This window comes from Anoxybacteroides tepidamans (assembly GCF_014201465.1).
Lineage (GTDB): Bacteria > Bacillota > Bacilli > Bacillales > Anoxybacillaceae > Anoxybacteroides > Anoxybacteroides tepidamans.
Genome location: NZ_JACHEP010000007.1, coordinates 1 through 115,343, shown reverse-complemented (window position 1 = coordinate 115,343; position 115,343 = coordinate 1). Strand labels below are relative to the sequence as shown.

Genomic DNA, 115,343 nt, shown 5'->3' with positions numbered 1-115,343 from the left:
GCATTTGGAAACGCCAATCAAGTGTATTTTAAAAAACAAAACGAAATGGATTCCGTAGAAGGGAAATCGAATCATACAGGTATTCGTTTTAAAGATGGTCGTCTTTTATGGAATGAGCTATCTATTCCTGTCATTATTCGCAAAAATGACATATATGCGCATATCGCTTTGCAAGATCGAATAAAGTATTGCCGCATTCTCCGTAAGCGAATTAGAGGAAAAATAAAATATTATATTCAGCTTATTCTGGAGGGGATTCCTCCTAAAAAATTCAACAAACAGACAGGAGAAATTAGACATCCTCTCGGTAAAGGTGACGTTGGCATCGACATTGGCACACAAACAATCGCTGTTTGCTCTCAAACAGATGTCAAACTACTCGTTCTTGCGCCAAGCGTAGAAAACCTCGAAAAGCAGAAACGAGTGCTTCTTCGCAAACTAGACCGCCAAAGACGAGCAAATAACCCCCATAAATACAATGAAGATGGCACCATAAAAAAAGAAGACAACAAAGAAAAATGGATTTGGAGCAAAAACTATATAAAAACAAAAAATCAACTAGCTGAACTACAACGAAAGATGGCAGACAAAAGAAAACAAGACCACCATCGACTAGCTAATTGGATGATTACGCTTGGTGATTGTTTCAAAGTAGAAACAATGAACTTTAAAGCACTTCAAAAAAGAGCCAAAGAAACAAAAGTCGATGCCAACGGAAAATACAAAAAGAAAAAACGATTTGGAAAAAGCATTGCGAATCGTGCGCCAAGTTTGTTTTTGAACATATTGAATCAAAAACTACAATACGAAAATAAACCGCTTCATTTTGTTGATACATTCAGCGTAAAAGCAAGTCAATACGACCATCAAAACAACGATTACAAAAAGAAAACACTTTCTCAACGATGGCATGAAACAAATGGGTGTAAAATACAACGTGATTTATATAGCGCATTTTTAATCATGAACGTTAAAGATAACCGAAAAGAAATAGACCAACAAAAATGTTTAGACAGATGGGATCGCTTTATCCATCTACACAATAAAGAAATGGAACGACTTCGTCTTCATCCATGTGTTGTAAGTAGCATGGGAGTTTAAATCGTGTTCAGCGTCTTGAATCGGGCGCACAGGGCGCAAAGCACTCGTGAAGTGTTTGCCCATGAAAGTCTTGCGGAACAAGGGTGAGTTCTGCACGCAGGTGTACGAGAAACCCTTTTGTACGCAAGAACCCCGCGACTTTAGTCGTTGGGAGATTCAGTGGGCGAAATATATATTGTTTGCCAATACGAACTTAGCACAATATATTGACGGCACGCCGTTGGTGAAAGGGATGACGATGCCGTTTTCGCTTGCGGTGTTGCTTGTGTATTTTGTCGCGTTTAATGCGGTGACATGGTGGACGTTCCAAAAGCGCGACGTCGCGGCTTAAACGATAAAAAGAAAAAGGCTGCCCAATTCGCTTGTTATGCGGTTATTGGCTGCCTTTTTTATTGAAAAAATAATCGCTTCGCCTCGAGAGAAAGATCCGTAAATAGAAAAGATGTAATTGTGCCATTTTCACCAAACGCTTCCCTTTTTTTAAAAAACCCGTCTTCTCGACCGAATATTTCCACCGTTTTATACACAGGATCAACAATCCAATACTCTTGTACGTCAAATTGTTCGTATAGCTTAAATTTTTCGTTTCGGTCTTTTAAAGCTGTAGACGGAGAAAGAACCTCGACAATGAGTGTTGGTGCGCCTAAACAGCCGGTTGCTGTTAAGTTGTTTCGGTTGCAAATGACAGAAATATCCGGTTGCACGACATGTTTGGCATACGTGTAGTCATCGCTTTCGGAGAGACGAACATCAAACGGAGCAATGGCGACGTAGCAATCTTTATTTTGAAAGTACGAACGAAACGCAAACGATAGTTCCATGATGGCAAATTGATGCTCCCATGTTGGTGAAGGGCTCATGTTGTAAGCTTTCCCGTCAATGAGCTCCCAACGTCCGTCCCATTGAATATAATCAGCATACGTATACAGTTTGGATGATTCTGGCTTCATCGCATATCCCTCACTTTTTTCATTATTATACCATACATCATTTCATCATTGACCATTGCATGTTTGCGATGCGTCATATGGGAACGGTCATCATTTCCGCAGCGATCATTTTAGGAGGAACGTTTGCAGCGATGTATCCATCTGGCGTATTATCGCTATTGCAAATGGCAACCATTATTTTTATATGCGCCCATCGTTTTGCTGCTATTCATTCCGGTGATGGCAAAAACAAGTGGCCATTTATGAAGGAAGAGCGGGTGTGGATGCCCGCTCTTTTGTGATATGATGTAAAAAATAGCTGTTGGAGTGAAGTGAAGTGAGAAAAATGACTATGTCTGAGTTAAATGATTGGATTTTTTCCCGCAAAGGAAGTGTAGAGCGGGATATATTAAAAGATGGAAGAGAACAACATGTGCGTTTGCGCGCACGCGACAAAGAAGAAATGCATATATTAGATGAATTATGCATAAAACGATGGAAAAAAGCTGAATAAGAAGGAAAAATTCGATATGTAAACGAACGAGTGTGGTATTATGAATTCGATTAAAGAGGCGAGAGAAAAACTTCAGTCGCTTCGAACGAAAACATCGTTTGAGAAAATTGGTTCAAGTCACAGCCATTTTAACTAAGCTGTTAGAGCCGTATCGCATACGTCCAATTATTGTTGGTGGGCTTGCGGTTGAGATATATACACGCGGCGATTATACGACCGTAGACATCGATTTAATCGTTGACGATTTTCTCGATAATAGTTATATTATTTAATAGTTAAATAGTTGAACTATATCGAAAGAGGTGATTGTTTGCATAGCAACGTGCATGAGTTAATTGAGCGGTATTTGTCTGTTTCGTTTCTTGTTAACAAAAAAGCAGTAGCGCTTGTGAAGTGCGAACTGGATGAGATGACGAACGACCAATACTACTTGCTTCGCTATATGAGCAAACGAAACGTTTGTACATCGAGCGAATTGGCGGCAGTGTTTGCCGTTAATAAAAGCGCGATTACGGCGATGACGAATCGGCTAGTCGAAAAAGAAATGATTCAGCGCCTTCGCGACGACAACGACCGCCGCGTCATTTACTTATCGCTAACGGAAAAAGGAAAAACGTGGCTAGCGGAAACAGAAACAAAAATCCATCACTTGGTCGAATCGCTGATTACGCAATTTTCCGAAGAAGAAATTGAATCGTTTATTCAAACGTACGAAAAGTTAGCGAATATTTTACAAAAGCTGGAGGAAACGAAATGAGAGCGATCGTGAAAGGAAAATGGTTCGTTTTGCTCGCGTGGATTGCCGCGGTTGTCGTGCTTGCGATGACGGCACCGAACATGGCCGACCTTGTACGGGAAAAGGGGCAAATTACTGTTCCAAAAGGCTATTCTTCGTCTTTAGCCATCGATATTTTAAAAGAAGTGCAGCAAAAAGAGCAAAAAGGAAACGAAACGAGCGTTGCCCTCGTTTTTCATCGGAACGGAAAACTGACCGCCCAAGACTGGAAAGAAGCTGAAAAAGCGATTCAACAATTAGAAAACGAGAAAGAAACGCTTGGAATCACGCAAATTATTTCTCCGTTTCATGAAAAAGAATTAAAAGACCAGCTCGTTTCTAAAGACAAAACAACCATTTTAACATCCATTAAATTAGATCGCCGCGACCGAAGCGCAAAAGAAATTAGCCGCGTACTTTACGAAGCGATCGATAACATTTCTCTTCAACACTATTATACGAGCAGCTGGATGATTGACGAAGACGTCATCGCCAGTTCGCAAGCAGGGCTGAAGAAAACAGAAGGAATTACCGTTGTCTTTATTTTAGTCGTCCTATTCGTCGTCTTCCGCTCGCTTGTCGCGCCGTTCGTCCCGCTTCTAACGGTCGGACTGACGTATATCGCTTCCCAGTCGATTGTCGCTTTTTTAGTCGATCGCGTCGATTTTCCGCTTTCGACGTTTACGCAAACGTTTTTAGTCGCGGTGTTATTTGGCATCGGAACGGACTATTGCATTTTGCTATTAAGCCGGTTTAAAGAAGAACTTCCACGGCATGAAACAAGAGTGGAGGCGATTGTGGCGACATACCGTACCGCAGGAAAAACGGTCGTATTTAGCGGTCTTGCTGTCATGATTGGCTTTGCGGCGATCGGGCTATCGACGTTTAAACTATATCAATCTGCTTCGGCCGTTGCTGTTGGGGTTGCTGTGTTGCTTCTTGCGCTCATGACGCTCGTTCCGTTTTTTATGGCGACGCTCGGTGCAAAACTATTTTGGCCAGCGAAAGGAACGCTTGAACATAAGCAAAGCAAACTATGGGAATGGGCAGGACGTTTTTCGTTTACGAAGCCGCTTCTCTCATTAGCAATTGTCGCGGTCATTACGCTTCCGGTGCTATTTACTTACGATGGAAAGCTGTCGTTTAATTCAATGGAAGAAATCGGCGAGCGCTATCCGTCGGTTAAAGCGTTTCATATTATTGCGAAAAGTTTTGATCCAGGCGAAGCGATGCCGACACAAATTGTTATCAAAAACGATGAAGACATGAATGCGCCTGACTATTTTGCCTTAATCGAAAAAATTAGCCGCGAAGTGGAAAAAGTCGATGGCGTTGATCATGTTCGTTCGGTCACACGCCCCACTGGAGAGCCGATTGAGCAATTATTCGTCACCAACCAAGCAAAACAGTTAAAAGAAGGTCTTGGAAAAGGAACCGACGGCATTGAACAAATTCGCTCTGGATTAAGCAAGGCGAGTGTACAGCTTTCCGCATCGGCGCCAAAGCTAAAGCAAGCGACAAGCGGAATCGAAGGGCTCGTATCAGGAACGAATCAATTAAAAGTAGGCATTGGTGAACTGCAAAACGGATTAGCGCAGCTAGAGCAAGGGGTACGCAGCGGAGCAGTTGGAGCAGGTGAATTAAAAGAAGGGCTTGCGACCATGCAAGACAATGCGAAAAAATTGCTTGCAGGCACCGAACAGCTGTTGCAAGGGTACGAAACAGCAAGCGCTGGGTTGAGCTCCCTTGTTGATCAATATAAGCAGATGCAAACAGGCATGAACGCTTTGGCGCAACAGTTGTCTGTCATTAACGGTTCGCTTCAGCATATTGAACAAACACATCCAGAGTTGCAACAAGATGCCGAGTATCAGCAAACGAAACTAGCGATGACAGAGCTTGCCAAACAGTCGCTGCAAATGGCTGGCGGGTTGGCGCAGTTAAATGGAGCGCTGCAACAGACGAGCGTTGGCGTTCAACAAGCGAATCGTTCATTTCAAGAGCTAATCGCTGGCCAAAAAGCGCTTACCGACGGAATGACGAAATTGATCGCGGGCTTGGAACAATTGCAGCGAGGAATCGAAAAAGCCGCCGATGGTCAACAACAAATCGTTCAACGCTTGCCGAAATTTGCAAACGGACTAGGGCAAGTGGCGAATGGACAACAACAATTGCTCACAGGCTTTTCACAACTTGACGGGCAAATGAATCAGCTCATTACCGGTTTGGATAAAAGCGCAAATGGCCTGCAACAAGTCGCAAGCGGTCTTACTTCGGCACAAAGCTATTTGTCTGAGCTATCTTCTTCTCCTGATGAAGAACTGGCGGGATGGTATATGCCGAAACAAGTGCTCGATAGCCAAGAGTTTGCACGAGCGAAAGAAGCGTATTTATCAAAAGACGGAAAAGTTGTCACATTGGATGTCGTGTTCCGTACGAACCCATACGCCACAAAAACGATGGAGAAGATCACCGATGTGAAGCAGGCAGTCGAACGGGCGGTGAAAGATACGAAATTAGAAAATGCGAAAGTAGCGATTGGCGGCGTCACAAGCATTTATTCGGATCTTCACACTATTTCCGATCAAGACTACGCTCGCACGGTCATGTTCATGTTTGCCGGTATTGCGCTTATTTTAATCGCGCTCCTTCGTTCGTTTGTCATGCCGATGTATTTAATTTTATCGCTTGTGTTAACGTATTACACGTCGCTGGCCGTAACGGAGTTGATTTTCGTCCGCGTTCTTGGCTATGACGGCATCAATTGGGCGGTTCCGTTTTTCGCGTTTGTCATTTTAATGGCGCTCGGCATTGACTATAGCATTTTCCTTATGGATCGGTTTAACGAATATAAAGACCGGCCGGTACAGGAAGCGATGATCGTGGCGATGAAAAATATGGGGACGGTCATCATTTCCGCCGTCATTATTTTAGGTGGAACGTTTGCGGCGATGTATCCGTCTGGTGTGCTTTCATTATTACAAATTGCCACGATTATTTTAACAGGGCTTTTATTATATGCGTTTATCATTTTGCCATTGTTTGTTCCAGTGATGGTGAAAACGTTCGGAAAAGCGAACTGGTGGCCATTTTTGAGATCGTAAAAAGGTGTGGGAGTCCACACCTTTTTATCATCTGTTAACGGGCAGCGATTCGCCGCGCTTTTTCGGTATTGGCAAAATGAAGCTTCGCACACATAGATAAAATCGATTCGCCGTATGTTTGAATGAGTTTGGCCGCCGCTTTGTCCACCTGCTCGCTGGCTCCCTTTGGTAGCATCATTCCGACTCGTTTGCTCAGTGCGTCTATCTCCTTTAAAAATACGTAACGGGCGATGATCGAAGCAGCAGCAACCGCTATATGAACCGTTTCAGCTTTTGGAATGCAATAGACCCGCTCGTGAATGACATCTCGTTCGCCTTCTAAGTACCGAAAATACAAATCGTGCTCGATAAATTGGTCAATAATAATCGCCTCCGGCTCAAGCGGTGCGAGCTGGCGGATGAGTTTGCGAATCGCTTCGTTATGCAGCCGCGCCTTTATTTTCGTTTGCGGCATGCCGCTTCGTTGCCACTCATTATACTTTTCATTCGCAAGGATCACCGATTCATAATAGAGGTGGTCCATCAATGCTGGCGCAAGCCGGATAATCGCATCATCGGTCAACTGCTTCGAATCTTTCACTCCTATTCGCTTCATTGTCTCGATTCGCTCTTTCGCGACGTAAGCGGCGACAACAACGATAGGGCCAAAATAATCGCCTGTTCCGACTTCGTCCGATCCGATCGCCGATACTGTTGCTAAACGCGAGATAGGCGTTTCCTCTTTCGTTGTTTGCGGGCCGGAACGGTTATCCCACCGTTTCGCCTCTTTTTCTGCATCTTTTCCTTGAAACAACACTTTGCCTGAACGATAGGCGGTGATGGTACATCCTGAGAGTTTCGCGACAAATAAAGCACCTTGCGGAAGATGGCCGGTTACGGATGATCGGTAATGTTGTTCCATCTCTTTTATTGTATGTTCCGTTGCTTGGATTACATAGTTGGACAAATTTCTCACCTTCTATTAAAGTTTTCCATTGTTAACGTGTCGTATCTTTTCATTATATCAGCATTCATGGTATGATAAACAATAGGATTTTGCAGAATGGGGGAAATCGTTTGGGAGAGCAACAAAAAACGCGCATTACCGTCGACATATACGGACAGCAATACTCCATTGTCGGCGCGGAAAGTTCTAGCCATATTCGCTTAGTAGCGTCGATCGTCGATGATAAAATGAGAGAAATTAGTGCGAAAAACCCAACATTAGATATGACGAAGCTCGCTGTTTTAACAGCGGTGAATGTCGTTCACGAATACGTTAAACTAAAAGAGGAGTATGACCGCCTCCTGCAACAAACGAAAAAGGAGAAGGACGATTGAATGGTTGATGTAGCATTGCTTTTCATTCTTTTAACAGGATTTATGATCGGTTTAAAGCGGGGCTTTATTTTGCAGTTTATTCATATGACCGGCTTTATTGTTTCCTTTATTGTCGCTTATATGAACTACGAGAAGCTGGCACCGACTCTTAAACTATGGATTCCGTACCCTTCTTTCGGAGATCCGGAAACGGTGAAAATGCTGTTTGAAAGCGCCCACCTCGACGAAGCGTATTATCGGGCGATGTCGTTCGCGATTTTGTTTTTCGCCACGAAAATCATTATGCAAATCATCGGTTCGATGCTTGATTTTGTGGCCCAGCTGCCACTTTTGCGCAGCATGAACCGCTGGGCAGGCGGGGCGCTCGGATTTGTCGAAGTATATTTACTCGTCTTTCTACTCCTTTATGTCGGAGCGCTCATCCCGATTCAAAGCGTGCAAACGCAGTTGCAAAATTCCGTCATGGCGAGCATGATTGTCAAACATACTCCATTTTTATCCGACATGCTCAAACATATGTGGATCCGCTATATAGCATAGCCGCTTCTCTATCCGATATAGAGAAGTTTTTTTGTACTTTTGGCGAAAAACTTGTATCATTTTCCGTAGTGGATCGTATGTACAGGTGGTGCGTTATGTTGAAAAATAAAAAAGACGTCATTCAATTATTAGAAACGATTGCGTTATATATGGAAATCAAAGGTGAAAATCCGTTTAAAATTGCCGCATTCCGCAAAGCAGCGAGCGCATTGGAAACAGATGAGCGCAGCTTGGCAGAAATGGAAGATTTTACGAAAATCCCAGGGATCGGAAAAGGGACATCAGCTGTCATTGGCGAGTTCCTTGAAACAGGAACATCGAAAGTGCTTGAAGAACTGCAAAATGAAATTCCTTCTAGCCTTCTCTCCCTTCTAAAAATTCCCGGGCTTGGCGGCAAAAAAATTGCCAAACTTTATCAAGAGCTTGGCGTTGTCGACGTCGATTCTTTAAAGGCGGCATGTTTGGAACAAAAAGTGCAGGCGCTTGCCGGTTTTGGAAAGAAAACGGAAGAAAAAATTTTAGCCGCCATTGAAGAAATCGGCTCTCGGCCGGAACGGTTACCTCTTGCAGCCGTACTGCCGATCGCCGAAGAAATCGAACAGCAGCTGCAAGCAGTTAAAGAAATTATTCGCTTTTCCCGTGCCGGCAGTTTGCGGCGCATGAAAGAAACAGTCAAGGATTTAGATTTTATTATCGCCACAAATGAACCAGAGCGGGTTCGCGAACAATTAGTGACACTCGCTCACGTCTCCGATGTGATCGCGAAAGGCGATACGAAAGTTTCGTTGCAGTTTCGTTACGAATATGAGATTGCGGTCGATTTTCGAATCGTCCATCCCGATCAATTTGCGACGACGCTCCACCATTTTACCGGCTCGAAGGAACATAATGTCCGCATGCGGCAATTAGCGAAAGAGCGTGGTGAAAAAATTAGCGAATATGGCGTTGAGCAAGTGGATACAGGCAATATCATCACGTTTGCGGATGAACGATCGTTTTTCGCCCATTTCCAATTGCCGTTCATTCCGCCGGAATTGCGTGAAGATGGAAGTGAAGTGGACCGATATGAAGAGGGCTACCCTCTTATCCAACTTTCCGATATTCAAGGGGATTTGCATATACATTCTACTTGGAGCGATGGAGCATGTTCAATTGAGGAAATGGCGGAGGAGTGCCGGAAAAAAGGATATCGCTATATGGCGGTGACCGACCATTCCCAGTTTTTAAAAGTCGCAAATGGTCTAACGGTCGAACGCCTCAAACGACAGCGGGAAGAAATTGAGCGGTTGAATGCGAAATACGATGATTTTACGATTTTAGCCGGCATTGAAATGGATATTTTGCCAGATGGCACGCTCGATTATGATGACGATGTATTAACAGAATTAGATTTTGTGATCGCTGCGATTCATACAGGATTTTCTCAAGATCGAGAGGCAATCATGAAACGGTTAAAAGCAGCGCTTGAAAACGTTCATGTCGACTTAATTGCTCACCCGACCGGCCGGCTCATCGGGCGGCGCAGCGGTTACGACGTCGATGTCGATATGCTGATTGAATTGGCGCGTGAAACGAATACGGCACTTGAATTAAACGCGAATCCGCATCGCCTTGATTTAACCTATACGTATTTAAAAAAAGCGCAAGACGCGGGTGTCAAAATTGCGATTAATACAGATGCCCATCATTTACAAATGCTAGATGATATGAACATTGGTGTTGCAACAGCGCGAAAAGGGTGGATTCGGAAAGAAACGGTTATCAACACATGGACGCTAGACGAGTTACGCCGTTTTTTACGGCGTCATGATGAAAATCGCTAACTATATAAATACAACTGGAAGGTTTAACTTATAGCTGACGAAAAAGCAGACTCCCTATTTTTTCGACTGTCGGAGGCAAGTCTGTGACTTGCCTTCGTCACGCTTTCGCGTGACAGAGGACCGAACAACCAACCGCTTCACAGACAAATGCATTTGTCTGGAAGCGGTGTTGTTCGGTCACCCGACAGTCGAAAAAATACCGATTACTTCATAAAAGACGAAAACGCTAAAGTTCCAAATTGCATCTATCTATATAGAGAGGTGACATCATTGCATACACGAGTTTTGAAAGTATTAGAATTTGACAAAATCAAAGCACAATTGTCAGAGCATGTCTCTTCGTCATTAGGAAAAGAAAAAGTGGAGAAGCTAGTCCCTTCTTCCGATTTTGCAGAAGTGATCAAATGGCAAGAAGAAACGGATGAAGCCGCAGCGGCACTTCGCCTGCGCGGGAATGTTCCGCTTGGAGGCATTTTCGATATTCGCCCAAGCCTTAAACGAGCGAAAATTGGCAGCATACTAAGCCCGCATGAACTGCTTGATATCGCGAGCACGATTTATGCGAGCCGGCAAATGAAAACGTTTATTGAATCATTAGAAGAAGAGAAAGTAGAACTTCCATATTTGTTACAATATGTGGAACAAATGGTCGCGTTGCCAGAACTCGAACAAGCAATTAAACATTGTATCGATGATTACGGCGAAGTGCTCGACCATGCGAGCGATCGGTTGCGTTCCATCCGCCAACAATTGCGGAATACGGAAGCGAGAGTACGTGAAAAGCTAGAAAGCATCATTCGTTCTTCCTCCGCGCAAAAAACGTTGTCGGATGCGATTATTACGATTCGCAACGACCGGTACGTCATTCCGGTCAAACAAGAATATCGCCACGCTTACGGCGGCATTGTGCACGATCAATCGTCTTCCGGTGCGACATTATTTATCGAGCCGCAAGTCGTCGTCGATTTGAACAACCAACTGCAAGAAGCGCGCGTCAAAGAGAAGCAGGAAATCGAGCGAATTTTAACGGAACTGACGGCAAAAGTGGCGGAGCATGCCGATATGCTTCTTGTCAATGTGGACGTATTGGCTGAACTCGATTTTATTTTCACAAAAGCGAAATATGCGCAAAAAATAAAAGCGACGAAGCCAAAGATGAACGATCAAGGCTATATTCGTTTATTGAAGGCGCGCCACCCGCTTATCGACCCAAACGTTGTCGTGCCAAACGATATCGAACTTGGCAAAGACTATACAACGATCGTGATCACCGGTCCGAATACAGGCGGGAAGACGGTGACATTAAAAACGATCGGGGTATTGACGTTAATGGCACAAGCCGGTCTCTTTATTCCGGCATTGGACGGTTCTGAGCTCGCAGTATTTCGTTCCGTGTATGCGGATATCGGCGATGAACAATCGATAGAACAAAGTTTAAGTACATTTTCGTCTCATATGGTAAACATCGTTGAGATTTTGCGTAACGTCGATCACGACAGCCTTGTTCTTTTTGACGAACTTGGAGCGGGAACCGATCCGCAAGAAGGTGCAGCGCTGGCGATCGCGATTTTAGACGAAGTTCATGAGCGCGGTGCGCGCATTGTTGCGACTACGCATTATCCAGAGTTAAAAGCGTACGGATACAACCGCCGCGGTGTCATCAATGCGAGTGTTGAATTCGACATCGATACGCTAAGCCCGACGTATAAGCTATTGATCGGCGTGCCGGGACGAAGTAATGCATTCGAAATATCAAAACGGCTCGGCTTAAATGAGCGGATAATCGAACGAGCGAAAGCGCAAATTAGCGTCGAAAGCAACAAAGTAGAGAACATGATTGTTTCGCTTGAACAAAGCAAAAGGCAGGCGGAAGAAGAACAGAAAAAAGCAGAGGAAGCGCGCAAAGAAGCAGAACGGCTTCGCCGCGAGTGGGAACAAAAATGGGAAGAGCTGAATGAAAAACGCGATGAACTTATTGACGAAGCGAAGCGAAAAGCGACGGAAATTATAAAAACGTCACAGCGGGAAGCGGAAGAAGTCATTCGCGAACTGCGGCAGATGCAAAAAGAAAAGCTCGCAGAAATTAAAGAACACGAGTTAATTGCTGCGAAAAAACGATTAGAAGAAGCAGCGCCAACGATTGATACGAAAAAAAGCACGGCGAAAAAGCGCGTGTCTCATGAATTCCGGCCTGGCGACGAAGTAAAGGTTGTCCATTTAAATCAAAAAGGCTATTTGTTGGAGAAAGTTTCTGATGATGAATGGCAAGTGCAGCTTGGCATTTTAAAAATGAAAATAAAAGAGCGCGATCTTGAATATATCGGCAGCACGAAAGTGGCGGAAGCGAAACCGCTTACCACCGTTAAAGGGAAAGACTATCATGTCGGCTTGGAGCTAGATTTGCGCGGCGAGCGGTACGAAGATGCGATCGCCCGCGTCGAAAAATATATTGATGATGCGCTGCTCGCCGGCTATCCGCGCGTATCGATCATTCACGGAAAAGGAACCGGGGCGCTTCGCAAAGGCGTGCAAGAATTTTTGAAAAAACACCGTTCGGTGAAAAACATTCGTTTCGGAGAAGCGACAGAGGGTGGCATCGGTGTCACGATTGTCGAATTGAAATGATAAGGGGCGAAGGCGATGAACTCCTTTTGGGAAAACGAAATAGTGAAGATTGCAGCGAATTTTAGTGTCGCTGTTTTATGCATGGTTGTCTTTTTAGCAATATTTGAACTCGTCACGAAATATAAAAATTGGGATGAAATTCAAAAAGGTAATGTAGCGGTGGCGATGGCAACGGGCGGAAAAATTTTTGGCATCGCCAACATTTTTCGATATGCGATCAGCCACCACGAATCTCTCCTTTCCGTGATTGGTTGGGGAGTATACGGATTTATTTTGTTGTTAATCGCTTATTTTATCTATGAATTTTTAACACCAAAATTTAATATTGATGAAGAAATTGCCAAAGACAACCGCGCAGTCGGGCTGATTTCGATGGTGATTTCTATCGGTTTATCATTTGTCATTGGAGAAAGCATTCGGTAGAATGGAGAGTTAATCAAATGGAAACATTGGCGAAAGTATTGTTTGTATTATGCGGGACATTTCTTGCTATCGGTATTATATATTGGTTGTTTTTTACTTAAAAAGCGTTCTACGATTGTAGGCGCTTATTTTTTTAGTGTAAATTTTTAAAAAATATAATAAAATAAAAATAAATCGTCAGAATTATCAAAATTGGAGGAGATATGATGGAAAAACGATGGCTTGCCCATTATCCACCGCAAATCCCGCATCATATTGATTACCCGCCTAAAATATTGCCCGACTATTTAAAAGAAACCGCCGCACAGTTCGGTCAAAAAGAGGCGATTTATTTTCTTGGAAAACGTTTGACGTTTCAAGACATCTACGAACAATCGTTGAAAATCGCCAACTATCTTGTCGAGCTTGGCTTGCAAAAAGGCGACCGCGTTTCGATTATGTTGCCAAATTGTCCGCAAGCCGTCATTAGCTATTATGGAGTGCTGATGGCCGGAGGCATCATCGTACAAACGAATCCGCTTTATACGGAGCGGGAACTGGAGCATCAGCTGAACGATAGCGGGGCAACCGTGATCATTACGTTAGATATGCTTTATCCGAAAGTCGTTAAAGTAAAAGCAACAACGTCGTTAAAACATATCATTGTCACAAGCGTTCAAGATTATTTGCCGCCCATCAAAAAATTGCTTTATCCATTCGTCCAAAAAAAACAAAACCAGCCTCTTGTCCACATCGAAGAACGAGATGATCAACATTTATTCAAACGCATTATCGCTTCAACGAAAGCAGAAGAGATAGATATTGAAATAGACCCAATCGAGGAAGTTGCTTTACTACAATATACAGGGGGAACAACAGGATTTCCAAAAGCTGCAATGCTGACACACCGCAATTTAATTGCGAACACGTTAATGTGCGCTCATTGGATGTATCGCTGCCAAAAAGGAGAGGAAGCGATTTTAGGCGTATTGCCGTTTTTCCATGTATATGGAATGACAACCATTATGAACTTGTCCGTTATGCAAGCTTATAAAATGATTCTCCTTCCGAAATTTGATGTTGAAACGGTATTAAAAACGATCGAGAAGCAAAAGCCGACATTATTTCCTGGAGCGCCAACGATGTATATCGCCTTATTGAATCATCCGAATTTATCGAAATATGATTTATCATCTATTAAAGTATGCATTAGCGGATCAGCTCCACTCCCAGTCGAAGTGCAAGAAAAGTTCGAAAAAATCACAGGCGGAAAACTGATTGAAGGATATGGATTAACAGAAGCGTCTCCTGTCACCCATTCCAATTTTTTATGGGATGGAGAACGGATTAAAGGAAGCATCGGCGTTCCATGGCCGGATACGGATGCGAAAATTATTTCATTAGAGACTGGTCAAGAAGCGAACGTTAACGAAATTGGTGAGCTTGTTGTCCGCGGTCCGCAAGTGATGAAAGGATATTGGAACCAGCCGTTTGAAACGGACAGTGTATTGCGTGATGACTGGTTATATACCGGCGATATGGGGTATATGGATGAAAAAGGATACTTCTTCATTGTCGATCGAAAAAAAGATATGATTATTGCGAGCGGCTATAACATTTACCCGCGCGAAGTAGAAGAAGTGTTATATGAACATCCGAAAGTACAGGAAGCGGTCGTTGTCGGTGTGCCACATGAATACCGAGGGGAAACGGTGAAAGCGTTTATCGTTTTAAAAGAAGGCGAGCAATGCACGGAAGAAGAGTTGGATCAGTTTATGAGAAACCGATTGGCCGCCTACAAAGTGCCGCGCATCTACGAGTTTCGCAAAGAACTTCCGAAAACGGCTGTCGGAAAAATTTTACGCCGCGTGCTAATAGAAGAAGAAAATAAAAAGGGATAAAAGCATCCACTATTTTGTCATTTTGCAAATGGAGTGATTTTTTATCTTGACAAATAGAAGGGAGAATTTTTAAAATTGAAACATGAATGATTATTCATTCACATTTGAAAAAGGGGAATGTACGTTGAAACGAAATAAACCAAAATTTATGCAAATTATCGAAGCAGCTGTGATTGTTATTGCCGAAAATGGCTACCATCAAGCGCAAGTTTCTAAAATTGCCAAACAAGCAGGAGTAGCGGACGGGACGATTTATTTATATTTCAAAAATAAAGAAGATATTCTCGTTTCGCTTTTTCAAGAAAAAATGGGATCGTTTATTGAAAAAATCCAAGAAGAAATAGCAGGAATTTCAAGCGCTTCAGAGAAGTTATACGTATTAGTAAAAAAACATTTTGAACTTTTATCGGCAGATCGCCATTTAGCGATCGTGACCCAGCTTGAGCTGCGGCAATCGAACAAAGAACTTCGTTTACGAATTAACGAAGTGCTGAAAGGATATTTAAGGATTGTGGAGCAAATTGTAAAAGAAGGAATGGAAGCAGGAGAGTTCCGCAAAGACTTGGACGTTCGTCTTGCGAGGCAAATGATTTTCGGGACGATCGATGAAACGGTGACGACATGGGTGATGAATGACCAAAAATATGATTTAGTCGCTTTAGCGAAACCGGTTCATGAACTGCTGATACGAGGCTGTTCGGCCTCTTAATTTTATATAAGGGGAGAGGAAAAAATGGAGTTTTTCAAGGTGCATACGGAGGGGGTTGTCGCTACCGTCACTTTTTCGCGTCCTCCGGCCAACGCTTTATCATCCGCTGTTTTGAAAGAGTTTTCATCATTGCTAGATGAGTTGAAAGACGATGATCAAGTTCGCGTTATTCTTCTCCACGGAGAAGGAAGATTTTTCTCTGCTGGTGCTGATATTAAAGAATTTACGGCTGTTAATACGAGCGAACAAGCGGCGGAGTTGGCGCGCGCCGGCCAGCAAGTGATGGAGAAGCTAGAGCAGTTTCCGAAACCGGTGATCGCAGCGATCCATGGCGCCGCTTTAGGCGGAGGATTAGAGTTGGCGATGGGATGCCATATCCGTCTAGTTGCAGAAAATGCGAAGCTCGGATTGCCAGAGCTGCAGCTTGGTATCATTCCAGGATTCGCAGGGACACAGCGTTTAATGCGCTATGTTGGGTTTGGAAAAGCGATGGAAATGATGTGGACAAGCGAGCCGATCACAGGCATTGAAGCAGTTCAATGGGGACTCGCGAACAAAGCGGTGCCGGAAGAACAGTTGTTGGAAGAAGCTAAAACATTAGCGAATAAAATTGCGCAAAAGAGTCCGATTTCTGTTCGGGCGACGATTGAGTTGCTTCATGCGGCGAAAACACGATCATTCCATGAAGCGGTGGAGCAGGAAGCGATCTTGTTTGGCAAAGTGTTTATATCAGAAGATGCGAAAGAAGGAGTACAAGCGTTTATTGAAAAACGGCCGGCGCAATTCCGTGGAAAGTAAGCGAGCGCTAATTGTGTTTTTTCGAAATCAACAGAATGTTTTAAACTGAACGAATGTTTGATAAACATAGGAGGGGTTTCCATGAACATTTTCGTCTTAATGAAGCGCACATTTGACACAGAAGAAAAAATTGTGATCAACAACGGAAACGTGAATGAAGAAGGCGCTGAATTTATTATTAACCCATACGATGAATATGCGATCGAAGAAGCGATTCAAGTGCGTGACAAACTAGGTGGCGAAGTAACGGTCGTTACAGTCGGAAACGAAGATGCGGAGAAAGAATTGCGCACCGCACTGGCGATGGGGTGCGATAAAGCAGTACTCATCAATATTGAAGACGATGTCGAAGAAGGCGATCAATATACAACGGCGAAAGTATTAGCGGAATATTTAAAAGATAAAGAACCGCATTTAATTTTAGCAGGGAACGTCGCCATTGATGGCGGCTCTGGCCAAGTTGGTCCGCGCGTAGCAGAAATGCTTGGTATCCCGTATGTTACGACGATTACGAAGCTCGACATTGACGGCGACAAAGTAACGGTTGTTCGCGATGTCGAAGGGGACGAAGAAGTCATTGAAGCGTCGCTTCCATTGTTAGTGACAGCGCAACAAGGATTAAACGAACCGCGCTATCCTTCGCTTCCAGGCATTATGAAAGCGAAAAAGAAACCGCTCGATGAAGTAGAATTGGATGATTTAGATTTAGAAGAAGAAGATGTCGAAGCGAAAACAAAAACGGTGGAAATTTTCTTGCCGCCGAAAAAAGAAGCCGGGAAAATTTTGCAAGGTGAACTAACAGACCAAGTAAAAGAGCTTGTCACGCTGTTGCGTACGGAAGCGAAAGTCATTTAACGACGAGAAAAACGATTATTTATCGGGGGGACGGAGCATGACACGAAAAGTGATCTCATTAGCGGAAATCCGTGACGGATCGTTAAGAAACGTATCATTTGAAGCCATTGCGGCAGCAAAAACGATCGCTCAAGGCGGCGAAGTAGTAGCGGTATTAGTAGGAGAAAGCGTGCAGTCGTATGCGAACGAATTAATTGCGTACGGGGCAGATCGTGTGGTCGTTGTTGAACACGCACAACTGAAAACGTATACACCAGACGGATACGGCCAAGCGTTAATGGCGGTCATTGAAGCGGAAAAACCGGAAGGAATCGTATTTGGCCATACGGCATTAGGAAAAGATTTATCGCCGAAATTAGCGACAAAGTTGAACGCCGGACTTGTTTCTGACGTCGTGGCGATCGAAGAAAAAGATGGGGAGCTATTGTTCATTCGTCCGATTTATTCGGGCAAAGCATTTGAAAAGAAAATCGTAACAGACGGCATCATTTTTGTGACCGTTCGTCCGAATAACATTCCAGCGCTTTCTCGCGATGATGCTCGCTCTGGAAATGTGATGAGCCTTTCTGTCGATATTAAAGATTTGCGCACGATTGTGAAAGAAATTGTCCGCAAAACAGCGGAAGGCGTGGACTTATCGGAAGCAAAAGTCATTGTCGCTGGCGGACGCGGGGTGAAAAGCGCAGCCGGTTTTAAGCCGCTACAAGAATTGGCTGACGTGTTAGGAGGTGCGGTCGGGGCTTCGCGCGGCGCGTGCGATGCTGGCTATTGCGACTATTCGTTGCAAATCGGGCAAACAGGAAAAGTCGTTACACCAGATTTATATATTGCGTGCGGCATTTCCGGTGCGATCCAACATTTAGCGGGCATGTCAAACTCGAAAGTAATTGTCGCGATTAACAAAGATCCAGAAGCGAATATTTTCAAAGTCGCAGATTACGGTATCGTTGGTGACTTATTTGAAGTCGTACCGTTGCTAACTGAGGAATTTAAAAAGCTTAAAGTGCATTCATAAATATAGGCAAAAACGGGCAAAGTAAGTGCGTCTTTGCTCGTTTTTTTGTTATAATTATTGGGCGAAAGTAAATATTAGAATTGAAGCAAAAAGTTAGCACCTTCCGCTATAAAGTGATATACTTTGCTTACATGAGTAATTGATAGGAGGAATGGAAAATGGCAATTGTTAGTGCGACTGACCAAACATTCGCAGCAGAAACGAGTACAGGAGTCACGTTAGTGGATTTCTGGGCACCTTGGTGTGGACCTTGCCGCATGATTGCGCCTGTATTAGAAGAAATCGACCAAGAAATGGGCGACAAAGTAAAAATTGTGAAAGTCAATGTCGACGAAAACCAAGAAACAGCTGGGAAGTTTGGCGTGATGAGCATCCCGACGCTTCTCGTCTTTAAAAATGGCGAAGCAGTCGACAAGACAGTTGGGTATCAACCGAAAGAAGCGCTTGTCAGCTTGTTAAACAAACATTTATAATGAATCCGAAACAGTCCAGAATTTTCTGGGCTGTTTTTTGTCGGTTTTTCATTGACAATGAAAATCGTTCTCTATATAATTTTAAACGGAAATGAAAATCGTTTTCATATATAAAAAAGGGGGATACATAAACGATGAAAAAAAGGCATTTAAAAGCAATATTTGCCATGTTTTTATTGGCAGGAGGCGTATTAGCAGGCTGCAGTAATGCAGAAAAAACAGCAACAACTGGGAAACAGGAAGAAACGAAGACAGAAAAAACAAAACAGACGGAAGAAGGAAAACAAGAAATCAACTACGGCGAAGCGTTTAAAGAAGCGGTAACAGAACTTGCGAAAGCAAACGAAGGACAAAATGTTGATTTTGATAAAGTCATGGCCATTTATACGACAAAATTGCAGCCACTTGTGCAAAAGCGTGATGCAGAATTGCAAGAAACGGTCGATCAGCATCTTACAACAGCGTTGAATGCAGGAAAAGACGGATCGATCGATAAAGTAGTTGTGGAGCAAATTTTTGACAAGTTAATGCAAAAAGTGTTTTATACAACGATCAAACAAGAATTTACTGAGATTGAAGAAAATTGGAATAATAAAGATGCGGTCAAAGAAGAGGTAGAAGAGGCAAAAGAATTTTATAAAATTTTGCAGCCAACGGTAGAAAAACGGGATGCAGCCTACGGAACAACGTTAGTAGATACCATTAACGGTGGATTTTCAGAAATTGAAAGCGCAGTGGAAAAAGGCGACACTTTAGCCTTTGCGCTTGGTAAACAAGTCATCGATAAAACGCTTATGAAAACTTTTTATTTAGCAACAGGCGCTCTTCCTTACGGTTACGCAACAAAAGCGGCGGCAGAAGCGAAAAAAAATGAAGAGAAAGCAAAAGTGGGGCAAGCAGAAGGATGGGCGTTTTATCAATCAATTTATCCATACATGAAAAAATATGCGGCAGCAGAAGCAGATTATATCCTCAAACAATTTGACTTGCAAACAGACGTCAAAACGTTAGATCCAGCGGCTGTCAATAAAGCATTTGTTCGCGGTTTGACAAAAGTGGCGCTCAATGAATACGAAGAAAGCGAAGAAAGTTGGGGCCAAGATAAATCAGTTGTGACAGCGCTTGAAGGAGCTTTATTCATTGACATGATCGGAAGCGATATCAAAACATTATTAGGCGATCAGGCGTTCACAACGTTAAACGATCAAGTGCAAAAATATTTAGAAGCAGCAAAAGCGAAAAATAAAGAAGAAGGCAAGAACCTTCTCGAACAAATTAAAGCAACGCTGCAAACAGTCGTTGAAAAGGCGAAATAACTTAAATAAAGCAAAAAACCTTGTCACGAAACAAGGTTTTTTGCTTTTGCAAATGCCGTGTTTTTGTTATTTTCATTATGGTACGATTAGTGGGGAACAAATCGCAACGAGGTGGAATCAGTGAACATTTTAGTTACGGGCGGTGCCGGCTTTATCGGCAGTCATCTTGTCTCTAAGTTGCTTTCTCTTGGCCATGATGTCGTTGTCATTGATAATTTTCATCCTTATTACTCAGCGGAGCGAAAACGGTGGCAATTTCACACGCTTACGAGCGGCTATGATGTACCTGTTTATGAAGTGAATTTGCTTAATTATGAAAAAGTAGACGAGATCTTTCAACGCTATCAGCCGGATTGTGTCTATCATTTAGCTGCTTTGCCCGGCGTTCCAAACTCTCTATTACAACCGCTTGATTATGTCGATTACGATATTAAAGCGACGATCAACGTCTTAAAAGCTGCTGGAGAAGCAGGAACGAAGCACGTTTTGTTCGCTTCTTCTTCCTCCGTGTACGGAGATCAAGGATGTGTGCCACTCAAAGAGGAAATGGCAACAGGGAATGTTGTTTCGCCGTATGCGGCAGCGAAATACGGGGCCGAATCGTTTTGCTACGCTTATGCCAATTTGTTCGGCTATCAATTAACGATTTTCCGCTATTTTACTGTTTACGGTCCGTGGGGGCGTCCAGATATGGCGATCAGCCAATTTATCCGCCGGCTTTTGCGCGGAGAAGAGATCGTTGTGTATGGAACAAAAACAGCGCGGGATTACACATTTGTCGATGATATTGTGAATGGAATGATCGCCGCATCGCATCGGAACGGAAACAACGACGTATTTAATTTAGGATCAGGGCGTCCCGTCGCGATGGAACAGCTACTAGAATATTTGCAAAAGTATTTTCCAGCTATGAAAGTAAAGCATGCTCCCGAACGGGCCGGCGATGTGAATGCAACATGGGCGGATATTACGAAGGCGCAACAAGCATTCGGATACAAACCAACGGTAACGTTTGAAGAAGGACTAGCGAGAACGATTGAGTGGGCAAAAAGGCATGAAGAATGATGATGGATCTGGCGAAAATGGAAAGGAATGAGAAGTGATGAAAAAAGCATCGAAATTTGAAAAAGTGGCCGCCCGATGTTGGAATTTGCTGAATGAGGGGAAGCCGTTTACTCCCATTTTCGTTATCGGGACGATGCTATTATATCATTTGCCTGATCTGGGGCAGCCTGATTATGTGAAGTCATTTTTTTTAAGTTTTTTATTCGTTTTGCCGCTTTTTATGATCTATTATATATATGATTATCCGCTCTTTTTGCGAAATTATTTATGGATTCCGTACATCGCTTTTTTGATCGTTTGGCAATTTGCCGATGTGAAGTTGCTTCTTTTAGCGATTGGATTATATTTTTTCTTTACCGTCTTTTTTTGGGGAACGCTCTACTATCATTTGCGAATCGGTACGACGTGGTGGAACTTCACTCGCTTTTGGAAGCTTGTGCTGAAAAATAGCGATTCGACAAGTGGAAACGCGCAAGAGCAAATGCCTAAATTTTTGCTTTTATTGTCGTTATGGCAATGGGGCTATGAGCAGATGGAACGTGGGGGACAGTCGATGCCGATTAGTCAGCTAGCGATCTACTATGCGTCTGTTTTTTTATTCTCATGGATTCTCCACAAACACTTATTTGATTGGAAGCCGAAAGTGATTTCAACTTATACGAATAATGTTGCTGTCCCAAAAAAGGCGATCAACGAAAAAGTGATTGTGATCGTCATTGACGGCATGCGCAAAGATCGCTTTGAACAAGCAAACGCGCCGTTTTTAAAATCATTGCGGCAAAACGGAACGGAATTTACACAAATGGAAACGGTGTATCCAGCACGCACGGTCGTTTGTTTTACTTCTATGTTTACCGGCACGTACCCGTTTGAACATGGCATTCGCTCCAATATGGTGTGGAAGCTCGGGATTAAAGTTGAAAGCATTTTTGATTCATTAAGGAAAGTCGGAAAAACTGGCCGTTTGCTAGGCATTGCCCACCTTGTCGATTCATTTGGCGATGATGTCGAAACGGTAACAGCGGTGATGCATAACGATGTGGCGGATCGAAATATTATCGAACGAGCGAAACTCATCATGAAAGAACAAGATCCTGATTTATTGATCGTTCAATTGATTGCGACCGACCAAACGGGTCATAGCCGTGGCGTATTGTATGACGAATATTTGCAAAAAATTGAAGAGGCCGATGCCCTCGTTCAAGAATATGTCGAATGGCTCGAAGAACAAGGAAAATTAAACAACGCCACGTTAATTGTTTGCGCGGATCACGGTCAGGCAGACGGGATCGGTGGGCATGGACATCTTGACGAAGGAGAGCGATATGTACCGTTTTTTATGTATGGCCCAGCCATTGAACGCGGAAAGCGGATTGAGGAAAAGCATAGTCTTGTTTCATTAGCTCCGATGATTGCGTATTTACTAGGCGCTCCATATCCGAGTCATAGCCGTGGTCCTGTACTAATGGAAGCGATACGAAAGAAGGGAAACAATGAAGAGACAAAAAGTGATCGTCTTTTTACCGGCGCATAACGAAGAAGAAGCGATTGGGGAAGTAATCCAAAAAATTCCTCGCCATTTTCATCCGCACGTTGACGTAAATGTGTTAGTAATTGATGATGGATCGACGGATCAAACAGTTGAAGTGGCACGGAAAGCAGGGGCTGATTATGTGTATCAAATGAAGAAAAACAGCGGGCTCGGCGCTGCCGTAAGACAAGGGTTGCGAGAGTGCCTTCGTCTCGGTGCAGATATCGGCGTGATGATTGATGCGGATAACGAATATCCAGCTGAACAAATTCCCGATTTGCTCGCGCCGATTTTTAAAGGTGAAGCAGACTATACAATGGGGTCGCGGTTTCTTGGGGAGATTCATGGAATGAAATGGTATCGCCGCCTTGGCAATTATTGTTTTACATGCTTGCAATCGCTTTTATTGCGAACGTGGATTTACGACGGCCAGTCGGGGATGCGCGCCTTTTCACGGCAAGCGATGGAACATGCTGACATTATTCATGACTACAATTATGCGCAAGTGTTGACACTGAATTTAGTGCGAAAAGGCTTTCGCATGAAAGAAGTTCCGATTCGCTATCAAGTGAGGGTAACAGGCCAGTCATTTATTAAATTTTGCGACTATATGACGGCAGTTCTCCCTGCTATTTGGAAAGAAATGAAACGATCAGTTCCGAAAGTGGATATTGATGGCTCGGCGCACGTGCTGCCGGATATCGATGGAAAGAAGTGTTCTTAGGCTTCGAGGGGACTTTATTGGATGCATGAGGATAGAAGAAGTCTTCTATCCTTATTTTTGATATATGTATTATATATATTGACATGAAGGATGATAATCATTATCATTAAATATGTAGGAGGGAACCGGATCATGAGGCTATTACGTTTATTTTTTTCTTTACTATTGATATTCATTCTCATTTATACACCGATGACCGCTTTTGCTTATTCATACGGTGACCCGAATGAAGAAAAAGTGGCAGAAGTGTACAAACAAATGGCGGAAAAACTGAATCAACAGCCGCCAAACTTTGCAGAGGCAAAAACGATTTTTGAAACAGTGAAAGAAGAGCTTAATATGCATATGGGAATAGAGCCGTCTGAAGTGGTGCTAGCGGACCTTGAAGCAAAAGATAAAGAAGCGGTGTTAAAAGATATGAGAAAAATTCTTGTGTTAAATATTGCGCGCCGCCTTGAAAACATTGAGAAAAATTTTGCTCAATATGATACGAGCAAACGTTTATTGGCGAAAGCATTTGCTACATACGAAGCGCTCTCTCCTTCTGTTCAATCGAAGGATGCAGCTATTGACAAACAATTGAGGAGCGAGTTTGACAACGCTTTGCAGTCGTTAGGAAATCCAGGATTGTTTGGCGTCGGCAAAAAACCATCCAATATCGAACAGTTTAAGAAAAGTAAAGAGGCGATTTTAACGTTGCTGCAAAAGCAGTTTGGATTAAAAAGCTTGAAAGTCGGACATTTTTCAGAAAGTGTTACAGAAAAGCCAGAAGCGGTACAGAAAAAAGAATGGACGGATTTATCGAAGTTAAAAAACTGGATTCCGATCGCTGTTTTAATCATTGTTATTGTTGCTGTTGTCGTATATTCGTTGCGCCGAAAACGACGAAACTAACGGTTTAAGAAAGGAGAGCGTGTGATGGAAGTTCAAGCGCTGTTAATTACGTTTCGTGAAGTGTTGGAAGCTTTGCTCATTGTCGGGATTATTACATCTTATTTAAAGAGGGTCAACCATACGAAATATACGAAATACGTATGGTTTGGGGCAGGATTGGCCGTGTTGGCGAGCGTTGGAGTGGCCCTTCTTTTCCAAGTTGTGTTTACAGGCTTTGCTGCAATGGGAAGCGAGATGTATTTAAAAATTTCGATCATGTTCATTTCGACGATTTTATTGACGCAAATGGTGTTTTGGATGGCGGAGCATAGCCAAGACATGAAGAAAAACGTTGAAGGAAAAATGGATCGTTTTATTACGACAGGAAATGTGGTTGGCATGGTGATTCACTCGTTTTTAGTTGTGCTCCGCGAAGGAGTTGAAACGGTCTTTTTCTTTGCGGCGATTACCGGTGGAAACATCGGTGCGGCCATGCAAGGATGGGGGGCGATTACCGGTGTCGTAATTGCCGCATTGGTGAGCTACGTCTTTTTCAAAGGAACGATGCGCGTACCGTTAAAAACGTTTTTCAAAGTGACAGGCGCTTTCATTATTTTAATTGCGGCAGGACTGTTGGTACAAGGAATTTCAATGTTGCAAGATTTAAACATCATTGGAAGCGTGATGCCGCACGTATACGATTTAACATGGCTGTTGCCGGAGCATCCGATTGATTATGAACATTATGTTCGCGATTACGGAGTCGCACCGCTGTTACCAGGAGATGTAGGCGTCTTTTTGAAAGCGTTGTTCGGCTATTCATCAATGCCATCGCTAGAAGAAGTGATTGCTTATATCGGCTATTTTGTTGTCATTTATTTGCTCATTAATAGCCGTCATTCAAAAAACGCAAAAAAATCAGAGCTAGGAAACGAGAATGTTCAAGCGCTTGAACCGAAGACGAAACATGTCATTTAAGAGTACAAGGCAAGACTGTCTTGTGCTTTTTCGTTTATAAAGGTGAGAATGATGCGTAAATATTTTCTGGGAAATCATCGGTATATGTCATATTTTGGATTAACCGCACTTTTTTTGTTGTTTTGTGCAGAAATGAAATATGCAAGTCCATATGCGGCCACATGGGATCAAGTCGATTTTGCCCTTGCATTAGACCGATACGATTTATTGGCGATGCAACCCCATTTTCCAGGATACCCTTATTTTATTTTGGGTGGGATGCTCGTTCATGCATTTGTGGAAAATCCAGCTAAAGCATTGTCCATTTTTAATGTGCTTATGTTATGGTCGGCGTCGATCCCGATGTTTTTATTAGCCAAAAAGTATGGGGCAACAGAGATGGCGTGGCTCGTTACGGTTCTCGTTCAATCGGCGAGCTATGTCGTGCTCATTGGCAGTCAACCGATGTCAGAAGGGGCGGCATTATCCGTTTTATGGTGGTATGTGTGGGCGGTTGAACAAGCGCGAGAACGAAAAACGTGGCAAGCTCATCTTCTGTCATTAATTTTGTTTGGGCTTTTGTTAGGAATTCGGCTTTCATATGTCCCGTTTGCTATTGCGCTTGCTTTTTTATGGTACGAAGACTGGAAACAACATCGAAGTATTCGCCGGTTGTTCGGACTCGTGGCGGCTGCGCTAGCGTTCCAGCTCATTTGGGTGATGGGCATAGCGCAGACGGAAGGAAGTCTATATGGATTTTTGAAATTGGCCTTTTCCTTTACGAACGGGCATTTTCAAGAATGGGGAGGAACGGTGTCAAACGATCAACAGCCGCTTTGGCAGCGGATAGGCCGATTTCTGTTTTATAATATCATTTGGATTGGAATCTCCAGCCGAACAATGATATTGCTTGTTTTGTATCTTTTCGTATTCATTTGGGCGTTCTATTCGACTCGTGCGTTCCCGTTTCCTCGCTGGCTTTTTGCCGCCATAGTTGCTTATGGGGTCTGGGCGCTATTTGCACAAAATATTGACAAGCCGCGCCATGTGATTCCACTTGTTCATTTTGCGCTTTTTTACGGATGGCTGCGCTATTTTTACCGAAACACGTCCACATATAAGCGGCTATTGGCCTTGATTGTCATGATTGCACAAATTATGATCGGCACGCTCTATATCCGCGAACAAGCGTTACACTTGCCAGCGACGTATCAATTAGCGTATGATTTACAAAAGAAAGACGAGCCGTTTGTTTTATATACATGGGAAGAAGCGAGAGTGCTGCAATATCTTCGCGCTGATTTCCCGTATCAGGAAGCATTACGTTTTTCATTTTTTTTACAACATCAAGCGAACTATACACATGCTAAAATTTATGTGACCGATCATGTTGTCAAAGGGTTTCAAGCGCAAGGGGTTTCACTTGACAGACGCTTGCGAAAAGTAAAAACATACCGCTCAAACACGCTCGCAGATCCGATATATGGGGAAATTACGTTATATGAATGGATGAATTCAACAATGGAGTGATTATGATGCATGATCACTTAAAAGAAAAGCTGGCCGTTTTGCCGGAGCAGCCCGGCTGCTATTTAATGAAAGACAAAAATGGAACGGTCATTTATGTAGGAAAGGCAAAGGTATTAAAAAACCGGGTGCGTTCGTATTTTACCGGAACGCACGACGGAAAAACGCTGTACCTTGTCAACGAAATTGCCGATTTTGAATATATTGTGACTTCATCAAATATTGAAGCGCTCATTTTAGAAATGAATTTAATCAAAAAGTTCGATCCGAAATATAACGTTATGTTAAAGGACGACAAAAGCTACCCGTTTATTAAAATTACCGCGGAAGAACATCCGCGTTTGATCATTACAAGAAAAGTGCAAAAAGATCGCGGCAAATATTTCGGACCGTATCCGAACGTCCAAGCGGCGAATGAAACGAAGAAGCTGTTAGATCGCATTTACCCGCTTCGGAAATGCCAATCATTACCTAATCGAGTGTGCCTTTATTATCATATGGGGCAATGTTTGGCACCGTGTGTGCATCCGGTTTCCGAACAGCAAAACAAAGAAATCGTTGAACAAATTATCCGGTTTTTAAATGGGGGGCATCAAGAAGTCAAAAAAGAATTGACAGAAAAAATGACGAAAGCAGCGGAAATGCTGGAATTTGAGCGGGCGAAAGAATATCGCGACCAAATCGCGCATATTGAAGCGCTCATGGAAAAGCAAAAAATAACGATGAACGATTTTGTCGATCGGGATGTGTTCGGTTATGCTTACGACAAAGGCTGGATGTGCGTTCAAGTGTTTTTCATCCGCCAAGGCAAGCTGATTGAGCGCGATGTATCCATCTTTCCGTTATACCAAGATCCTGATGAAGAACTGTTGACATTTTTAGGACAGTTTTACGAAAGAGCGAACCATTTAAAGCCGAAAGAGATCGTGTTGCCGAAGGAAGTAGACGGCGAATTGGCAGAACAGCTTCTCAACGTCAAAGTGACGCAGCCGAAATCAGGTAAGAAAAAAGAATTAGTCGATTTAGCTTGCAAAAATGCGGCACTGGCGTTAAAAGAGAAATTTTATTTAATCGAGCGCGATGAAGAACGGACGATTAAGGCGGTGGAAAACTTAGGGAAAGCGCTACGAATTGCTGCACCGCATCGAATTGAAGCGTTTGATAATTCCAACATTCACGGAACAGATCCTGTTTCGGCGATGGTCGTTTTTATTGATGGGAAGCCGGAGAAAAAAGAATATCGCAAATATAAAATTAAAACGGTCGAAGGCCCTGACGACTATGAATCAATGCGGGAAGTCGTACGCCGTCGCTACACCCGTGCTCTCAAAGAGCGGCTGCCACTTCCCGACCTTATTCTCATTGACGGAGGAAAAGGGCATTTAGCGGCTGTTCGGGATGTGTTGGAAAACGAGCTGGGGCTGGAAATTCCGCTTGCCGGCCTTGTAAAAGACGACAGGCATCGGACGTCGGAATTAATTATGGGCGATCCGCCGCAAGTTGTTCCGTTAGCGCGAAACAGTCAAGAGTTTTACTTATTGCAGCGCATCCAAGACGAAGTTCACCGGTTTGCGATCACGTTTCATCGGCAAACGCGGGGGAAATCGCTGTTTCAATCAGTGTTGGACGATATACCAGGAGTCGGTGAAAAAAGAAAAAAAGCTCTGTTGAAACATTTTGGTTCTGTAAAAAATATGATAGAAGCAACAGTCGAAGAATTGCAAAAAGCGAATATTCCTCGGGCAGTAGCTGAAAAAATTTATGAGAAATTGCATGAATAGTATTGTCAATCTCATAAAAAATTGGTACAATCGCAATAAATTGCATATTTATACACTTCCGAACACTGAAGTGAAGATAGAGGTGCGAACTTCAAGAGTAGGCATTCTGAGGAAAATGAGTTCCGAAGAAGAATGTTGAAAGGGGAGCGTCGCCGAAGTGGGAAAAGTCTCATTGCTTTTCCTGCTGGTTCTGCATTTAAGAAATGTAGGACTGTCAAGATGTTTCATCTTGGAGAGCTATCTCACTGTGTGAAGCGAATTTGTTTCTTTTTTCGTTTCGTTATGCACAGCAATGAGAGATCTCTCATTGCTGTTTTTTATTTTCTATATCGAGAATACACATCTTAGAACGAAGGATGAGGAGAATGGCAGTTATTGTGCAAAAATTTGGCGGAACTTCTGTCGGTTCCATTGAACGAATTCAAAACGTAGCTAGTCGAATAATCGAAGAAGTAGAAAATGGCAATGATGTCGTTGTCGTTGTTTCCGCAATGGGCAAGACGACGGATGAACTTGTTCAGTTAGCAAAGCAAATATCCAATCAACCGAGCAAGCGGGAAATGGATATGCTTCTTTCTACCGGTGAGCAAGTGAGCATTGCCCTTTTGGCGATGGCGCTGCATGAAAAAGGATATCAAGCGGTTTCTTTAACAGGTTGGCAAGCAGGGATCAAAACGGAAGATGTTCATGGGAATGCCCGTATTATCGATATCGATACGTCACGGATTTATAAATATTTGCAAAAAGGAAAGATCGTGATCGTCGCTGGATTTCAAGGAATGACCGAAAGCGGAGAAATTACGACTCTCGGCCGCGGCGGCTCCGATACGACTGCGGTGGCATTAGCGGCGGCGTTGCGAGCAGACAAATGCGATATTTATACCGACGTAACGGGAGTATTTACAACCGATCCTCGCTATGTGAAAGCAGCGCGAAAACTGCAAGAAATTTCGTATGATGAAATGCTCGAGTTAGCGAATTTAGGAGCGGGCGTGTTGCATCCGCGTGCAGTGGAATTTGCGAAAAACTATCAAGTGACGTTAGAAGTTCGCTCGAGCATGGAAAAAGAACGAGGCACGATCGTGAAGGAGGACATTTCGATGGAACAGCATTTAATTGTCAGAGGCATCGCTTTTGAAGATCAAGTAACAAGGGTCACTGTTCAAGGGCTGCCGAAAGGATTGCAGACATTGCCGACGATCTTTACAGCGCTAGCGAATCGGGGAATTAATGTTGACATTATTATTCAAAGCATGACAAGCAATGAAGCAACGTCTGTTTCTTTTTCGATTAGTACAGAAGATTTGCACGAAACGTTGCAAGTATTGCAATCGCTGCAAGGCGTGAAAGTGGAGTACGAAAGCCGTTTGGCGAAAGTTTCGATCGTTGGTTCTGGCATGATTTCCAATCCGGGCGTGGCTGCGCAAATGTTTCAAGTATTAGCGGACTGCGGCATTGAAATTAAGATGGTTAGCACATCGGAAATAAAAATCTCCACAGTTGTAGCACAAGAAAAAATGGTCGCAGCCGTCGAAGCGCTGCATGAAGCGTTTCAACTCGATGAAAAGACTGCCGTCAACTCTTAAGCAAAGAAGCGTGCGATCTATTAATGTTTCATATTTTGAGTTTTTTATACGATCGTTTTTCGACTGTCGGATTATATTCCGACAGTCGAAAAAATTTGCATTTAATTTACGTTGTAATAAAGATTTTCCGCGCTACCGTTTCCATATTTAGTCTGTAAAATAGGTTATACGTCATGCGCATATAGTTTAATGTAAAATAAAACTTCAACTTATTTTTTCATTCAGTAACCTCATCTTTTCTATCCCATTTTACTGTAAAGACTACTTTTTTTGCTCGCTTTTTCTGCTGTTCATATGCTTCGGCGACACAACGTTTTTGCTGCTCGACTTGTTGTGCGAGAAACCCAGCTTCTAGATGAAACGAACAATCTTCGTTGAGGGACATGCGGGCAGCCACGATTGCCCCTGTTAATTCTACTTCTAGTTCATCGTTGCGCTCTTTAGTGATGGTGAGCGTTCCCCAGCCGGCTTTTTCAAAAAAGGCGATGACATCATCGAACGTGTTGAGCGGATAACGGCGCGCTAATCGTTTCCCTGCCCAATATAAAATGTTCGCCGTTTCTTTTCCTAGCAAATCAGGAAGAAGAACTTCGCGAATAAGCTCATAGCCGAAACCAGGAATGTCGATATGTTGGAGTGCCTCATATTCGTTTTCAAATGATACTGTTTTCACATACTTCCCCTCTTTCTATTCATCATTATAGCCGAACAATGCGAAGAAAGCAGTATCTTTCTTTCGATTTTTAGGAGAATATTGTTGGAATTTTCGAATGATTGAACATTTTATGAACTCGTTTTCTTGACGCTACTACTTTGTGGGAGTACAATGAATGTGACGCATGGTTAATGGAAATGGAAGCATTTACAGCTCTATTAACCATTTTAGTTAGTGTGGATGGGGAGTGCGTTTTCTTTCATTGTCACTATTATTAAAAAGGGGGTTCACTACATGGCAGGAAATCGCGAATTTTTTTATCGTCGACTCCATTCATTGCTGGGAGTTATTCCAGTTGGTATTTTTTTGACGCAACATTTAGTCGTCAACTATTTTGCAACAAGAGGTCCAGAAGCGTTTAACCGTGCGGCATCATTCATGGCTAATTTACCGTTCCGTTATTTTTTGGAAATTTTCATTATCTTCCTTCCGTTGCTGTTTCACGCCATTTACGGGCTTTATATCGCTTTTACAGCGCAAAATAATGTGAGCAGATACGGTTATTTCCGCAACTGGATGTTCGTATTGCAGCGGTTAACGGGAATTGTTACGCTCATTTTCGTTACGTGGCACGTATGGGAGACGCGTGTACAAGCTGCGTTCGGAGCGGAAGTGAACTATGAAATGGTGGCAAATATTGTGGATAATCCGCTCATGCTTGCGTTTTACATCGTAGGAATTGTTTCAACTGTCTTCCATTTCGCGAACGGTTTATGGTCTTTCTGTGTAAGCTGGGGACTTACGGTTACTCCTCGTTCACAACAAATTTTTACATATGTGACAATGGTGATTTTCGTAGCGCTTTCGATCGTCGGCATCCGTGCCATTTTAGCATTCGCTTAATCCACGACTAGCAATCTTTTAGGGAGTGAGTAACGATGAAAAAAGGAAAAATCATAGTAGTTGGTGGCGGTCTAGCCGGACTAATGGCAACCATTAAAATCGCAGAAGCGGGTGTGCCAGTTGAGTTGTTTTCGCTTGTGCCAGTGAAGCGATCTCACTCTGTTTGTGCTCAAGGTGGGATTAACGGTGCGGTGAATACGAAAGGTGAAGGAGACTCTCCGTGGGAGCACTTTGATGATACAGTATATGGCGGTGACTTTTTGGCGAACCAACCACCAGTTAAGGCGATGTGTGAAGCAGCGCCAGGCATTATTTATTTGCTGGATCGCATGGGGGTTATGTTTAACCGTACGCCTGAAGGTTTATTAGACTTTCGACGTTTTGGTGGAACGCAACATCACCGTACAGCTTTTGCTGGTGCGACAACAGGGCAGCAGCTTCTTTATGCGCTTGACGAGCAAGTTCGCCGTCATGAAGTAGCTGGTTTAGTGACAAAATATGAAGGTTGGGAATTTTTAGGCGTCGTATTAGACGATGAGCAAATTTGCCGCGGAATTGTAGCGCAAAATTTAACGACGATGGAGATTAAGTCGTTTCCGGCAGATGCAGTCATCATGGCAACAGGCGGTCCAGGGATCATTTTCGGGAAATCGACGAACTCGATCATTAATACAGGTTCAGCTGCGTCCATTGTTTACCAACAAGGTGCGTATTATGCGAACGGAGAATTTATCCAAATTCACCCAACCGCGATTCCAGGCGATGATAAATTGCGCCTCATGAGTGAATCGGCACGCGGTGAAGGTGGACGAGTATGGACGTATAAAGACGGAAAACCGTGGTATTTCTTAGAAGAAAAATATCCAGCTTACGGAAACCTCGTCCCGCGCGATATCGCGACAAGGGAAATTTTCCATGTTTGTGTCGACTTAAAGCTTGGTATTAACGGCGAGAACATGGTATATCTTGATCTTTCTCATAAAGATCCAAAAGAATTGGATATTAAACTTGGCGGTATCATTGAGATTTATGAAAAATTTATGGGTGAAGATCCACGTAAAGTGCCAATGAAAATTTTCCCTGCTGTCCACTATTCGATGGGTGGATTATGGGTAGATTACGACCAAATGACGAACATTAAAGGCTTATTTGCAGCGGGTGAATGCGACTACTCCATGCACGGAGCAAACCGTTTAGGAGCGAACTCGCTCTTATCGGCGATTTACGGCGGCATGGTCGCAGGCCCGAAAGCAGTGGAATATATTAGAGGTTTAGAAAAATCGGCGGATGCGCTGCCATCTTCTTTATATGACCGCTATGTCAAACAAGAAGAAGAGCGCTGGGAAAACATTTTGTCGATGGATGGAACAGAAAACGCCTATGTTCTTCATAAAGAGCTTGGCGAATGGATGACGGATAATGTCACGATCGTTCGTTATAACGATAAACTTTTGAAAACTGATGAAAAAATTCAAGAGTTGATGGAACGTTATAAAAACATTAACATTACTGATACATCGAAATGGAGCAACCAAGGAGCATCGTTTACTCGCCAGCTATACAACATGCTTCAATTAGCGCGCGTGATTACGCTCGGTGCTTATAACCGCAACGAAAGCCGCGGCGCTCATTATAAGCCAGAGTTCCCAGAGCGCAATGACGAAGAATGGCTCAAAACAACAATGGCACGTTTTACTCCAGATGGGCCAGCGTTCCATTACGAAGACGTTGATACGTCGTTAATTAAGCCGCGCAAACGTGACTATTCGAAAAAGAAAGAGGAAGTGAAATCATGAGCGAGAAAAAAACGATTCGCCTCATTGTAACGCGACAAGATCGTCCGGATTCTGCGCCATACGAAGAGGAATTTGAAATTCCATATCGCCCAAATATGAACGTCATTTCCGCCCTCATGGAAATTCGCCGCAATCCGGTGAACGCAAAAGGGGAAAAAACGACTCCGGTTACGTGGGATATGAACTGTTTGGAAGAAGTGTGCGGAGCTTGCTCGATGGTTATTAATGGAAAGCCGCGTCAATCCTGTACGGCTCTCATCGATAAGCTCGAACAACCGATTCGCCTAGAGCCGATGCGCACGTTCCCGGTTGTGCGTGACTTGCAAGTCGACCGCAGCCGCATGTTCGATTCGTTGAAAAAAGTAAAAGCGTGGATTCCGATTGACGGAACTTACGATTTAGGTCCTGGTCCGCGCATGCCAGAGCGAAAACGTCAATGGGCATACGAACTTTCGAAATGTATGACATGCGGAGTTTGTTTAGAAGCGTGTCCGAACGTGAATAGCAAATCAAACTTCATCGGTCCTGCACCGCTTTCGCAAGTTCGCTTGTTTAATGCTCATCCGACGGGTGCGATGCATAAAGCGGAGAGACTTGCAGCAATCATGGGAGACGGCGGTTTAGCGAACTGCGGAAACTCGCAAAACTGCGTGCAATCTTGTCCGAAAGGCATTCCGCTTACGACATCGATTGCGGCATTGAACCGCGAAGCAACGATTCAAATGTTCCGGAACTTTTTCGGAAGCGACGAAGTATAAATAAAATCCTCTTCATGGCCTCCATGAAGAGGATTTTATTATAAGGGGAGAGATTCATGAAAAACATTGATTACATCGATAACTTTGAAGAATGGCAACGGTCGTTTCGTTTTTTTCGCCGCATTAAAGTACGTTTTTGCGAAACGGACATGTTCGGACATTTAAATAATACCGTTCCATTTGTTTACTTTGAAGAAGTGCGGACCGAGTTTTTAAAAGCGCTTGGTTTTATGGATCAATGGACGAATGAGCAATCAAATGAAATTCCGGTTGTTGCTGATTTGAAGTGCGACTTTTTGAAACAAGTGTTTTTCAATGATGAGCTGTATATGTATGCAAAAGTACACAAAATTGGCCGCTCATCCATCGATTTGCATTATATGGCCAAAAAAGATAACAAAGAGATCGTATTAGTCGGTCGTGGTGCTCTTGTGCAAATTAACAAGCATACAGGAAAAGGCGTCCCATGGAACGACGAAATGCGACAAAAACTCCAACATTCGCAATCTGTTTCATTTGTTTAGAAAAATACCTATTTTTCTAGAAATGTCGCGAATTTTTGTCACCGTACCCCTCCGTTTCACATACTATATGGTGAATAAATACCCATCCGGTAGTTTAGGTCTGGCTAAAGCAAGGAGGGTTATCGTACTTGAAAGACAAATCGTTTCAATCAAAGCCATTACTCACGAAAAGAGAAAGAGAAGTATTTGAATTATTAGTTCAAGATAAGACAACAAAAGAGATCGCCAGTGAGCTATTTATTAGCGAAAAAACGGTTCGCAATCACATTTCGAACGCCATGCAAAAGCTTGGAGTAAAGGGGCGCTCTCAAGCGGTCATTGAATTGCTTCGAATGGGGGAGCTTGAACTATAAGTAATACCGGCTATCCTTAGCGATAAGGTAGCCGGTTTATTATTGTGAGAGGATTTTTTTATTGATTATACGGTGAAGTGTAGTAAAATGAAAATGGTTCGCGTTTTGCCTGCCTGTTGATGAAAAATATGCAAGTGCATGATCGGTGAGATTGTATGCCGTTTGTGATCAATGAAAAAGCTGTCATTGAACTTGAAAAATCGCTGCGTTACATTGCCGCAATTTTAAAACAAAAAGGCCGGGAGATTTTAACGAATTATCCGATCACCCTACCACAATTTCGCTCAAGTTTTGCAAAGCTTCTCAGAAGAGGAGATTGTCTTTTTAGAAAAATGCTTAAAAAAATTACATCAAGAAATGAAAAAAGAATGAGGCGATCACTTGGAAAGACCAATTGGTGTTATCGATTCAGGAGTTGGAGGGCTTACTGTTGCAAAAGAAATGATGCGACAGTTGCCAAAAGAGAGAATTATTTATCTTGGAGACACAGCGCGATGTCCGTATGGTCCGCGTCCAGAAGAGGAAATTCGTCAATTTACATGGGAAATGACGAATTATTTGTTGCAGTACGATATTAAAATGCTCGTCATTGCATGCAATACAGCTACAGCGGTTGTATTAGAAGAAATTCGCGAGCGGCTCGATATTCCTGTGGTAGGCGTTGTGCATCCAGGCGCACGGGCGGCGTTAAAAGTAACGAAAAATGAACAGATCGGCGTGATCGGCACCATTGGAACGGTGAAAAGCCGAGCGTATGAAAAAGCGCTGAAATCGATTAACAATCAAGTTCATGTGGAAAGTTTAGCTTGTCCAAAATTTGTTCCGCTTGTTGAAAGCGGAATTTTTGACGGAGACGAAGCGAAACAAATTGTGGCGGAGTCGCTTGAGCCATTGAAATCAAGCGGCATTGACGTGTTGATTTTAGGCTGCACACATTACCCGCTATTAAGTCCGTTAATTCGCGAATATATGGGGAAAAAAGTGAAGTTAATTTGTTCTGGAGATGAAACCGCCCGCGAAGTCAGCGCTATTTTGCATCATAGCGGTTTATTGAATACGGGGAAACGGCGCGATGACCATCTCTTCTTGACAACTGGACCGAAAGAATTATTTCAAAAAATTGCTTCTCAATGGTTTGGTCAGCCGATTGAGAACGTTCATACGATCGAGTTATAAAAAATCCTTCAGCTATATGGCTGGAGGATTTTTTTATTCTATTTTTTTAACCGGCTCGTATACATAGTAGTACAAACTATTGTTAGGAGGGGAATTGATGTTAAATCGGCGAACATCTAAGCTAGTTACATCCATTTTCGTTTCGGTCTTATTGCTTAGTGGCTGCGGGTTGTTTAAAAAAGATCAAGCGATTAAAGAAATCGATCCACCGCAAGATGTTAGCTATTTGAAAGACGGAGAGTCGCTACAACAATCAAAAGAAAATACAGCTCAAGCATCAAACGAGGCGCAAGCAACTGAAACAGTTAAGCGGGAGCTTTACTTAATTGACCAAAACGGATTCGTTGTGCCGCAAACGCTCTCATTGCCAAAAACAGATGCAGTTGCTAAGCAAGCATTAGAATATTTAGTAGAGGGAGGGCCTGTCACAGAAATGCTGCCAAACGGTTTCCGTGCCGTACTCCCAGCTGATACCCGTATATTAGGAGTGAAGCTTGAAAAAGATGGAACGATTATTGTTGATTTTTCTCCGGAGTTTGCCCGTTATAAACGAGAAGATGAAAAGAAAATTTTAGAAGCAATTACGTGGACATTAACACAATTTGGAAATATCAAAAAAGTGAAAATCCGCATTAACGGCTACGATCAAACGGTAATGCCGGTAAACGGCACACCGATTCAAGATGGAGTGAGCCGAGAAGATGGTATCAATATTGACACAAGCGGTGTTGTGGATATTACGAACACGCATCCGATTATCGTCTATTTTGTCGCACAGCAAGGCGAGCAAACGTATTACGTACCAGTCACACGCCGCATTCCGAACAAACAACAAAATGATATTGCTGCAGCAGTGAATGAATTAATTAAAGGGCCGACTTATGGAAGCGGGCTTGTCAGCGATTTTCAGCCGGATGCTCAACTAGTTGGCGAGCCAACATACGAAGATGGAAAAGTAACGTTAAATTTTAACGATGCCATTTATGGCAGCAATAAGCAACATGTCATTTCTGAGCACGTGTTGAACGCTCTCGTTTTATCGCTAACAGAACAAAAAGGGGTTGAAAGCGTGGCGATTACGGTGAATGGAAAAGCCGATCTTGTCAGAGAAGATGGAAAGGCGCTTTCTGAACCGGTAACAAGACCAGAAAATGTGAATACAGGTAGTTTTTAATGTTATACTATGGTATAAAAAGAGGTAGACTGATCTACCTCTTTGTTATTTATTTTGGGCACTGCATTAAGGAGGCTTTTTATGCGAGTTGACGGAAGAGAAAATAAGCAGCTACGACCAGTACATATTGAAACGCATTTTATTAAACATGCGGAAGGGTCTGTATTGATTACAGTCGGTGATACGAAAGTGATTTGTACTGCGAGCATCGACGATAAAGTCCCGCCGTTTATGCGCGGTGGCGGAAAAGGATGGATCACGGCTGAGTATGCGATGCTGCCGCGCGCAACCGAGCAACGAAACGTCCGCGAATCGAGCAAAGGGAAGTTGTCGGGAAGAACAATGGAAATCCAACGCCTTATCGGCAGGGTACTTCGTTCCGTTGTAGATTTAGAAAAAATTGGAGAGAAAACGATTTGGATTGATTGCGATGTCATTCAAGCGGATGGCGGCACGCGCACTGCATCGATCACGGGGGCATTTGTTGCGATGGTACTGGCCTTTTCCAAGTTGATGGAACAAAACAAAATATGTGAACTTCCGGTGACGGATTTTCTCGCTGCGACGTCTGTAGGCATTGATCCGCAGAATGGTGTGATCCTTGATTTAAACTATGTGGAAGATTCGCAAGCAAAAGTCGATATGAATGTCGTCATGACAGGATCTGGTCGCTTTGTCGAAATTCAAGGAACGGGTGAAGAAGCAACGTTTTCCCGCAATGAACTTCATGAGTTGCTAGAAACAGCTGAATTAGGCATTCGTCAGCTGATCGATGTTCAAAAACAAGTGTTAGGACATCTGGCCGAGCAAATTCAAAACCGTTCAACAGAAAGTGTGGAAAAGTTATGAAAGAAGTGATTATTGCAACGAAAAACGCCGGAAAAGCAAGAGAGTTTCAAGCATTGCTTGAGAAAAAGGGAGTAAAGGTAAAGACATTGCTTGATTTTCCAGACTGCCCTGATGTCGAAGAAACGGGAAGTACATTTGCAGAAAACGCACGATTAAAAGCGGAAACAATCGCTTCGTATTTTCAACGAACAGTCATTGCGGATGATTCAGGTCTTTCGATTGATGCGCTCGACGGGAGACCAGGAGTTTATTCGGCGCGCTATGCGGGAGAGGAAAAAGATGATCAAGCAAACATCGCGAAAGTGTTAAAAGAAATGGAAGGAATCCCGTTTGCAAAACGAACAGCTCGTTTTCATTGTGCGCTCGCGGTTGCTGTCCCTAACGAAAGGACGGTCGTTGTCGAAGGGACGTGTGCAGGGTATATAACAGATGCGCCAAGAGGAGAAAATGGGTTTGGATACGATCCGATTTTTTACGTTCCACAAAAAGAAAAAACAATGGCAGAGTTGCCAAAAGAAGAAAAAAACAAAATAAGCCATCGCGCTGATGCGCTAACGAAACTAGAGAAGCAGTGGGAGAAAATCATGAATGGGGAGAGTAAGAACATATGAAAGTACTCATTGTAAGCGACAGCCATGGGCTGATAGACGAACTGATCGAGATCAAACAGCGTCATGCTCATGAAGTGGATGCGTTCATTCATTGCGGCGATTCGGAGTTGTCGAGCGGTTGTGTCGAATTAGAAGATTTTTTATATGTAGGAGGAAATTGTGATTTTTATGAAGATTTCCAAAAGGAACGAACGGAAGAAATTCAAGAAATTCGCTTTTTCATTACACACGGTCATCTTTACAATGTGAAAATGACGTTGATGAACCTTTACTATCGCGCGCAAGAAGTTGGAGCAAAAATCGTCTGTTTCGGCCATTCGCATATTGCAGGAGCGGAGATGATTAACGGTGTTTTATTCATTAACCCAGGCAGCATTCTTTTACCGCGCATGAGAAAAGAAAGAACGTATGCATTGTTGCAAATCGAAAATGGACAAGCCACAGTTCAATTTTATGACATTATCGACGGACAAGAAGTTCTAGACTTGGCGAAATCATTCACGTTTTGAGCGGGAAACCATTCCCGCTCTTATTGACTTTATCTCCCTCCTTCCGTATAATAAAAACTGTCTTTGATGACTATGTCCCAGTAGCGACGAGCGAAGCATCGGTGAAATAGCTGCGAGTTGTCCCGATGCATTAGGCTTCTGCGAACGGGTGAGAAGAGGAAGGGACACAACTCGATAGAGCACGTCCGAATTCGCCTCATTGAATATGCAACAGCGTACCGCGCGAGCCGTTTCTTGGATAAGCATACTGAGTGCGGGACGGCGGAAAAACAAGCAATGTGCGAGAAATTTAGATTACGTTTATACTATGTCCCAGTAGCTCAGCTGGATAGAGCAGCGGCCTTCTAAGCCGTCGGTCGGGAGTTCGAATCTCTCCTGGGACGTTCATGAAACCCTCTTTCCATACAAAGGAAAGAGGGCTTTTTTATTGGAAAAAATTGCGCTTTTGATCGAATTCAAAAAAATTTTTTCTCCACTCATCCCTTGATATTATCATAATGTAAGCGTATACAAAGTTTTTGATGAATCAAAATATTCGAAAAATAGTATTGACTCTTCCTTATTTTGGGCTTATTATAATTTTCAAATAAATCAAACGAATCAAATAAGGATACATTTACTGAAGAGGGTGCACTTAGCAAGGGAAGAGGGGAAAAACATTGAGCGAGCAATGGATCTTTTTAAACGACGAGTTTGTGACGAAGGAAAATGCAAAAATTTCTGTTTATGATCACGGTTTTTTGTACGGAGACGGGGTGTTCGAGGGAATTCGCGTCTACAGCGGCAACGTCTTTCGGTTGAAAGAACATATTGATCGTTTGTATAATTCAGCGAAGTCCATTTTATTAAACATCCCTTACACAAAAGAAGAAATGACAGATTTAATTGTGCAAGCTGTTCGGAAAAACCAGTTTCAAGACGCTTATATCCGCGTTGTTGTTTCTCGAGGTGTCGGTGATTTAGGTCTCGATCCATATAAATGTCCAAAGCCTCAAGTCGTAATTATTGTAGAACCGCTGGCGATTTTCCCGAAACATTTATATGAAACAGGAATCGAAGTGGTGACAGTAGCGACGAGAAGAAATCGTCCAGACGTTCTTAGCCCGAAAGTCAAGTCGTTGAACTATTTAAATAACGTTCTTGTTCGAATCGAGGCTCATTTAGCAAACGTTAGCGAAGCGCTAATGTTAAATGATCAAGGCTATGTTGCGGAAGGATCCGCGGATAATGTATTCATCGTGAAAAACGGTGTTCTTTATACGCCGCCAGGATATGTAGGAGCATTAGAAGGAATTACGCGTGATGCCATTATTGATATTGCGAAAGAACTCGGTTATGTCGTTAAAGAAGAGCCGTTTACTCGCCATGATGTATACACGGCTGATGAAGTGTTTTTGACAGGAACGGCAGCGGAAGTGATCGCGGTCGTAAAAGTAGACGGGCGTACAATTGGTGACGGCGTTCCTGGCGTTCATACGAAGCGGCTGCTTGAAGCGTTTAGACAGCGCGTCGTTTCGGAAGGAGTTAAAGTATATCAAACGAATGCGAACGTTGGCTAATATGCACGATGACAATGAAATAAAGCGAAAGCGTTGAAGAGGATAAGTAATCAGCTGGAAAGGAATCTACAGAGAGCCGGGGGAGCTGGAAACCGGTGATTCCGCCGCTTGATGAACTCGCCTCTGAGCGTCAACTTGAACGCACCAGCTAGTAGAGTTGGCCGGGTGAATGTTGATCACTCGTTATTAAAAAGAGCAACCTTATTGGTAGCTCATGAGGTGGTCGAATGACCATGAAGAAGGGTGGTACCGCGGAAAGGAAACCTTTTCGCCCCTTTGACCTAGCATTTGCAGGTCATGGTGGGTGAAAAGGTTTTTTCATTGTGTTTAGAGTGTTTAGAAAAATTTAAGGAGGAAGGATGACGAATGGCAAACATGAAAGTAGAGGAAAAACGGAAACAAAGGACGAGAATAAGCGGTGCTTTAATGCTTATTGAAGCATTAAAAGCGGAAAAAGTTGAAGTCATTTTTGGATATCCGGGCGGGGCTGTATTACCGATTTATGACAAACTATACGACTCAGGTCTTTTCCACGTCTTAACGCGCCATGAACAAGGAGCGATTCATGCCGCTGAAGGATATGCGCGCATTTCTGGAAAACCAGGAGTTGTTATTGCAACATCTGGACCGGGCGCAACAAACATTGTGACAGGGTTAACTGATGCGATGATGGATTCGCTTCCGCTCGTTGTCTTTACAGGACAAGTAGCATCAAGTGTGATCGGTTCAGATGCATTTCAAGAAGCAGATATTTTAGGAATTACGATGCCGATCACGAAACATAGCTATCAAGTTCGCGACATTCAAGAGTTGCCGAAAATCATTAAAGAAGCGTTTCACATTGCCACGACGGGTCGACCTGGCCCTGTATTAATTGACATTCCGAAAGATATGACAACGTTGGAAGGAGAATTTGACTACGAGCAAGACGTTCAACTTCCAGGATATCAGCCAACGATTCATCCGAACCATTTGCAAATTCGCAAGCTAGTAGAAGCGGTCAGCCAAGCAAAAAAACCTGTCATTTTAGCCGGTGCCGGCGTGCTCCATGCGAACGCCTCTAAAGAGTTACAGCAATACGCAGAACAACAAAACATTCCGGTCATTCATACGCTGCTAGGGCTTGGCGGATTTCCGGCAGACCACCCGCTATTTCTCGGCATGGCGGGAATGCACGGCACGTATACGGCCAACATGGCTTTATATGAATGCGACTTGTTGATCAATATTGGAGCGCGCTTCGATGACCGCGTCACCGGAAATTTAAAATATTTTGCTCCGAACGCGACGGTAGCTCATATCGATATCGATCCGGCGGAAATTGGTAAAAATGTACCGACGAAAATTCCAATTGTAAGCGATGCAAAAGAGGCATTAAAAGAATTGGTTCATCAAGAAGGAAAACCGGCGGATACGGCTGCATGGCTTGCGCAGTTAAATGAATGGAAAATGAAATTTCCGCTCGCTTATCAAAATGATGCGCAAACAGTCAAACCGCAAAAATTAATCGAAATGATTTATGAACTAACGAACGGCGAAGCGATCGTAACGACAGACGTTGGACAGCATCAAATGTGGGCGGCGCAATACTATAAATTTAATAAGCCGCATCGCTGGGTAACGTCAGGAGGGCTCGGGACGATGGGATTCGGACTTCCGGCAGCGATCGGAGCACAGCTAGCAGACAAAAATGCGACGGTTGTTTCGATTGTCGGTGACGCGGGATTTCAAATGACGTTGCAAGAGCTATCCGTCATTCAAGAATTGAACTTGCCAATCAAAGTGGTCATCGTCAACAACCAATCGCTTGGCATGGTTCGGCAATGGCAACAGCTCTTTTATGAAAAACGGTATTCGCACTCGCTCATTCCGAATCAGCCTGATTTTGTAAAATTAGCTGAAGCCTACAACATTAAAGCGTTTCGGGCAAAAACAGAAGAAGAAGCGGTAAACGTGTTAAAACAAGCTTTTTCGCTTAAAGAACCTGTACTGCTAGATTTTCACGTGAAAGCCGACGAAAACGTATATCCAATGGTGGCGCCTGGAAAAGGATTGCATGAAATGGTGGGGGTGAAACCGTGCGAAGAATCATTACAATGACGGTGAACAACCGTCCCGGCGTGCTGAATCGCATTACTGGCTTGTTTACGAAACGTCATTACAATATTGAAAGCATTACGGTTGGACATACCGAAATTGAAGGCATTTCGCGGATGACGTTCGTCGTCAATGTCGAAGATGAGCGTACCGCCGAACAAATTACGAAGCAGCTGAATAAGCAAATTGATGTGCTAAAAGTAAATGATATTACCGATCAGGCGATTGTCGCCAGAGAGCTGGCACTAATTAAAGTGTCGGCGGCTCCGGCGGTACGTCAGGAAATTTATACGCTCATCGAGCCGTTCCGTGCTTCTATTGTCGATGTGAGCCGTGAAAGCCTCGTCGTTCAAGTGACAGGGGAACCGGAAAAAGTCGAAGCGCTTATCGATTTATTGAAGCCTTATGGCATTAAAGAAGTGGCGCGAACAGGAACAACAGCATTTACACGCGGCTCCCAAAAAACAGCCGCTTCATATAAAACACCATTCATTATTTAAAAAGGAGAGATTCATCATGGCAAAAGTTTATTATAACGGAGATGCAAACGAACAATATTTACAATCAAAAACAGTAGCAATTATCGGATATGGTTCTCAAGGTCACGCACATGCGCAAAACCTTCGCGACAGCGGGGTAAACGTCATCGTCGGGCTTCGCCCAGGAAAATCATGGGAACAAGCAGAAAAAGATGGGTTCCAAGTCTGCACCGTTCGCGAAGCAGCGAGAGAAGCAGATATTGTAATGATTTTGCTTCCAGATGAAAAACAACCAACTGTATATAAAGAAGAAATCGAACCGGAACTGCAGCCGGGCAATGCTCTAGTATTTGCGCATGGATTTAACATTCATTTTAATCAAATCGTTCCACCGGCAGATGTCGATGTTTTCCTTGTGGCGCCGAAAGGGCCAGGGCATTTAGTGCGCCGCACGTATACAGAAGGTGCCGGCGTACCGGCGCTTATCGCTGTTTACCAAGATGTAACAGGTACAGCGAAAGAAACGGCGCTTGCTTATGCAAAAGCGATCGGCTCTGCAAGAGCGGGCGTGTTGGAAACAACGTTCAAAGAAGAAACAGAAACCGATTTGTTTGGCGAACAAGCGGTATTATGCGGCGGTTTGACCTCGCTTGTAAAAGCCGGATTCGAAACGCTTGTTGAAGCTGGTTATCAGCCAGAAGTTGCTTATTTTGAATGTTTGCATGAGTTGAAGCTCATCGTTGACCTTCTATATGAAGGCGGCCTTTCGTGGATGCGTTATTCCATTTCCGATACGGCGCAATGGGGTGACTTTATCTCCGGTCCGCGCGTGATTAACGATTCCGTTAAAGCGGAGATGAAAAAAGTGCTTGAAGACATTCAAACCGGCAAGTTTGCGAAAGGTTGGATTTTAGAAAACCAAGCGAATCGCCCAGAGTTTAATGCAATTAACAGAAGAGAAAATGAACATTTGATCGAAGTAGTTGGTCGTGAATTGAGAAGTATGATGCCGTTTGTGAAGGCAAAACAGAAAGATGTGGTGGTCTCTAGTGCGAAAAATTAATATTTTTGATACGACGTTGCGCGATGGAGAGCAGTCAGCTGGTGTGAATTTGAATTTGCACGAAAAGCTAGAAATCGCTCGCCAGCTTGAACGTCTCGGTGTTGACATTATCGAAGCAGGATTTCCAGCAGCTTCAAAAGGGGACTTTCAAGCGGTCAAACAAATTGCTGAAACGATTAAAGGGTGCTCTGTGACCGGGCTTTCTCGCTCGGTTCAGAGCGATATCGATGCAGCGTGGGAAGCATTAAAAGGCGGAGCGGAGCCGCGCTTGCACTTATTCATTGCAACTTCTCCGATTCATATGGCGCATAAATTGCGGATGACGCCGGAGCAAGTGATTGAAGCAGCCGTTTCTGCGGTGAAATATGCGAAACGTTATTTTCCGATCGTGCAATGGTCGGCAGAAGATGCTTGTCGCAGTGAACTCCCGTTTTTAGCTGAAATTATTTCAAAAGTGATTGAAGCAGGAGCAAGCGTTATTAACATTCCAGATACAGTCGGATATATTACACCGAAAGAATATGGCGAGATTTTCACGTTTCTAAAAAATAATGTTCAGAACATTGAGAAAGTATCGCTATCAGCCCATTGCCATGATGATTTAGGAATGGCGGTGGCGAATTCGCTCGCTGCGATTGAGCACGGTGCGACGCAAATCGAAGGAACGATTAACGGAATTGGCGAACGGGCCGGAAACGCAGCGCTTGAAGAAATCGCGGTGGCGCTCTATATTCGCAAAGATTATTACAATGCAACAACCCGTTTGAATTTGCAAGAAATTAAACGTACGAGCAACTTAGTTAGCAAACTAACCGGCATGGTTATTCCAGCCAATAAAGCGGTCGTTGGAAAAAACGCTTTCGCTCACGAATCAGGTATTCATCAAGACGGGGTGTTAAAAGAAAAAACGACGTACGAAATTATTTCGCCGGAACTTGTTGGAGTGCAGTCAAACTCGATGGTATTAGGGAAACATTCTGGCCGCCATGCATTGCGCAACCGTGTCGAAGAACTTGGCTACACCTTATCGGAAGAAGAAATTAATAAATTGTTTGTCCGCTTCAAAGAGTTGGCCGATAAGAAAAAAGATATTACAGATGATGATTTAGTGGCCTTGATTTTCGAGGAAAAGTTCGATCATTTCAAAGAGTTTTATCAGCTTTCTTCGATTCAAGTTCAATACGGAACAAATCAAATTCCGACGGCAGTTGTCGTATTGACGGACGGACAAGGAAACGAAATTCAAGAAGCGGCAACAGGATCCGGAAGTGTTGAAGCGCTGTATAACACGTTAGAGCGTTGCTTCCAAACAGATGTAACTCTATTAGACTATCGAATTGAATCAGTGAGCGGTGGAAGGGATGCTCTTGCACAAGTATTTGTCAAAGTGCGCGCGAACGAAATCGAAACGAGCGGCCGTGGTACGGCACAAGACGTGTTAGAGGCATCGGCGAAAGCGTATATTAATGCTGTCAATCGCGTGTTTATGATCGAGAAGATGCGAGAGGAAAACCAAAAAGTAGCTATTAGATAATGGAGGGGAAGCAACATGGGAACATATCGGATTGCCGTATTGCCGGGAGATGGAATCGGAAAAGAAGTGACAAAGGGAGCTGTGGAAATTTTACAAGCGGTCGCGACACGATTTGAACATGAATTTGAATTTGTGTATGGATTGATTGGTGGTGACGCGATTGACCGAAAAGGAACGCCGCTTCCAGACGAAACGCTTGATATGTGCCGACAAAGCGATGCCGTTCTTCTCGGAGCGGTCGGCGGTCCAAAATGGGATCAAAATCCTCCGCATTTGCGTCCGGAAAAAGGATTGTTGGCGATTCGCAAAGAGATGAATTTATTCGCCAATTTACGGCCAGTGAAATTTTATGACAGTTTAATTGACTCCTCTCCTTTAAAAGAAGATGTGATCAAAGATGTTGATTTACTCATTGTAAGAGAATTGACAGGCGGTCTATATTTCGGGAAGCCGAGCGGTCGCCGCATGGAAGACGGAGAAGAAATTGTCGTTGATACGCTTCTTTATAAACGGGAAGAGATTAAACGGATTATCACGACTGCGTTTGAGCTAGCAAGAAAAAGAAAGAAGAAAGTGACATCTGTTGATAAAGCAAACGTCCTTGAATCGAGCCGAATGTGGCGTGAAATCGCAGAAGAAGTAGCTCGCGATTTTCCAGATGTAGAGCTAGAACATATGCTTGTCGATAATGCAGCGATGCAGCTTATTCGCAATCCGAAACAATTTGATGTGTTAGTGACGGAAAATATGTTTGGCGACATTTTGAGTGATGAAGCGTCCATGTTAACAGGATCGCTTGGTATGTTGCCATCCGCAAGCTTATCAACATCCGGTCCAAGTTTATATGAACCGATTCACGGTTCCGCTCCAGATATTGCCGGACAAAATAAAGCAAATCCAATTGCAACGATTTTATCGAGTGCGATGATGCTTCGTTTATCGTTTGGCCTTCATCTGGAAGCCGTCGCTATCGAAAAAGCGGTGCAGCAAGTGCTAGCATCTGGCTATCGTACAGCAGATGTAGCAAAAAAAGGCCAGCGCATTGTTTCGACGAAAGAAATGGTGGATGAAATCAAAGCAACGATTCTCGATGATGGGGCAATTTTAAATATTATGGAAGTCTATGCGTAAGAAAGTGTTGATGATCATTCGCGTTCAATGAGCGATCAAAATTAGTTGTGAAAAAATGCACAAATATTCGTTCAAAAGAGAGGTGGAGCATATGAAGCCGAAAACGATTATTGAAAAAATTTGGGAAAACCATGTGGTGTATCGCGAAGAAGGAAAACCGGATTTATTATATATTGATTTACATTTAGTGCATGAAGTCACCTCTCCGCAAGCATTTGAAGGGTTGAGGCAAAAAGGGCGGAAAGTGCGCCGCCCTGATTTAACTTTCGCGACGATGGATCATAACGTTCCGACTGTGAACCGTTTTGTCATTGAAGATGAAATCGCGCGAAATCAGATCACGGCATTAGAGAAGAATTGCCAAGAGTTTTCGATTCCGCTTGCTGATTTATACAGTTCTGAACAAGGAATCGTCCATGTCATCGGACCTGAACTTGGATTGACGCAGCCCGGGAAAACGATCGTTTGCGGAGATAGCCATACATCGACGCACGGAGCATTTGGCGCGCTTGCTTTCGGAATCGGAACGAGCGAAGTGGAGCATGTGCTCGCGACACAAACGTTATGGCAACACCGGCCGAAAACGCTACAAATCCGCGTTTCGGGACGTTTAGGCGATGGGGTTACGGCGAAAGATGTGATTTTAGCGATTATTCATCGCTATGGTGTCGATGTCGGAACAGGATATGTTATTGAGTTCACTGGTGATACGATTCGCAACATGTCGATGGAAGAGCGGATGACAATTTGCAATATGGCAATTGAGGCGGGGGCGCGCGCTGGTTTAGTGAGCCCGGACGAAACAACGTTTGAATATTTGCGCGGCCGAAAATACGCACCAAAAGGAGAAGAATTTGAAAAAGCAGTGGAGCGTTGGCGAAAGCTTGCCACCGATGAGGGAGCGACATATGATAAAACGATTGAGATCGATGCTTCGACGATCTCCCCGATGGTCACATGGGGAACAACGCCAGGAATGAGCGCACCAGTTGACGGAACGGTACCGCATCCGGACGACTTTGCGAATGAAACCGAACGAAAAGCGGTGCAGCTTGCCTTGCAATATATGGGGCTTAAACCAGGTATGCCGATTACAGACATTAATGTGCAACATGTGTTTATCGGTTCATGTACGAATTCGCGCATTAGCGATTTGCGGGCGGCGGCCGAAATTGTGAAAGGAAAGAAAGTTGCACCAGGCGTGCGGGCGCTTGTTGTTCCTGGCTCGCAACAAGTAAAGCAGAAAGCAGAAAAAGAAGGATTGGCGCAAATTTTTATTGATGCTGGTTTTGAGTGGCGTGATTCCGGTTGCAGCATGTGTCTAGGAATGAATCCGGATACAGTGCCGGAGGGGGAGCATTGTGCTTCAACGTCCAACCGCAATTTTGAAGGAAGACAAGGAAAAGGTGCAAGAACACATTTAGTGAGTCCAAAAATGGCAGCTGCAGCAGCCATTTACGGTCGGTTTGTCGATGTTCGAAAACTGCAAATCGAACCTGTTCGATAAGGGGGGAAAGACGTGCAACCATTTACGATTCATACAGGAAAAGTCGCGGGACTTGACCGCGCCAATATCGACACAGACCAAATTATTCCAAAACAATTTTTAAAACGGATTGAGCGGACAGGGTTTGGCAAGTTTTTATTTTACGATTGGCGTTATCTCGCTGACGGAAAGCCTAATCCTGATTTTGAATTGAACCGTCCCGAAAACGAAGGAGCGACCATTCTTGTTGCCAATGAAAATTTTGGCTGTGGCTCCTCGCGGGAGCATGCGCCGTGGGCGTTGCAAGATTACGGATTTAAAGCGGTAATCGCTCCATCGTTTGCCGATATTTTTTACAACAACTGTTTGAAAAACGGGCTATTGCCGATTCGACTCACTAAACAAGATGTCGATTATCTTTTACAACAAAGCAAGCGTGTAGATTACGAATTGACCATTTCCCTTGAGGAGCAGCGCGTGTATGATGAAAACGGGTTTGACCGGACATTTGAGATCGATCCATACCGAAAACAGCTGTTGTTAAAAGGCTGGGACGAAATTGATTTAACATTTGTATATGAACCGTATATCGTTGAATATGAAAAGAAACATCATTTCATTTCGTAAACGAAAAAAGCCAGCTCTATCTTAATGGAGTTGGCTTTTTTATTAGAACATTGGTATACTGATAAACAAATTGGATTACGGTGAATGAATATGAAGAAAAATAATATTATTCCATTTCCAAATTTAAGAGAGCGATTGCTAGAAAAAGGTTTAGAAGCATTGCAAGAAAAGCAGTATGAAAAAGCACTTCGTTTTTTTTATGAAGCAGATGAGCTGAAGCCGAATGGTCCAGAAATAGAACTTAGCGTGGTTGTGTGCTTATTCGAGCTTGGAGAATGGGAAGAAGCGAAAAAACGATGCCAACGTCTACTTCAAGAACAAAAAGAATATGATATTCAAATTTTGCAAATTTATTTGTCGATTTTGATTCATTTGCAGCAGTATGCTGAAGCAGAAGCAATCATACAGACGTTTTTGCAAAAGCGGCACCTTTCTCCATCCATTCGGGAGCATTTTGTTCAATTGCTTCAGTTTAGTCAAAAGATGAGCCAACGCCCGCTGCCTGCTTTCGATGATCAAAAAATTCGCCGGTTGCTTGAATCGAACAATGTGGCCGATCAGCTACAAGCGATTAAACAACTTGAACATGAACCGATCATCCCGTTTTTGCCGCTTGTCAAACAATATTTAGCCAATGTGGACAATCATCCGACGGTCAAAACGATGCTGCTTCGGTTGTTGACCGCCCAACAAATTAACGAATCGGTCACCGTTTGCAAATTCGGAAATACGATGACGGTCATTCCTGCCGAGCTTGATGAATCGACGGAAACAGCATTTGCGGCAAACGTTCTAAAACAGCTTGAGCGCATTTTAGCGAATGATAATCCGAGTTTGTACGAAACTGCTTCACACATTTGGCTTCGTTACGTATATGTGTTATATCCGTTCAATCCATTTCCTGTATGTTGCGAAAAATGGACGGCTGCCCTTCACGTTGCATCATGCCGGCTGCAAGGGCTCAAGGTGCAAAACGAAGAAATCGTTGAACGTTACGGTGTAAGCGTTAAAGAAGTGGAACCCCTTTGCAAAAAACTCTATGAAATAGAAAAAATTTCTTTTATTTAATCTGCTCTTTATATTGAAACATAGCTATTGTATGTTATAATATAATGGTTGTATTACGTATATCTTTGTATCATTACATATATGCGAAGTTGATCGTGACCGTTGGACAAGCGTTCATGATCTAGATTGATTTTTTGTTGGAGGGAAAAGTATGGTAACGAAATGGGAAAAGCTAGAAGGGAACGAAGGCGTTCTTACCGTTGAAGTAGATGCGGAAAAAGTCAATCAAGGTTTGGACGCTGCATTTAAAAAAGTGGTAAAAAACATTAGCATTCCAGGATTCCGAAAAGGGAAAGTTCCTCGTTCTTTATTTGAAAAACGTTTTGGCGTAGAAGCGTTATACCAAGATGCGCTTGATATTTTATTGCCAGAAGCTTATGCAAAAGCTGTCGAAGAAACAGGAATTGAACCTGTTGATTATCCACAAATCGACGTTGAGCAAATGGAGAAAGGAAAAAGCTTAATTTTCACGGCGAAAGTTACAGTCAAGCCAGAAGTGAAATTAGGACAATATAAAGAACTTGAAGTTGAAAAATTAGATGATACGGTAACAGAAGAAGATGTGGAAAACGAATTAAAACGCCTTCAAGAAAATTATGCAGAACTCGTTGTAAAAGAAGATGGTAAAATCGAAGAAGGCGACACAGCGGTTATCGACTTTGAAGGCTTTGTCAATGGTGAGCCATTCGAAGGCGGAAAAGCGGAAAACTATTCGCTTGTCATCGGCTCTGGCACGTTCATCCCTGGTTTTGAAGAACAGTTAATCGGCTTAGAAGCAGGGGCAGAAAAAGACATTGAAGTCACATTCCCTGAAGAATACCATGCGGAAGCGTTGGCGGGAAAACCTGCAACATTCAAAATTAAAGTACATGAAGTAAAAACAAAGCAACTTCCAGCGCTTGATGATGAATTTGCAAAAGATGTGGAAGAAGACGTCGAAACGCTTGAGCAATTAAAAGAAAAAATCCGCACGAGATTAGAAGAAACAAGAAAAAAAGAAGCAGAAGCAGCACTTCGCGACGCAGTCGTTGAAAAAGCAGCAGAAAACGCAGAAATCGATATCCCTGAAGCGATGGTTAAAAACGAAACAGACCGCATGTTGCGTGAATTTGACCAACGCTTGCAAATGCAAGGATTAAATCTTAACCTTTATTACCAATTCTCAGGTCAAGATGAAGCAGCGTTGCGCGAGCAAATGAAAGAAGATGCTGAAAAGCGCGTACGCATTTCTTTAACGTTAGAAGCGATTGCGAAAGCAGAAAACATTGAGGCAACAGACGAAGAAGTCAATGCAGAACTTGAGAAAATGGCAGAAACTTACAACTTAACAGTCGAGAAAATTAAAGAGCTTCTCGGCAGCCTTGACCTCGTAAAAGAAGATGTGAAATTTCGCAAAGTCGTCGATTTCCTTGTCGAACATAGCAAAGTAGCTCAATAAAGATTAGAGGGTATGGGCTTGTATCCGCTTGAAACAATAAAGAACAAGGTGCGCGGTCGTTCGTGCCTTGTTCTTTCATACATTAGACAACACGAGTGTGAATTTTCAAATTTTTCAAACATGTAATGATTTTTTATTAGCATTTATATCGTGGTTTATGATAAAATGACGAATACATAAGTTTGATCATGAAATGTTTGTGGAAAAGTAAGTAAGTACATATGATGAGGGAATTTTGAAACAAGGGGTGAAATGATGTTTAAATTTAATGATGAGAAAGGGCAATTAAAATGTTCTTTCTGTGGCAAGACGCAGGATCAAGTCCGCAAGTTAGTGGCGGGCCCCGGCGTATACATATGCGACGAATGTATTGAACTATGTACCGAAATTGTGGAGGAAGAGTTAGGGAACGAAGAGGAGTTTGAATTTAAAGACGTTCCGAAACCAAAAGAAATCCGGGAAATTCTGGATGAGTATGTAATCGGACAGGATGAAGCGAAAAAATCGCTCGCTGTAGCCGTTTATAACCATTACAAGCGTATTAATTCCAACAGCAAAATTGACGATGTGGAACTGTCGAAAAGCAATATTTTAATGATCGGGCCGACAGGAAGCGGGAAAACGTTGCTTGCCCAAACGTTGGCGCGCATTTTAAATGTCCCATTTGCCATCGCTGATGCGACATCTTTAACAGAAGCAGGGTACGTTGGTGAGGACGTCGAAAATATTCTGTTAAAATTGATCCAAGCGGCAGATTATGATGTCGAGAAAGCAGAAAAAGGCATTATTTACATTGATGAAATTGATAAAATCGCGCGCAAATCAGAAAACCCATCGATTACGCGCGACGTATCCGGGGAAGGCGTGCAGCAAGCATTGCTCAAAATTTTGGAAGGAACGATCGCGAGCGTTCCGCCACAAGGTGGTCGGAAACATCCGCACCAAGAATTTATTCAAATTGATACAACGAACATTTTGTTCATTTGTGGCGGTGCATTTGATGGAATCGAGCCGATTATTAAACGCCGTCTAGGGAAAAAAGTCATCGGATTTGGTGCGGAGACACAACAAAGCGATGTGAATGAAAAGAACTTGCTATCAAAAGTGTTGCCGGAAGATTTGTTAAAATTTGGATTAATTCCAGAATTTGTCGGACGTCTACCGGTCATTACAACATTGGAACCGCTCGATGAGCAAGCATTAGTGGATATTTTAACAAAGCCGAAAAACGCCATCGTCAAGCAGTATCAAAAAATGCTCGAGCTTGATGATGTCGAATTGGAATTTGAAGAAGAAGCGTTGCGAGAAATTGCAAAAAAAGCAATTGAACGCAAAACGGGTGCGCGCGGCCTTCGTTCCATCATTGAAGGAATTATGCTGGATGTCATGTTTGAACTTCCTTCGCGTGAAGATGTGCAAAAGTGCATTATCACAGCGGAAACGGTGCGCGGCAATCAACCACCTAAGCTGATCCGCCACGATGGTACCATCGTTGAACAAGAAAGAAAAACCTCGGCTTAACACGAAAAACGGAGGCGACTGTCTACCGCGTATACAAGAGGCTGTCTTTACAAGAAAGGCGGCTTCTTTTTTGTTTATTCCTGCTTCTAGGCGGAGATACTATACGTAATACTACTGAAGCAGGAGGATTTAAATTGATGAATTGGACGAACGTTGCTTTATTTGTACAACTGTTTTTTGGGGTGATTATCGGCCTCTATTTTTGGAACTTGCTCAAAAGCCAACGAACACAAAAGGTATCGATCGATAAAGAATCAAGGAAAGAAATGGAACATCTGCAAAAATTGCGATCCATTTCTTTAACGGAACCGCTTGCTGAAAAAGTAAGACCGAAACATTTTGTGGACATCGTCGGACAAGAAGATGGGATTAAGGCGTTAAAAGCGGCTTTATGTGGTCCGAACCCGCAACATGTGATCATTTACGGTCCTCCGGGGGTAGGAAAGACAGCTGCTGCCCGGCTTGTGTTAGAAGAAGCGAAAAAAAATCCGCTTTCCCCTTTTAAAAAGAGCGCGGTCTTTGTGGAACTTGATGCGACGACGGCTCGGTTTGATGAGCGCGGAATCGCCGATCCGTTAATCGGCTCTGTTCACGATCCGATTTATCAAGGAGCAGGAGCGATGGGACAAGCGGGCATTCCTCAGCCGAAACAAGGAGCGGTGACGCATGCGCACGGCGGCATTCTGTTTATTGATGAAATCGGGGAACTTCATCCGATTCAAATGAATAAGCTATTAAAAGTGCTTGAAGATCGGAAAGTATTTTTCGAAAGCGCCTATTATAGTGAGGGAAATCCGCAAATCCCGACACATATTCACGATATTTTTCAAAACGGTCTTCCTGCCGATTTTCGGCTTGTCGGTGCCACAACAAGAACACCTAACGAAATTCCTCCAGCGATTCGCTCCCGCTGTTTGGAAGTGTTTTTCCGTGAACTTGATCAAGAGGAGATCGCGCTCATCGCTCGAAAAGCGGTAGAAAAAATTCGTTTGAACGTTTCGGAAAATGGTATTCGCACTCTTGCTTCCTACGCTCGAAACGGCCGGGAAGCAGTCAATTTGCTGCAAATCGCAGCCGGCATTGCGATTTCGGAAAAACGTGACACTATTCTTGATCAAGATATTGAATGGGTGATTCATTCGAGCCAACTATCGCCAAGATACGAAAAGAAAATTAGCGATACATCGATGGTTGGATTTGTCAACGGACTAGCCGTTTACGGGCCGAACATAGGAGCGCTGTTAGAAATGGAGGTCACGGCTTTGCCGGCAAAAGAAAAAGGAAGCGTCAACATTACGGGAATTGTGGAAGAAGAAAGCATCGGCAGCAGAGAAAAATCGATTCGCCGAAAAAGCATGGCCAGAGGATCGATTGAAAACGTCATTACCGCATTGCGGGCGATGGGGATACCTGCTGACAAATACGATATTCATGTAAATTTTCCAGGTGGGCTTCCGATTGACGGGCCATCAGCAGGAATTGCGATGGCAGTAGGAATTTATTCAGCTATTTATCGTCTTCCGATTGATCGAACGATTGCGATGACCGGAGAAATCAGCATTCACGGCTATGTTAAGCCGGTCGGAGGGATTTTTCCGAAAGTGAAAGCAGCGAAACAGGCAGGAGCAAAAAAAGTCATGATTCCGTTTGAAAATATGCAGTCAATGTTACGAGATATCGACGGAATAGAGATTATACCTGTTCGTCATCTTGAAGAAGTATTAGCGATTGTTTTTGAACAAGAAAAACATGACGCCATCCCCGCTGCGGCGGATCAATCTGAAACAAAGCTTGTGTAGTGACCGATCACGACTTCGGCTCAATAGATCATTGTGTCGAAGTCGGCTTTTCTTTGTATAAAAAACTTTCTGAAGGGCGTTGAGGCAACAACGATGATGGAATCGGGGTGCACAGTAAAGGCAATTTGACGTTTCGCTTTTTAAAGATGTCACTCTTACATTGCCTGCTGAAAACAGTTCGGCGGCTTGTTTCCGAACATTTGTGATAAAGGTGAACTTATATAAAATTTTACAAACATATAACTGTGCTATACAATAAACGAATAGGAAACGAAGTATGGAGGTGTTCGCTATGGCGAGAAAGAAAGAAATCATCGTCCCCCTCCTCCCATTGCGGGGATTGCTCGTGTTCCCAACGATGGTATTGCATCTTGATGTCGGCCGTGAAAAGTCTATTCAAGCGTTGGAAAAGGCGATGGTGGAGGACTATACGGTTTTGCTCACATCACAAAAAGATGTTTCGATTGACGAACCGAACGTAGCTGATTTATATGAAATGGGAACATTGGCGCGTGTGAAGCAACTGTTAAAGCTACCGAACGGGACATTTCGCGTATTAGTGGAAGGGATTGGCCGTGCCCGAATTATCGCGACCGTGAGCGAAGAGCCGTGCTTTATCGTAAAAGCGGAAACATTCATGGACCGGGCGACCAAAGATTTAGAAGATGAAGCGTTGAAACGGACGATGCTGGAATATTTTGAGCAATACATAAATTTATCAAAAAAATTATCGACGGATATTTTTGCCTCGATCGCCGATATTGACGAGCCGGGCCGAATGGCTGATATTATTGCTTCCCATCTGCCGCTGAAACTAGAAGGGAAACAAGAAATATTAGAAACGGTAGATATAAAAGAGCGTGTTCATAAAATTATTCAAATTCTTCATAATGAAAAAGAAGTGCTGCAGCTCGAGAAAAAAATTAGCATGCGCGTGAAGCAATCGATGGAGAGAACACAAAAAGAATATTATTTGCGCGAACAAATGAAGGCGATCCAAAAAGAATTGGGCGAAAAAGAAGGAAAAACAGGGGAAATCGAAACGCTCAAAGAAAAAATTGAAGCAGCTGGAATGCCGGATCACGTCAAAGAAACCGCGTTAAAAGAGCTTGAACGGTATGAGAAAGTGCCGGCCACTTCGGCCGAAAGCGCAGTCATTCGAAACTACATCGATTGGCTTCTTGCGTTGCCGTGGACGAAGCAAACAGAAGATATTCATGATATTAAACGGGCGGAAACGATTTTACACGAAGAACATTATGGACTAGAAAAGGTAAAAGAGCGTGTGCTTGAATATTTAGCGGTGCAACAGTTAACAAAATCGTTAAAAGGACCGATTCTTTGTTTAGTCGGACCTCCGGGAGTCGGAAAAACATCGCTCGCCCGTTCGATCGCAAAATCCCTTAACCGTCATTTTGTGCGCGTGTCATTAGGTGGAGTGCGCGATGAATCAGAAATACGCGGGCATCGCCGCACGTACGTAGGAGCGATGCCGGGGCGAATTATTCAAGGGATGAAAAAAGCAGGCACGATCAATCCGGTCTTTTTGTTGGATGAAATAGACAAAATGTCGAGCGATTTTCGCGGCGATCCGTCGGCGGCGCTTCTTGAAGTGTTAGATCCGGAACAAAATCATGCATTTAGCGACCATTATATCGAAGAACCATATGATTTATCGAAGGTAATGTTTATCGCAACTGCCAACAACCTAGCAACGATTCCGCAGCCGCTTTTGGATCGTATGGAAGTGATTGCAATTTCTGGTTACACAGAAGTAGAAAAACTTCATATTGCGAAACAGCACTTACTTCCGAAACAGATGAAAGAACACGGCTTGAAAAAGGCAAGCTTGCAAATGCGCGACGAGGCGGTTTTACATGTCATTCGCTATTATACGCGGGAAGCAGGCGTGCGCGAACTAGAACGGCAGCTTGCCGCGATTTGCCGAAAAGCCGCTCGCCTTATTGTATCGGAAGAGAAAAAGCGCGTCATTGTGACGGAGAAAAATTTGGAAGAATTTTTAGGGAAGCGGAAATATCGCCATGGACAAGCCGAACTTCAAGACCAAGTCGGAGTGGCGACAGGGCTCGCTTATACGCCGTTTGGCGGTGATACGTTATCGATCGAAGTGTCGTTGTCGCTTGGAAAAGGGAAATTGGTGCTCACAGGAAAATTAGGAGAGGTGATGAAAGAATCGGCGCAAGCGGCATTCAGCTATGTTCGTTCTCGTGCGGAAGAACTTGGAATTGATCCGGATTTTCATGAAAAATACGATATCCATATTCACGTTCCAGAAGGAGCGATCCCGAAAGATGGTCCTTCGGCAGGCATTACGATCGCTACAGCCTTAGTTTCCGCTTTAACTGGACGGCCGGTGAGCCGATTTGTTGGCATGACGGGAGAAATTACGCTGCGCGGCCGCGTGCTGCCGATCGGTGGGTTAAAAGAGAAAACGTTAAGCGCTCATCGAGCGGGGTTGAAAAAAATCATTTTACCGAAAGAAAATGAAAAAGATTTAGAAGACATTCCAGAAGTGGTGAAAAAAGATTTGCAATTCGTTCTTGTTTCGCATTTAGATGAAGTGTTACAACATGCATTGGTAGGGGAAAAAGAATGAAAATTACTGCAGCAGAAATTACGATAAGTGCCGTAAAACCAGAACAATATCCTGCTGGCGAGCTGCCGGAGTTTGCGCTCGCCGGACGCTCCAACGTCGGCAAATCATCGTTCATTAATAAAATGGTGAATCGGAAAAGTTTAGCACGTACATCATCCAAACCAGGAAAAACGCAAACATTAAATTTTTATCTCATTAACGAATCGTTTTATTTTGTTGATGTTCCAGGCTATGGGTTCGCCAAAGTATCGAAACAAGAGCGGCAAGCGTGGGGAAAAATGATGGAAACGTATTTTACGACAAGAGGGCAGCTGAGAGCGGTTGTGCTAATTGTCGATTTGCGTCATCCGCCAACGAAAGATGATTGCATGATGTACAATTTTTTAAAACATTATGATATTCCAACGATTGTGATCGCTACGAAAGCAGATAAAGTTCCAAAAGGAAAATGGCAAAAACATCAAAAAATCGTTCGGGAAACGTTGAACATGGTGGCTGAAGATGAACTTATTCTCTTTTCGGCGGAAACGGGCCAAGGAAAAGATGAAGCATGGAGTGCATTGCAACGGATGATGTAATGATAGAAAACACCAGTCCATTAAGAAATGGCTGGTGTTTTTTTTGTATGCATTATCAGGCGTGTTGATTAACCATTAAAAACCAGTTGACATCGCTCTATTCCTAGCTTTTCTGCCGTAGTCGGCAAGCGGCTCGCTTGCCGACTGGGCATGCTGTACGCATGCCCTCCTCGAACAATGAACGCTTTGCGGGCAAATGACATTTGCCCGCCGGCGTTCTTGTTCGAGGGAAGAGGCAGAAAAGCTTGTGTTCAGTCATATGATTCTGTGTTTTTTAGTAAAATAATGGATAATCAACACTCGTGATGCATTATTTCTTTTTTACAAATAATATGTATATGCCAAAAATAATAAAAACGAGCGGCCAAAATTTCCAAACAAATGAAATGCTCGTTTCAATGATGTGAAAGAAATAATTGAACCGATCAGAAAATAACATGACAAAGGCCAAAACAAAAAAAAGTAAACTTTGTACAAATCCGGATTTCATTTTTCGTGAACTAAGCAAAAAGGCGAGCGCCACGATTAAAAATAGCATACCAGTTTTATTTGGCCAGCTTTTCAATGATTGGATGAGCAGAAAATGAAGACCAAATCCGAACAACAACACTCCTGGGAAAATATGTTGATATTCACGTCCGGAATAGGCTTGTCCGAGCAGAGCCGCTCCAAAAATGACAAGCAAAGTCGGCCATCCTTGAAAAAGCTTTAAAAAGGGAAGCGGAAGCTGGGCGCTTAAAAAATAAATGCCTAATCCAATGAGCACAATGCCAGAAAAAATTCCGTGTTTTTTCATCATGTTCCTCCTGATTTTCCCCATGAACTTCGATTTGTAGATATGTGTGGAAAATGTATTAGCATTCGAGATTCTGTATAAAAGTTTATCATACAGTTTCAAATTGTGTTCACATTTTTTTTTTGGTGCATTGCACATATACATGCTATAATATAGTGAGATTATTATGTACTTTTGGCTGAGGGGGTATAGGAAAGTGCATATTGTTGTCGTTGGCGTAAACTATAAAACCGCCCCTGTCGAAATTCGCGAAAAGCTGACATTTAGCGAATCTGAACTGGTCGAAGCGATGAAAGCGTTACAGCAACAAAAAAGCATTTTAGAAAATGTAATTCTTTCGACGTGTAACCGTACGGAAATTTATGCTGTTGTCGACCAAGTGCATACTGGGCGTTATTATATAAAAACGTTTTTAGCCAATTGGTTTCAGTTCGAGAAAGAAGAGTTAACACCGTATTTAACGATTTTAGAACATGAAGCGGCGATCGAACATTTATTTCGCGTTGCCTGTGGTCTTGATTCGATGATTTTAGGTGAGACGCAAATTTTAGGACAAGTGCGCTCAAGCTATCTTTTGGCGCAACATGAAAACACAATCGGCACCGTATTTAAACAGCTATTTAAGCAGGCAGTGACGTTAGCGAAACGCGCGCATGCAGAAACGGAAATTGGCTCGAACGCTGTATCGGTTAGCTATGCAGCGGTCGAGCTAGCGAAAAAGATTTTTGGTGATTTATCATCTAAGCACGTATTAGTGCTTGGTGCTGGGAAAATGGGGGAACTGGCGCTGCAAAACCTTTACGGCAGCGGTGTGAAAAAAGTGACGGTCATCAATCGGACGTTTGAGAAGGCGCAACATTTGGCTGAGAAATTTTCCGGAAACGCTAAGCCGTTGTCGGAGCTGCAATGTGCCCTCGTGGAAGCCGATATTTTAATTAGCTCAACAGGGGCAAAAGAGTATGTCATTACGAAAGATATGATGATGCATATCGAAAAAATGCGCAAAGGCCGCCCGTTGTTTATGGTCGATATCGCCGTTCCACGCGACTTAGATCCGGCGTTATCGGAGCTTGAAAGCGTCTTTTTATACGACATTGACGATTTAGAAGGAATCGTGCAAGCGAATTTGGCGGAACGAAAAAAAGCAGCGGAACAAATTGAAATCATGATTGAAGCGGAGCTTGTCGAATTCCAGCAATGGCTTCATACACTCGGTGTCGTTCCAGTTATTGCCGCTCTTCGCGAAAAAGCGCTGGCGATTCAGGCAGAGACGATGCAAAGCATCGAGCGGAAGCTGCCGCATTTATCGGAGCGCGACCGCAAAGTGTTGAACAAACATACGAAAAGCATTATTAATCAACTGTTGCGCGATCCGATTTTGCGGGCGAAAGAATTAGCAGCAGAGCCGAATGCGGAAGAAGCGCTCCGGTTGTTTGCGAAAATTTTTAACATTGAAGAGGCTTTGCAGACGCAAAAACAGGTAAAAGATGATGGTGAGCGCTCGGTTGTCCCATCTCTACAGTCATAAGAGAGGAATTTTGCGAATGTTAGAGATGAATCTCACACGGTTGTACGAATTATCCGTTATTTTGTACTCATTGTCTGTATCGCTATATTTTATAGATTTTTTGCATCATAACCGGAAGGCGAATCGCACTGCCTTCTGGTTACTTTCTATTGTATGGGTTTTTCAGACGGCTTTTTTCTTGTTTCGCATCGTCGAAACAAAGCGGTTTCCGATTTTGACGATGTCGGAAGGTCTTTATTTTTACGCATGGGTGCTCATTACATTGTCGCTTGTGATTAACCGGTTGTTGCGCGTTGATTTTATTGTGTTTTTCACGAATGTGCTGGCATTTTTTATATTAGCGCTTCATACGTTTGCACCGATTCACGATCAATCTGAGGCCGTAGCGGAAAAGATGATTTCCGAGCTGCTAATAATTCATATTACAATGGCTATACTGGCGTATGGGGCGTTTTCGCTTTCATTTGTTTTTTCGGTTTTATATATGATTCAATATCATTTGTTAAAACAAAAAAAATGGGGAAAACGGTTGTTACGGATGACGGATTTAACGAAATTAGAGAAGATGTCTCACGTTTTAAATTTGATCGGCTTGCCTATGTTATTATTAGGGCTTATTCTTGGCGTCATTTGGGCCTATATTAAAATTGAAGATTTCCATTGGTATGATGCAAAAGTGCTAGGATCTTTTTCTGTCTTAGCTGTTTATAGCATGTATTTTTACAAACGGGTTGTTCGAGGAATGCAAGGAAAAGCGATTGCGTTGTGGAACATTGGCTCTTTTTTATTTTTGCTCGTGAACTTTTTCTTGTTTGGCAGTTTGTCGAAGTTTCATTTTTGGTATTCATAACGGAGGAAGAAAAGATGCGGAAAGTTATCGTCGGTTCGCGGCGAAGCAAGCTTGCTTTGACGCAAACGAATTGGGTGATTGCAAAGCTGAAAGAACTTGGAGCGCCATTTGAATTTGAAATGAAAGAGATCGTTACGAAAGGCGATCAAATTTTAAATGTGACGCTATCGAAAGTCGGCGGAAAAGGGTTGTTTGTCAAAGAAATTGAGCAGGCGATGCTCAATCAAGAGATTGATATGGCCGTCCATAGTATGAAAGATATGCCGGCTGTACTGCCGGAAGGGCTTATAATCGGCTGCGTGCCGAAACGAGAAGACCACCGCGATGTGCTTATTAGCAAAGCGCGCGTTCCGTTTGTGGAGCTTGCGAGCGGGGCGGTGATCGGAACGAGCAGTTTGCGCCGTTCTGCGCAACTGTTAGCGAAACGCCCAGATTTGGAGGTTAAATGGATTCGCGGTAACATTGATACACGGCTAGCGAAATTGCAAAATGAAGATTACGACGCGATTATTTTAGCAGCGGCTGGGTTGCGCCGAATGGGCTGGGCGGATGAAACCATTACGGAATATTTGCCGACGGAACTTTGTCTTCCAGCCGTTGGACAAGGGGCGTTAGCCATTGAATGTCGCGAAGATGATGCGGAATTGCTCGAATGGCTGCAAAAATTAAATGACAATGAAACCGAGCGGGCGGTGTTGGCGGAACGTGCCTTTTTGCAGCGAATGGAAGGCGGCTGTCAAGTGCCAATCGCTGGTTATGCTTATGTCAACGACAAAGATGAAGTCGTTTTTACTGGGCTCGTTGCTTCACCGGACGGAAAAGAATGCTATAAAGAAACCGCTGTCGGTATGCACCCGGAAGAAGTGGGAAAAACGGTAGCTGACGGTCTTGCACAGCGCGGCGCAAAAGCGTTGATCGACCGGGTTAAAAAGGAGCTTGGTGCGTAATGGAGCGGCTTCCGTTGTCCGGCAAAACGGTGCTTGTTACAAGGGGAAAAGAACAGGCGAAAGAGTTTTCGGACAAGCTGAAACAAGCGGGCGCTCATCCGATCGAAATTCCCCTTATTTCCGTTTCAGCTGTAACCGAAACAGAGAAGATCGATGAATGCATCTGTAGGTTGTCTCTTTATGATTGGATTATTTTTACAAGTGTGAACGGAGTTCGTTTTTTCTTTCCATTTGTAGGGGATCAGGCGAAGCTTCCAACCATCGCTGTCGTCGGTAAAAAAACGGCGCTCGCTTTAGAGAAAAGAGGTATTCGGCCAGCCGTTGTTCCCGACGAATTTGTCGCGGAAGGATTGGCGGAAGCGATGAAATCGCTTGTGAAGCCGAATGACCGCGTTTTGCTAGTGAAAGGCAACTTGGCGCGTCCGACATTGAAAGAAGCACTTGTTCAGTTAGGCGCAGACGTGACCGACCTAGTCGTGTATGAAACAAAAATGAATGAAAGTGGTAAAGAACAACTGCTTGATTTGTTAAAAAAACAGGCGCTCGATGTAGTGACATTTACAAGTTCCTCAACGGTCGAAAGTTTCATGAACATGCTTGACGGAATCGAATGGCGACGGTTGTTAGCACATTGCGTCATTGCCTGCATCGGTCCGATTACGAAACAAACAGCGGAGCAATTCGGATTACGTGTACATATTTGTCCCGAGCAATATACGATTGATGATATGATAAAAGCGATGGAACGATTTTTTTTAAGCCAGTCACGGGAGGGAAAACGATGAGCACATTATCTTTTCATCGCCACCGCCGCTTGCGGCAAAGCGCAAATTTGCGCGCGATGGTGCGCGAAACCCATCTTCACGTCGAAGATTTGATTTATCCGATTTTTGTGATCGAAGGAGAAAATGTCAAGCAGGAAATTCCGTCGATGCCGGGCATTTACCAGTTTTCGCTTGACCGATTGAATGAAGAAGTTGCAGAAGCGGTTGACCTCGGCATTAAGTCGGTGATCGTTTTTGGTATTCCAGCGGAAAAAGATGAAGTCGGTTCACAAGCGTATTGTGAGCACGGCATCGTCCAACAAGCGATCCGGCAAATAAAACAAACGTATCCAGAGCTTGTCGTGATTGCGGATACGTGTTTATGCGAATATACGAGCCACGGCCATTGCGGCGTCGTCGAAAACGAGCAAGTGTTGAACGACCCATCGCTTGAACTGCTTGTAAAAACAGCGGTAAGCCAAGCGAAAGCAGGCGCGGATATTATCGCCCCTTCCAATATGATGGACGGTTTTGTGGCGGCGATCCGCCGAGGATTAGATGAAGCGGGATTTACGCATGTGCCGATTATGTCTTATGCCGTGAAGTATGCCTCTGCTTTTTACGGACCGTTCCGCGATGCGGCCAATAGCGCGCCGCAGTTTGGCGACCGAAAAACGTACCAAATGGATCCGGCAAACCGGCTTGAGGCATTTCGCGAAGCGGAATCCGATGTGCGCGAAGGCGCTGATTTTATTATGGTAAAACCGGCGCTTGCCTATTTAGACATTATTCGCGATATGAAAAACCATTTCCATCTTCCGATTGTCGCTTACAATGTAAGCGGAGAATATGCGATGGTGAAAGCAGCGGCACAAAACGGCTGGGTGAGCGAAAAAACGATCGTGCTAGAAATGCTGACAGGCATGAAACGGGCAGGCGCGGATTTAATTTTAACGTATTTTGCCAAAGACGTCGCTCGTTGGCTAAAAGAATAGGGGGATGTTGATGCGATACGAACGTTCGAAACAAGCATATGAAGAAGCGGTTCGGTTGTTGCCGGGTGGGGTGAACAGCCCGGTTCGCGCGTTTAAATCGGTGAAAATGGATCCGATTTTTATGGAGCGCGGCAAGGGGTCGAAAATTTATGATATTGACGGCAATGAATACATTGATTACGTTCTGTCGTGGGGACCGCTTATTTTAGGGCATGCGAATGAGCGTGTCGTCGCGGCACTAAAAAAAGTCGCGGAAAACGGGACGAGCTTCGGGGCACCGACGCTCGTTGAAAATGAGTTAGCAAAGCTTGTGATTGAACGGGTGCCGTCGCTTGAAATCGTGCGGATGGTTAACTCTGGGACGGAAGCAACGATGAGTGCATTGCGCTTGGCGCGTGGGTATACGGGACGAAGCAAAATTGTGAAATTTGAAGGCTGTTATCATGGGCACGGTGACTCGTTGCTTATAAAAGCCGGTTCAGGGGTGGCGACGCTTGGATTGCCGGATAGCCCTGGGGTGCCAGAGTCGGTGGCGCAACATACGATTACGGTTCCTTACAACGACTTAGAAAGCGTCAAATATGCGTTTACGCGGTTTGGCGAAGACATTGCGGCGGTCATTGTCGAGCCGGTCGCTGGCAATATGGGCGTTGTTCCGCCGCTTCCAGGATTTTTGCAAGGACTTCGCGACATTACGAACGAATACGGGGCGCTGTTGATTTTTGATGAAGTAATGACTGGCTTCCGCGTCGATTACCATTGCGCCCAAGGCTATTTCGGGGTGACGCCTGACTTGACATGTCTTGGCAAAGTCATTGGCGGTGGTCTTCCGGTTGGTGCATACGGTGGAAGAGCAGACATTATGGAACGGATTGCTCCAAGCGGTCCCATTTATCAAGCAGGTACATTATCAGGCAACCCGCTAGCAATGACGGCTGGCTATGAAACGCTTATCCAACTAACGCCGGAAACGTACGAACAGTTCCGAAAAAAAGCAGACCGTCTCGAAGCAGGATTGCGCCAAGCGGCGGAAAAATACGGCATTCCGCATACCGTTACCCGCGCTGGCTCGATGATCGGCTTCTTCTTTACGAACGAAGATGTCATCAACTATGAAAAAGCGAAAACATCGGATTTAGAGATGTTCGCCTCTTATTACCGCGAAATGGCGGAACAAGGCATCTTCTTGCCGCCGTCTCAATTTGAAGGGATGTTTTTATCGACCGAGCATACCGATGAAGACATTGACAAAACAATCGAAGCAGCAGAAAAAGCGTTTGCGAAGCTAAAGGGATAATGAATGATGGCCATGTGCAATGTGCATATGGCCATTTTTTATTCATATTCTGTTTCCGCTCGTCATACATTGATAATGCCATTGAAAAGTTTGACTGAAAAGGACGGAAGGAGGAGGCCTGTGTGGAGCAATCATATTTGCGTTTTTCATTAGAAGAGTCGATTTGGTTTAAAAGGGGACAGGGAGTAGCAGAGTTTCTCTCGATTTCTTTAGATCCAGTTATTTCTGTTGATGAATACGATCATTATATTACAATTCGCGGGGCGTTAGAATTAAGCGGGGAATATCGCATGGCGGACGACGATGGAGAGGAAGCCGATCTTTACGATTTTAGCACGCGCCGGTTTGTCCAACGGATTACGACGCGTGAAGATGGGGTGAGTGAGCTGTTTCATCACTTTCCTGTCGATATTACTATTCCGAAAAATCGAATTTTTAGTTTAGATGAAGTATATGTCACGGTCGAATCGTTTGATTACGATTTAGGCAGCGATGGCCGGCTTTCCCTTGTAGCCGATATTTCGATTAGCGGAATGTTGGAAGAAGAGGAAGCAGAAACGGAGCGTGAGCCGTCATGGTTTGAGCCGTTTGAAGCAGTCGCTCGCAAAGAATGGTACGAACAAGAAATGCTAGCCGAAGCGAGCGAACATGTGCAAGCAACGGCAGAGCGAAGCGAAGAGGGGCTTGTTGGGCACATAGACATCGTTCCGAATGAGCCTGAAGTGATGAAGCGAAGCGAAGATGACGAGCAAGCGCTGGTTGCGTCAGCAGTAGCTACCGACGAGCGAAACGAAAATAGTGAGCCGCTTCTCGCTAAAGAGCCAGAAGTAGCGCACCAAAACGAAGCGAAAGTATCGATCGGAACAGCCAAGCAAGAACAAGAGAATCAGATAGTAGAAGAAAATGCGAAGCCGCGCAAAGAAAATGCGCTTTATTTAACGAGCTTGTTTAAAGAGCAAGGAGAAGACTTTTCACGAGTAAAAATTTGCATCGTCCAACAAGGCGATTCAATGGACAAGATTGCAAAACGGTACGACATTTCGATCCAGCAGTTATTGCGGGCGAATCATCTCGAACACGAGACGGATTTATCCGAGGGACAACTGCTCTATATTCCGATTCCCGTTAACCAACGCGCCTAAAAGGGTTCTCCCACTTTATCCAATTGTTAAAGTGGGAGATTTTTTATGGAGAGGGAGGTGGATTCGTTGCAGCGGAGCGATATGGCCATCCTTTCGCATTATCCTTTGCACGTAATGCGAATCGACGACTACGGCAAAGTGAAAAAAGTGCAGGCAGTCGAAGGAACGTTTGCATTAAAAAAAATTGACGATCCAAGGAAACTTCACGCCATTGAGCAAGCCGTTTTTTTTTATCGACCGCAAATGATTCCGATTTACTGGTCGAAGCGCGGCACGTTGTTTGTAGCCGAAGGCGGTTACTATTATTATGTCATGCCGTGGATTTCACCGCCGTCAGGGCAGCGGGCAACAGAAGCGATGATATCTTTTTTCCGCGATCTTGCCACGCTGCATCAGAAAACGTTGCAAGAAATCAACGTGGACGAAACAGAGCTTAAAAACTATTATGAAACAAAAAAAGCGGCTTGGGAAGAAGAACGCTCCTTTTTACAATCTTATGCGGAACAATGCGAACATGAATGGTATATGTCCCCGTTTCAACTGCAATTTTGCACGTATTTTCACGAAACGATGCAAGCATATTGGTTTGCAGAAACGCAGTTGGAAACATGGTACGAAAAAATGAAAGAAACGAAAAAATGGCGCGTTGCGTTCGTACATGGGAACGCGCGCTCTTCTCATTACGTACAGAGTGAACGTGGGGGACGGTATTTTTTAAGTTGGGAGCGGGCGCGTTGGACTTTTCCGCTTGTAGATGTAGCGACATCGTTGTATGAATATGTACGAACGCCGCCACCGGTGGACGAAACATGGATCGACGGTTTTGACGAATATAAACGGCAGCTGGCCATTCGCGAGGAAGAGCTCGCCTTTTTCCTCAGCCATGCCGCCTCCCCGACGTATTTATATCGTGTTGTTTCCAGCTATGCAGCGAAACGGAAAAAAGAGTGGACGGAATATGCCGCGGTTTCCCGGCTGCAGCGGGAATATTGGGCGCTCAAACAAACGGAACAAATCGTGATGCGCCTTGTACAAAACGAACAGCTGTCAAATCCAATCAAGATGGAAAGCGACGGCCAGCAAAACTAAAATCGCCAATAAAATGACATCAAAGGTAGTCGGCCATAAAATCGTGCGAATCGCTTGGAAAATTGTAATCGGAATGATTACTTGCGCGCAAATGGCACAAAGTTGGCGAAGCCACGGCGGCCATGAATACGGATTAAATCGTTTCACTTATCGTCCCTCCTTTATTATACAGTATGAAGCGGTGTCTTTTTTGTCACAAAAATAAACAACATGCATAAATCATTAAAAACTTGGAAAAGATGATTGACGGTACGTTTGTTTTTTCGGTAGTATGTATAATGAGGTAGTATGTATAATGAAAATGTAAAAAGCAAAGACGGGGAAGAGTACGACGCATAACACCTTCAGAGAGGGAAATCAATAGCTGCGAGATTTCCTAGGATTGTACGCGTTGGAAGGTCGCCCTTGAGCTGCTTCTTTGAACGGCGATGCTAAGTAGAGGAAGCCGGCCGCAAGCCGTTATGCGATGAAGTGCTTAAGTAGGGGATACTCTGCTTAAGAAAAAAGGTGGTACCGCGAGAGAGTCTCCTTTCGTCCTTTTTTTGGATGGAAGGAGTTTTTTATTTGTAAAACTGACAGGAGGGATAAAGGTGGAAACGAAAGAACTGACGATGTCAACAAAATACGACCATAAAGCAGTCGAAACGAACCGCTATCAGTGGTGGCTTGATGGCAAATTTTTTGAAGCGACGGGTGAAGAAGGAAAGCAGCCGTTTACAATCGTCATTCCGCCGCCAAACGTGACAGGAAAACTGCATTTAGGCCATGCGTGGGATACGACGTTACAAGATATTATTACACGTATGAAGCGGATGCAAGGCTATGACGTCTTATGGCTTCCAGGGATGGACCATGCCGGCATTGCCACGCAGGCGAAAGTTGAAGAAAAATTGCGCCATCAAGGGCTTTCCCGCTACGATTTAGGCCGCGAAAAGTTCGTGGAGGAAACGTGGAAATGGAAAGAAGAGTACGCCGGCCATATTCGCTCACAATGGGCGAAATTAGGGCTTGGCCTCGATTATACGCGCGAGCGCTTTACGCTCGATGAAGGGTTGTCAAAAGCAGTGCGTGAAGTGTTCGTTGCGCTTTACAAAAAAGGGTTCATTTACCGCGGTGAATATATTATTAACTGGGATCCAGTCACCAAAACAGCGCTTTCTGATATTGAAGTCATTTACAAAGACGTACAAGGAGCGCTTTACCATATGCGCTATCCGCTTGCCGATGGTTCTGGCTACATTGAAGTGGCAACGACTCGCCCAGAAACGATGCTTGGCGATACTGCAGTTGCGGTGCATCCGGAAGACGAGCGCTATAAACATTTGATTGGAAAAACGGTTATTTTACCGATTACAGGCCGCGAAATCCCGATTATTGGCGATGAATATGTCGATATGGAATTTGGTTCAGGGGCAGTAAAAATTACACCGGCGCACGACCCGAATGACTTTGAAATCGGAAACCGCCACAACTTGCCGCGTATTCTCGTCATGAACGAAGACGGTACAATGAACGGCAATGCGATGCAGTATAAGGGACTTGACCGCTTCGAATGCCGCAAACAAATCGTCAAAGATTTACAAGAACAAGGGGTATTGTTCAAAATTGAAGAACATATGCACTCGGTCGGCCATAGTGAACGGAGCGGAGCGGTCGTTGAGCCATATCTTTCGACGCAATGGTTTGTTAAAATGAAGCCGTTAGCGGAAGCAGCGATTGAACTGCAAAAGACGGAAGGAAAAGTGAATTTTGTTCCAGAACGTTTTGAAAAAACATATTTACACTGGATGGAAAATATTCGCGATTGGTGCATTTCCCGGCAGCTTTGGTGGGGGCACCGCATTCCAGCGTGGTATCATAAAGAAACAGGCGAAGTGTACGTCGCTCACGAGCCGCCGGCAGACATCGAAAACTGGGAACAAGACCCAGACGTCTTAGATACGTGGTTTAGCTCCGCGCTTTGGCCGTTTTCAACGATGGGCTGGCCAGATGAAGAAGCAGCGGACTATAAACGCTATTACCCAACAGACGTGCTTGTGACAGGCTATGATATCATTTTCTTCTGGGTATCGCGCATGATTTTCCAAGCGCTCGAGTTTACGGGGAAACGTCCATTTAAAGATGTACTCATTCACGGCTTAGTGCGTGATGCGCAAGGGCGGAAAATGAGTAAATCGCTCGGCAACGGCGTTGACCCGATGGATGTCATCGACCAGTACGGCGCGGATTCGCTCCGCTACTTTTTAGCGACAGGAAGCTCGCCGGGGCAAGATTTGCGCTTTAGCACGGAAAAAGTCGAGGCTACTTGGAATTTCGTCAATAAAATTTGGAACGCGTCGCGGTTTGCGTTAATGAACATGGGCGGCCTCACGTATGAACAAATTGACCTCACCGGGGAAAAATCAGTTGCCGATCATTGGATTTTAACGCGTTTAAATGAAACGATCGATACGGTCACGAAGCTGGCGGAAAAATATGAATTTGGCGAAGTAGGCCGCACGCTTTATAACTTTATTTGGGACGACTTATGCGACTGGTATATTGAGATGGCCAAACTGCCGTTATATGGAGATGACGAGCAAGCGAAAAAGACAACGCGGTCTGTATTGGCGTACGTACTCGACCAAACGATGCGCCTTCTTCATCCATTTATGCCATTTGTAACGGAAGAAATTTGGCAGCACTTGCCGCATGAGGGCGAATCGATTACGGTTGCGAAATGGCCGGAAGTTCGCCCAGAGCTTTCAAACGAGGAAGCGGCAGAAGCGATGCGGTTGTTGGTCGATATTATTCGCGCGGTGCGCAACGTTCGTGCGGAAGTAAATACGCCGCTAAGCAAGCCGATTACGCTTTATATTAAAGCGAAAGACGAACACGTCAAAGCGACGTTAGAAACGAACCGAGCGTATATTGAGCGCTTCTGCAACCCGAGCGAACTAATCATCGATACGACGATTCCGGCGGTCGAAAAAGCGATGACCGCGGTCGTCACAGGCGCTGAACTGAGCTTGCCGCTTGAAGGACTAATCAACATTGAAGAAGAAGTGAAACGCCTCGAAAAAGAGTTGCAAAAGCTTGACCAAGAAGTCGAGCGCGTGCAAAAGAAACTAAGCAACGAAGGCTTTTTAGCGAAAGCCCCAGCGCACGTTATCGAAGAAGAGCGGAAAAAAGAACAAGACTACTTGGAAAAACGTGAAACCGTGCGCGCTCGTCTTGCACAATTAAAACAATAGCTTTATGATGAAGACGAATCGGTTTTCGGTTCGTCTTCATTTTTGACAAGGGAGGAAGGAGTTTTCATGGCGAATACATATACAGAAGCGGTGAACTGGATTCACGGACGGTTAAAGTTAGGGATAAAACCAGGCTTGAAGCGAATGGAATGGATGCTTGAGCGGCTAGGGCGTCCAGAGCGTCGATTAAAAGCAGTTCACGTCGCAGGGACGAACGGCAAAGGGTCGACCGTTTGCTTTTTACGCCATATTTTACAGGAGGCGGGATATTCCGTTGGGACATTCACTTCCCCATATGTGGAACAGTTTAATGAACGCATTAGCGTGAATGGCGTGCCGATTTCCGATGAAGAAATTGTGCAGCTTGTGAACGTCATTCAGCCGCTAGCCGAAGAATTAGAACAATCGGAACTCGGTGGACCGACGGAGTTTGAAGTCATTACGGCGATGATGTTTTATTATTTTGGCAAAATGAATGTGCAAGATATCGTCATTATTGAAGCGGGGCTTGGTGGACGGTTGGACTCAACGAACGTTATTTATCCGCTTTTATCGGTGATTACAAACGTTAGCTACGATCATATGAATATATTAGGAGAAACGCTTTCTGCGATCGCGTTTGAAAAGGCAGGAATCATTAAAGCAGGTATTCCGGTCATTACCGGCGTCGAGCAAGATGAAGCGCTCTCTGTCATTCAAGAAAAAGCGAAAGAAGTAAAAGCAAAAGTGTACGTGCTAGGCAACGATTTTGTCGTGAACAACGTTGCTTCATTCGGACATGGCGAACGGTTCTCTGTCAGTACGATATTTGCGAACTACCCAAATTTAACGATTTCGATGTTCGGGGCGCACCAAGTAAAAAATGCGGCGTTAGCGGTGATGGCGGCAGATTATTTAAGAGTGTATTATTCGTTTATCATCGAAGAAGAGGCGTTACGAAACGGACTAGCGAAAGCGCAGTGGCTCGGACGGTTTGAAAAGATGAACGATGACCCGCTGATCATCATTGATGGGGCGCATAACGAAGCGGGCGTCCAAAGCCTCGTGGAAACGGTAAAAACACATTATCCGGATCGCGACGTTCATTTGCTTGTCGCGGCATTAGCGGATAAACCGCTTGATAAAATGATTCCGCAGCTTTCTCGTATCGCGAAGACAATAACGTTTACATCGTTCGATTTTCCGCGCGCCGCAACAGCCGAGCAACTCGCACAATTGTGCAAACATCAGAATAAAACGTGCTGCACCGACTGGAAACAATGGCTGACCGACGCTAAAAAAAGCACGAACGATCGCGACCTTTTCTTAATCACTGGCTCGCTTTACTTCATTTCAGATGTGCGGAAATTTTTGAAAAATTAATATATTTTGTGATCGGATTGTTGATATAATATAAAGAAAATAGGGTGTTGGAAAGGGGGGAGCTAATAATGAAAAAGGTCATTCGATTATTTGGGATCTTCATTTTTATGCTCGGCCTTTTCTTTACAAACGAAAAATTGGTATGGGGGAGTAGCTCAAAAGAAGAGGGAGCGATTACGAACGTTACGGCAAGCAAAATCGAAGGTTGGGCTACAACGGTAGGACAAGGTAGCGGTAACGGCAATACGATCAGCTTTTTTATCGTAAAAATTAATATAAAAGGAAGCAGTTCGCAAGTAAGTTACCGGACAAACGCCATACAAGTGCCGGCGGAGCAAAATGGCGAGAAAAAATATACGTTTTCGCTTGATATGACAAACAAATGGCCACAAGGAAACGGCAATTCAACATACCAAATCGTCGTTGATGCGTATCGGACGTTAGGAAATGGCAAAGAAGATTACTACTTTTCGTTTCCGGATACCGCCTATGAATATCAACCTAGGAACGCTTATTTAGATTTTACTTTATCCGCATCCCAAAGCGAGTATGCCAAGCCAGCAAACGGAGATGCGCAAGGACGGCTCGATGTTACGTTAATTCCTCAAGGAAGAATCGACAGCGTTGTACGTCCGCCGATTGATGTCGTGTTTGTATTTGACGTTTCGGGGTCGATGGATGAGTTAGGGACAAATCCGATGAAGTTTCAAAGCGCCAAGCAAGCGCTTAGTTCAGCAGTCAGCTATTTTAAAGCGAATGTGAATCCGAGCGACCGTTTTGCCCTTATTCCTTTTTCAAGCGACGTTCAATACAATAAGGTCGTGCCGTTTCCAACCGGAACATATGACGTTGCGCAGCATTTAGATAAAATTTTACAAACGTCGAATAGCCTTGTTGCTGGTGGAGGAACGAACTATACGCAGGCGTTGCAAACAGCGCAATCGCTTTTTAACGATCCGACGCGAAAAAAATATATTATCTTTTTAACAGACGGGGTGCCGACATTTGCGAACGTTGTTGAGCAAATGACATATAAAGAAGTAAAAAATTACCGGTATACAGGGAAAATCATTACCGGCAATATTTCGCTCCGCTATGAGCTTTATAATGATGGTATAACAACGGCGATGCGTTTTATTGATAACAACGGATATGAACGGGTTTTATACGGAAGCGGCTATGATTATGCTAACGGTTTGTATGTAGGAAGAAGCGGTCTTACTTTTTCATATAGCGCTGTTAATACAAAAATTCGAAATTACGGACTAAACGTCGCCAAAAATCTCGGTATGAATAATATCACGCTTTATTCGATTGGCTTTGGCGACAATTATGATGTTGATATGGATTATTTAAGTCAGTTATCGGCAATGACGGGGGGACTTGCTAAACAAGGAACGACGCAAAATTTAACGGAAATTTTCCAGCAATTTTCGAAGTTGGCGACAGATCCGGTGTTAAGCGGCACGGTAAAAATTCCGTTGCAATCGTTCAATGGAAACGTACAAGTGGTTGAAAATGAGAACGTCTGGCTTGATGAGGCGAAAGAAAATGCATACGTCACGTTTAATATTAGCTATAAAGTCGGACAACCGGCCCCGCCGCCTGTCAATATTTCGATTCCTGTTTTGTTTAAAGCGAAAGGAACGTATACGTTAAGTGCAGAAATGTCTTATCGGGACGTATACGGCGCGTTGCAGCCGACGGTGACGAAAACGGTGACGGTAGTGGTGAAAGATGAAGTGCCGCCGTCGTTTACAGGCAGTGTAACTTTGCAAGGCGTTTCCAGAAATATTAGTGATTTGATCAAATACGGAAATAGCAACGGGGATTCGAACCAATTTATTGCCCAATACTCATTAACGCCTGTCGGATATGTTGGCAACGGTGTGACGGGCAATTTAAGCAACATTAAGCTTATTCAGCCGCTTCCGGACGGGGTGACGGTTGTTCCTTCCGCAAACGTTACGGTTTATAGCAATAACGGCGTCACTTATGCGGAAATTGCTTTTCCGAATACAACGATTGATTATACGAAATTAAATAGCACGACGCTTACAGCAAGTTTAAAACTGCAAGCAAATTGGGCGCTGGAAGGGGTGCAGCTGCCGCAAGCGACCGTTTCGTTTACAGACAGCAAATACGGTGCGCGCACTTCCACATTGCCGGTTGCCTCACAGTCGATCAGCATGAAAGTAAGGTTGTTAGAGTTCCCGGACATGTATTATGAAGGAGACAGCCGCGGACTTGTTTCGAAATGGCAGACGCTTGCCGCGACGACGAACTTGCTTGCGACAACGAAGCATCCGAACGATTACGGGTTGCTTATGTTGCCGATTCAATCGCTAATGTTTAAGCCAAATAGCGGTGATCTCATCATTGTTGTTACGTATAAAGATGGTCAAGTGGTGGAGTTAAATTTAACGCCGCAGCTAAAAATTTTTACGAACGACGGGCGGGAAGTCACAAACGGAGCAACTGTAACAGAACCGGTAAAAGTGCGTGTAGTAGGCTTAGTAGCGGGAGAAGAGGTATCGTATGAGTATAAAATCGACAATGAGAAACAAGACGCAAGCTGGAAACCGCTAAGCGCTCCATACGAAATTCCGATTACGTTTGATGGATATTCTGTTATTTCCGTCAGATCAAAAGGAGGTTTTACGAAAGGAGACGGTATTGCAACTGTTGCCGTAACATTTAACAAGCTCGTCACCAAAATCGAATTAGGACCATACAAAAGTGAAATGAATGTAAACGAAGTACAGACGCTTCAGGCAACGGTTTTACCTTCTGATGCGACGAATAAAAATGTCCGATGGTCATCAAGCAATCCATCTGTTGCATCAGTGGAAAATGGCATTGTAACTGCGCTGTCACTAGGAAATGTTACAATTTATGTGGAAGCGCAAGATGAAAGCGGTGTTTCGGCAAGAGCGAATATCACTGTCGTTGACCCGACGGTACCGTTAGAGAGCATCCGCTTTAAACAGCGAACTTTAAGCATAACGCTTGGTGAAAAAATACCTGTTGCATCATTATTGGAGTTTAATCCTTCCAACGCAACGAACAAACAGCTAGAGTCTGTATTGTCTTCTGCACCGCAATATGTCGAAATAACGAACGAGAACGGGCAGTGGTATTTGACTGCAAGGAATTACGGCTATTCGACTGTAACCGCCATTGCAGAAGAAAAAACAAAAAATGGTCAAGAAATTAAAGATTCCATCGTGATTATTGTTACGAAATCTGGTAACGGTTCAGGCGGAGGAAACAACGGAGGAGATTCTGAAATACCGAAAGGAAGATGGTAATAAATAAAGCCGCAAGGGGCTACATCCTTTGCGGCTTTATTGTAATTCAATCGCGTCTGGAATGACTTGCAATTCATCGACAAGCGGCAAATCGTCGATGCGTCTTAACAATACTTTTTTATCGTACTTCACGTTAAAGCGAGAAAGTTTGTTCGTCTGCAATGTTGGTTGTGTTGAGTCGTTAGCCATATTCATTAAACTTTGTTCGGAATGATTGGTAATTTCCCCTCTAATCGCATTAATAACTAGATGTTCTCTAGCGAAGAGACCTCCATCGATATAAAATAACGAACCGACACCATACAGTTCCGCATTTTGATGCGTGTAGAAAAACGCATGTAACGGTTTGATTGCCGTATCCGTTACTTCACCGTTAAAATTAGCAGGTTCGTTCATGGTGGAAAAATTTCTGAATTCATTGATGCGCGTTATCGTCAAATTTCCATTTGATAACAAGACAAGCTGTTTATCATTGTTATCTGCACCTAAAATGTTGGCGCTTGAGATAAACGATTGTCCCATTACATAAACAACAGAGTCAAAGATAAAATTGTCATCTTCATTTTTATTTAAATCATCGTTTCCAAGCACATAAAAATCTCCATTTCCCATCACGTAGCCGCGGATTGTAAAAGAAGAATCTCTTGTCACAAGTTTCGTGTTTCCGTTAATAAAGACGTTTCCGTTTATTTGGAAATCGGTGTCGCTGACAACTTCCAAATTTCCGCCGACCACTGTATTATATTGCAGCATTCCTTTCGCATTGTTTCTTATAAAATTGGAAATCGTTACATTTCCTGTTACAAATAGATTACCAATTTGCAAATCTCCATAATTCGTAATCGTCAAATCGCCTTGGACAATTAAATCAGGCAATTCCAGTCTGGAGATGTTGCTTAAACTAACATCTCCTCTTATTTTTAGCGGTTTTGTGCGCATTGTATTGTCTGTGTTAGTTAAAAGGATGGTTTCATTATTATTCGATTGCAAAACTATTTCTTCGTCACTCGCTAAACTGGATAGCTCAATGCTCGTTTCTTCATCATCACGAGGAAAGAAAATAGAAATTCCGCTGCTATTAGCGATTAGATTATTTGCATAGTTTTCAAAACTAGCAATAAAGTTTCCGTTGCTGTATCTTATGTTTTCTCCCGTGATATTATACAATAATTTATCTGCCTGTTTATTAAACGTTTCATTGAAATTTACATCAATGAAATGACTATCGTTTTTAAACAACGGCATCTTTTGTTTATAAAAATTGTTTTCGCTTAACGATGTTTGCACATCTTTCCCTTCGGAATAAACGTCTCCGAATATCGATGGAAACGGCGTTGGAATTTCCATTAAAACGTTATTGGTTGTATAAAACTTTGCATTTTGCGAGATTTTTAAATCGTTAGCGAATACATTTCCGAGAATGTTTGGCGAACCGTTGATTTCAAGCTCCTGCTGAGAGCCAACGGCATATTGCAAAAAGCTTGGTGTCGGAGAAAGAATTACATTTCGCTTCATTGTTCGCTTAATCGTTGCTTGATGAGCGTCTTTTACGGTTACTTTGATTTCCAACACGCGGGTAAAATGAAGTTGTTTATTGATATAATAAGGTTTTTCAGTGCTTATATCTTTAATTTGTAGCGACTCAACATAAGTGCTGTACTTAGGAATAATTTTTTCATTCAGCAGTCTCGTTAATGTCGGGTCAAAGTTTGCATCAACCGTCCCGCCGGTTTTTGATAATGGAAGATAGTAGCTAGCAGGTAAAGGTTGATTAGGATTCAGCGGGTCTTTTTTCTGCATCGCCAGCTTAAGGTCCGCTACTATTTCTTCCATAATATTGTTCGCTTGGTAAGTGACATCAATATCCGTTTCTCTAATTTCCGTCCGCAATGTACCATTAATCGAAGCAGAGATGATCGCAAGTCCGATAGTCATAAATATAAGCGTTATTAATAATACGGTTATTAAACTTACGCCTTTTTCATTTTTCATCAATTTCATCACCATCCGAATTTGCTCGCTAGGTGAAGCGTTTTATTCGTCCTTGGATGCTGTACAGTTAAATCGATATTAATCATTGCGCTCACGCAATTTCCGTTTTGTTCTTTCGAGCATTGAAATGTAATTGTTGAACCTTTAAAATTAGCTTGCGTACTTAAAATTTCATCGTCAATTTTAAATTGATAAAACCCGGTTTCTGTTTCAACCAATTCAATTTTCGTTGCCGTTGATATTTTATTTCCGTTTTCGTCCACATAGTCCTTATCAGGATTGATGTCTAAAAGGTTGTTGTATTGATCAATTCCGACATATTTATCGTTTACTAAAGTAATGCATGTTCCTTTAGGAGAGTTAGGACAATATTCAATCTGGTCAAAGGGAAAGGAATAAAGCTTATTCATCATTCTTGATACGACATAATCGGCGTCGTCTCTTAACTGTCCCTCAATGCCAATTTTGTTATATAAGTTCAGACCAGTCATAAAAACACCATAAATAACAGAAAGCATAATCGATGAAATCGTAATGGTCGCCAGCAACTCAATTAGCGTAATTCCGCGTTCATTTGGGGCCAATCGTTTAACGAATGTCTTCACTTGTAATAACCCCCTTTAGCTGCGTTGACCGTTCGATATTACTACTTTCCCAAGTAACGACTACTTTAATTGGAATGAAGTAATTTTGATAGTTTTGCTTATTTTCTTCAGCTTGGACAGTAATTTTGTATTTCGTGTTATTGATTTCAACGTTTTGGCAAGTTGATGGGATAGAAGCATCTTTATTAAAAAATTGATAGTTTTCAATTGTATTGCCATTTTCGTCTGTTTTTTTGCAGATGAGAATTTTCAGTTCTTTATTTGTATCGGTAAAATAGTTCTTTAAATCAATGAAACTTTGTTTTTTCATATACATTAAAGCGTTTCGCGCGACATTAATTCCAACTGTTTTGTCTTCATTTAAGACCGTGTACAAATACGCTTGTTTAAACAAAGTCATGACGCCAAGCATCACAATTCCTAAAAGTGTAATCGATAACATCGTTTCGATTAATGTTAATCCTTTATGATTTTTTATGAGTTTCGTCATAGGCATTTCGCCTACCCTTCTTTCAAAATATGTAACTTTATTATACAATATATCAGAGTGTAGTATCATTTACTTTATGTCAGGCGTGTTGATTAACATTAAAAACCAGTTGACATCGCTCTATTCCTAGCTTTTCTGCCGTAGTCGGCTAAGCTCAGATTGCCGACTGGGCATGCTGTACGCATGCCCTCCTCGAACAATGAACGCTTTGCGGGCAAATGACATTTGCCCGCCGGCGTTCTTGTTCGAGGGAAGAGTCAGAAAAGCTTGTGTTCAGCCATATGATTCTGCGTTTTTTAGTAAAATAATGGATAATCAACACTCGTGACTTTATGTTAAATTTTTCGGAAAATTGTTTCAGCTTCAGTTGGTGAAGTTTATCGAAACGGGGTGACATATTGAAGACGTTTTTATTTGTATTTGCTGCTCTTATTGTTCTCATCCCTATTTTATTTATTTTGCCGCTCGGTTTCAATCGACGCGGAAATATGATCATTATTGTTGTTTCCCTCTTTTTGTCATTTTTTGGTTTATTAGCGAAATCAATGTTTCCATTTTGGCAAGTCGTCTTACTATTATTGCTGTTAGCGTTGCTTATTACGTATTTGCTTGATAAGAAGCTCGGACATCGGATATATGTCGTTCAAGAGCAAGGGGCAGAAATAGATTTTGAACAAGTTTTCGACAAATCATCATCAGAAAAAGAAAAAACCATTGTAGAAGAACAGAAGAATGATGACAAATATGCTAAAGATATAGTCGAAGAGCCAGTGCCAGTTTCGGAAGATTTTTTGCCTGCACTTGATATGGTAGAATTAAGGTTAGATAGCGAACAGCAACATGATTTTGCCGAAGAAAAATTACCTGTTTTTGAAGATGGGCAATCTGCTCGGGATAGCGGAGCCGATCATATAGAGATTGATGAAGAAATTACATTTCTCGAGAATCGTTTGCGATGGTTGGAACAATCATCCGAAACGCTTGCCGATCATGATAAAGAAACAGATGATATCACTAGTGATCTGAGTGAAATAGAAACATGGCTTTTAGAGGAAGAAAAAGGAGAATCTGTTCATGAAGAAGCTGTTGCGGATGGTGTCCTTGAACGTGCAAACTCAAATAACATGAACATATCTGAATCAGAAACATTAATCAAGGAACCTAGTATTTTAATGGATGATGATTTCATTCCGGAATTGAAATTTGAAGATGATGCAACGGATATTGCCGTTGATAAACATGGTGAGGATCGTTCGGATAAATCTTGAGCATGTGAAAGAGCATGGTGAAATCTCAAAAGTCACTTTTGATAAGCTGTTTTATAAGTGAAGGAGGTGTCTTGGTGAGAAATAAAACTGTAATAAAATTGTTTCTTGTCATTATTTTGAGTACAACGTATTTAATCAGTTTCTCACAAATTGGCTCCTTTGCTTATGAGTCCATTTTTCTTAAACATAACCGGTTTGCCAAAGGTACGGCGATCGGGTCTGTGAATGTTGCTGGTTTATCAAAGAGAGAAGCAATCGATACGATTATCAATCATGTTAATGAGTGGAAAGCTGTTCAGAACACGGCTATTGTCTATCAAGAAACAAAGGAAGCCATTCCCGCGGATCTTTTTACATTCCAAATTGAACAAAGCGTTGAGCAGGCTGTGGATGGACAACAATCACAGCTTTTCATTGTATTGGACGAAAAACAGCTATATTCTCTTATTTCTAGAATTGTAGGGGAAAACTTAGTTTCATTGTTTGATATGGAACGGCTAAAAAATGATGTAATTGAAGTGGCAGCTACATTAAAAACAAATGCGGCACTAATTGATATAGCTAACTATGTCAAAGAGCAAAATATCGAACAAAAAGTTATAAATGAAGCAGTGGTTGCGAATTTACAAGGCAATCAAGCAGAAGTTTTAGCGTGGATTTCTAAACATCCGACGATTGAAATTAAAGGGAAAAGCCCATTTTCCCTATTAAATTATTTTAAAGAACAAAACGGTTCGTTTTCTTCCGAAGCGATGAGCTTAATTGCTTCCGCTATTTATCAAACCGTTTTACCGACGAATTTTACTATTATGGAGCGGCATACAAGCAGAGAGTTACCAAGCAGCATCCAGTTTGGCTATGAAGCGAAAGTGGATCGTCAGAACAGGGATTTTATTTTCTACAACCCGAATTCGAGTTCATATACGTTAGAGTTACAGCTAATAAACAATGGCTTTAAAGTTACTTTAAAAGGATTGCCGTTTATCAATAAATATATGATTAAATTAGATGTTGAGCATTTCGCGCCGAAAACAATTATTCAATACAGCCCAACACTACAGCCGAATGAAACAAGATTGAAGCAAGAAGGAAAACAAGGAACGTTAGTGAAAGTAAAGAAAGAAGTTTATGACGAACAGAATCATTTGCTGAAAACAGAGCTTATTGCTGAAGATTTTTATCCTCCAGTGCACAAAATTGAAATTCATGGATTAGATATCGGCATTGATGCGGAAAATGGAGCGATGAATCCAGAAAACGATTCGATGCCAAATAGCAGCAGCGGGCAAAACGAAGAACAAAAAACGGCTCCAACTCACGTTGAGAATAAAAAAAATCAAGGCAACATGCAGCAAGATAGTCCGATAAATAATGATACAGAAATTTATGAGAAGTAGGGATGACTATGAAGCAGCGACAAGAGCGAAAACGGTTAGGTGATTTGTTAGTTGAAGCAGGATTGATTACGCCGGAGCAATTACAGGAAGCGTTAAAAGAGAAAGCGCCTGGCCAAAAGCTCGGGGATGCGCTGTTGCAGCGCGGGTATATTACCGAGCAGCAGCTCATCGAAGTGCTTGAGTTTCAGCTCGGCATTCCTCACGTCAGCTTGTACAGGTATCCGATTGATCCGAAATTGACGAATTTGATTCCGAAAGAATTCGCGAAACGCCATATGGTGATGCCGCTCAAGGCGGAAGGAGACCGCCTGCTTGTGGCGATGGCCGATCCGATGGACTTTTTCGTTATCGATGATTTGCGGTTGTCGACTGGGTTTCATATTGAAACGGCGATCGCTTCAAAAGACGATATTTTGCGGGCGATTAACAAATATTATGACATCGACGAATCGATGGAAGATTTTTTACGGATGGTGCCGACGCAAGAAACGGTTGAAGAAGAGCGGGTGACGGAAGAAGATTCGCCAATCGTCCGACTCGTCAACCAAATTTTGCAGCTCGCGGTCGAGCAAAGGGCGAGCGACATTCATATCGACCCGCAAGAAACGAAAGTGCTCATTCGCTATCGCATTGACGGTGTGCTGCGCACCGACCGCGCACTTCCAAAACATATGCACAGCGTATTGACGGCCAGAATTAAAATTTTAGCAAATATGGATATAACAGAACATCGCATTCCGCAAGACGGACGGATTAAAATGAATATAGACTTCCATCCTGTTGATTTGCGCGTCTCGACATTGCCGACGGTGTATGGTGAAAAAATTGTGATGCGCGTTCTCGATTTAGGGGCGGCGTTGAATGATATTCATAAGCTTGGATTCAATAAACTGAATTTGCAGCGCTTTATTGAATTAATAGAGCGGCCGACCGGAATTGTGCTTATTACTGGGCCGACCGGATCTGGGAAATCGTCGACGTTATATGCGGCGCTCAACCGGTTAAATAGCGAGGAAGTCAATATCATTACAATTGAAGATCCTGTTGAATATCAGCTTGAAGGCATTAACCAAATTCAAGTGAATCCGAATGTCGGATTAACGTTTGCCCAAGGACTTCGCTCGATTTTGCGCCAAGACCCGAACATTATCATGGTCGGGGAAATTCGCGACCGCGAAACAGCCGAGGTAGCGATTCGCGCCTCGTTAACAGGACATTTAGTGCTGAGCACGCTGCATACAAACGACGCGCTCAGCACGATTACGCGCTTAATCGATATGGGAATTGAGCCGTTTTTAGTGGCGACATCGCTTGCCGGCGTCGTTTCCCAGCGTCTCGTGCGCCGCGTTTGCCGCGACTGCCAATATGATCAAGAGCCGACGAAGCGGGAAAGCGAAATTTTCGCAAGGCGCGGCATCAAAATTGAAAAATTGGTTCGCGGTCGCGGCTGCCCAACGTGCAATATGACCGGCTATAAAGGGCGGATTGCCCTTCACGAATTGCTTGTGATGACAGATGAGATGAGGCGTGTCATTTTAAATCACGAACCGTTTTCGAAATTGCGCGAGCTGGCGATTAAAAACAAAATGATTTTTTTAATCGATGATGGCTTACTAAAAGTGAAGCAAGGATTAACGACACTAGAAGAAGTATTGAAAGTGGCGATTTTAAGCTAAAGGTGAGGGCGATGAAACAAAAACTGGATCATCTTTTACGAGCAGCTTTCGAATTAAAAGCATCCGATGTGCATTTGACGGTCGGCGTGCCGCCGATTATGCGCATTAACGGGGAATTAAAAAAATACGGTCAAGATGTATTGCATCCGGAAGATACAGAAGCGATGGCAAGAGCGATTATTCCAGAAGGATTATGGCGGCAATTTCAAGAAAAAGGAGAGCTTGACTTTTCTTATGGGATTCCGGGAGTTTCTCGTTTTCGCGTGAATACGTATAAACAACGTTCATGTGTGTCGCTTGCTGTACGCGTTATTCCGACGCAAATTCCGACAATTGACGAACTGCAATTGCCTGAGGTATTAAAACGGATCGCGCATAAACCGCAAGGACTTGTGCTTGTCACAGGACCAACGGGGAGCGGAAAATCGACGACGTTGGCCGCGATGATTGACTATATGAACAAAACGATGCGCAAACATATTATTACGCTTGAAGATCCGATCGAATATTTGCATAAGCACGGTGGTTGCATCATCGATCAACGCGAAGTCGGCTTTGATACGAACAATTTCGCCAACGGACTGCGCGCGGCATTGCGGCAAGACCCGGATGTCATTTTAGTCGGTGAGATGCGCGATTTAGAAACGATTCATACGGCGATTACGGCGGCGGAAACAGGCCATCTTGTTCTCGGGACGCTTCATACGTCGAGCGCACCGGCTACGATTGACCGCATCATTGACGTGTTTCCGCCAGCCCAGCAGCCGCAAATTCGCATTCAGCTCGCTTCTGTGCTAGTGGCGATTATTTCGCAGCGCTTGTTTCCGAACGTGCAAAAAACAGGGAGGGTGGCGGCAACGGAAATTTTAATCAACAACGCAGCGGTGGCGAATTTGATTCGCAACGAAAAAATTCATCAAATTGTGAACGTCATGCAGACGAGCCGTGCTTTAGGAATGAATACGTTAGAAACGAGCATTAAGGAATTGATGCAGGCAGGAAAGATTTCGAAAGAAGTGGCTGAACCTTATCTCATGCAGGAGCGTGTCGAATAGAATGGCACAGTTTAAATATCAAGGCCGTGACGTGCACGGAAGAAAACAAAGAGGGGTTATTACAGGCGAATCCAAACGGGAAGCGATGCTGAAACTGCGCGAAAAAGGAATTAAAGTGACTGAAATCAATGAAGTTCCTGAAACTTTATTAAACAAAGAAATTACGTTCGGCAAACCTGTCAAATTACAAGATTTTGCGATTTATTTGCGACAATTTTCCACATTGCTCAAAGCAGGAGTTTCTGTTGTTGATTCGACGCGGATTTTAGCTAATCAGACGGAAAGCAAGGCGCTGAAAAAAGCGCTTGCCGCTGTTGAAGAGGAGCTTCGCGCCGGAAATCCTCTATCTGCTGCGGCAGCCAAGCATAAGCGTATCTTCCCGCCGATGTTTATTAACATGATTAAAGCAGGAGAAGCAGGCGGAAACATGGATGAGACGCTTGATCGGTTAGCGGATCATTTCGAAAAAGTGCACCGGACCAAGCAAAAAGTGATTTCCGCTCTTACTTATCCGTTCGTTGTCGCCATCATTGCCGTTATTGTCGTTATCTTTTTGTTAGTTGCCGTTGTGCCAACGTTTGTACAAATGTTTGTGAATTTTGGTGCCGAACTTCCGGCGATTACAAAGTTTGTCTTAAACTCTAGTAAATTTATGCAATCGTATTGGTGGATTATGATTCTTGTGATGATTTCGTTTTATGTGTTGTTTGTATTGTTAAAAAAACGGAAGGAAACTAAATATTATATTGACTATATGATGCTTAGAATCCCGATTTTCGGGAAAATGTTGCAAAAAGCGGCATTAGCGCGCATGACAAGAACATTGAGTTCATTGTTTTCAAGCTCTGTGCCAATTTTGCAGGCGTTAGCAATTGTCGAAAATGTTGTCGAAAATGAGGTAGTGGCCAAAGTGCTAAGTCAATCGCGTGATGCGCTTGAGCGCGGGCAATCATTGACGGAACCGATGAAAAAACATTGGTTTTTTCCTCCACTTGTTACACAAATGATTGCGATTGGTGAGGAAACAGGATCATTAGATGTGATGCTCGCTAAAGTCGCTGATTTTTACGAAGCGGAAGTGGAAGCAGCAACAGATCGACTAAAATCGTTAATTGAACCAATGATGATTATTTTTTTGGCGAGCATTGTCGGAACAATCGTTACATCCATTTTAGTGCCAATGTTTGATATTTTTAATCAAATTCAAAAATCTGCATAAGTTGACATTTTGTTTTGCAACTATATAAATGCAATTACGCGCAGGCGTGACGAAGGCAAGTCACACACTTGCCTCCGACAGTCGAAAAAATAGGGAGTCTATAAGTTAAACCTCCTAGTTGTATTTATATAGATAATTGCTCACCATGTTATATTATATTGTCGTGTATTGAGATGGAAACGGAAACAAAAAATCAGATCGTAAAATTTTCATTCCTCTTATATCTAAAGAAAAAAATATTTTCAATATACCATAAATATTGTAAAATGGTAATGGTAAGAAAGTACTATGAAAAAGTGAGGGGAGCACTATGTTGAAGCGCTTTTTGAAAAATCAAAAAGGTTTGACATTGATTGAACTGTTGGCCGTTGTTGTGATTTTAGGGATTATTTCGGCGATCGCAGTTCCAAGTATCGGGGGATTAATCGACAACTCGAAAAAAGATGCGCACGTAGCGAACGCACAGCAAATGATTAATGCGGCGAAAATTGCAGTAACAAGCAATGCTAAGATGTTACCACAAGGAAGTGGCTCTATAATTATTTCATTGAAATACTTAGAAGATGAAGGATATTTAGAAACACTTAAAGATCCAGATGGCGGGGATAATGGTAATACAAGAGGTTATCAACTTGGCGCATATCCAGCAAGCAATCAAACTACTTATCCTTATGGAGATGATACAGGATCATATGTGAAAGTAACAAAAACGAATAATAAACTTTCTTATGAAGTGAAACTAGTTAACCAATCTAGAGGGGTTCAAACTAGTGCTAAAGGCCCTGTAGCTGAAAATGATCTTAGAAGAGAAGTAGTTATTAACAAATAAAAGTGATAAAATATGATTGAGATCTATAGATTCCTTTTAAGCTTTCTACACGGCTTACTCCTCGGCTCCTTTTTTAATGTCGTCGGGTTGCGGGTGCCGGTGGGGGAGTCGCTTGTGACACCTCGTTCTCATTGTCCAAGCTGTCAGCGTACGCTGACAGCTTGGGAGCTTATTCCTGTTCTATCTTATGTCGTGCAAGGCGGAAAGTGCCGCGGCTGCGGCATTCGCATTTCGCCGCTTTATCCGTTTGTGGAACTTTTGACGGCGATTCTTTTTACGATTTCGCCCTTTTTGGTGGGATGGTCAAAAGAATTGCTCGTCAGCTGGACGCTTATTTCGCTACTGATGATTATTTTTGTTTCCGACGTCCGCTATATGATCATTCCCGATCGGGTTCTACTTTTTTTTGCCGTTCTTTTTATGATTGAGCGCTTCTTTATTCCGCTTTCGCCGTGGTGGGATTCGCTCGTTGGCGCGGCCGTCGGCTTTTTGTTATTGCTCTTTATCGCCGTCGTTAGCAAAGGAGGCATGGGCGGCGGAGACATAAAATTGTTTGCGCTGCTCGGTTTTGTGCTAGGATGGAAGATGGTGCTTTTATCGTTCTTTTTTTCGACCGTTTACGGAACGGTGTTTGGGCTTATCGGCATAGCGCTTGGAAAAGTGCGCCGTAAAGAGCCGATGCCGTTCGGACCGTACATTGTGTTGGGGACATTGACCGTCTACTTTTTTGGACAAGCAATTATCGACTGGTATAAGCAATGGATTTTCTTTTAATACGAGGGAAACAATATGAATATGATGAACTTATTCAAACCGCGACATAAAGTAGCCAATCTTGTAATCAAAGACCACGTTATTCGCTATGTCGAGCTAAAGCCTCATGATCTGTTTTCGTTCCATAAATGCGGAGAGCGAGAACTTCCTAAAGGGTTGATTCACAACGGGAAAATCCATGATCGGGAAACGCTTGCGATGATTTTGGAGGAATGTGTGAGCGAATGGAAGTTGAAAAAACGGCGCGTCCGCTTTATTGCCCCTGATCCAGTCGTCGTTATTCGGCGCCTCTCTCTTCCAAACGATCTACAGGAGGATGAGATTCGCGGCTATTTATTTATGGAGCTTGGAACGACGATTCATTTGCCGTTTGAAGATCCGGTGTTCGATTACGCCGTGTTAGAAAAAACGAAGGAGAAACTTACGATTTTGTTGTTTACCGCTCCGGAACAAATCGTAATCGATTATGCGCAACTTTTAGAGGATGTTAAGCTCCGTCCGATTGCCGCTGATGTATCGCCGCTATGCGTCTACCGCTTATTTTATGCGGCCGACCAAGTGCGGAAAGAAGATCATTTACTGATTGTACAAATTGATGAATCAGCCGTCAATGTCAGCGCCTTCTATAACCATATTCCTGTTTTCATGCGGCAACTTTTGTTTGAATCATTGGATGAAAAAATGAGAACGAATCATATGGAAGAGTTGCTTCGGCCGTTTGAAGATGTATATAAAGAAATCGACCGGGTTATGAACTTTTACCGCTTTTCGATCCATCAAGGAAACGCGCAAATTACGCGGCTATTGTTAACTGGCGATCACCCGTATTTGCACCATATTCATGAGGTGATGCAAGAGCGGTTTGACGTTCCGGTTGAACGCTTGTCCGAACCGCTTGCAACGGTGATTGACCCTCGCTATCATTTAGCATGGGGACTTGGACTAAAAGAGGGAACGAACTATGTTCATCGACGTTAATTTACTGCCGAAAAAAGAACCGAAAAACATGGTATTTCTCGTTGGCATCATCATTGTGTTTGTCGCAACGATCGCTGCCGGTACGGTTTTTTATTTATCCGTGCAAAAAGCAAACAGACAAATCGAATCGTTAACGCAAGAGCTAAAGCAAATGCGCGCGCTTGAGGCGGCGGAGCAGCAAAAGCTAGAAAACGTCCAATCCGTGCAAGAAGTGCAGGAGTTAAAAAAGACGGTCGAATGGGCGAAACAATATCCGCTGAAAACAGTATTGCTTCTTCGCGGGCTGGCGAAGCTTTTGCCGGAGCGAGGATTTTTCATGAACTTTTCTTATACAGAAGATGGAACGGTAAATATAACAGTGCAGTTTGATACGAGCGAAGATGCGGCTTATTACCTAAAGCGATTAGAAGATGCGAATTTTGTTGCTGACGTGCAGCTAAAAAGCGTAACGGCAACAGGAGGACAGAGCGGCCAAACGAACGCAACAGAAAAGAACAATATATTGCCGCGTTATGTTGCACAATATGAACTACACGTAAACAAAGACGCGTTAAAAGAGGAAAAGGGGAAACAATCATGACCGTCCGGTTTGCGAAACGCCAAATTTTGCTTTTGCTCTTTTCGTTAATCTTGATCGGTGCGTTTTTTGCCGTTCTCTATCTTTATAAGCTGAAGCCACTTTATAGCCGCATTGATGAGCTGAATGCCACCGTTTCAAACGAGAAAAAACTGCTCGCCGCGTTGCAGGCACAAGCGTCCAAACAGCAGACGGACGTAACGGACAGCATCGTTGAATTACAGAAAAAAGTGCCTGTCAAACCGCTTGTCGAACAACTGATCCTTGATTTGGAAAAAGCAGAAGTTGTTTCAAATAGCTTTATTTCGAGCATGGCTTTTAACGAAAACGCAGAAATCAATGCGCCGCCGCAAGCGACAAATCAAACGATTGGGCAAGGTGTTGAGGCGCAGTTAAACACCAATTCGCAACCGGTGCAGCCATCTTCACCGCAACAACAAAACAATTCCTCGCTTGCGCTGCCAGACGGCCTAAAGAAAATCACGGTTCAGCTGACGGTGCAATCACCGTCGTACTATCATTTAGAGCGGTTTTTGCAAACGTTAGAAGGGCTCGATCGCATCGTTTCTGTTGAAGCGCTATCATTTACGGGGAATCCTGAATTGACATCCGCCGATGCAACCGTGAAGCCGTTAACGTACTCATTAACAGTCAGCGCGTTTTATTATCCGGGGTTGGTGAATTTACAAAACAAAGTGCCGCCGCTCGACGTTCCCCCTCCAAGCGAAAAACGGAATCCGTTGACTGAATTGATTCCGGACGAGCCGAAAGATGGAGAACAGTCACCGCAGCGGTAAAAGGTGCGGGGGGAATTTCGGTGTAGCCATGCATGAATCAGGGAATGATATGAACTTGGAAATGTTTACAAAATAACTGTCGGTTTTGCTTATTAAAGACTTGAAATGACGCGAAATTTGACGAAAACCTTCGAGAACAAGACGACAAATGTCTTGTTCTTTTTTGTCGTCGTTATGATAAGATGGGCAAAGAATCGACGAAACGGGGATGGTGAAAAGATGGACAAGCACGGAAAAGAGATTACGGTTAAAATTAACGGAGAAGAGCGGCCGTTTATGATGGAAAAACAGTCTGATGTCGAAATGGTAGGAAAAGAAATAAGCGCTGCCATCGAAGAGGAAGCGGTGATAAGGGAAGAGGCTATGCCGCCTGTTTCATTTGAACAGGAAAAGCGATTATCGAAGCGTTCGCCATTAAAGCGAATGATCAATGCCCGTCTCAAATCAGCGGTTTTGTCGATTTTGTTGGCGGTGATCATCGGGACAAGCTTCGGCTTTGTCGTTCTTCATATCATTCCAAAGCAAAAAGAGAATGCTTCGCTCACAACTACGGCTACCCTCAATTACGTTTCTTCGCCGAATGAGGGGACGTCTAAAGAGGCATTAACGCAACCGCTTGCTGTAAGTGTCATTCAAGCAGGAGTGTTTGACGACGAAAAAGCAGCTGAAACATATGCGAAACAGCTGCAATCGTCTCAAATTCCGGCCGTGCTTGTTGGGAAGCAGCCGACATCGGTATTCATTGGCGTAGCGATGGACAAGCAATCGCTTAAGCCGCTGAACGATTTATACAAACAAAAAGGGCAAACGACTTATATTAAAGCGGTATCTGTTTCGTCCATCAATGATTCAACTGTGCAGTCGCTATATGAGATGATGACCGATCTATCGGTCCAACTGTTGGCAAAAAACGATGTGAAAGACGGTCAATGGACGGCTTTAGAAAGCCAATATAAGAAAGTGCAGCCAGCTTTTAATCAGAAGGAAGGGAAGTATATCACAAACGCTTATTTATCATTAATCGCCTACCGTGAAACGAAAGAGGAGGCACTATTGTGGAGAACGCAGCAAGAACTGCTCTACGCACTGAAAAAAGATGTCGAATCGACCCGATAAGAAGCGAGTCGCTTCTTTTTTATTGTCTATCCTGAAAATACCCAAATTCCAAAATGTATAAACTTGAAATATTCGACAGAAGGGTATTTTCATTCTTCCGATGGCGCCGAATTTTTTTCGGCATGGGCGTCTATATAAATACAACTGGGAGGTTTAACTTATGGTTGACGAAAAAGTAGGCTCCCTATTTTTTCGACTGTCGGAGGCAAGTGTGTGACTTGCCTTCGTCACGCCTTCGCGTGACAGAGGACCGAACAACCAATCGCTTCACAGATAAATGTATTTGTCTGGAAGCGGTGTTGTTCGGTCACCCGACAGTCGAAAAACACCGGTTACTCCATAAAAAACGAAAACGTTAAAGTTCCAAATTGCATTTATATAGCTTCAGCTCATAACGCATTAAGGGAAATATCCTTTTTTCCGTCGAAGTGGCAAACGTTTCTCGGCGGAAGATGTAGCGTTAGACGCTCGCCTCCGCTTTTCTTAATAAAAAAATTGTGTCAAACGGATAAATTTGGTACGATACAAGTGTATCTTCCAATTTGAAGCGAGTACAAAAAGGGTGATGGATATGAAACGACTCATACTAGCCTCCAGCTCTCCTCGGCGCAAACAGCTGCTTGAAATGGCTGGCCTCCGCTTTGACATCCTCGTCAGTGATATCGACGAACAAATCCAACGAAACGAGTCTCCTGAGCAAATTGTCCAGTCGCTCGCTTATCAAAAAGCGAAAGCGGTGCAAAAAACGAATCCCGGTGCGTATGTGATCGGTGCGGATACGATCGTAGTGTATAACAGACAAGTACTAGGAAAGCCAAAAACAAAACAGGAAGCATGTGAAATGCTGCGCTTGCTATCGGGAAAGACGCATCACGTGTTTACAGGAGTGGCGATTATCGCACCGGAACAGGAAACGGTTTTTGTCGAGCGGACGGCGGTAACGTTTTGGGATATCACAGATGAAGACATTTTTGAATATATCGAAACGGGCGAGCCGATGGATAAAGCAGGGGCGTACGGGATTCAAGGAAAAGGGGCGCTGTTTGTCAAACGAATCGAGGGCGACTATTTTTCTGTCGTTGGACTGCCGCTTGCCCGCACGGTACGTGAGTTAAAAAAGATCGGCTGGAAATAAGAAAGGAGGAAACGAATTGAAAACGATGTCACTCATGATCCGCGATGTTCCGAAAGATGCCCGTCCGCGCGAGCGTCTTCTTTCCGACGGACCGGAAAGTTTGTCGAACCAAGAATTATTAGCGATTTTATTGCGTACAGGGACAAAAGATGAATCGGTGTTGCAGCTTGCTCAGCGGCTGCTTCACCATTTTGAAGGACTTCGTCTATTGAAAGATGCGACCGTTGAAGAAATGACGAGCATTAAAGGGATCGGTGCTGCCAAAGCGATTCAAATTTTGGCGGCCATCGAACTCGGCCGGCGCATCAGCCGCCTCAGCTATGACGAACGGTATGTGATTCGTTCGCCGGAAGATGGGGCAAAATATTTAATGGACGATATGCGCTTTTTATCCCAAGAACATTTTGTCGCGATTTATTTAAATACGAAAAACCAAGTTATCCACCGCAAAACCGTCTTTATCGGGAGTTTAAACGCCTCCATCGTTCACCCGCGCGAAGTATTTAAAGAAGCGATTAAACGTTCAGCCGCTTCCATTATTTGCGCACACAACCACCCTTCAGGGGATCCGACTCCAAGCCGCGAAGACATTGAAGTGACGCGACGCCTTGCCGAATGCGGCCGCATCATCGGCATCGAGCTTTTAGATCATTTAATCATTGGCGATCAAAAATTCATTAGCTTGAAAGAAAAAGGATATGTGTAATAGTTCTCTTTTTTTGTCGAATGCGTTATAATAACAGTTATGAGTTTTGCCAAATGTTTTGTGGGCGTGTTGTCCATCATTAATACGATTAGATGAACGAATTTGAATAAAACAGCATTTCGTTTCAGAAAGGAAGATACTCATTATGTTCGGATTTGGCACAAGAGATCTTGGAATCGACTTAGGAACGGCCAATACTCTTGTATATGTAAAAGGAAAAGGCATTGTTGTGAGAGAGCCATCAGTTGTGGCATTACAGAAAGATACAAAGCAAATTGTCGCGGTCGGCAATGAAGCAAAAAATATGATCGGGCGCACGCCGGGGAACATTGTCGCACTAAGGCCGATGAAAGACGGTGTCATCGCCGACTACGAAACGACGGCGATTATGATGAAATATTATATTAATCAAGCATCGAAAAATAAGGGATTTTTCGCTGGGAAACCGTATGTGATGGTATGTGTGCCTTACGGAATTACCGCAGTGGAAGAGCGCGCGGTCATCGATGCAACAAGACAAGCTGGAGCCCGCGACGCCTATACGATCGAAGAGCCGTTTGCGGCGGCAATTGGTGCGAATTTGCCGGTATGGGAGCCAACCGGAAGTATGGTCGTTGACATCGGCGGCGGTACGACGGAAGTCGCGGTCATTTCCCTTGGCGGCATCGTCACGAGCCAGTCGATTCGCATCGCTGGCGATGAAATGGACGAAGCGATTATTCAATACATCCGCAAAACGTACAATTTAATGATCGGCGAGCGGACGGCGGAGGCGATCAAAGTCGAAATCGGTTCTGCTGGAAATCCAGAAGGAATCGGTTCAATGGAAATTCGTGGCCGCGATTTATTAACAGGATTGCCGAAAACGATTGAAATTACCGCTGAGGAAATTGCGGGAGCGTTGCACGATACTGTTTATGCAATTGTCGATTCTGTCAAAAATACGCTCGAAAAAACGCCGCCGGAATTGGCTGCTGATATTATGGATCGCGGCATTGTGCTAACAGGTGGGGGCGCATTGCTCAGAAACCTCGATAAAGTGATCAGCGAAGAAACGGACATGCCAGTTATTGTCGCCGAAAACCCGTTAGACTGCGTCGCGATCGGGACAGGAAAAGCGCTCGACCACATTCATTTGTTTAAAAACAAGGCGAGAGACCATCGCTAATCGTAAGAGGGTGTAAATCATGCCACAATTCTTTTTAAACAAACGGCTCATTTTGTTGCTCGTCAGCATTATTTTTCTCGTGGCATTGATTGGTTTTTCCTTAAAGGATCGGAAAGAACTTACATGGTCCGAGCAGTTTTTGAAAGACACAACCGGTTTTGTCCAGTTTTTATTCCATAAGCCCGCACAGCTCGTTGCGGGCTTCTTTGAGAATGTTCAAGACATGAAAAACACATATAAAGAAAACAAGTTATTAAAAGCGCGGCTTGAAGAATATGTGATGCTTGAGGCAGAAGTACAAACGCTAAAAAAAGAAAACGAAGAGCTTCGTGCGATTTTAAACAAAAAAGAAAGCTTGCGCGACTTTATTTCGATTCAAGCAACAGTCATTGGGCGAAATCCGGACCGTTGGCAAGAAACGGTGATCGTCAATAAAGGAGAACAGCAAGGCGTGAAAAAAGACATGGCGGTCATTACGCCGGCAGGATTAATCGGTAAGATCCAGCTTGCCTCCCAGTTTACGTCAACTGTTCAACTATTAAGTGCCATTGACCAGCAAAACCGCATTTCGGCATACGTTCAAGGAAAAGAAGAAAATGTATTCGGTTTAATTGAAGGATATGATCGAAAACGAGAAGCCTTGCTTTTAAAACAAATTCCGTTTGATGCGAAGATTGAGAAAAAACAACTTGTATTGACATCTGGCCTTGGCGGAGTTTTTCCAAAGGGGCTTCTGATCGGTGAAGTGGAGGAAGTTGTACCGGATGAATACGGGTTGACGAAAATGGCATATGTCAAACCGGCCGCGAATTTTTACGACGTTGATGATGTGATTATCGTGAAGCGAAAAATAGACGTGCAAGAAGAGGGGGAAACAAAATGAAAAAGCTGTTCCTTCCTTTTCTCGCCACTCTTTTTTTCGTCAGTGAAAGCCTTTTTGTCGATCTATGGCCAAAAAATGAATGGTATCAACATTATTTGTTTGCGCCGCGATTTTTATTGATTTTTATTATTTTTATCACCGTTTACGTGGCGCAAACGTATGGAATGGTTTATGGATTTATTTTGGGGATGTTGTATGATGTAGTGTATACGGAAATTCTTGGCGTGTATATGTTTTCCTTTACGTTAATTGCTTACATGATGGCAAAAGTGATGAAAATGTTTCACAACCATTTGTTTGTCACTTGTTTTCTTAGTATGATTGCTGTTTCGGTTCTTGAAGGTTATGTGTACGGAATTCAGTTGTTAATTGGAAAAACCGACATGCCGCTCAATCAATTTTATTCGTACCGCCTGCTGCCGACATTGCTTGTAAACGCGCTTTTTCTCCTTTTCTTTTCTTATCCTCTAAAACAGCAGCTGTTAAAAATCGAACGTTACGAGCGGGAAGAATGAAAAGGAAAACGGGAGAGGACTGTAGAATTATTCGTTGAGGTGAACGTTGTGAAAAAGCAAAAACAACCATATGTAACGATGAAAGGAACGAAAGATGGGCTGACGTTGCATCTCGATGATACGTGTTCTTATGAAGACTTAATCGCTGAATTGGATGAAAAATTAACGATCAATGAGAACGAAGATTCGGACGGGCCGCTCGTTTCTGTTCATCTAAAAATTGGAAATCGCTATTTAACGCCGAAACAAGAAGAAGAATTGCGTGCACTCATTCGGGCGAAAAAAAATTTAGTTGTTGAGTCGATCGACAGCAACGTCATGACAAAAGAAGAGGCGCTCAAATGGAAACAGAAAACGGAAATCGTTTCCGTTGCGAAAATCGTTCGTTCTGGGCAAGTATTGCATGTGCATGGTGATTTATTGCTCATTGGGGATGTGAATCCAGGGGGGACGGTGATTGCCGGAGGGAACATTTTTATTCTCGGCGCTTTAAGAGGGATTGCGCATGCGGGATGTTACGGAAATAAAGAAGCGGTCATTGCGGCGTCGATTATGAAGCCGACGCAACTACGAATCAGCGATGTGATGAATCGCGCGCCTGATTATAAAACAGAGGAACGTAATGAAATGGAATGTGCGTATATTGACGACACTGGTCAAATCGTTGTCGATCGCTTGCAGCTACTTACGCATTTGCGGCCGAATCTAAGGGGAGAAAGGAGATTGTAACAGTGGGAGAAGCTATCGTCATTACGTCCGGGAAAGGTGGCGTTGGAAAAACGACTACAACAGCAAACTTAGGAACGGCTCTTGCGCTGTTGGGAAAACGCGTCTGTCTTGTTGATACAGATATCGGTTTGCGCAATCTGGATGTCGTAATGGGGCTTGAAAACCGCATCATTTATGATTTAGTCGATGTTGCAGAGGGCCGTTGCACCGTGCAAAAGGCGTTAGTAAAAGATAAGCGGTTTGATGATAAATTATATTTGCTGCCGGCGGCGCAAACGAGCGATAAAACAGCGGTTACGCCGGAGCAAATGAAGCTGCTTGTCGGCGAGTTAAAGCAAGACTATGATTATGTGCTCATTGACTGTCCGGCCGGCATCGAACAAGGGTATAAAAATGCGGTGGCCGGAGCGGATCAAGCAATTGTTGTGACGACGCCGGAAGTATCAGCGGTGCGCGATGCGGACCGAATTATTGGATTGCTAGAAAAAGAGGAACATGTGAAGCGACCGCGCCTTGTGATTAACCGCATTCGCAGCCATATGGTGAAAAGCGGCGACATGCTCGATATTGATGAAATTGTCATGCATTTGTCGATCGATTTGTTAGGGATTATCGCCGATGATGAAAACGTGATTAAAGCATCCAACAACGGCGAACCGATTGTTCTCGATCCAACGAGCAAGGCATCGATCGCCTACCGAAATATTGCGAGACGAATTCTTGGCGAATCGGTGCCGCTGCAGCAGCTTGAAGACGAGCAAAAAGGCGTGTTTTCAAAACTGAAAAAGTTTTTTGGTGTTCGCTAAATCAAAAGGGTCAGTTTTGTTTGCTGCTTAAAAATGAAAAGACATTTAGTGAAGAAAGCTAGTGCAACGTGCATTGGCTTTCTTTTTTTATCATATCTTTGTCGCCTGTCTCATACATTAGTACAAACAATTATGCTGGGGAATGGTGAGAAATGAATAAGCGTGCGAGGGAGATTCGAAAACGAATTGAAAAACGAAAACGGGAGCGTACCGCTAAGCATAGCTCTTATGAGCCGTTCATCAGTGTCACAGATGAAGAGCGATACGGGCAGCCGGTCATCACATATGATCGCTATTCAACCGACGACAAACACCCTCTGTTCCGAAAAGAAGCGTTTCTTTTAAAAATGTTTCTTTCCGCCTGCCTTGTATTAGTGACAGCCATTGCATTTAAAAACCCTTCCGCAACGTTCGAACCGGTAAGGACGTTTGTCAAGCAGACGATGGAGCAACAATTTCAATTTGCGGCCGTATCGAAATGGTATGAAGAACAATTCGGCGAGCCGCTTGCTTTAATGCCGAGGGAAAAAGCAGAGAAGAAACAAAATACGCCATCGTATGCCGTTCCTGCAGCAGGACGGGTGCTTGAAAATTTTGCGGAAAATGGACAAGGGATTATGATTGAAACGGAAAGTGATACGCCGGTCGAAGCGATGAACGAAGGAATCATTGTGTTTGCCGGCACGAAAGACAAACTCGGAAAAACGGTCATTATTCAGCACGCCGATGGAAGTGAGTCGTGGTACGGCAATTTAGGGACAATTACGGTAAAATTGTACGATTTTGTTGAAGCGGGCAAAGAAGTCGGAACGGCGATGAAAGAGGGGAATGACGCGAAAGGGGTGTTTTATTTTGCGATTAAACAAGGCGATCATTTCATTGATCCAATTCAGGTGATTCCCTTTGAATAAGTATGTATCGTTGTTGGCAAAAATCCATATTCATCCGCTGTTATGGCTGATGAGCGGACTCGCCGTTATGACCGCACATTTCCAACAGCTGTTTCTTTTATTTTTTATCGTGTTCGTTCATGAGCTCGGACATGCGGTGACAGCTCTTTTTTTTTCTTGGCGTATTAAACAAATTTTGCTCCTTCCGTTTGGCGGTGTAGTGGAAGTCGAGGAACATGGGAATCGCCCGTTTTATGAAGAATTGCTCGTTACGCTCGCCGGTCCCGTCCAGCACGTTTGGCTGGTAGGTGCAGCATTCGTTTTATGGGAAAATAATGTCCTGACATTTGATATTTGGCAAATATTTTTTAACTATAATGTTGCGATCGCGTTGATCAACCTTTTGCCAATTTGGCCTCTCGATGGCGGAAAGTTGCTGTTTCTTCTGTTGACACGCTATGTCCCATTTAGCGAAGCGCACGAAAAAATGATCATTTATTCGTTTGGATTGCTTATCGTAGTAGTTGGCGTACTCGTTTTCGTTGCACCGGCTCAGCTCGATCTTTGGATTATCGCGCTTTTCTTGTTTGTTTCGCTATGGAAAGAATGGAAACAGCGCCAGTACGTTGTAATGCGCTTTCTATTAGAACGGTATTATGGAAAAAAAGGCGACTATAAGAAATGGCGGCCGATTACTGTCGAAGAAGCAGAATCGGTATTAACAGTATTACAAAAATTTTATCGCGGTCAAAAACATTCGATCATTGTTGTGAAAAATAAAAAAGAACGAGCGATTTTGGATGAAAACGAACTGCTTCATGCATTTTTCGCCGAAAAACAAACAAACATAACGATAGGAAATATGATATATATATGAAAATATGAAAAAAGCTCGTCTATTGACAGTCCACCTTTTATTATGGTACTATTCTTCATGTTGTAGAAACATTTTGCGCCGCATCTATGCGGACAAAATTTGGTGCAAAAAGCGGTTTATAGCACCCGTGCTACAACCGCTCAGCGCAGGTTATAAGTGTTCGCTAGTTGCGAATCGCCTCGTGCTGGCGAGTCTGAGTCTATGTTAGGAGGTGCAACGATGTACGCAATTATTGAAACTGGCGGTAAACAAATTAAAGTGCAAGAAGGTCAAGAAATTTACATCGAAAAAATTGACGTTGCTGAAGGCGAAACCGTTACATTTGACAAAGTATTATTCGTAGGCGGCGAAACAGTAAAAGTGGGGAGCCCTACGGTAGAAGGCGCAACGGTAACGGCGAAAGTGCAAAAACATGGTCGTCAAAAGAAGATCATCGTTTTCAAATACAAGCCGAAAAAGAACTATCGTCGTAAGCAAGGTCACCGTCAACCTTACACAAAAGTAGTCATCGAAAAAATTAACGCGTAAGGCGTCGACGATGATACATGTAGAAGTGGAACGCACAGACGAAGGAAAAATTAAAGCTTTTACGATGAGCGGACACGCTCAATTCGCAAAGCGCGGACAAGATATCGTTTGTGCTGGGGCATCGGCGGTTTCGTTCGGAGCGGTGAATTCGGTCATCGCGTTAACGAACGTTCAGCCGCACATCGTTCAAGGAGAAAAGGGCGGTTATTTGCGCTGCGAACTTCCCGCAATCGAGGATGTTCAGACAGAAGAAAAAGTTCAGCTTCTCCTTGAAGCGATGCTCGTTTCATTACAAACGATTGAGAAAGAATACGGACAATATATCCGGATTGTCGACAAAAATAGGAGGTGACGAGCAATGTTAAAACTCGATCTTCAATTTTTCGCATCGAAAAAAGGGGTAGGTTCGACGAAAAACGGCCGTGATTCCATTGCGAAACGTCTTGGCGCGAAACGCGCGGACGGTCAGTTCGTAACGGGCGGTTCAATCCTTTACCGTCAACGCGGTACGAAAGTGTATCCCGGCTTAAACGTTGGCCGCGGCGGCGACGATACGCTTTATGCGAAAGTAGACGGCATCGTTCGTTTCGAACGTCTTGGTCGCGATCGCAAAAAAGTGAGCGTATACCCTGTTACACAAGAAGCATAATGAACGTTGAAAACTCTAACCGTGTTTGGTTAGGGTTTTCTTTTTGCTTGCTTTCTTACTAGCTGTTTAATGAACCATTTGGTATAATTTTTCTAAAAATGATGGGTAGGAGCGCGTGATGGAGAAACGATGGAGTGTGTTGGAGGTATTGCGCCATTCCCGGCATGATTGGCTGAACAAAATTCAGCTGATCAAAGGGAATTTGGCGCTAAATAAAGTAGAGCGAGTGAACGAAATTATTGAGGAAATTGTTCGCGATATGCAACATGAATCGAAGCTGACGAATTTAAAAGCGGACCGATTTGCGGAATTGCTTTTAACATACAACTGGAAAGCGCGGAACGTGACAGTATCATACGAAGTGCTCGGGGATGGGGGCGATTTATCGGCGCATGATGAGGAGTTAACGAAGTGGTGTTGCGCGCTTTTTAATATGCTCGAGCAGCAAGCTGATATGAACCGAGAAAACCATTTAGACGTGTCCATTGAAACGGCGGACGGGGAAGTGCGGTTGTTTTTTGATTACTGTGGAACAATAAAAGATGCAAATGAACTTGCTGCATGGCTTGAGAGGCATCAGCCCGAAAGTTCGATACGCTTCGATCATTTTTCGATACATAATGATGAAATGACGGTGCTCATCAATATTCACCTATAAGCATCAAAGAAGAGAACGGAGGAAAAAGCATGTTTGTCGATCAAGTGAGAATTTATGTGAAAGGCGGCGACGGCGGAAACGGAATGGTCGCGTTTCGCCGCGAAAAGTATGTGCCGAAAGGAGGTCCTGCCGGCGGCGACGGAGGGAAAGGCGGCGATGTCGTCTTCGTCGTCGATGAAGGGCTGCGCACGCTCATGGATTTCCGTTACCAACGTCATTTTAAAGCGGCAAAAGGTGAAAACGGGATGTCGAAAAACCAGCACGGAAAAAATGCGGAAGATTTAGTGGTGAAAGTGCCGCCGGGAACGGTTGTGATGGATGCGGAGACGAAGCAAGTGCTTGCCGATTTGACGGAACATGGCCAGCGGTTTGTCGTCGCCAAAGGCGGGCGCGGCGGGAGAGGGAATACGCGGTTTGCCACACCGGCTAATCCGGCTCCGGAAATCGCGGAAAATGGCGAACCGGGGGAAGAGCGCCATGTCATTCTTGAGCTGAAATTGTTAGCCGATGTCGGATTAGTCGGGTTTCCGAGCGTTGGGAAATCGACGTTATTATCGGTCGTTTCTGCCGCAAAGCCCAAAATTGCGGATTATCATTTTACAACACTTGTGCCGAATTTAGGGGTCGTTGAAACAGAAGATGGCCGCAGCTTTGTAATGGCGGACTTGCCAGGGCTGATTGAAGGCGCACACCAAGGTGTCGGGCTTGGGCATCAATTTTTGCGCCATATTGAGCGGACGCGCGTCATCGTTCATGTCATTGACATGGCAGCGGTCGAAGGGCGCGATCCGTACGAAGACTATTTAGTGATCAATGAAGAATTAAAACAATACAATTTGCGCCTAACAGAACGGCCACAAATTATTGTGGCGAATAAAATGGACATGCCGAACGCTGAAGAAAACTTAAAAGTTTTTAAAGAAAAATTGCAAAAAGATGTGCCGATTTTCCCGATTTCCGCGATTACAAGACAAGGATTGCGCGATTTATTGTTTGCGATCGCCGATCTGTTGGAAACAACGCCGGAATTTCCACTTCATGAAGTGGAAGAGCCAGCGGTACAGCGCGTCGTGTATAAGCTGGAAAAAGAGGAAGCGCCGTTTACGATTACGCGCGATAGCGACGGAACGTTTATTTTATCGGGAGAGAAAATCGAAAAGTTATTTAAGATGACGGATTTTTCACGGGAAGAATCGGTGCGCCGATTTGCGCGGCAGCTGCGTTCGATGGGGGTTGACGAGGCGTTGCGGGAGCGTGGGGCAAAAGACGGCGATCTTGTGAAGTTGTTGGACTATGAATTTGAGTTCGTTGATTAATGAAGTGAGGGATGTGCGGTCCGTTGGATAAAAAGTTTTATTTAGTGCGGGAAGATGTGTTGCCGGAAGCGATGCGGAAAGTATTGCAGGCGAAAGAGCTGCTCGAGCGGAAAAAAGTCGATTCGGTGGCGGAGGCTGTGCAACTTGTCGATGTGAGCCGCAGCGTGTTTTATAAATATCGCGATGCGGTGTTTCCGTTTCAGGCGGTCGTAAAAGAAAGCATTGTGACGCTATTTTTTCACTTGGAAGACCGCTCCGGCACGTTGTCGAAGCTGCTTAGCGTCGTGGCGGCAGCCGGCTGCAATGTGCTGACGATTCACCAAACGATTCCGCTTCAAGGGCGCGCCAATGTGACGCTGTCGATTAGCACAAGTGAGATGAAAGAAGAGATTGAAGATTTACTCACTAAATTGCGCCGGCTCGAATTTGTTGAAAAGGTCGAAATCGTCGGGTCGGGCGCGTATTAAAGCAAAGGGAGAGGCAAAGGATGAAAATTGGCTATTTAGGACCGAAAGCAACATTTACTGATTTAGCGGTGACGACGATGTTTCCGCATGCCGAAAAACGGGCGTACGATACGATTCCCGAGTGCATCGATGCAGTAAGTAGCGGGGAAGTAGATTTAGGGGTTGTGCCGCTTGAGAATGCGCTTGAAGGGTCGGTCAATTTAACGATCGACTATTTGATTCATGAACAGCCGCTGCCGATCGTCGGGGAAATTATCGCACCAATTCAGCAGCACTTAATGGTGCATCCGTATCATGCGCATGCTTGGAACGACGTGCAAGAAATTTATTCGCATTCGCATGCGATTGCGCAATGCCATAAGTTTTTACATACGAATTTTAAAAAAGCGAAGTATGTGTACATGACATCGACAAGTGCGGCTGCCAAATTCGTGAGCGAACATCCACACCTTCCGATTGCGGCAATTGCGAATGAATTGGCAGCAAAAGAATACGGATTGGAAATCGTTAAAGAAAACATTCACGACTACGACTATAACCATACGCGCTTTATCATCGTCCGGAAGCAAAACGAAGAGTTGTCGCTTCAATCGACGCTTTATGCCGGCGATAAAACGACGCTCATGATCGCGCTGCCGAAAGACCAAGCAGGGGCGCTTCATCAAGTGTTGTCTGCGTTCGCTTGGCGCCGGCTGAACTTGACGAAAATCGAATCCCGTCCGGCAAAAACAGGGCTCGGCAATTACTTTTTCATCATCGACATCGATCAAAAAATGGACGACGTCCTTATCCCAGGCGCGATTGCCGAACTTGAAGCGCTTGACTGCACCGTGCAAGTGTTGGGGAGCTATCCGTACTATATTATTTAGAATGCCCCCAGCCGCTAAACGAATGCGGGTGGGGGTTTTGTTTTATAGTCATCTTTAAAGTAAAAAATGTAAATTTACATTATTTGGATTATTCCGAAGCCTTGTATTGCATTGCTATAATCTTATTGACATCCGGATGATCAACATATCCTGAGAGGAAGGGAATAAGGTGGAAGGAAAGTCGATATTTAACTATCGCTATGTGGCTATGATTCTCTCATGTTGTTTAATTTTTAGTATTGTCGTCCCCCCATTTGCACAAGCTGCTCTTGGGAAATCGGAACGCGTAGTGCAAAAAAGCCGAAATATTGAAGCTAACATTGGTGATCTTCCCACGAAACGGCCAAAATCAAAATTAGAGCTCGAGAGCAGACGGACAAAGTATTCGACAAGATACTTGAATCCGGATGGAAGCTTTACTGAAGAGATATACCTGCAACCCCAATTTTATCAAGATCCTCTTGATAAGAAATGGAAAAAAATTAATAACGATCTAAAACCCAACGGGGCCGATATGTTTGAGAATACGGCTAACGCCTTCAAAGTAACATTCGCAAAACAATCGAGTCAACCTGAACTTGTTTCGATCAAAGAAAATGATAGAATCCTTTCGTTTATCCCAATAAATGCGAAAAATGTGCAAGGTGTTGCGAAAAATAATGAAATCATTTATAAAGGGTTATTTGAACAAACCGATGTGCGATATCGCCTTCAAGGCAATGCGGTCAAAGAGGATATTATTCTTAACAATAAACCTTCCAGCAATGCTTTTACTTTTGAGATGAAACTAAAAGGGGTAAAGGCTGTTGCTAAAAAAGACGGAACGATCGTCTTTGAAGACTCAAAAGGGAACCCTAAGTGGTACTTAGAAAAGCCATATATGTTCGATGCGAACCACAAGTATTCTGATCAAGTTGCCTTTCATTTACGTCAAAATAGCGGCAAAACTTATATTGATGTGATAGTAGATGAGAGCTTTTTACAAGATCCAGACACCATATATCCGGTAACGATTGACCCTACGATCAATGAATGGGATGTTTTGCGGGATAATTTTATTGCCTATAATTTTCCTGATTCTGTCTATTCGAGCAACACATACATGCATACAGGTTACAACAGTTATTTCGGAACGACTCGTGCTTTAGTGAGATTTTACCTTCCGAGTCTTCCGAGTGATAGTGTCATTTCCAGCGCTACATTTAATGCCTATCAAACAAATGCCGATGGTCAACAAGTATCTATTGATTTACATCGAATTACAAGCAATTGGTCTTCTTCTGTTACCTGGAATAATCAGCCTTCTATTCGAAGCACAAAAGAATCAACGACAACAAACAATACGGCCAATACGTACTGGAGCTGGGATATCACTCAGTTGGTCAAGGACTGGTACAATGGTATTCAGCCGAACTACGGCTTGATGCTGAAACAGCAGAACGAATCGTCTTCTCCATATCGCACATTTAATACGGTAAACAATAGTGTTAATACGCCGCGCATTACGATTAATTATTGGGTAGAGCCAATCGGCCAAGAATCTTTCTGGACGACCACTAAAGATGGGGTGAATCCAGCAAACGGAAACCTTGTTTTACAAACAACGGATCTTGCTATTTCTGGTCTGGGCGAAGATGTTGAATTTACGAGAACATACAATAGCCGAAAGTCCGGATCGAATGGGATGTTTGGTTATGGATGGATGTCTAATCTCGAAATGAATATTTGGGATGCAGGCAGTGGACCAGTTACGTTTGTTGATGGAGATAATACTCGTCATATTTTTGGTGAAAAAGTTGGCGGGGGATACGAAGCTGCTGGTGGTGTCTATCTCGATCTAATCAAAAATGGGGACGGCACTTATACAATAACCAAAACCGATGGTACGAAACTTTATTTCAATACAAATGGCAAACTTTCTCGCATGGTCGATACAAATGGGAACACGACTACATTGAATTATAATGCAAACGGAAAATTAGCTTCAATTACAGATGCATCAGCAAGAACGACGACGATTGCCTATGGAACAAACGGATATGTATCGAGTATCACCGACCCAGCAAACAGAACCATCTCTTATGAGTATGATGCTTCCGGCAACCTAACGAAAGTTACGGATGCTCAAGGAAACGCGACCATTTTTACGTATGATTCGGATCATAATCTAACAAGTATTAAAAATGCCCGAAATATTACGACGACAATTGGTTATTGATACACTCGACCGCGTAACAAGCATTGAACGCCCTATTACGATTAACGGCGCACTTACAAATAGTACCACAAATTATTCATATGACAAAACCAATGGTGTTACGTCGGTCACAGATGGCGAAGGGAGACGGGTAGATTATACGTACAACGCTAACGGCAATATTATTCAAATCACAGAAAATCCTTTAGATGCTCAAAACAAGGCTGTGACAACATTCGATTATGATAATAACAATAATTTAACCCGAGTAGTGGAACCAAATGAAAATAAGGCGAATGGAACCGCAGCGTTCATTTATCAATATGACGAAAAAGGAAATATTGTCAGCGTTCAATTGCCAGAAAATCAGTCGGCACAATATACGTATGATTTGCAAAATAATCTTATCAAAGAGCAGGATTTCAACAGCAACGTCAGCACATTTGATTATGATCAAAATAACAATCAAACCGAAGCGATCGATCCTTATACACAATCAGTTTCACAGCGATACGATAATCTGGGAAATTTGCAGTATTCGACGTATCCAATGTCTACAGCTGATAACTTGGTAAGTAACTCTAGCTTCGAATTCGATCATAATGCGGATAATTGGCCAGACAACTGGACAAAGGCCGTAGAATCAGGGAAAATCGCTACATTCAGTTGGACGACAACAAGCAAATTTGGGAATAAAGCGATCAGCATTTCGAATTCGACCGGATGGGCGATTGTCAGTTCTGATAAGCAGCCGTATGATGGTGGAGTTTATGTGGCAAGCGGTTATGTAAAAACATCGTCCATGTCTGCCAGAGCTCTTATTAAAGTTGAATATTTTGATGCGCAAGGAAACTGGTTAAATCAAAAAATTTCTTATGGGTTGGCAGGAACGAACGATTGGACTCGGCTTCATGTCGTCGCGGATAATGCTCCATCGGGAACTCAGACGATTCGGGTATCTGTCGGTGTAAACGCTGGTTCTGGGACTGCTTATTTCGACGGGATCCAATTAGAGAAAGGAACGGTTGTCAGCGCCTATAATCTTGTTGATAATTCCAGCTTCGAGCGAGATATGAATAGTGATGGAATTCCTGACAATTGGACGACAAGCGGCAATTTATCAACAAATGATGGACTAGATACAACAGTTGCGAATATATATGTTGGAAGCAAGTCATTTAAAATCACAGGAGAGTCTGGGAAAAATAAGCATATTAAACAACGGATTAATATTTCTGGCGACAGCAACACTAAACTTACGTTGTCTGGATGGTCCAAACAAGAAGGAGCCAATCCAAACGGCGGTTACTATAGCTTGCAAGTAGCAATCCACTATACGAATGGTACAACCGATTGGGGTTATGCAAACGACTTTGATAAGGCGAAGACTGACTGGCAACATGTTGCCGCGGAAGTAAAACCGAAACAGGCCTTCGATTACATTGACGTGTATTATTACTATTATAATCAAACGGGCACAGCATGGTTTGATGCAATGCGTCTAGAAGTAGGAGCTTCTCTGACGTCGTACACGTATGATGCAAAGAAAAACTACGTCACCAAAGTCACCGATCCGGCAGGAAATACGGTTTCGTACACATACGATGCTATCGGAAACCAAACGAGCGTCACAGATGGAAAAGGAAAAACGACTTCTTACGAATATAACAACAATAACCAATTAACCAAAGTCACCGACCCAAACGGAAATGTGACTACCTATGGTTACGACGGCGCGGGCAATCGAACATCGGTCACTAATGCAAAGAATTATACAACTAACTATACGTATAATGAATGGAACCAAATCTCTAGTTTCAAGAACCCGTTAAATCAAACGACATCGTTTGCTTATGATAAAAACGGGAATCTTACAGGGGTTACGTATGCAAACGGGGATCGCGTATCCTATAGCTACAACGCGCTGAACCGACTCATTGCCGTTGCTTACAACGGGACAACAAAATGGACGTTCAATTACGATGCCAATGGCAACGTGACATCGGTGACGGATGCCAATGGAAATGCAACCACGTACACATACGATAAAAACAACCGTCTGACTCGCATCAGCAAAGGATCATCGAACGCCATTGCCTACGGTTATGACGATAATGGAAATGTTACATCGACATCCATTACGGCTGGTACAACGACTGATACGATTGGATACAGCTATAATCCATTGGACCAGTTAGTCGTCTTGTCAAGAAACAGCGCGAATTTAGCGAGATTTACGTACGATGAGCGCGGAAATATTTCGGCCATCATCCATGCCAATGGAACTTATACCGCTTATGAATATAACGATGCCAATCAGCTAAAATCATTGAAAAATTTCGATGCCAACGGAAATGTTTTAAACTACTTCCTCTACAGTTACGATGCGAATGGCAATATTACAGCTGTAGAAACAAAAGATGGAACGATTACGTATGAGTATGATGCATTGAATCAGCTGACAAAGGAAACACTAGCGGATGGAACAGCGATTACGTACGAATACGACGCGGTTGGCAACCGGACGAAGAAAATCGTCAACAATGGAACAACTACAACGACTACGTACACGTATGACGCCGCCGACCAACTAACAGCCGTTAACGGACAGGCATACACATATGATGTGAACGGGAATTTAACGAACAACGGCAACAAAACGTTTGTGTATGATGACGAAAACCGTCTCATTCAAGTAAAAAACGCATCGGGCACTACGATCGCAACCTATACGTATGACCATCAAGGAAGACGCATCAGCAAAACAACATCAAGCGGTACGACTTACTATCACTACGATGGCGACTCGATTCGTCTGTTGTATGAAACAGACGCCAACAACAACATCACAGCGGAATATACGTGGGACGCATTGGGCCGCCCGGTCACGATGACGAAAGCCGGAGCCACTTACTACTATCATTTGAACGGTCATGGAGATGTCGTTGCATTGACGGATGCAAGCGGAAATGTCGTCGCCCAATACGAGTATGACGCATGGGGTAACATTCTGTCCAAAACCGGTGCGCTGGCATCGGCGAACCCATACCGTTATGCCGGGTATTATTACGATGAGGAAACCGGACTATACTACCTAATGGCGCGGTATTATGAGGCGAATATGGGGCGGTTCTTGACAAGAGATACGTTCCATGGGGTTGAGAATGAGCCGCAAAGCTTGAATCAGTATGTGTATACGAAAAATAACCCTGTTAATTCTATTGATCCAAATGGTCACTACTCAAAGCGACTTGATTTAGGGTTCAATAGTTATATTAAGGTAAATATAGGTTGGCAAGAAATATCTGTAACAATTAATTTAACTCCTGGATTTTTAATAAGTACAGGTATAGGCTTTGGTGCAGGTTTAGCCGCCAGTTATGTAATAAAACAAGTTTTGACTTGGTATCTATTCCCGGTTCTTTCTAATATCATATTAACTAAGGCAGCAGAAAAAGTTGTTAACTATTTAGCAAAAAAGCTTTCAAAATCTGCATTTAAAAAAATAACCAAAGGATATAACTGGACAAAAAAATCTATATTCTATACGAGCTTGGTAGTTCCAAATCTAATATTTAGGTATTAAATTCGGGTATTATTGTAAATTATCAAGTTAATTCGGAATAGAATGGTCATTTTTTTGCAAATCCAAACGGATTTTTGCACGTTCATCCAGCAAAAATCTGCGGAATTATGCAAATTTCCTCCCTTCTGTTTACAGAAAAAAACATTCGGTTGCTTAATATGGAGCCACTGCGGACATGTGTTCTAGGGAAAGGTGCGAGCACTAATCCTTGTTTTGCTAGGCATTGAACCAAACATGTCCGCTACTCCATGTAAAACGGATACATCTAATTTGGAGGTTAAATTCCAAATTAAAGTGATTGGCTGACGTACAAGGGAAATAATAATCTTTAAATTTATATTGCCATGATTTTGGGAAGGAATGTTTTATACACACTATAATGTGATTTTGTAAAGTGTGAGTAACAAAGAAGCGTTCGGGTATAGTCAGTTTCTCATCCAGCACATGAACTTTTGTAGATCTATCTCTTGATTGAGAAAAAGAAGTGCTTTGAAGGTAAATTGAATTCAGAAAACGGAATATTTAATTTTTAGGAAACACACTTAGTTCGCAAAGTGGAATTTGATTTAATGAACTAATAATTTAATGTGCCATATTATGATTAAGTTAAAAATGGTTGAAATGCCCCTTGATTGAAATTTTTAGATTTAAATAAATTAGCCATAAGGATGGTGTAAAAAATGGAATTAACCTTGATGTCAATCATTTTTATTTTAATAGGGTTGTCTTTAATATGGCTATCTATTTTTGGATCTAATGTAAAAATTAAAGAGTCTTCCTCTGGAACACCAACAGATGTTTCTGACTTTTTTCTTATGATGATTTATAAACTTTTCCCTCCTATAATTAGAAGGATATTTTTATTTTTGTTGGGATTAGGTATTGTAATTGGATTCATATATTTACTGTTTTTGGAATTCTAGCTGATGATACTATATAGATGTAATTAGGGGGGCCAGCAGATTCGCCATCCAGCAGTAGAAATCGAAAAATCGCCTAAAATAACATATTGACTGTAGATGAGTAAATTAGCTAACATAAATTTACAATCAAACAAAAAAGGAGACATGAACCAGACTCCTTGGTTAGAATAGATGTGCCACCAACTACCCACAAGGAGGTTCATGTTTTATGAATAGATTAGCGTATCATCAAGGAATCCACAAGTTTTTCATGATGTTGGGGTTGGCCTTGCATATCTCCAAACCGGTTTGGAAGCATCTCGTTCACCTTGTCGATGCCTTGACTACCAAGAGATTTTCGGGAACGTTGACCGATGTCCATCACTGGAGTTTTCATCCGAATCATCGAACCACGCTCAGCCACTTTTTCACGAAAAGCCCTTGGAACGAGGAAAGGCTGCTTGAGAAGCTTCAAGAGTGGGTTCTTCGCCAGATCGAACGCCTAGCCAAACGGACGAATCAGCCCCTTTTCCTTTCAATTGATGATACGATTTGCCAAAAAACGAAGCCTTCGTCACGGGCCACGCACGTCATTCAAGGATGTGATTGGCATTACTCCCATAAAGATCATCAAATGGTCTGGGGGCATTCGCTCATTTGGCTGATGGTGCACACCTTCACGCAAGCGTTTCCGTTCGCGTTCCGCTTGTATGACAAGAAGGCGGAAACAAGCAAAATGGACCTGGCGATCGAGATGCTTTCCTCGCTCAAAGGAAAACGGGCTCGTCCGGTGTATGTGCTTATGGATTCATGGTATCCGTCCAGGAACTCATCGAAGCCTGCCTGAAACAGGGATTCCATGTCATCGCGATGCTCAAGACGAACCGGATTCTCTACCCGAAAGGCATCGGGGTCCAAGCCAAGTCGTTTGCCCGCCATATCGAGCCAAAAGACACCCGCCTCGTCACGGTGGGTCAGGAGCGTTACCGCGTGTATCGCTATGAGGGGGCGATCCATGGCCTCGATGACGTATTGGTGCTGCTGTCTTGGAAGTCGGATCAGCCGATGACGCTGGAACATTTCCATGTCGTCTTGAGCACCGATCGGGAGCTAGGCGATGAAGAGATCTTGCGTTACGATGCCCAGCGTTGGACGATCGAATGCTTTTTCTGGCAGGCGAAAGAGCAACTGAAGCTGGATGGATACCGCGTTCGTCACATTCGGGCGGTGAAACGGTATGGGGTGACCGTTTTGTTGGCTTGCGTGTACAGCATAGCGGAATCCCAACAAAGACATCTCTGCCGGGCTGGACCTTCTTCGGACTCGGAAAGGACATAGCCTGATTGAGTTCATTTACAACGCGGCGAAGCAAGATATTGCCATTGATGTTGTCAAAAAACAGCTCCATGTCGCCTAAGGGGTACCCTGTTTGTCTCTTTGTTAATGGAAAATGTTGTAATGAAAATTGCTCATCTACAGTAACAATGTAGGAATTTTATGGGCAACTGCTAAGCCTTATGTAAAAAAAATATATGAAAAATATAAAAAATGGTTATAAAATATAATGAAATAAAGGAGTAGAATTTAATGGAGGAGGATTTTTACTGGTCTATATTTAATTTTTCAGTTGGAATTTTTGGGATTTGGATGTTTTTTTACACAACACGACAAAGATTTTTTCATAGCAAAACTTTTAGTCGTCTTAAATATATAACCCCATTGCCTATATCTTTTAATTTTTGGTTGATTAAAATTTTGTATTTTGTTGGCGGATTATTATGTGTTGTAGTTGGAATATATGGAATGGCTCGTCCATTTCTCTAAGTAATGAGTATCCATGATGCTTATTGGCATCATGGATCTGTTTTTAGGGAATGATACGTATTACTTAGTTTATCGGATGAAACGACGCCAACAACAACATCGCAGCGGAATATACGTGGGACGCATTGGGCCGCCCGGTCACGATGACGAAAGCCGGAGCCACTTACTACTATCATGTGAACGGTCATGGAGATGTCGTCGCATTGACGGACGCAAGCGGAAATGTCGTCGCCCAATACGAGTATGACGCATGGGGTAACATTCTGTCCAAAACCGGTGCGATGGCAACAGCGAACCCATACCGTTATGCCGGGTATTATTACGATGAGGAAACCGGGCTATACTACCTAATGGCGCGGTATTATGATGCGAATATGGGACGGTTTATTACAAGAGATACGTTCCATGGGTTTGAAAATGAGCCGCTTAGTATAAATCAATATGTTTACACTAAAAATAATCCTGTTATATATGTGGATATAAATGGTCACTTCGCTTTTCTTTTAGTTCCATTAGCAGGTGTATCAATTTCATGGCTAACAGCAGCCGCTGTTGAGGCAACCGCAATAGTGATTGCATATGTTGCAGCAAATGAGATAGTCAGTGTTTTAGAACGTAAATTTAATAGGAAAAACCCAACAGTTATTTATCGTACTGGAAGTGGAAACGGCACTAATTTAACTCCAAGACCAAAAGATGTTAGTGGGCTATCCTATACTACAGTAAAGCCTTTATCTGGACCATATACAGCAACTACTATTGAGGCCATTAATGCAACAGGAAAACTAGTAGCAATAAAAGATGGTAAAACTCATGTGTCAGTGAGACCAGTAAATATGAAGAAAATGCAGGGATGGATAAACTCAAGGGAAAATGCTAATACTAGACCACATGAATATACAAAATTATTGCAGGCCCTTTCTGTGAAAGTTAAATAGTAGGAGATGAATTTTAATGGAACTTAGTGAAGTTAAAAGATTGATGAAAAACTTGAGTTGGAATATGCCCCAAGAAGTTCAACTATCTGCAATAAGGGAGTTAACAACAATTGATGATGAATACACTCCTTTGTTAATACAAGATACCGAGAAGCATTGTTGGGAGAATGCGGTTAAAGTTTTAAATAAAATTGGATACCCACGAAATAGGCTGGCGATACCCTGCTTAATAGAGTTAATGCAAGATATGAATTGGCCTGGTGTCCCTACAGCGATAGAGATATTGAAGAGTATAGATAAAAGTGTGATAGTTCCACATATAGAGGCTTCGCTAATAAAAGCAGCTGAGGATGACGATCGCATGTGGATAGGGGGAATTCAGAGACTTATAGATATATTACAAATTTCTGAATCAGACTTTCATGATAAGGAAGTATATAAGTTATTAAAATTATCGGATTGGTAAACCAAGAAATTAGGAGCGGGCACTTGTCTTTTATGAAATAATATTGTATAGAATCCCCCAACTGCGTAAAATGCAGCTGGGGGTGTTTTATAGGATGAGTATCTGTCACTTGGTTTATGTGACGAAGCGGGTGCCAATAAAAAATGGTAGTGCAATATATATGGGCCGCCTAGTGATGATGACGAAAGGCGGAGTCATTTACTATTTCGGTCTTCCATACTTTTTGCCAGCCTGCCTCTGTTTTTTCAATGCAATCGCTCCGAATTTGGAGCGGGAAGGCGGTTCGCCCGCTTGAAGTTGGAATGTCGCCACGATTTGGTTGCGCCCGTCTTGATCAAAATCATACAGCTCGATCGATTCGGGATCTGCAAGAACAGTGTTGGGTGGTATAAACTTTTTCGCTATTTCCATCCACTCATCGCGGGCCAAAGCATGAATGGACTGCAAGGAGAAGAGCCCTGCGAAAAGCAAAAAGCGAGCCGTTTTTTCATCTTGTTCCTCCGTTATCCGGTTTTTGAAGTTATGATTCCGGATTAGCGGCGGCATTTATACATGAAAACAGCGGCTCATCCCGGCAACATGCCGGACTTATGCAGCGCGGTGGAAAGCAGAAGAGCAGCGATCAAAGCGGGAATCGATATTGGCGAACAGTGCCTGGCACTGTTCGATAATCCATGCGAATGGCACCTATACCGCCTACGAGTATAATGATGCCAACCAGTTAAAATCGATTAAAAACTTTGGCGCGAACGGCAATGTCTTAAATTACTTCAACTACAGCTATGATGCCAATGGCAACATTACCAGTGTGGAAACCAACAATGGAACGATCACGTATCAATATGATGCGTTGAATCAGTTGACAAAAGAAACACTAGCAGACGGGACGACCATCACGTACGAATACGATGCTGTGGGGAACCGTACGAAGAAAATTGTAAATAATGGAACGACTACTACCACAACATACACGTATGACGCCGCCGACCAATTAACAGCGGTCAACGGACAAGCGTACACGTACGATGCCAATGGCAATTTAACGAACAACGGCAATAAGACATTTGTGTACGATGATGACAACCGTCTCATTGAAGTAAAAAATGTATCTGGTACAACCATCGCGTCTTTCACGTACGATCAGCTTGGAAGACGCATCAGCAAAACCACATCAAACGGAACCATTTATTATCACTACGATGGCGACTCGAACCAAGTGCTATATGAAACAGATGCAAACAACAACATCGTGGCGGAGTATACGTGGGACGCATATGATCACCCAATCACGATGACCAAAGGCGGAGTAACTTACTATTATCATGTCAACGGTCATGGGGATGTTACGGCATTAACGGATGCAAGCGGAAACGTTGTAGCGGAATATCAATACGATGCATGGGGGAATATTCTTTCCAAAACCGGCGCGATGGCATCAGCCAACCCATACCGTTATGCGGGTTATTATTATGATGAAGAAACTGGATTATACTATCTCATGGCACGTTATTATGATGCTAATATTGGTCGGTTTATTACAAGGGATACGTTCCATGGGTTTGAGGATGATCCGCAGAGTTTGAATCAATATGCTTATGGAAAAAACAACCCAGTAACTTATATTGATCCAAGTGGACACATATCAATAAACAAGCGTGTTCAGTATGCACTCAAATACGCCATAAAATTTTGGTTAGCAAATTATATAGGATGGGATAATGCCAGTTGGATATTTACTAGCATTTGGGCAGGAATAGCAAAGGGACGTGAAGCTTATAAAATAAGTTATAGCAAATCTGCACAAGAAGCTGTAAAGCATTTAGGAAGATCAAGAACTATGTTACAAAATGCAAGAAAAATAGCATTAAAAGTTGCGATACGTGCTGGATTGAAAGCTGCAATACCAATAAGCGCTGTTGGAGACGGTTATTTGCTTATTAGAGGATTCATCAAAGGATGGAATAAATATAAATAGAATTGTTGGATTAGTACTCAATTATTAACCATAATAATTGGGTACTATCATTAAGAAAATAATAGTTAACGAGTTTTTACTTCTATTTTGAATATTCAGGTCTGATATGTTAGACTATAGATCAGCAGATTTTAAGCGATATAGTATAACAAAATGAAAAGATAATTATGTATATATAGGAGAATGAGCTATGGACCTTTCACAGCTTGCAGTTTCGCCATTGTATATTATAGTGTTAATTGGATGTATAGGATATTTGATTTTTTTGCGTGAAGATAAAGGCTTTGCCATTATCTTGGGAAAAGTTTATTCTATTTTGCACATATTTATTTATTTGGTAGCACTTTATTTGTATGTCACAAAATAATGTGTGGTTTTGTAATGTATAGTTATTTTGCGATTTTGTGTACAATTCATCTAAAGTCCTCCTTGGCATGATTTCAGGGTCAATTGGGTCATTGACACCCCTGCATCATACCAAGAGGGCTTTTTTTGTTCAAGTCCTCGGAAAAGCTTTTAACAGGAATGCTCCCTCTAGAAATGTTGATATATCAAGGTTTCTTGGCATCTTAGGGGTGCCAAAAAAATATTTTTCGACAAAGCTCATCACATACTTTTGAATT

General features: G+C 43.3%; 104 protein-coding genes, 1 tRNA gene, 3 pseudogenes, 1 riboswitch and 3 other annotated features (1 of these 112 running past the window's edge). Of the genes and pseudogenes, 99 read left to right on the top strand and 9 right to left on the bottom strand.

From position 1 onward, the window contains the following. Nucleotides 1–1,101 carry the 3' portion of a transposase gene (locus HNQ34_RS08525; RefSeq protein WP_221277354.1) on the top strand. It extends 360 nt beyond the left edge of the window, so the window shows 1,101 of its 1,461 coding nt (coding positions 361–1,461); its start codon lies beyond the left edge, outside the window; it ends in the stop codon at nt 1,099–1,101. A 100-nt stretch (nt 1,102–1,201) separates the two neighbouring features. Continuing rightward, nucleotides 1,202–1,432: a hypothetical protein gene (locus tag HNQ34_RS08520; RefSeq protein WP_409978362.1), complete on the top strand. Its 231-nt coding sequence runs from the start codon at nt 1,202–1,204 to the stop codon at nt 1,430–1,432. 58 nt (nt 1,433–1,490) lie between these two features. Here the strand turns inward: HNQ34_RS08520 and HNQ34_RS08515 are convergent, their stop codons facing one another. Then, the gene (locus tag HNQ34_RS08515; protein WP_183253560.1) at nt 1,491–2,051 is read right to left on the bottom strand and encodes a Uma2 family endonuclease; all 561 of its coding nucleotides are present in this window, start codon (nt 2,049–2,051) and stop codon (nt 1,491–1,493) included. 59 nt (nt 2,052–2,110) lie between these two features. On the opposite strand from HNQ34_RS08515, the pseudogene HNQ34_RS08510 reads away from it, so the two are divergent. The 5 genes and pseudogenes from HNQ34_RS08510 to HNQ34_RS08490 all read left to right on the top strand — a co-directional run. Next, nucleotides 2,111–2,297, top strand: a pseudogene (locus tag HNQ34_RS08510) (hypothetical protein); the annotation flags it as partial. 70 nt (nt 2,298–2,367) lie between these two features. Beyond that, nucleotides 2,368–2,544, top strand: coding sequence for a hypothetical protein (locus HNQ34_RS08505; protein WP_183253556.1), 177 nt, complete (start codon nt 2,368–2,370; stop codon nt 2,542–2,544). A 98-nt stretch (nt 2,545–2,642) separates the two neighbouring features. Then, the gene (locus tag HNQ34_RS08500) at nt 2,643–2,816 is read left to right on the top strand and encodes a hypothetical protein (protein ID WP_246363970.1); all 174 of its coding nucleotides are present in this window, start codon (nt 2,643–2,645) and stop codon (nt 2,814–2,816) included. Nucleotides 2,817–2,854: 38 nt separating this feature from the next. Beyond that, entirely contained in the window at nt 2,855–3,301 is a 447-nt protein-coding gene (locus tag HNQ34_RS08495; protein ID WP_183253553.1) for a MarR family winged helix-turn-helix transcriptional regulator, read from the top strand. Beyond that, entirely contained in the window at nt 3,298–6,423 is a 3,126-nt protein-coding gene (locus tag HNQ34_RS08490; protein ID WP_183253551.1) for an MMPL family transporter, read from the top strand. The genes HNQ34_RS08495 and HNQ34_RS08490 overlap by 4 nt, the downstream gene beginning before the upstream one ends. Nucleotides 6,424–6,457: 34 nt before the next feature. Here HNQ34_RS08490 and rnhC read toward each other — a convergent pair whose 3' ends face one another. Beyond that, a complete protein-coding gene (rnhC, locus tag HNQ34_RS08485; protein ID WP_183253548.1) occupies nt 6,458–7,369 on the bottom strand; it encodes a ribonuclease HIII in 912 nt (303 codons plus the stop codon). 110 nt (nt 7,370–7,479) lie between these two features. On the opposite strand from rnhC, the gene zapA reads away from it, so the two are divergent. The 20 genes from zapA to HNQ34_RS08385 all read left to right on the top strand — a co-directional run bounded on the left by zapA (nt 7,480) and on the right by HNQ34_RS08385 (nt 30,244). After that, nucleotides 7,480–7,743, top strand: a complete 264-nt coding sequence (zapA, locus tag HNQ34_RS08480) for a cell division protein ZapA (RefSeq protein WP_183253546.1) — start codon at nt 7,480–7,482, stop codon at nt 7,741–7,743. Further along, the gene (locus HNQ34_RS08475; protein ID WP_183253543.1) at nt 7,744–8,283 is read left to right on the top strand and encodes a CvpA family protein; all 540 of its coding nucleotides are present in this window, start codon (nt 7,744–7,746) and stop codon (nt 8,281–8,283) included. Nucleotides 8,284–8,378: 95 nt separating this feature from the next. Beyond that, nucleotides 8,379–10,106: a DNA polymerase/3'-5' exonuclease PolX gene (gene polX / locus HNQ34_RS08470; protein ID WP_183253541.1), complete on the top strand. Its 1,728-nt coding sequence runs from the start codon at nt 8,379–8,381 to the stop codon at nt 10,104–10,106. Nucleotides 10,107–10,376: 270 nt separating this feature from the next. Beyond that, nucleotides 10,377–12,731 carry an endonuclease MutS2 gene (locus tag HNQ34_RS08465; RefSeq protein ID WP_183253540.1) on the top strand — a complete coding sequence of 785 codons (2,355 nt, stop codon included), beginning with the start codon at nt 10,377–10,379 and terminating at the stop codon, nt 12,729–12,731. A gap of 15 nt (nt 12,732–12,746) precedes the next feature. After that, complete coding sequence (locus HNQ34_RS08460) at nt 12,747–13,154, top strand: DUF350 domain-containing protein (RefSeq protein WP_183253537.1); 408 nt, start codon at nt 12,747–12,749, stop codon at nt 13,152–13,154. A 206-nt stretch (nt 13,155–13,360) separates the two neighbouring features. After that, the gene (locus HNQ34_RS08455; protein ID WP_183253536.1) at nt 13,361–15,034 is read left to right on the top strand and encodes an AMP-binding protein; all 1,674 of its coding nucleotides are present in this window, start codon (nt 13,361–13,363) and stop codon (nt 15,032–15,034) included. Nucleotides 15,035–15,158: 124 nt separating this feature from the next. Then, entirely contained in the window at nt 15,159–15,743 is a 585-nt protein-coding gene (locus HNQ34_RS08450; protein ID WP_183253534.1) for a TetR/AcrR family transcriptional regulator, read from the top strand. A gap of 24 nt (nt 15,744–15,767) precedes the next feature. Continuing rightward, nucleotides 15,768–16,541: an enoyl-CoA hydratase gene (locus HNQ34_RS08445; protein ID WP_183253532.1), complete on the top strand. Its 774-nt coding sequence runs from the start codon at nt 15,768–15,770 to the stop codon at nt 16,539–16,541. 81 nt (nt 16,542–16,622) lie between these two features. Then, nucleotides 16,623–17,396 (top strand): electron transfer flavoprotein subunit beta/FixA family protein, encoded by a 774-nt coding sequence (locus HNQ34_RS08440; RefSeq protein ID WP_183253530.1) that lies wholly within the window; start codon nt 16,623–16,625, stop codon nt 17,394–17,396. Between the two features lie 37 nt (nt 17,397–17,433). Beyond that, on the top strand, nt 17,434–18,411 hold the full coding sequence (locus tag HNQ34_RS08435; RefSeq protein WP_183253528.1) for an electron transfer flavoprotein subunit alpha/FixB family protein: 978 nt from the start codon (nt 17,434–17,436) through the stop codon (nt 18,409–18,411). Nucleotides 18,412–18,569: 158 nt separating this feature from the next. Next, the gene (gene trxA / locus HNQ34_RS08430) at nt 18,570–18,884 is read left to right on the top strand and encodes a thioredoxin (RefSeq protein WP_183253526.1); all 315 of its coding nucleotides are present in this window, start codon (nt 18,570–18,572) and stop codon (nt 18,882–18,884) included. Between the two features lie 134 nt (nt 18,885–19,018). Then, entirely contained in the window at nt 19,019–20,200 is a 1,182-nt protein-coding gene (locus tag HNQ34_RS08425) for a hypothetical protein (RefSeq protein WP_183253524.1), read from the top strand. Between the two features lie 120 nt (nt 20,201–20,320). Next, nucleotides 20,321–21,265 (top strand): NAD-dependent epimerase/dehydratase family protein, encoded by a 945-nt coding sequence (locus tag HNQ34_RS08420; RefSeq protein ID WP_183253522.1) that lies wholly within the window; start codon nt 20,321–20,323, stop codon nt 21,263–21,265. Nucleotides 21,266–21,302: 37 nt separating this feature from the next. Beyond that, nucleotides 21,303–22,799, top strand: coding sequence for an alkaline phosphatase family protein (locus HNQ34_RS08415; protein WP_183253520.1), 1,497 nt, complete (start codon nt 21,303–21,305; stop codon nt 22,797–22,799). After that, entirely contained in the window at nt 22,759–23,520 is a 762-nt protein-coding gene (locus HNQ34_RS08410) for a glycosyltransferase family 2 protein (protein WP_183253518.1), read from the top strand. Before HNQ34_RS08415 ends, HNQ34_RS08410 begins: the two co-directional genes overlap by 41 nt. Nucleotides 23,521–23,652: 132 nt before the next feature. Further along, the gene (locus HNQ34_RS08405; protein WP_183253516.1) at nt 23,653–24,414 is read left to right on the top strand and encodes a hypothetical protein; all 762 of its coding nucleotides are present in this window, start codon (nt 23,653–23,655) and stop codon (nt 24,412–24,414) included. Between the two features lie 24 nt (nt 24,415–24,438). Next, a complete protein-coding gene (locus HNQ34_RS08400; RefSeq protein WP_183253513.1) occupies nt 24,439–25,371 on the top strand; it encodes an FTR1 family iron permease in 933 nt (310 codons plus the stop codon). A gap of 51 nt (nt 25,372–25,422) precedes the next feature. Continuing rightward, entirely contained in the window at nt 25,423–26,880 is a 1,458-nt protein-coding gene (locus HNQ34_RS08395; protein ID WP_183253512.1) for a nucleoporin-interacting protein, read from the top strand. Nucleotides 26,881–26,885: 5 nt separating this feature from the next. Next, on the top strand, nt 26,886–28,658 hold the full coding sequence (gene uvrC / locus HNQ34_RS08390; RefSeq protein WP_183253510.1) for an excinuclease ABC subunit UvrC: 1,773 nt from the start codon (nt 26,886–26,888) through the stop codon (nt 28,656–28,658). Between the two features lie 69 nt (nt 28,659–28,727). Then, nucleotides 28,728–28,906: riboswitch (Lysine riboswitch) on the top strand. Between the two features lie 117 nt (nt 28,907–29,023). Further along, nucleotides 29,024–30,244 (top strand): aspartate kinase, encoded by a 1,221-nt coding sequence (locus tag HNQ34_RS08385; RefSeq protein ID WP_183253507.1) that lies wholly within the window; start codon nt 29,024–29,026, stop codon nt 30,242–30,244. A 217-nt stretch (nt 30,245–30,461) separates the two neighbouring features. Here HNQ34_RS08385 and HNQ34_RS08380 read toward each other — a convergent pair whose 3' ends face one another. Beyond that, complete coding sequence (locus HNQ34_RS08380; protein WP_183253505.1) at nt 30,462–30,917, bottom strand: YslB family protein; 456 nt, start codon at nt 30,915–30,917, stop codon at nt 30,462–30,464. 276 nt (nt 30,918–31,193) lie between these two features. Here HNQ34_RS08380 and HNQ34_RS08375 point away from each other — a divergent pair, with 276 nt between their 5' ends. From HNQ34_RS08375 to yihA, 26 genes and pseudogenes are all read left to right on the top strand, one after another. Continuing rightward, entirely contained in the window at nt 31,194–31,802 is a 609-nt protein-coding gene (locus HNQ34_RS08375) for a succinate dehydrogenase cytochrome b558 subunit (protein ID WP_183253503.1), read from the top strand. A 35-nt stretch (nt 31,803–31,837) separates the two neighbouring features. Then, nucleotides 31,838–33,598, top strand: coding sequence for a succinate dehydrogenase flavoprotein subunit (gene sdhA, locus HNQ34_RS08370; RefSeq protein ID WP_183253500.1), 1,761 nt, complete (start codon nt 31,838–31,840; stop codon nt 33,596–33,598). Next, on the top strand, nt 33,595–34,356 hold the full coding sequence (gene sdhB / locus HNQ34_RS08365; RefSeq protein ID WP_183253498.1) for a succinate dehydrogenase iron-sulfur subunit: 762 nt from the start codon (nt 33,595–33,597) through the stop codon (nt 34,354–34,356). The genes sdhA and sdhB overlap by 4 nt, the downstream gene beginning before the upstream one ends. Before the next feature lie 56 nt (nt 34,357–34,412). Continuing rightward, nucleotides 34,413–34,880 carry an acyl-CoA thioesterase gene (locus HNQ34_RS08360; protein ID WP_183253497.1) on the top strand — a complete coding sequence of 156 codons (468 nt, stop codon included), beginning with the start codon at nt 34,413–34,415 and terminating at the stop codon, nt 34,878–34,880. 128 nt (nt 34,881–35,008) lie between these two features. Continuing rightward, nucleotides 35,009–35,233 carry a spore germination transcription factor GerE gene (gerE, locus tag HNQ34_RS08355; RefSeq protein ID WP_183253495.1) on the top strand — a complete coding sequence of 75 codons (225 nt, stop codon included), beginning with the start codon at nt 35,009–35,011 and terminating at the stop codon, nt 35,231–35,233. A gap of 155 nt (nt 35,234–35,388) precedes the next feature. After that, nucleotides 35,389–35,605, top strand: a pseudogene (locus HNQ34_RS17790) (hypothetical protein). Between the two features lie 9 nt (nt 35,606–35,614). Continuing rightward, nucleotides 35,615–36,409 carry a glutamate racemase gene (gene racE / locus HNQ34_RS08350; protein ID WP_183253493.1) on the top strand — a complete coding sequence of 265 codons (795 nt, stop codon included), beginning with the start codon at nt 35,615–35,617 and terminating at the stop codon, nt 36,407–36,409. 97 nt (nt 36,410–36,506) lie between these two features. Next, nucleotides 36,507–37,583: a GerMN domain-containing protein gene (locus HNQ34_RS08345; protein WP_183253491.1), complete on the top strand. Its 1,077-nt coding sequence runs from the start codon at nt 36,507–36,509 to the stop codon at nt 37,581–37,583. 81 nt (nt 37,584–37,664) lie between these two features. Then, nucleotides 37,665–38,432, top strand: a complete 768-nt coding sequence (rph, locus tag HNQ34_RS08340; RefSeq protein ID WP_183253489.1) for a ribonuclease PH — start codon at nt 37,665–37,667, stop codon at nt 38,430–38,432. Next, the gene (locus HNQ34_RS08335; protein WP_183253487.1) at nt 38,429–39,043 is read left to right on the top strand and encodes an XTP/dITP diphosphatase; all 615 of its coding nucleotides are present in this window, start codon (nt 38,429–38,431) and stop codon (nt 39,041–39,043) included. Before rph ends, HNQ34_RS08335 begins: the two co-directional genes overlap by 4 nt. After that, nucleotides 39,040–39,552 carry a metallophosphoesterase family protein gene (locus tag HNQ34_RS08330; RefSeq protein WP_183253485.1) on the top strand — a complete coding sequence of 171 codons (513 nt, stop codon included), beginning with the start codon at nt 39,040–39,042 and terminating at the stop codon, nt 39,550–39,552. The genes HNQ34_RS08335 and HNQ34_RS08330 overlap by 4 nt, the downstream gene beginning before the upstream one ends. 309 nt (nt 39,553–39,861) lie before the next feature. Next, nucleotides 39,862–39,935, top strand: a tRNA-Arg gene (locus HNQ34_RS08325). 276 nt (nt 39,936–40,211) lie between these two features. Next, the gene (gene ilvE, locus HNQ34_RS08320; protein ID WP_183253483.1) at nt 40,212–41,111 is read left to right on the top strand and encodes a branched-chain-amino-acid transaminase; all 900 of its coding nucleotides are present in this window, start codon (nt 40,212–40,214) and stop codon (nt 41,109–41,111) included. Nucleotides 41,112–41,135: 24 nt separating this feature from the next. Beyond that, nucleotides 41,136–41,390, top strand: a binding site (T-box leader). Nucleotides 41,391–41,477: 87 nt separating this feature from the next. Continuing rightward, nucleotides 41,478–43,211 (top strand): acetolactate synthase large subunit, encoded by a 1,734-nt coding sequence (gene ilvB, locus HNQ34_RS08315; RefSeq protein WP_183253481.1) that lies wholly within the window; start codon nt 41,478–41,480, stop codon nt 43,209–43,211. Beyond that, complete coding sequence (gene ilvN, locus HNQ34_RS08310; RefSeq protein WP_183253479.1) at nt 43,190–43,708, top strand: acetolactate synthase small subunit; 519 nt, start codon at nt 43,190–43,192, stop codon at nt 43,706–43,708. The genes ilvB and ilvN overlap by 22 nt, the downstream gene beginning before the upstream one ends. 16 nt (nt 43,709–43,724) lie before the next feature. Further along, nucleotides 43,725–44,750, top strand: coding sequence for a ketol-acid reductoisomerase (ilvC, locus tag HNQ34_RS08305; RefSeq protein WP_183253477.1), 1,026 nt, complete (start codon nt 43,725–43,727; stop codon nt 44,748–44,750). After that, on the top strand, nt 44,737–46,284 hold the full coding sequence (locus HNQ34_RS08300; protein ID WP_183253475.1) for a 2-isopropylmalate synthase: 1,548 nt from the start codon (nt 44,737–44,739) through the stop codon (nt 46,282–46,284). Before ilvC ends, HNQ34_RS08300 begins: the two co-directional genes overlap by 14 nt. Before the next feature lie 15 nt (nt 46,285–46,299). Then, entirely contained in the window at nt 46,300–47,415 is a 1,116-nt protein-coding gene (gene leuB / locus HNQ34_RS08295; protein ID WP_183253473.1) for a 3-isopropylmalate dehydrogenase, read from the top strand. Between the two features lie 91 nt (nt 47,416–47,506). Then, complete coding sequence (leuC, locus tag HNQ34_RS08290) at nt 47,507–48,922, top strand: 3-isopropylmalate dehydratase large subunit (RefSeq protein ID WP_183253471.1); 1,416 nt, start codon at nt 47,507–47,509, stop codon at nt 48,920–48,922. Between the two features lie 12 nt (nt 48,923–48,934). Next, nucleotides 48,935–49,528, top strand: a complete 594-nt coding sequence (leuD, locus tag HNQ34_RS08285; RefSeq protein ID WP_183253469.1) for a 3-isopropylmalate dehydratase small subunit — start codon at nt 48,935–48,937, stop codon at nt 49,526–49,528. Between the two features lie 90 nt (nt 49,529–49,618). Further along, the gene (locus tag HNQ34_RS08280) at nt 49,619–50,596 is read left to right on the top strand and encodes a tetratricopeptide repeat protein (RefSeq protein ID WP_246363966.1); all 978 of its coding nucleotides are present in this window, start codon (nt 49,619–49,621) and stop codon (nt 50,594–50,596) included. A gap of 151 nt (nt 50,597–50,747) precedes the next feature. Then, nucleotides 50,748–52,034: a trigger factor gene (gene tig / locus HNQ34_RS08275; RefSeq protein ID WP_183253465.1), complete on the top strand. Its 1,287-nt coding sequence runs from the start codon at nt 50,748–50,750 to the stop codon at nt 52,032–52,034. Nucleotides 52,035–52,289: 255 nt separating this feature from the next. Then, nucleotides 52,290–53,555, top strand: coding sequence for an ATP-dependent protease ATP-binding subunit ClpX (gene clpX, locus HNQ34_RS08270; RefSeq protein WP_183253463.1), 1,266 nt, complete (start codon nt 52,290–52,292; stop codon nt 53,553–53,555). Nucleotides 53,556–53,692: 137 nt separating this feature from the next. After that, a complete protein-coding gene (lonB, locus tag HNQ34_RS08265) occupies nt 53,693–55,354 on the top strand; it encodes an ATP-dependent protease LonB (RefSeq protein WP_183253461.1) in 1,662 nt (553 codons plus the stop codon). Between the two features lie 292 nt (nt 55,355–55,646). Next, nucleotides 55,647–57,971 (top strand): endopeptidase La, encoded by a 2,325-nt coding sequence (gene lon / locus HNQ34_RS08260; RefSeq protein ID WP_183253459.1) that lies wholly within the window; start codon nt 55,647–55,649, stop codon nt 57,969–57,971. Then, a complete protein-coding gene (yihA, locus tag HNQ34_RS08255) occupies nt 57,968–58,549 on the top strand; it encodes a ribosome biogenesis GTP-binding protein YihA/YsxC (protein ID WP_183253457.1) in 582 nt (193 codons plus the stop codon). The genes lon and yihA overlap by 4 nt, the downstream gene beginning before the upstream one ends. 310 nt (nt 58,550–58,859) lie before the next feature. Here the strand turns inward: yihA and HNQ34_RS08250 are convergent, their stop codons facing one another. Then, nucleotides 58,860–59,345 carry a LiaI-LiaF-like domain-containing protein gene (locus HNQ34_RS08250; protein WP_183253455.1) on the bottom strand — a complete coding sequence of 162 codons (486 nt, stop codon included), beginning with the start codon at nt 59,343–59,345 and terminating at the stop codon, nt 58,860–58,862. Between the two features lie 196 nt (nt 59,346–59,541). Between HNQ34_RS08250 and hemA the strand changes: the two genes are divergently transcribed. From hemA to ysxE, 8 genes are all read left to right on the top strand, one after another. Beyond that, nucleotides 59,542–60,873, top strand: coding sequence for a glutamyl-tRNA reductase (hemA, locus tag HNQ34_RS08245; protein WP_183253453.1), 1,332 nt, complete (start codon nt 59,542–59,544; stop codon nt 60,871–60,873). Nucleotides 60,874–60,889: 16 nt separating this feature from the next. Continuing rightward, nucleotides 60,890–61,723, top strand: a complete 834-nt coding sequence (locus HNQ34_RS08240; RefSeq protein ID WP_183253450.1) for a cytochrome C assembly family protein — start codon at nt 60,890–60,892, stop codon at nt 61,721–61,723. Nucleotides 61,724–61,737: 14 nt separating this feature from the next. Next, on the top strand, nt 61,738–62,670 hold the full coding sequence (hemC, locus tag HNQ34_RS08235) for a hydroxymethylbilane synthase (protein ID WP_183253448.1): 933 nt from the start codon (nt 61,738–61,740) through the stop codon (nt 62,668–62,670). Then, nucleotides 62,670–63,455, top strand: a complete 786-nt coding sequence (locus HNQ34_RS08230) for a uroporphyrinogen-III synthase (RefSeq protein WP_183253446.1) — start codon at nt 62,670–62,672, stop codon at nt 63,453–63,455. The genes hemC and HNQ34_RS08230 overlap by 1 nt, the downstream gene beginning before the upstream one ends. Then, nucleotides 63,452–64,429, top strand: a complete 978-nt coding sequence (gene hemB / locus HNQ34_RS08225; protein ID WP_183253443.1) for a porphobilinogen synthase — start codon at nt 63,452–63,454, stop codon at nt 64,427–64,429. The genes HNQ34_RS08230 and hemB overlap by 4 nt, the downstream gene beginning before the upstream one ends. Before the next feature lie 7 nt (nt 64,430–64,436). Next, nucleotides 64,437–65,726 carry a glutamate-1-semialdehyde 2,1-aminomutase gene (gene hemL, locus HNQ34_RS08220; protein ID WP_281375956.1) on the top strand — a complete coding sequence of 430 codons (1,290 nt, stop codon included), beginning with the start codon at nt 64,437–64,439 and terminating at the stop codon, nt 65,724–65,726. Between the two features lie 122 nt (nt 65,727–65,848). After that, nucleotides 65,849–66,868: a stage VI sporulation protein D gene (gene spoVID / locus HNQ34_RS08215; protein WP_183253439.1), complete on the top strand. Its 1,020-nt coding sequence runs from the start codon at nt 65,849–65,851 to the stop codon at nt 66,866–66,868. 45 nt (nt 66,869–66,913) lie between these two features. Beyond that, complete coding sequence (ysxE, locus tag HNQ34_RS08210; protein WP_246363963.1) at nt 66,914–67,957, top strand: spore coat protein YsxE; 1,044 nt, start codon at nt 66,914–66,916, stop codon at nt 67,955–67,957. Here ysxE and HNQ34_RS08205 read toward each other — a convergent pair. Beyond that, nucleotides 67,916–68,104, bottom strand: coding sequence for a hypothetical protein (locus HNQ34_RS08205; protein WP_183253437.1), 189 nt, complete (start codon nt 68,102–68,104; stop codon nt 67,916–67,918). The genes ysxE and HNQ34_RS08205 overlap by 42 nt on opposite strands. A 157-nt stretch (nt 68,105–68,261) precedes the next feature. Further along, nucleotides 68,262–68,499 (top strand) — a binding site (T-box leader). 69 nt (nt 68,500–68,568) lie between these two features. Between HNQ34_RS08205 and HNQ34_RS08200 the strand changes: the two genes are divergently transcribed. The 3 genes from HNQ34_RS08200 (at nt 68,569) to HNQ34_RS08190 (ending at nt 75,863) form a co-directional block, all read left to right on the top strand. Further along, the gene (locus HNQ34_RS08200) at nt 68,569–71,190 is read left to right on the top strand and encodes a valine--tRNA ligase (protein ID WP_183253590.1); all 2,622 of its coding nucleotides are present in this window, start codon (nt 68,569–68,571) and stop codon (nt 71,188–71,190) included. A 66-nt stretch (nt 71,191–71,256) separates the two neighbouring features. Then, nucleotides 71,257–72,552 (top strand): bifunctional folylpolyglutamate synthase/dihydrofolate synthase, encoded by a 1,296-nt coding sequence (locus HNQ34_RS08195; protein WP_183253435.1) that lies wholly within the window; start codon nt 71,257–71,259, stop codon nt 72,550–72,552. A 68-nt stretch (nt 72,553–72,620) separates the two neighbouring features. Continuing rightward, the gene (locus tag HNQ34_RS08190; RefSeq protein ID WP_183253433.1) at nt 72,621–75,863 is read left to right on the top strand and encodes a VWA domain-containing protein; all 3,243 of its coding nucleotides are present in this window, start codon (nt 72,621–72,623) and stop codon (nt 75,861–75,863) included. 36 nt (nt 75,864–75,899) lie between these two features. Here the strand turns inward: HNQ34_RS08190 and HNQ34_RS08185 are convergent, their stop codons facing one another. The 3 genes from HNQ34_RS08185 to HNQ34_RS08175 are packed head-to-tail and all read right to left on the bottom strand — an operon-like array spanning nt 75,900 to nt 78,950. After that, nucleotides 75,900–77,855: a type IV pilus modification PilV family protein gene (locus HNQ34_RS08185; protein ID WP_183253431.1), complete on the bottom strand. Its 1,956-nt coding sequence runs from the start codon at nt 77,853–77,855 to the stop codon at nt 75,900–75,902. Nucleotides 77,856–77,863: 8 nt separating this feature from the next. Further along, nucleotides 77,864–78,460 (bottom strand): PilW family protein, encoded by a 597-nt coding sequence (locus tag HNQ34_RS08180; RefSeq protein ID WP_183253428.1) that lies wholly within the window; start codon nt 78,458–78,460, stop codon nt 77,864–77,866. Next, nucleotides 78,444–78,950 carry a type IV pilus modification PilV family protein gene (locus HNQ34_RS08175; RefSeq protein ID WP_183253426.1) on the bottom strand — a complete coding sequence of 169 codons (507 nt, stop codon included), beginning with the start codon at nt 78,948–78,950 and terminating at the stop codon, nt 78,444–78,446. The genes HNQ34_RS08180 and HNQ34_RS08175 overlap by 17 nt, the downstream gene beginning before the upstream one ends. Before the next feature lie 398 nt (nt 78,951–79,348). Between HNQ34_RS08175 and HNQ34_RS08170 the strand changes: the two genes are divergently transcribed. The 34 genes and pseudogenes from HNQ34_RS08170 to HNQ34_RS08010 all read left to right on the top strand — a co-directional run bounded on the left by HNQ34_RS08170 (nt 79,349) and on the right by HNQ34_RS08010 (nt 112,745). After that, nucleotides 79,349–80,218, top strand: a complete 870-nt coding sequence (locus tag HNQ34_RS08170; RefSeq protein ID WP_183253424.1) for a hypothetical protein — start codon at nt 79,349–79,351, stop codon at nt 80,216–80,218. Between the two features lie 74 nt (nt 80,219–80,292). Then, nucleotides 80,293–81,615 carry a G5 domain-containing protein gene (locus tag HNQ34_RS17785; protein ID WP_183253422.1) on the top strand — a complete coding sequence of 441 codons (1,323 nt, stop codon included), beginning with the start codon at nt 80,293–80,295 and terminating at the stop codon, nt 81,613–81,615. Between the two features lie 8 nt (nt 81,616–81,623). Continuing rightward, the gene (locus HNQ34_RS08160) at nt 81,624–83,291 is read left to right on the top strand and encodes a GspE/PulE family protein (RefSeq protein WP_183253420.1); all 1,668 of its coding nucleotides are present in this window, start codon (nt 81,624–81,626) and stop codon (nt 83,289–83,291) included. A gap of 11 nt (nt 83,292–83,302) precedes the next feature. Then, nucleotides 83,303–84,346: a type IV pilus twitching motility protein PilT gene (locus tag HNQ34_RS08155; protein WP_183253418.1), complete on the top strand. Its 1,044-nt coding sequence runs from the start codon at nt 83,303–83,305 to the stop codon at nt 84,344–84,346. A 1-nt stretch (nt 84,347) separates the two neighbouring features. Next, nucleotides 84,348–85,565 carry a type II secretion system F family protein gene (locus HNQ34_RS08150; protein ID WP_183253416.1) on the top strand — a complete coding sequence of 406 codons (1,218 nt, stop codon included), beginning with the start codon at nt 84,348–84,350 and terminating at the stop codon, nt 85,563–85,565. 310 nt (nt 85,566–85,875) lie between these two features. Next, nucleotides 85,876–86,394: a type II secretion system protein gene (locus HNQ34_RS08145; protein WP_183253415.1), complete on the top strand. Its 519-nt coding sequence runs from the start codon at nt 85,876–85,878 to the stop codon at nt 86,392–86,394. Between the two features lie 12 nt (nt 86,395–86,406). Then, complete coding sequence (locus HNQ34_RS08140; RefSeq protein ID WP_183253413.1) at nt 86,407–87,168, top strand: prepilin peptidase; 762 nt, start codon at nt 86,407–86,409, stop codon at nt 87,166–87,168. A 24-nt stretch (nt 87,169–87,192) separates the two neighbouring features. Then, on the top strand, nt 87,193–88,146 hold the full coding sequence (gene pilM, locus HNQ34_RS08135; RefSeq protein ID WP_183253579.1) for a type IV pilus biogenesis protein PilM: 954 nt from the start codon (nt 87,193–87,195) through the stop codon (nt 88,144–88,146). Then, on the top strand, nt 88,130–88,726 hold the full coding sequence (locus HNQ34_RS08130) for a PilN domain-containing protein (RefSeq protein WP_183253411.1): 597 nt from the start codon (nt 88,130–88,132) through the stop codon (nt 88,724–88,726). The genes pilM and HNQ34_RS08130 overlap by 17 nt, the downstream gene beginning before the upstream one ends. Beyond that, nucleotides 88,723–89,520 (top strand): pilus assembly protein PilO, encoded by a 798-nt coding sequence (locus HNQ34_RS08125; protein ID WP_183253409.1) that lies wholly within the window; start codon nt 88,723–88,725, stop codon nt 89,518–89,520. The genes HNQ34_RS08130 and HNQ34_RS08125 overlap by 4 nt, the downstream gene beginning before the upstream one ends. Nucleotides 89,521–89,739: 219 nt before the next feature. Further along, a complete protein-coding gene (locus HNQ34_RS08120) occupies nt 89,740–90,636 on the top strand; it encodes a stage II sporulation protein B (protein ID WP_183253407.1) in 897 nt (298 codons plus the stop codon). A gap of 571 nt (nt 90,637–91,207) precedes the next feature. Beyond that, on the top strand, nt 91,208–91,771 hold the full coding sequence (locus tag HNQ34_RS08115; RefSeq protein ID WP_183253405.1) for a Maf family protein: 564 nt from the start codon (nt 91,208–91,210) through the stop codon (nt 91,769–91,771). Between the two features lie 25 nt (nt 91,772–91,796). Then, nucleotides 91,797–92,477: a RadC family protein gene (gene radC / locus HNQ34_RS08110; RefSeq protein ID WP_183253575.1), complete on the top strand. Its 681-nt coding sequence runs from the start codon at nt 91,797–91,799 to the stop codon at nt 92,475–92,477. Between the two features lie 145 nt (nt 92,478–92,622). Continuing rightward, a complete protein-coding gene (locus HNQ34_RS08105) occupies nt 92,623–93,645 on the top strand; it encodes a rod shape-determining protein (RefSeq protein WP_183253403.1) in 1,023 nt (340 codons plus the stop codon). 19 nt (nt 93,646–93,664) lie between these two features. After that, the gene (mreC, locus tag HNQ34_RS08100) at nt 93,665–94,528 is read left to right on the top strand and encodes a rod shape-determining protein MreC (RefSeq protein ID WP_183253401.1); all 864 of its coding nucleotides are present in this window, start codon (nt 93,665–93,667) and stop codon (nt 94,526–94,528) included. Then, complete coding sequence (gene mreD / locus HNQ34_RS08095) at nt 94,525–95,043, top strand: rod shape-determining protein MreD (RefSeq protein ID WP_183253399.1); 519 nt, start codon at nt 94,525–94,527, stop codon at nt 95,041–95,043. Before mreC ends, mreD begins: the two co-directional genes overlap by 4 nt. Nucleotides 95,044–95,121: 78 nt before the next feature. Further along, nucleotides 95,122–95,772, top strand: coding sequence for a septum site-determining protein MinC (gene minC / locus HNQ34_RS08090; protein WP_221277355.1), 651 nt, complete (start codon nt 95,122–95,124; stop codon nt 95,770–95,772). Nucleotides 95,773–95,774: 2 nt separating this feature from the next. Then, nucleotides 95,775–96,578: a septum site-determining protein MinD gene (minD, locus tag HNQ34_RS08085; RefSeq protein WP_183253396.1), complete on the top strand. Its 804-nt coding sequence runs from the start codon at nt 95,775–95,777 to the stop codon at nt 96,576–96,578. A 152-nt stretch (nt 96,579–96,730) separates the two neighbouring features. Next, on the top strand, nt 96,731–97,489 hold the full coding sequence (locus tag HNQ34_RS08080) for a M23 family metallopeptidase (protein ID WP_183253394.1): 759 nt from the start codon (nt 96,731–96,733) through the stop codon (nt 97,487–97,489). Then, nucleotides 97,482–98,345, top strand: coding sequence for a M50 family metallopeptidase (locus HNQ34_RS08075; RefSeq protein ID WP_183253392.1), 864 nt, complete (start codon nt 97,482–97,484; stop codon nt 98,343–98,345). The genes HNQ34_RS08080 and HNQ34_RS08075 overlap by 8 nt, the downstream gene beginning before the upstream one ends. A 124-nt stretch (nt 98,346–98,469) precedes the next feature. Beyond that, nucleotides 98,470–98,550: a sequence feature (ribosomal protein L21 leader region), on the top strand. 14 nt (nt 98,551–98,564) lie between these two features. Further along, nucleotides 98,565–98,873 (top strand): 50S ribosomal protein L21, encoded by a 309-nt coding sequence (rplU, locus tag HNQ34_RS08070; RefSeq protein WP_183253390.1) that lies wholly within the window; start codon nt 98,565–98,567, stop codon nt 98,871–98,873. A 10-nt stretch (nt 98,874–98,883) separates the two neighbouring features. After that, nucleotides 98,884–99,225 carry a ribosomal-processing cysteine protease Prp gene (locus HNQ34_RS08065; RefSeq protein ID WP_183253388.1) on the top strand — a complete coding sequence of 114 codons (342 nt, stop codon included), beginning with the start codon at nt 98,884–98,886 and terminating at the stop codon, nt 99,223–99,225. A 6-nt stretch (nt 99,226–99,231) separates the two neighbouring features. After that, nucleotides 99,232–99,522 carry a 50S ribosomal protein L27 gene (gene rpmA / locus HNQ34_RS08060; RefSeq protein ID WP_183253386.1) on the top strand — a complete coding sequence of 97 codons (291 nt, stop codon included), beginning with the start codon at nt 99,232–99,234 and terminating at the stop codon, nt 99,520–99,522. Between the two features lie 118 nt (nt 99,523–99,640). Further along, complete coding sequence (locus tag HNQ34_RS08055) at nt 99,641–100,180, top strand: sporulation initiation phosphotransferase B (protein ID WP_183253384.1); 540 nt, start codon at nt 99,641–99,643, stop codon at nt 100,178–100,180. Nucleotides 100,181–100,209: 29 nt separating this feature from the next. Beyond that, nucleotides 100,210–101,496 (top strand): GTPase ObgE, encoded by a 1,287-nt coding sequence (gene obgE / locus HNQ34_RS08050; protein ID WP_183253382.1) that lies wholly within the window; start codon nt 100,210–100,212, stop codon nt 101,494–101,496. 23 nt (nt 101,497–101,519) lie between these two features. Next, the gene (locus tag HNQ34_RS08045; RefSeq protein WP_281375945.1) at nt 101,520–101,963 is read left to right on the top strand and encodes an ACT domain-containing protein; all 444 of its coding nucleotides are present in this window, start codon (nt 101,520–101,522) and stop codon (nt 101,961–101,963) included. A gap of 20 nt (nt 101,964–101,983) precedes the next feature. Next, a complete protein-coding gene (gene pheA / locus HNQ34_RS08040) occupies nt 101,984–102,832 on the top strand; it encodes a prephenate dehydratase (RefSeq protein ID WP_183253378.1) in 849 nt (282 codons plus the stop codon). Between the two features lie 169 nt (nt 102,833–103,001). After that, a complete protein-coding gene (locus tag HNQ34_RS17780) occupies nt 103,002–105,050 on the top strand; it encodes a DNRLRE domain-containing protein (protein ID WP_312856110.1) in 2,049 nt (682 codons plus the stop codon). Beyond that, nucleotides 105,016–108,615, top strand: a complete 3,600-nt coding sequence (locus HNQ34_RS17455; protein WP_246363960.1) for an RHS repeat-associated core domain-containing protein — start codon at nt 105,016–105,018, stop codon at nt 108,613–108,615. Before HNQ34_RS17780 ends, HNQ34_RS17455 begins: the two co-directional genes overlap by 35 nt. A gap of 680 nt (nt 108,616–109,295) precedes the next feature. Next, the gene (locus HNQ34_RS08030; RefSeq protein WP_043968622.1) at nt 109,296–109,538 is read left to right on the top strand and encodes a hypothetical protein; all 243 of its coding nucleotides are present in this window, start codon (nt 109,296–109,298) and stop codon (nt 109,536–109,538) included. 208 nt (nt 109,539–109,746) lie between these two features. Then, nucleotides 109,747–110,934 (top strand): annotated as a pseudogene (locus HNQ34_RS08025) (IS701 family transposase). Between the two features lie 170 nt (nt 110,935–111,104). Then, complete coding sequence (locus HNQ34_RS08020; RefSeq protein WP_021321627.1) at nt 111,105–111,341, top strand: hypothetical protein; 237 nt, start codon at nt 111,105–111,107, stop codon at nt 111,339–111,341. Between the two features lie 143 nt (nt 111,342–111,484). Further along, nucleotides 111,485–112,279 carry an RHS repeat-associated core domain-containing protein gene (locus HNQ34_RS08015; protein WP_006324203.1) on the top strand — a complete coding sequence of 265 codons (795 nt, stop codon included), beginning with the start codon at nt 111,485–111,487 and terminating at the stop codon, nt 112,277–112,279. Between the two features lie 16 nt (nt 112,280–112,295). After that, nucleotides 112,296–112,745, top strand: coding sequence for a DUF5071 domain-containing protein (locus HNQ34_RS08010; protein WP_052023561.1), 450 nt, complete (start codon nt 112,296–112,298; stop codon nt 112,743–112,745). Between the two features lie 201 nt (nt 112,746–112,946). On the opposite strand, the gene HNQ34_RS08005 is transcribed toward HNQ34_RS08010, so the two are convergent. After that, nucleotides 112,947–113,192, bottom strand: coding sequence for a hypothetical protein (locus HNQ34_RS08005; RefSeq protein WP_143271315.1), 246 nt, complete (start codon nt 113,190–113,192; stop codon nt 112,947–112,949). Nucleotides 113,193–113,385: 193 nt separating this feature from the next. On the opposite strand from HNQ34_RS08005, the gene HNQ34_RS08000 reads away from it, so the two are divergent. Continuing rightward, entirely contained in the window at nt 113,386–114,720 is a 1,335-nt protein-coding gene (locus HNQ34_RS08000; protein ID WP_246363956.1) for an RHS repeat domain-containing protein, read from the top strand. The last annotated feature ends 623 nt before the right edge of the window (nt 114,721–115,343 follow it).

Bases quoted from the DNA above. Each gene is read 5' to 3' on its own strand.
- HNQ34_RS08130 (WP_183253411.1), top strand. From the start codon at position 88,130: ATGTTCATCGACGTTAATTTACTGCCGAAAAAAGAACCGAAAAACATG.
- ilvB (WP_183253481.1), top strand. From the start codon at position 41,478: ATGGCAAACATGAAAGTAGAGGAAAAACGGAAACAAAGGACGAGAATA.
- HNQ34_RS08125 (WP_183253409.1), top strand. From the start codon at position 88,723: ATGACCGTCCGGTTTGCGAAACGCCAAATTTTGCTTTTGCTCTTTTCG.
- HNQ34_RS08145 (WP_183253415.1), top strand. From the start codon at position 85,876: ATGTTGAAGCGCTTTTTGAAAAATCAAAAAGGTTTGACATTGATTGAA.
- HNQ34_RS08195 (WP_183253435.1), top strand. From the start codon at position 71,257: ATGGCGAATACATATACAGAAGCGGTGAACTGGATTCACGGACGGTTA.
- HNQ34_RS08460 (WP_183253537.1), top strand. From the start codon at position 12,747: ATGAACTCCTTTTGGGAAAACGAAATAGTGAAGATTGCAGCGAATTTT.
- mreD (WP_183253399.1), top strand. From the start codon at position 94,525: ATGAAAAAGCTGTTCCTTCCTTTTCTCGCCACTCTTTTTTTCGTCAGT.
- HNQ34_RS08150 (WP_183253416.1), top strand. From the start codon at position 84,348: ATGGCACAGTTTAAATATCAAGGCCGTGACGTGCACGGAAGAAAACAA.
- HNQ34_RS08030 (WP_043968622.1), top strand. From the start codon at position 109,296: ATGGAATTAACCTTGATGTCAATCATTTTTATTTTAATAGGGTTGTCT.
- HNQ34_RS08250 (WP_183253455.1), bottom strand. From the start codon at position 59,345: ATGAAAAAACACGGAATTTTTTCTGGCATTGTGCTCATTGGATTAGGC.
- HNQ34_RS08155 (WP_183253418.1), top strand. From the start codon at position 83,303: ATGAAACAAAAACTGGATCATCTTTTACGAGCAGCTTTCGAATTAAAA.
- HNQ34_RS08330 (WP_183253485.1), top strand. From the start codon at position 39,040: ATGAAAGTACTCATTGTAAGCGACAGCCATGGGCTGATAGACGAACTG.
- HNQ34_RS08190 (WP_183253433.1), top strand. From the start codon at position 72,621: ATGAAAAAGGTCATTCGATTATTTGGGATCTTCATTTTTATGCTCGGC.
- HNQ34_RS08280 (WP_246363966.1), top strand. From the start codon at position 49,619: ATGAAGAAAAATAATATTATTCCATTTCCAAATTTAAGAGAGCGATTG.
- HNQ34_RS08065 (WP_183253388.1), top strand. From the start codon at position 98,884: ATGATACATGTAGAAGTGGAACGCACAGACGAAGGAAAAATTAAAGCT.
- HNQ34_RS08425 (WP_183253524.1), top strand. From the start codon at position 19,019: ATGAAAAAAAGGCATTTAAAAGCAATATTTGCCATGTTTTTATTGGCA.
- HNQ34_RS08395 (WP_183253512.1), top strand. From the start codon at position 25,423: ATGCGTAAATATTTTCTGGGAAATCATCGGTATATGTCATATTTTGGA.
- HNQ34_RS08440 (WP_183253530.1), top strand. From the start codon at position 16,623: ATGAACATTTTCGTCTTAATGAAGCGCACATTTGACACAGAAGAAAAA.
- HNQ34_RS08475 (WP_183253543.1), top strand. From the start codon at position 7,744: ATGGTTGATGTAGCATTGCTTTTCATTCTTTTAACAGGATTTATGATC.
- HNQ34_RS08360 (WP_183253497.1), top strand. From the start codon at position 34,413: ATGAAAAACATTGATTACATCGATAACTTTGAAGAATGGCAACGGTCG.
- HNQ34_RS08240 (WP_183253450.1), top strand. From the start codon at position 60,890: ATGTTAGAGATGAATCTCACACGGTTGTACGAATTATCCGTTATTTTG.
- trxA (WP_183253526.1), top strand. From the start codon at position 18,570: ATGGCAATTGTTAGTGCGACTGACCAAACATTCGCAGCAGAAACGAGT.
- HNQ34_RS08385 (WP_183253507.1), top strand. From the start codon at position 29,024: ATGGCAGTTATTGTGCAAAAATTTGGCGGAACTTCTGTCGGTTCCATT.
- HNQ34_RS08345 (WP_183253491.1), top strand. From the start codon at position 36,507: ATGTTAAATCGGCGAACATCTAAGCTAGTTACATCCATTTTCGTTTCG.
- obgE (WP_183253382.1), top strand. From the start codon at position 100,210: ATGTTTGTCGATCAAGTGAGAATTTATGTGAAAGGCGGCGACGGCGGA.
- HNQ34_RS08415 (WP_183253520.1), top strand. From the start codon at position 21,303: ATGAAAAAAGCATCGAAATTTGAAAAAGTGGCCGCCCGATGTTGGAAT.
- rplU (WP_183253390.1), top strand. From the start codon at position 98,565: ATGTACGCAATTATTGAAACTGGCGGTAAACAAATTAAAGTGCAAGAA.
- hemB (WP_183253443.1), top strand. From the start codon at position 63,452: ATGAGCACATTATCTTTTCATCGCCACCGCCGCTTGCGGCAAAGCGCA.
- HNQ34_RS08120 (WP_183253407.1), top strand. From the start codon at position 89,740: ATGGACAAGCACGGAAAAGAGATTACGGTTAAAATTAACGGAGAAGAG.
- polX (WP_183253541.1), top strand. From the start codon at position 8,379: ATGTTGAAAAATAAAAAAGACGTCATTCAATTATTAGAAACGATTGCG.
- rpmA (WP_183253386.1), top strand. From the start codon at position 99,232: ATGTTAAAACTCGATCTTCAATTTTTCGCATCGAAAAAAGGGGTAGGT.
- yihA (WP_183253457.1), top strand. From the start codon at position 57,968: ATGAAAATTACTGCAGCAGAAATTACGATAAGTGCCGTAAAACCAGAA.
- HNQ34_RS08455 (WP_183253536.1), top strand. From the start codon at position 13,361: ATGGAAAAACGATGGCTTGCCCATTATCCACCGCAAATCCCGCATCAT.
- pheA (WP_183253378.1), top strand. From the start codon at position 101,984: ATGAAAATTGGCTATTTAGGACCGAAAGCAACATTTACTGATTTAGCG.
- HNQ34_RS08020 (WP_021321627.1), top strand. From the start codon at position 111,105: ATGGAGGAGGATTTTTACTGGTCTATATTTAATTTTTCAGTTGGAATT.
- lonB (WP_183253461.1), top strand. From the start codon at position 53,693: ATGAATTGGACGAACGTTGCTTTATTTGTACAACTGTTTTTTGGGGTG.
- HNQ34_RS08405 (WP_183253516.1), top strand. From the start codon at position 23,653: ATGAGGCTATTACGTTTATTTTTTTCTTTACTATTGATATTCATTCTC.
- HNQ34_RS08105 (WP_183253403.1), top strand. From the start codon at position 92,623: ATGTTCGGATTTGGCACAAGAGATCTTGGAATCGACTTAGGAACGGCC.
- sdhA (WP_183253500.1), top strand. From the start codon at position 31,838: ATGAAAAAAGGAAAAATCATAGTAGTTGGTGGCGGTCTAGCCGGACTA.
- ilvC (WP_183253477.1), top strand. From the start codon at position 43,725: ATGGCAAAAGTTTATTATAACGGAGATGCAAACGAACAATATTTACAA.
- HNQ34_RS08175 (WP_183253426.1), bottom strand. From the start codon at position 78,950: ATGACGAAACTCATAAAAAATCATAAAGGATTAACATTAATCGAAACG.
- lon (WP_183253459.1), top strand. From the start codon at position 55,647: ATGGCGAGAAAGAAAGAAATCATCGTCCCCCTCCTCCCATTGCGGGGA.
- minC (WP_221277355.1), top strand. From the start codon at position 95,122: ATGAAAGGAACGAAAGATGGGCTGACGTTGCATCTCGATGATACGTGT.
- HNQ34_RS08230 (WP_183253446.1), top strand. From the start codon at position 62,670: ATGGAGCGGCTTCCGTTGTCCGGCAAAACGGTGCTTGTTACAAGGGGA.
- HNQ34_RS08435 (WP_183253528.1), top strand. From the start codon at position 17,434: ATGACACGAAAAGTGATCTCATTAGCGGAAATCCGTGACGGATCGTTA.
- leuB (WP_183253473.1), top strand. From the start codon at position 46,300: ATGGGAACATATCGGATTGCCGTATTGCCGGGAGATGGAATCGGAAAA.
- HNQ34_RS08490 (WP_183253551.1), top strand. From the start codon at position 3,298: ATGAGAGCGATCGTGAAAGGAAAATGGTTCGTTTTGCTCGCGTGGATT.
- HNQ34_RS08140 (WP_183253413.1), top strand. From the start codon at position 86,407: ATGATTGAGATCTATAGATTCCTTTTAAGCTTTCTACACGGCTTACTC.
- mreC (WP_183253401.1), top strand. From the start codon at position 93,665: ATGCCACAATTCTTTTTAAACAAACGGCTCATTTTGTTGCTCGTCAGC.
- HNQ34_RS08185 (WP_183253431.1), bottom strand. From the start codon at position 77,855: ATGAAAAATGAAAAAGGCGTAAGTTTAATAACCGTATTATTAATAACG.
- HNQ34_RS08115 (WP_183253405.1), top strand. From the start codon at position 91,208: ATGAAACGACTCATACTAGCCTCCAGCTCTCCTCGGCGCAAACAGCTG.
- hemC (WP_183253448.1), top strand. From the start codon at position 61,738: ATGCGGAAAGTTATCGTCGGTTCGCGGCGAAGCAAGCTTGCTTTGACG.
- clpX (WP_183253463.1), top strand. From the start codon at position 52,290: ATGTTTAAATTTAATGATGAGAAAGGGCAATTAAAATGTTCTTTCTGT.
- HNQ34_RS08015 (WP_006324203.1), top strand. From the start codon at position 111,485: ATGACGAAAGCCGGAGCCACTTACTACTATCATGTGAACGGTCATGGA.
- HNQ34_RS08515 (WP_183253560.1), bottom strand. From the start codon at position 2,051: ATGAAGCCAGAATCATCCAAACTGTATACGTATGCTGATTATATTCAA.
- ysxE (WP_246363963.1), top strand. From the start codon at position 66,914: ATGGAGAGGGAGGTGGATTCGTTGCAGCGGAGCGATATGGCCATCCTT.
- pilM (WP_183253579.1), top strand. From the start codon at position 87,193: ATGAACTTATTCAAACCGCGACATAAAGTAGCCAATCTTGTAATCAAA.
- HNQ34_RS08400 (WP_183253513.1), top strand. From the start codon at position 24,439: ATGGAAGTTCAAGCGCTGTTAATTACGTTTCGTGAAGTGTTGGAAGCT.
- HNQ34_RS08335 (WP_183253487.1), top strand. From the start codon at position 38,429: ATGAAAGAAGTGATTATTGCAACGAAAAACGCCGGAAAAGCAAGAGAG.
- HNQ34_RS08375 (WP_183253503.1), top strand. From the start codon at position 31,194: ATGGCAGGAAATCGCGAATTTTTTTATCGTCGACTCCATTCATTGCTG.
- HNQ34_RS08010 (WP_052023561.1), top strand. From the start codon at position 112,296: ATGGAACTTAGTGAAGTTAAAAGATTGATGAAAAACTTGAGTTGGAAT.
- rph (WP_183253489.1), top strand. From the start codon at position 37,665: ATGCGAGTTGACGGAAGAGAAAATAAGCAGCTACGACCAGTACATATT.
- HNQ34_RS08410 (WP_183253518.1), top strand. From the start codon at position 22,759: ATGAAGAGACAAAAAGTGATCGTCTTTTTACCGGCGCATAACGAAGAA.
- HNQ34_RS17455 (WP_246363960.1), top strand. From the start codon at position 105,016: ATGCCCGAAATATTACGACGACAATTGGTTATTGATACACTCGACCGC.
- uvrC (WP_183253510.1), top strand. From the start codon at position 26,886: ATGCATGATCACTTAAAAGAAAAGCTGGCCGTTTTGCCGGAGCAGCCC.
- HNQ34_RS08445 (WP_183253532.1), top strand. From the start codon at position 15,768: ATGGAGTTTTTCAAGGTGCATACGGAGGGGGTTGTCGCTACCGTCACT.
- HNQ34_RS08080 (WP_183253394.1), top strand. From the start codon at position 96,731: ATGAATAAGCGTGCGAGGGAGATTCGAAAACGAATTGAAAAACGAAAA.
- leuC (WP_183253471.1), top strand. From the start codon at position 47,507: ATGAAGCCGAAAACGATTATTGAAAAAATTTGGGAAAACCATGTGGTG.
- tig (WP_183253465.1), top strand. From the start codon at position 50,748: ATGGTAACGAAATGGGAAAAGCTAGAAGGGAACGAAGGCGTTCTTACC.
- HNQ34_RS08200 (WP_183253590.1), top strand. From the start codon at position 68,569: ATGTCAACAAAATACGACCATAAAGCAGTCGAAACGAACCGCTATCAG.
- HNQ34_RS08055 (WP_183253384.1), top strand. From the start codon at position 99,641: ATGGAGAAACGATGGAGTGTGTTGGAGGTATTGCGCCATTCCCGGCAT.
- sdhB (WP_183253498.1), top strand. From the start codon at position 33,595: ATGAGCGAGAAAAAAACGATTCGCCTCATTGTAACGCGACAAGATCGT.
- HNQ34_RS08160 (WP_183253420.1), top strand. From the start codon at position 81,624: ATGAAGCAGCGACAAGAGCGAAAACGGTTAGGTGATTTGTTAGTTGAA.
- radC (WP_183253575.1), top strand. From the start codon at position 91,797: ATGTCACTCATGATCCGCGATGTTCCGAAAGATGCCCGTCCGCGCGAG.